The organism is Paenibacillus sp. FSL H3-0457 (assembly GCF_037981725.1).
In the GTDB taxonomy this organism is placed as follows: domain Bacteria; phylum Bacillota; class Bacilli; order Paenibacillales; family Paenibacillaceae; genus Paenibacillus; species Paenibacillus amylolyticus.
Map to the genome: position 1 here is coordinate 576,715 of NZ_CP150283.1, position 115,343 is coordinate 692,057.

Annotated in this window: 103 protein-coding genes, 2 pseudogenes and 1 riboswitch (1 of these 106 running past the window's edge); of the genes and pseudogenes, 80 read left to right on the forward strand and 25 right to left on the reverse strand. The window is 47.0% G+C overall.

Translation table 11 applies throughout. The annotated features are described in order from the left end of the window. Positions 1–1,287, reverse strand: partial view of a helix-turn-helix domain-containing protein gene (locus tag MHH25_RS02700; protein WP_340019061.1) — the 5' portion only. The gene continues 1,035 nt to the left of window position 1, outside the view; 1,287 of the gene's 2,322 nt are visible here — the first part of the coding sequence; its start codon is at positions 1,285–1,287; its stop codon lies off the left edge, out of view. A 364-nt stretch (positions 1,288–1,651) separates the two neighbouring features. Here MHH25_RS02700 and MHH25_RS02705 point away from each other — a divergent pair, with 364 nt between their 5' ends. Further along, a complete protein-coding gene (locus MHH25_RS02705) occupies positions 1,652–4,363 on the forward strand; it encodes an S-layer homology domain-containing protein (protein WP_340020439.1) in 2,712 nt (903 codons plus the stop codon). Between the two features lie 978 nt (positions 4,364–5,341). Here MHH25_RS02705 and MHH25_RS02710 read toward each other — a convergent pair. After that, positions 5,342–6,229 carry a hypothetical protein gene (locus MHH25_RS02710; RefSeq protein WP_340019062.1) on the reverse strand — a complete coding sequence of 296 codons (888 nt, stop codon included), beginning with the start codon at positions 6,227–6,229 and terminating at the stop codon, positions 5,342–5,344. A 180-nt stretch (positions 6,230–6,409) separates the two neighbouring features. Here MHH25_RS02710 and MHH25_RS02715 point away from each other — a divergent pair, with 180 nt between their 5' ends. From MHH25_RS02715 to MHH25_RS02730, 4 genes are all read left to right on the forward strand, one after another. Continuing rightward, complete coding sequence (locus tag MHH25_RS02715) at positions 6,410–7,228, forward strand: DUF1629 domain-containing protein (protein ID WP_076319495.1); 819 nt, start codon at positions 6,410–6,412, stop codon at positions 7,226–7,228. 28 nt (positions 7,229–7,256) lie between these two features. Next, positions 7,257–7,685 (forward strand): GNAT family N-acetyltransferase, encoded by a 429-nt coding sequence (locus MHH25_RS02720; protein WP_211084236.1) that lies wholly within the window; start codon positions 7,257–7,259, stop codon positions 7,683–7,685. Between the two features lie 319 nt (positions 7,686–8,004). Beyond that, positions 8,005–8,637 (forward strand): NAD(P)H-binding protein, encoded by a 633-nt coding sequence (locus tag MHH25_RS02725; protein ID WP_036607440.1) that lies wholly within the window; start codon positions 8,005–8,007, stop codon positions 8,635–8,637. Between the two features lie 202 nt (positions 8,638–8,839). Further along, positions 8,840–10,519, forward strand: a complete 1,680-nt coding sequence (locus MHH25_RS02730; protein WP_340019064.1) for an NAD(P)H-hydrate dehydratase — start codon at positions 8,840–8,842, stop codon at positions 10,517–10,519. A gap of 877 nt (positions 10,520–11,396) precedes the next feature. Here MHH25_RS02730 and MHH25_RS02735 read toward each other — a convergent pair. From MHH25_RS02735 to MHH25_RS02750, 4 genes are all read right to left on the reverse strand, one after another. Beyond that, entirely contained in the window at positions 11,397–13,049 is a 1,653-nt protein-coding gene (locus tag MHH25_RS02735) for a methyl-accepting chemotaxis protein (protein ID WP_340019065.1), read from the reverse strand. Positions 13,050–13,075: 26 nt separating this feature from the next. After that, positions 13,076–14,083, reverse strand: coding sequence for a BMP family ABC transporter substrate-binding protein (locus MHH25_RS02740; protein ID WP_340019067.1), 1,008 nt, complete (start codon positions 14,081–14,083; stop codon positions 13,076–13,078). A gap of 367 nt (positions 14,084–14,450) precedes the next feature. After that, entirely contained in the window at positions 14,451–16,061 is a 1,611-nt protein-coding gene (locus MHH25_RS02745) for a gamma-glutamyltransferase family protein (RefSeq protein ID WP_340019068.1), read from the reverse strand. Positions 16,062–16,184: 123 nt separating this feature from the next. Next, a complete protein-coding gene (locus MHH25_RS02750; protein ID WP_047840315.1) occupies positions 16,185–17,084 on the reverse strand; it encodes a glucose 1-dehydrogenase in 900 nt (299 codons plus the stop codon). A 154-nt stretch (positions 17,085–17,238) separates the two neighbouring features. On the opposite strand from MHH25_RS02750, the gene fosB reads away from it, so the two are divergent. Continuing rightward, complete coding sequence (gene fosB / locus MHH25_RS02755) at positions 17,239–17,658, forward strand: metallothiol transferase FosB (protein ID WP_036607427.1); 420 nt, start codon at positions 17,239–17,241, stop codon at positions 17,656–17,658. 137 nt (positions 17,659–17,795) lie between these two features. Continuing rightward, positions 17,796–17,990: a hypothetical protein gene (locus tag MHH25_RS02760; RefSeq protein ID WP_340019069.1), complete on the forward strand. Its 195-nt coding sequence runs from the start codon at positions 17,796–17,798 to the stop codon at positions 17,988–17,990. 26 nt (positions 17,991–18,016) lie between these two features. Here MHH25_RS02760 and MHH25_RS02765 read toward each other — a convergent pair whose 3' ends face one another. Next, positions 18,017–19,267 (reverse strand): helix-turn-helix transcriptional regulator, encoded by a 1,251-nt coding sequence (locus MHH25_RS02765; RefSeq protein ID WP_340019070.1) that lies wholly within the window; start codon positions 19,265–19,267, stop codon positions 18,017–18,019. 188 nt (positions 19,268–19,455) lie between these two features. Between MHH25_RS02765 and MHH25_RS02770 the strand changes: the two genes are divergently transcribed. From MHH25_RS02770 to MHH25_RS02850, 17 genes are all read left to right on the forward strand, one after another. Continuing rightward, entirely contained in the window at positions 19,456–19,677 is a 222-nt protein-coding gene (locus MHH25_RS02770; protein WP_036607418.1) for a hypothetical protein, read from the forward strand. A 116-nt stretch (positions 19,678–19,793) separates the two neighbouring features. Next, entirely contained in the window at positions 19,794–20,801 is a 1,008-nt protein-coding gene (locus tag MHH25_RS02775) for a ketoacyl-ACP synthase III family protein (protein ID WP_076254489.1), read from the forward strand. Beyond that, entirely contained in the window at positions 20,737–22,131 is a 1,395-nt protein-coding gene (locus MHH25_RS02780) for an ATP-grasp domain-containing protein (RefSeq protein WP_340019073.1), read from the forward strand. The genes MHH25_RS02775 and MHH25_RS02780 overlap by 65 nt, the downstream gene beginning before the upstream one ends. Further along, positions 22,132–23,421 (forward strand): diaminopimelate decarboxylase, encoded by a 1,290-nt coding sequence (lysA, locus tag MHH25_RS02785; RefSeq protein WP_340019075.1) that lies wholly within the window; start codon positions 22,132–22,134, stop codon positions 23,419–23,421. 15 nt (positions 23,422–23,436) lie between these two features. Further along, positions 23,437–23,697: an acyl carrier protein gene (locus tag MHH25_RS02790; protein WP_036607413.1), complete on the forward strand. Its 261-nt coding sequence runs from the start codon at positions 23,437–23,439 to the stop codon at positions 23,695–23,697. A 116-nt stretch (positions 23,698–23,813) separates the two neighbouring features. After that, entirely contained in the window at positions 23,814–24,569 is a 756-nt protein-coding gene (locus MHH25_RS02795) for a hypothetical protein (protein ID WP_340019076.1), read from the forward strand. Positions 24,570–24,588: 19 nt separating this feature from the next. Beyond that, complete coding sequence (locus MHH25_RS02800; RefSeq protein ID WP_340019077.1) at positions 24,589–25,536, forward strand: ketoacyl-ACP synthase III family protein; 948 nt, start codon at positions 24,589–24,591, stop codon at positions 25,534–25,536. Between the two features lie 25 nt (positions 25,537–25,561). After that, entirely contained in the window at positions 25,562–26,296 is a 735-nt protein-coding gene (locus MHH25_RS02805) for a hypothetical protein (protein ID WP_340019078.1), read from the forward strand. After that, positions 26,296–27,453 (forward strand): acyl-CoA dehydrogenase family protein, encoded by a 1,158-nt coding sequence (locus MHH25_RS02810; RefSeq protein ID WP_340019079.1) that lies wholly within the window; start codon positions 26,296–26,298, stop codon positions 27,451–27,453. The genes MHH25_RS02805 and MHH25_RS02810 overlap by 1 nt, the downstream gene beginning before the upstream one ends. Then, a complete protein-coding gene (locus tag MHH25_RS02815) occupies positions 27,446–28,399 on the forward strand; it encodes a hypothetical protein (protein WP_340019080.1) in 954 nt (317 codons plus the stop codon). Before MHH25_RS02810 ends, MHH25_RS02815 begins: the two co-directional genes overlap by 8 nt. Before the next feature lie 13 nt (positions 28,400–28,412). Next, entirely contained in the window at positions 28,413–29,798 is a 1,386-nt protein-coding gene (locus tag MHH25_RS02820) for an MATE family efflux transporter (protein WP_340019081.1), read from the forward strand. A 33-nt stretch (positions 29,799–29,831) separates the two neighbouring features. Beyond that, the gene (locus MHH25_RS02825; protein ID WP_340019083.1) at positions 29,832–30,962 is read left to right on the forward strand and encodes an arginase family protein; all 1,131 of its coding nucleotides are present in this window, start codon (positions 29,832–29,834) and stop codon (positions 30,960–30,962) included. Further along, positions 30,959–31,936 (forward strand): hypothetical protein, encoded by a 978-nt coding sequence (locus MHH25_RS02830; RefSeq protein ID WP_340019084.1) that lies wholly within the window; start codon positions 30,959–30,961, stop codon positions 31,934–31,936. The genes MHH25_RS02825 and MHH25_RS02830 overlap by 4 nt, the downstream gene beginning before the upstream one ends. Positions 31,937–31,960: 24 nt before the next feature. Then, complete coding sequence (locus tag MHH25_RS02835; RefSeq protein WP_340019086.1) at positions 31,961–33,319, forward strand: insulinase family protein; 1,359 nt, start codon at positions 31,961–31,963, stop codon at positions 33,317–33,319. Positions 33,320–33,334: 15 nt separating this feature from the next. Next, positions 33,335–34,552, forward strand: a complete 1,218-nt coding sequence (locus MHH25_RS02840; RefSeq protein ID WP_340019087.1) for a pitrilysin family protein — start codon at positions 33,335–33,337, stop codon at positions 34,550–34,552. Between the two features lie 30 nt (positions 34,553–34,582). Next, positions 34,583–35,338, forward strand: a complete 756-nt coding sequence (locus MHH25_RS02845; protein ID WP_340019089.1) for a 4'-phosphopantetheinyl transferase superfamily protein — start codon at positions 34,583–34,585, stop codon at positions 35,336–35,338. A 124-nt stretch (positions 35,339–35,462) separates the two neighbouring features. Continuing rightward, positions 35,463–37,274 carry a S9 family peptidase gene (locus MHH25_RS02850; RefSeq protein WP_340019091.1) on the forward strand — a complete coding sequence of 604 codons (1,812 nt, stop codon included), beginning with the start codon at positions 35,463–35,465 and terminating at the stop codon, positions 37,272–37,274. 128 nt (positions 37,275–37,402) lie between these two features. Here the strand turns inward: MHH25_RS02850 and MHH25_RS02855 are convergent, their stop codons facing one another. Next, positions 37,403–38,437 (reverse strand): aminoglycoside phosphotransferase family protein, encoded by a 1,035-nt coding sequence (locus MHH25_RS02855; protein WP_076319488.1) that lies wholly within the window; start codon positions 38,435–38,437, stop codon positions 37,403–37,405. 21 nt (positions 38,438–38,458) lie between these two features. Then, on the reverse strand, positions 38,459–39,433 hold the full coding sequence (locus MHH25_RS02860; protein ID WP_340019093.1) for an SMI1/KNR4 family protein: 975 nt from the start codon (positions 39,431–39,433) through the stop codon (positions 38,459–38,461). Positions 39,434–39,645: 212 nt separating this feature from the next. Between MHH25_RS02860 and MHH25_RS02865 the strand changes: the two genes are divergently transcribed. Continuing rightward, positions 39,646–40,353 carry a hypothetical protein gene (locus tag MHH25_RS02865; RefSeq protein WP_339196812.1) on the forward strand — a complete coding sequence of 236 codons (708 nt, stop codon included), beginning with the start codon at positions 39,646–39,648 and terminating at the stop codon, positions 40,351–40,353. Further along, positions 40,328–40,732 carry a DUF6516 family protein gene (locus MHH25_RS02870; RefSeq protein WP_051449816.1) on the forward strand — a complete coding sequence of 135 codons (405 nt, stop codon included), beginning with the start codon at positions 40,328–40,330 and terminating at the stop codon, positions 40,730–40,732. Before MHH25_RS02865 ends, MHH25_RS02870 begins: the two co-directional genes overlap by 26 nt. Before the next feature lie 108 nt (positions 40,733–40,840). On the opposite strand, the gene MHH25_RS02875 is transcribed toward MHH25_RS02870, so the two are convergent. Both MHH25_RS02875 and MHH25_RS02880 read right to left on the reverse strand, forming a co-directional pair. Next, positions 40,841–41,872, reverse strand: coding sequence for a ribonucleotide-diphosphate reductase subunit beta (locus MHH25_RS02875; protein ID WP_036607380.1), 1,032 nt, complete (start codon positions 41,870–41,872; stop codon positions 40,841–40,843). A 369-nt stretch (positions 41,873–42,241) separates the two neighbouring features. Beyond that, positions 42,242–44,560, reverse strand: coding sequence for a ribonucleoside-diphosphate reductase subunit alpha (locus MHH25_RS02880; RefSeq protein WP_047840293.1), 2,319 nt, complete (start codon positions 44,558–44,560; stop codon positions 42,242–42,244). 773 nt (positions 44,561–45,333) lie between these two features. On the opposite strand from MHH25_RS02880, the gene MHH25_RS02885 reads away from it, so the two are divergent. Continuing rightward, the gene (locus tag MHH25_RS02885; protein ID WP_017690882.1) at positions 45,334–45,660 is read left to right on the forward strand and encodes an MTH1187 family thiamine-binding protein; all 327 of its coding nucleotides are present in this window, start codon (positions 45,334–45,336) and stop codon (positions 45,658–45,660) included. A 181-nt stretch (positions 45,661–45,841) separates the two neighbouring features. On the opposite strand, the gene MHH25_RS02890 is transcribed toward MHH25_RS02885, so the two are convergent. After that, entirely contained in the window at positions 45,842–46,966 is a 1,125-nt protein-coding gene (locus tag MHH25_RS02890) for a PsbP-related protein (protein WP_340019094.1), read from the reverse strand. A 345-nt stretch (positions 46,967–47,311) separates the two neighbouring features. Between MHH25_RS02890 and MHH25_RS02895 the strand changes: the two genes are divergently transcribed. From MHH25_RS02895 to MHH25_RS02920, 6 genes are all read left to right on the forward strand, one after another. Then, a complete protein-coding gene (locus MHH25_RS02895) occupies positions 47,312–47,416 on the forward strand; it encodes a hypothetical protein (RefSeq protein WP_017690880.1) in 105 nt (34 codons plus the stop codon). 43 nt (positions 47,417–47,459) lie between these two features. Continuing rightward, a complete protein-coding gene (locus tag MHH25_RS02900) occupies positions 47,460–47,567 on the forward strand; it encodes a hypothetical protein (RefSeq protein ID WP_017690879.1) in 108 nt (35 codons plus the stop codon). A 263-nt stretch (positions 47,568–47,830) separates the two neighbouring features. Next, complete coding sequence (locus MHH25_RS02905; protein ID WP_017690878.1) at positions 47,831–48,142, forward strand: hypothetical protein; 312 nt, start codon at positions 47,831–47,833, stop codon at positions 48,140–48,142. Positions 48,143–49,324: 1,182 nt separating this feature from the next. Next, on the forward strand, positions 49,325–49,921 hold the full coding sequence (locus MHH25_RS02910) for a sigma-70 family RNA polymerase sigma factor (RefSeq protein ID WP_036607374.1): 597 nt from the start codon (positions 49,325–49,327) through the stop codon (positions 49,919–49,921). Further along, positions 49,918–50,901 (forward strand): anti-sigma factor, encoded by a 984-nt coding sequence (locus tag MHH25_RS02915; protein WP_340019096.1) that lies wholly within the window; start codon positions 49,918–49,920, stop codon positions 50,899–50,901. Before MHH25_RS02910 ends, MHH25_RS02915 begins: the two co-directional genes overlap by 4 nt. Positions 50,902–51,092: 191 nt before the next feature. Continuing rightward, complete coding sequence (locus MHH25_RS02920) at positions 51,093–52,604, forward strand: HD domain-containing phosphohydrolase (protein WP_036607368.1); 1,512 nt, start codon at positions 51,093–51,095, stop codon at positions 52,602–52,604. A gap of 4 nt (positions 52,605–52,608) precedes the next feature. Here the strand turns inward: MHH25_RS02920 and MHH25_RS02925 are convergent, their stop codons facing one another. Continuing rightward, positions 52,609–53,262 carry a phosphatase PAP2 family protein gene (locus MHH25_RS02925; protein WP_036607365.1) on the reverse strand — a complete coding sequence of 218 codons (654 nt, stop codon included), beginning with the start codon at positions 53,260–53,262 and terminating at the stop codon, positions 52,609–52,611. A 240-nt stretch (positions 53,263–53,502) separates the two neighbouring features. Between MHH25_RS02925 and MHH25_RS02930 the strand changes: the two genes are divergently transcribed. The 4 genes from MHH25_RS02930 (at position 53,503) to MHH25_RS02945 (ending at position 57,600) form a co-directional block, all read left to right on the forward strand. Further along, the gene (locus tag MHH25_RS02930) at positions 53,503–54,918 is read left to right on the forward strand and encodes an ATP-binding protein (RefSeq protein ID WP_340019098.1); all 1,416 of its coding nucleotides are present in this window, start codon (positions 53,503–53,505) and stop codon (positions 54,916–54,918) included. 208 nt (positions 54,919–55,126) lie between these two features. Then, complete coding sequence (locus MHH25_RS02935; protein WP_340019100.1) at positions 55,127–56,284, forward strand: MFS transporter; 1,158 nt, start codon at positions 55,127–55,129, stop codon at positions 56,282–56,284. Positions 56,285–56,396: 112 nt separating this feature from the next. After that, positions 56,397–57,077 carry an oxidoreductase gene (locus tag MHH25_RS02940; RefSeq protein WP_340019102.1) on the forward strand — a complete coding sequence of 227 codons (681 nt, stop codon included), beginning with the start codon at positions 56,397–56,399 and terminating at the stop codon, positions 57,075–57,077. 148 nt (positions 57,078–57,225) lie between these two features. Next, on the forward strand, positions 57,226–57,600 hold the full coding sequence (locus MHH25_RS02945; protein WP_127551150.1) for a RidA family protein: 375 nt from the start codon (positions 57,226–57,228) through the stop codon (positions 57,598–57,600). A gap of 112 nt (positions 57,601–57,712) precedes the next feature. Here the strand turns inward: MHH25_RS02945 and MHH25_RS02950 are convergent, their stop codons facing one another. Further along, positions 57,713–58,471, reverse strand: coding sequence for a tryptophan-rich sensory protein (locus MHH25_RS02950; RefSeq protein WP_017690869.1), 759 nt, complete (start codon positions 58,469–58,471; stop codon positions 57,713–57,715). Positions 58,472–58,698: 227 nt separating this feature from the next. Here MHH25_RS02950 and MHH25_RS02955 point away from each other — a divergent pair, with 227 nt between their 5' ends. Beyond that, complete coding sequence (locus tag MHH25_RS02955) at positions 58,699–59,664, forward strand: bile acid:sodium symporter (protein ID WP_340019104.1); 966 nt, start codon at positions 58,699–58,701, stop codon at positions 59,662–59,664. A 72-nt stretch (positions 59,665–59,736) separates the two neighbouring features. After that, on the forward strand, positions 59,737–59,931 hold the full coding sequence (locus MHH25_RS02960) for a hypothetical protein (protein ID WP_340019105.1): 195 nt from the start codon (positions 59,737–59,739) through the stop codon (positions 59,929–59,931). Between the two features lie 90 nt (positions 59,932–60,021). On the opposite strand, the gene MHH25_RS02965 is transcribed toward MHH25_RS02960, so the two are convergent. Then, complete coding sequence (locus MHH25_RS02965) at positions 60,022–61,650, reverse strand: response regulator (protein WP_340019106.1); 1,629 nt, start codon at positions 61,648–61,650, stop codon at positions 60,022–60,024. Between the two features lie 5 nt (positions 61,651–61,655). Further along, positions 61,656–63,485 (reverse strand): sensor histidine kinase, encoded by a 1,830-nt coding sequence (locus tag MHH25_RS02970; protein WP_340019108.1) that lies wholly within the window; start codon positions 63,483–63,485, stop codon positions 61,656–61,658. Between the two features lie 143 nt (positions 63,486–63,628). Between MHH25_RS02970 and MHH25_RS02975 the strand changes: the two genes are divergently transcribed. The 11 genes from MHH25_RS02975 (at position 63,629) to MHH25_RS03025 (ending at position 78,788) form a co-directional block, all read left to right on the forward strand. Then, the gene (locus MHH25_RS02975; protein ID WP_036607341.1) at positions 63,629–64,510 is read left to right on the forward strand and encodes a sugar ABC transporter permease; all 882 of its coding nucleotides are present in this window, start codon (positions 63,629–63,631) and stop codon (positions 64,508–64,510) included. Further along, positions 64,510–65,346 (forward strand): carbohydrate ABC transporter permease, encoded by an 837-nt coding sequence (locus MHH25_RS02980; RefSeq protein WP_340019109.1) that lies wholly within the window; start codon positions 64,510–64,512, stop codon positions 65,344–65,346. Before MHH25_RS02975 ends, MHH25_RS02980 begins: the two co-directional genes overlap by 1 nt. Before the next feature lie 642 nt (positions 65,347–65,988). Beyond that, on the forward strand, positions 65,989–67,287 hold the full coding sequence (locus tag MHH25_RS02985) for an ABC transporter substrate-binding protein (protein WP_036607334.1): 1,299 nt from the start codon (positions 65,989–65,991) through the stop codon (positions 67,285–67,287). Positions 67,288–67,776: 489 nt separating this feature from the next. Further along, the gene (locus MHH25_RS02990) at positions 67,777–68,343 is read left to right on the forward strand and encodes a TetR/AcrR family transcriptional regulator (protein WP_036607516.1); all 567 of its coding nucleotides are present in this window, start codon (positions 67,777–67,779) and stop codon (positions 68,341–68,343) included. Positions 68,344–68,403: 60 nt separating this feature from the next. Beyond that, positions 68,404–70,395: an alpha/beta fold hydrolase gene (locus MHH25_RS02995; RefSeq protein WP_340019111.1), complete on the forward strand. Its 1,992-nt coding sequence runs from the start codon at positions 68,404–68,406 to the stop codon at positions 70,393–70,395. Between the two features lie 93 nt (positions 70,396–70,488). After that, on the forward strand, positions 70,489–71,436 hold the full coding sequence (locus MHH25_RS03000) for an aminopeptidase (RefSeq protein ID WP_340019113.1): 948 nt from the start codon (positions 70,489–70,491) through the stop codon (positions 71,434–71,436). 613 nt (positions 71,437–72,049) lie between these two features. Further along, a complete protein-coding gene (locus MHH25_RS03005; protein ID WP_062837311.1) occupies positions 72,050–72,481 on the forward strand; it encodes a chemotaxis protein CheW in 432 nt (143 codons plus the stop codon). A 227-nt stretch (positions 72,482–72,708) separates the two neighbouring features. Beyond that, positions 72,709–75,912 (forward strand): DEAD/DEAH box helicase, encoded by a 3,204-nt coding sequence (locus MHH25_RS03010; protein WP_340019115.1) that lies wholly within the window; start codon positions 72,709–72,711, stop codon positions 75,910–75,912. Positions 75,913–75,958: 46 nt separating this feature from the next. Continuing rightward, complete coding sequence (locus MHH25_RS03015) at positions 75,959–76,654, forward strand: hypothetical protein (protein ID WP_340019117.1); 696 nt, start codon at positions 75,959–75,961, stop codon at positions 76,652–76,654. 523 nt (positions 76,655–77,177) lie between these two features. Next, complete coding sequence (locus MHH25_RS03020) at positions 77,178–78,152, forward strand: M15 family metallopeptidase (protein WP_340019118.1); 975 nt, start codon at positions 77,178–77,180, stop codon at positions 78,150–78,152. A gap of 234 nt (positions 78,153–78,386) precedes the next feature. Beyond that, positions 78,387–78,788 carry a RidA family protein gene (locus tag MHH25_RS03025; protein WP_340019120.1) on the forward strand — a complete coding sequence of 134 codons (402 nt, stop codon included), beginning with the start codon at positions 78,387–78,389 and terminating at the stop codon, positions 78,786–78,788. A 600-nt stretch (positions 78,789–79,388) separates the two neighbouring features. Here MHH25_RS03025 and MHH25_RS03030 read toward each other — a convergent pair. After that, positions 79,389–80,453, reverse strand: coding sequence for a copper amine oxidase N-terminal domain-containing protein (locus MHH25_RS03030; RefSeq protein ID WP_340019122.1), 1,065 nt, complete (start codon positions 80,451–80,453; stop codon positions 79,389–79,391). A gap of 249 nt (positions 80,454–80,702) precedes the next feature. Between MHH25_RS03030 and MHH25_RS03035 the strand changes: the two genes are divergently transcribed. Together MHH25_RS03035 and MHH25_RS03040 are read left to right on the forward strand one after the other, a co-directional pair. Further along, positions 80,703–81,179, forward strand: a complete 477-nt coding sequence (locus MHH25_RS03035; protein ID WP_017690853.1) for a GNAT family N-acetyltransferase — start codon at positions 80,703–80,705, stop codon at positions 81,177–81,179. Positions 81,180–81,225: 46 nt separating this feature from the next. Beyond that, positions 81,226–82,296 carry a Gfo/Idh/MocA family oxidoreductase gene (locus MHH25_RS03040; RefSeq protein ID WP_047840275.1) on the forward strand — a complete coding sequence of 357 codons (1,071 nt, stop codon included), beginning with the start codon at positions 81,226–81,228 and terminating at the stop codon, positions 82,294–82,296. Positions 82,297–82,386: 90 nt separating this feature from the next. Here MHH25_RS03040 and MHH25_RS03045 read toward each other — a convergent pair whose 3' ends face one another. Further along, the gene (locus tag MHH25_RS03045) at positions 82,387–82,755 is read right to left on the reverse strand and encodes a hypothetical protein (protein ID WP_036668594.1); all 369 of its coding nucleotides are present in this window, start codon (positions 82,753–82,755) and stop codon (positions 82,387–82,389) included. A gap of 97 nt (positions 82,756–82,852) precedes the next feature. Beyond that, positions 82,853–85,438 carry a UvrD-helicase domain-containing protein gene (locus MHH25_RS03050; RefSeq protein WP_340019124.1) on the reverse strand — a complete coding sequence of 862 codons (2,586 nt, stop codon included), beginning with the start codon at positions 85,436–85,438 and terminating at the stop codon, positions 82,853–82,855. Positions 85,439–85,783: 345 nt separating this feature from the next. Here MHH25_RS03050 and MHH25_RS03055 point away from each other — a divergent pair, with 345 nt between their 5' ends. Further along, positions 85,784–86,596 (forward strand): zinc ribbon domain-containing protein, encoded by an 813-nt coding sequence (locus tag MHH25_RS03055; RefSeq protein WP_340019125.1) that lies wholly within the window; start codon positions 85,784–85,786, stop codon positions 86,594–86,596. 73 nt (positions 86,597–86,669) lie between these two features. Further along, complete coding sequence (locus tag MHH25_RS03060; protein ID WP_253505446.1) at positions 86,670–87,476, forward strand: TrmB family transcriptional regulator; 807 nt, start codon at positions 86,670–86,672, stop codon at positions 87,474–87,476. A gap of 269 nt (positions 87,477–87,745) precedes the next feature. On the opposite strand, the gene MHH25_RS03065 is transcribed toward MHH25_RS03060, so the two are convergent. After that, positions 87,746–88,441, reverse strand: a complete 696-nt coding sequence (locus tag MHH25_RS03065) for an NUDIX domain-containing protein (protein ID WP_340019126.1) — start codon at positions 88,439–88,441, stop codon at positions 87,746–87,748. A gap of 79 nt (positions 88,442–88,520) precedes the next feature. Between MHH25_RS03065 and MHH25_RS03070 the strand changes: the two genes are divergently transcribed. Further along, entirely contained in the window at positions 88,521–88,823 is a 303-nt protein-coding gene (locus MHH25_RS03070; protein WP_017690846.1) for a hypothetical protein, read from the forward strand. A 239-nt stretch (positions 88,824–89,062) separates the two neighbouring features. On the opposite strand, the gene mscL is transcribed toward MHH25_RS03070, so the two are convergent. Continuing rightward, complete coding sequence (gene mscL, locus MHH25_RS03075) at positions 89,063–89,557, reverse strand: large conductance mechanosensitive channel protein MscL (RefSeq protein ID WP_340019128.1); 495 nt, start codon at positions 89,555–89,557, stop codon at positions 89,063–89,065. Between the two features lie 242 nt (positions 89,558–89,799). Continuing rightward, a riboswitch (purine riboswitch) is annotated at positions 89,800–89,899 on the forward strand. 300 nt (positions 89,900–90,199) lie between these two features. On the opposite strand from mscL, the gene MHH25_RS03080 reads away from it, so the two are divergent. The 3 genes from MHH25_RS03080 to MHH25_RS03090 all read left to right on the forward strand — a co-directional run bounded on the left by MHH25_RS03080 (position 90,200) and on the right by MHH25_RS03090 (position 93,690). After that, entirely contained in the window at positions 90,200–90,787 is a 588-nt protein-coding gene (locus tag MHH25_RS03080; protein WP_036613196.1) for a xanthine phosphoribosyltransferase, read from the forward strand. A gap of 1 nt (position 90,788) precedes the next feature. Continuing rightward, positions 90,789–92,150 carry a nucleobase:cation symporter-2 family protein gene (locus tag MHH25_RS03085; protein WP_340019130.1) on the forward strand — a complete coding sequence of 454 codons (1,362 nt, stop codon included), beginning with the start codon at positions 90,789–90,791 and terminating at the stop codon, positions 92,148–92,150. 448 nt (positions 92,151–92,598) lie between these two features. Beyond that, the gene (locus MHH25_RS03090; protein WP_340019132.1) at positions 92,599–93,690 is read left to right on the forward strand and encodes a DUF418 domain-containing protein; all 1,092 of its coding nucleotides are present in this window, start codon (positions 92,599–92,601) and stop codon (positions 93,688–93,690) included. A gap of 96 nt (positions 93,691–93,786) precedes the next feature. On the opposite strand, the gene MHH25_RS03095 is transcribed toward MHH25_RS03090, so the two are convergent. Further along, complete coding sequence (locus MHH25_RS03095; RefSeq protein ID WP_047840268.1) at positions 93,787–94,125, reverse strand: membrane protein; 339 nt, start codon at positions 94,123–94,125, stop codon at positions 93,787–93,789. A 227-nt stretch (positions 94,126–94,352) separates the two neighbouring features. Here MHH25_RS03095 and MHH25_RS03100 point away from each other — a divergent pair, with 227 nt between their 5' ends. After that, entirely contained in the window at positions 94,353–95,408 is a 1,056-nt protein-coding gene (locus MHH25_RS03100) for a hypothetical protein (protein ID WP_315939141.1), read from the forward strand. A 198-nt stretch (positions 95,409–95,606) separates the two neighbouring features. Here MHH25_RS03100 and MHH25_RS03105 read toward each other — a convergent pair. After that, positions 95,607–95,738: pseudogene (locus MHH25_RS03105) on the reverse strand (helix-turn-helix domain-containing protein); the annotation flags it as partial. Between the two features lie 449 nt (positions 95,739–96,187). Here MHH25_RS03105 and MHH25_RS03110 point away from each other — a divergent pair. From MHH25_RS03110 to MHH25_RS03130, 5 genes and pseudogenes are all read left to right on the forward strand, one after another. Continuing rightward, on the forward strand, positions 96,188–96,367 hold the full coding sequence (locus MHH25_RS03110) for a hypothetical protein (RefSeq protein ID WP_340019133.1): 180 nt from the start codon (positions 96,188–96,190) through the stop codon (positions 96,365–96,367). Between the two features lie 430 nt (positions 96,368–96,797). Beyond that, the gene (locus MHH25_RS03115; protein ID WP_340019135.1) at positions 96,798–96,941 is read left to right on the forward strand and encodes a hypothetical protein; all 144 of its coding nucleotides are present in this window, start codon (positions 96,798–96,800) and stop codon (positions 96,939–96,941) included. 66 nt (positions 96,942–97,007) lie between these two features. Continuing rightward, positions 97,008–97,238 (forward strand): hypothetical protein, encoded by a 231-nt coding sequence (locus tag MHH25_RS03120; RefSeq protein WP_340019137.1) that lies wholly within the window; start codon positions 97,008–97,010, stop codon positions 97,236–97,238. A 12-nt stretch (positions 97,239–97,250) separates the two neighbouring features. Then, positions 97,251–97,559: a hypothetical protein gene (locus tag MHH25_RS03125; RefSeq protein ID WP_340019139.1), complete on the forward strand. Its 309-nt coding sequence runs from the start codon at positions 97,251–97,253 to the stop codon at positions 97,557–97,559. Between the two features lie 535 nt (positions 97,560–98,094). Further along, positions 98,095–99,602: pseudogene (locus MHH25_RS03130) on the forward strand (IS1182 family transposase); the annotation flags it as partial. Between the two features lie 133 nt (positions 99,603–99,735). Here MHH25_RS03130 and MHH25_RS03135 read toward each other — a convergent pair. Further along, positions 99,736–100,017 carry a transposase gene (locus MHH25_RS03135; RefSeq protein WP_340019140.1) on the reverse strand — a complete coding sequence of 94 codons (282 nt, stop codon included), beginning with the start codon at positions 100,015–100,017 and terminating at the stop codon, positions 99,736–99,738. A gap of 399 nt (positions 100,018–100,416) precedes the next feature. Here MHH25_RS03135 and MHH25_RS03140 point away from each other — a divergent pair, with 399 nt between their 5' ends. The 9 genes from MHH25_RS03140 (at position 100,417) to MHH25_RS03180 (ending at position 108,032) form a co-directional block, all read left to right on the forward strand. Then, complete coding sequence (locus MHH25_RS03140) at positions 100,417–100,605, forward strand: hypothetical protein (RefSeq protein WP_017690840.1); 189 nt, start codon at positions 100,417–100,419, stop codon at positions 100,603–100,605. A gap of 133 nt (positions 100,606–100,738) precedes the next feature. After that, on the forward strand, positions 100,739–101,500 hold the full coding sequence (gene map, locus MHH25_RS03145; RefSeq protein ID WP_340019142.1) for a type I methionyl aminopeptidase: 762 nt from the start codon (positions 100,739–100,741) through the stop codon (positions 101,498–101,500). Between the two features lie 565 nt (positions 101,501–102,065). Continuing rightward, entirely contained in the window at positions 102,066–103,118 is a 1,053-nt protein-coding gene (gene coxB, locus MHH25_RS03150; RefSeq protein ID WP_036613183.1) for a cytochrome c oxidase subunit II, read from the forward strand. 32 nt (positions 103,119–103,150) lie between these two features. Beyond that, the gene (ctaD, locus tag MHH25_RS03155) at positions 103,151–105,040 is read left to right on the forward strand and encodes a cytochrome c oxidase subunit I (RefSeq protein WP_036613181.1); all 1,890 of its coding nucleotides are present in this window, start codon (positions 103,151–103,153) and stop codon (positions 105,038–105,040) included. Then, positions 105,037–105,663: a cytochrome c oxidase subunit 3 gene (locus MHH25_RS03160; protein ID WP_047840264.1), complete on the forward strand. Its 627-nt coding sequence runs from the start codon at positions 105,037–105,039 to the stop codon at positions 105,661–105,663. The genes ctaD and MHH25_RS03160 overlap by 4 nt, the downstream gene beginning before the upstream one ends. Positions 105,664–105,666: 3 nt before the next feature. Further along, on the forward strand, positions 105,667–105,987 hold the full coding sequence (locus tag MHH25_RS03165; protein WP_036613178.1) for a cytochrome C oxidase subunit IV family protein: 321 nt from the start codon (positions 105,667–105,669) through the stop codon (positions 105,985–105,987). A gap of 108 nt (positions 105,988–106,095) precedes the next feature. Next, positions 106,096–107,019, forward strand: a complete 924-nt coding sequence (ctaG, locus tag MHH25_RS03170; RefSeq protein ID WP_076254695.1) for a cytochrome c oxidase assembly factor CtaG — start codon at positions 106,096–106,098, stop codon at positions 107,017–107,019. A gap of 34 nt (positions 107,020–107,053) precedes the next feature. Continuing rightward, positions 107,054–107,518, forward strand: coding sequence for a DUF420 domain-containing protein (locus MHH25_RS03175; protein WP_340019144.1), 465 nt, complete (start codon positions 107,054–107,056; stop codon positions 107,516–107,518). A gap of 142 nt (positions 107,519–107,660) precedes the next feature. Next, positions 107,661–108,032: a hypothetical protein gene (locus tag MHH25_RS03180; protein ID WP_036613171.1), complete on the forward strand. Its 372-nt coding sequence runs from the start codon at positions 107,661–107,663 to the stop codon at positions 108,030–108,032. 110 nt (positions 108,033–108,142) lie between these two features. Here MHH25_RS03180 and MHH25_RS03185 read toward each other — a convergent pair whose 3' ends face one another. After that, positions 108,143–108,472, reverse strand: coding sequence for a hypothetical protein (locus tag MHH25_RS03185; protein ID WP_340019145.1), 330 nt, complete (start codon positions 108,470–108,472; stop codon positions 108,143–108,145). 200 nt (positions 108,473–108,672) lie between these two features. Here MHH25_RS03185 and MHH25_RS03190 point away from each other — a divergent pair, with 200 nt between their 5' ends. From MHH25_RS03190 to MHH25_RS03220, 7 genes are all read left to right on the forward strand, one after another. Next, a complete protein-coding gene (locus MHH25_RS03190; RefSeq protein ID WP_282319517.1) occupies positions 108,673–109,386 on the forward strand; it encodes a hypothetical protein in 714 nt (237 codons plus the stop codon). Positions 109,387–109,475: 89 nt separating this feature from the next. Next, positions 109,476–109,865: a GntR family transcriptional regulator gene (locus tag MHH25_RS03195; protein WP_036613231.1), complete on the forward strand. Its 390-nt coding sequence runs from the start codon at positions 109,476–109,478 to the stop codon at positions 109,863–109,865. A gap of 15 nt (positions 109,866–109,880) precedes the next feature. After that, positions 109,881–110,777 carry an ABC transporter ATP-binding protein gene (locus MHH25_RS03200; RefSeq protein WP_211084178.1) on the forward strand — a complete coding sequence of 299 codons (897 nt, stop codon included), beginning with the start codon at positions 109,881–109,883 and terminating at the stop codon, positions 110,775–110,777. 20 nt (positions 110,778–110,797) lie between these two features. Further along, on the forward strand, positions 110,798–111,700 hold the full coding sequence (locus MHH25_RS03205; protein ID WP_036613228.1) for an ATP-binding cassette domain-containing protein: 903 nt from the start codon (positions 110,798–110,800) through the stop codon (positions 111,698–111,700). Continuing rightward, positions 111,693–112,988, forward strand: coding sequence for an ABC transporter permease (locus tag MHH25_RS03210; RefSeq protein ID WP_340019146.1), 1,296 nt, complete (start codon positions 111,693–111,695; stop codon positions 112,986–112,988). Before MHH25_RS03205 ends, MHH25_RS03210 begins: the two co-directional genes overlap by 8 nt. Positions 112,989–113,566: 578 nt before the next feature. Further along, positions 113,567–113,911 (forward strand): DoxX family protein, encoded by a 345-nt coding sequence (locus MHH25_RS03215; RefSeq protein WP_036668601.1) that lies wholly within the window; start codon positions 113,567–113,569, stop codon positions 113,909–113,911. Positions 113,912–114,003: 92 nt separating this feature from the next. Then, on the forward strand, positions 114,004–114,429 hold the full coding sequence (locus MHH25_RS03220; protein WP_036613157.1) for a MarR family transcriptional regulator: 426 nt from the start codon (positions 114,004–114,006) through the stop codon (positions 114,427–114,429). Positions 114,430–115,343: the final 914 nt, after the last annotated feature.

Sequence of the window (115,343 nt, forward strand, 5' to 3'; positions counted from 1 at the left end):
ATTAACAGGGTCAATGACGATGCAACGGAAGCGAGAGTAGGCCATTGAAATGTGAATAGACTGGAGCTGTTCCGTAAGTTCCTCGGGTGTAAATCGGTTATTTAACATATTGAGCATGATACTATGCTTAATCATTCTGTGATTGGCCTGTAAAGTTTCTTCAAGACTATCAACTTTATTGGACAGACTGTTAAACGTTGTATCGATGAACCGATATTCGTCCTGCTTTAAGCTGGTTGGGCTATCCATCCGGCTCTTGATGTTATTCATGATTCGTTTAAGAGGACTATAGTTGGCCCTGGTAAAGATGGACGACATCGCTATTCCAACCGCAACAGCCAATAAACCGAGAAGAACCGAAATCTCCTTCAAGCTATCCAATTTATAATAGAAGCTTTCATTAGGTGTGGTTGTGTAGATTCTCCATGCATTTCCTTTAAATTGATCTTGGGTAACAACATGAGAGTCATAGTTAAATACAGGTGTGAAGCTCTCATCTGAAGTATGAAAGGTGAGCAGCGACTGCGTCAGATTCTCCTCCGTGGAGCTACCTATCAACGTTTTGTCCGCGGCAGATATGACGGTTCCGTCCTGATCGATGATTAATGTATTTGCATAGTCAGCAGGGAGCATATTTTTAATGATCTGACTGATCGCTGATTCTTTGATATCAATCGCAATCATGGCCTTACTGTCTTGTCCAGACGATTGAAACGGGTAACTATGGACATAGGAAATTAGAGGACTCATCTTGCCTTGTTCCCGTGATTCGATATAAGCATCCTGAGGCACCATGCGAGTCTTCATCCATAAGGAGCTTTCTGGAGTCTCTTTCATCGCAGTAATCCAATCCGTCGTATGATCCACACTCGAAGGCGTGTCCTCATAGAGCAATAGCCCATATACAGATGAGACGATGAAGTGGTTCTTCGTATCGTACACATGAATAGCTTCAATGAGATCGGAGTAATTTTGCACCATATTTTTGAGGGACTGTTCGATGTCCAGGATTTTGCTATGGTTTCCTTTTAAGCTATCTAAATCGATACTAGCGGCGTTACCGAGTGCCAGGGATAGATAGACCTGATTCACCTTCTGGATAACGGAGCTCTCAATAGTATTGACAGTGCTTTTCAGTGACAGCTGATTATTGATTCGAATCTCTTTGCTGTATTGATGGGAGAAGAAGAGGTATAGAATGGAGCCGAAAAGAAGCGCAATGACAAGAACAACAGCAAGGTAGGAAAGAACCATCTTGGATCTTACAGTTTGAAATGGCTTATGCATTCTTTTTCCCCCTTCATGTCTCTTTTCTAAACAACTTCATCATTATATAGCAGGCCGAGGACTAGAAATCATGTTGATCGAAATTTAACAAACTCCCACTCCATAATTTACTTTCAGTTAATAAAGCGTTTACAAAAGTAGGTATTTTAATTGATAAATGTAGTATCTAACTCCATTTTTCTTGGCATATAAGCTCCGGAACGTACGATTTTGATATAAAACGGAATTTGTTCTATAGATGCGAAACGCTCCCTAATGCTACAGTAACGGCAGATCAGACATCTGTATAGAGTCTTTCTTACTCATTTGCAGATGCAGAAGCAAAAAAATAATTTACCATAATGGGAGCGTGTATTTGCAAGCCATGAGAAAACCACTTAAAAAGTCACTGGCATTACTTCTAATGTTGTCTATGGTAGGTCCGACATTTGCAGAGAAGAGTTTTGCAGCCGATCAGAAGATTCAGTTCTCTGATATTAAGGGACACTGGGCGGAAGCGAATATTCAAGCATGGGGTGATGAAGGATTAATTCGAGGTTACCTGGATCATTCATTTAAACCAAATACGTATATTACCAGAGCAGAATTTATGAATTTGGTAAACGGTGCTTTTGGATATTCCGGACAAGCTAAAATTACCTTTAATGATGTGTCTGAGAGTGCATGGTATTACGAAGCAATTTCTATTGCAAATGCAAATGGATATATAGATGGATACACCGATGGCACAATGAAGCCGCAAGATCCGATCACCCGTCAAGAAGCAGCTAAAGTGATTGCTGGCATTTTGAATCTGGAGTTAAATGAAACAGCAGCGAATGTATTTAGCGATTCATCGTCTATAGCGGCGTGGAGCAAAGGGGCTGTAGGTGGAGCGGCAGCAGCGAAAATTATCTCCGGATATGCAGATGGAACCTTCAAACCGCTTAATTCCATTACTCGTGCCGAAGCGGTGTCTGCGCTCGTTAAGGCTGTGGAAACAGATGCTACTACAGCTGCCAAACCAGCTAAGCCAAAAGGAACGGCAACCGTTCTGAATGTTAATCCCCCAGCAGATGAAGCTCGGTTATCCGCCGTGAAGCACGGAGCCAATGCCGGAGACGACACCTTAAAAAATATTGCGGAAACCAATCCGTTTATTGATATTTTAGACGGTTTTGATCAAGTATGGTCCATGAACCTAGCGGATTGGAGAGATGGAACAGCGGCAACTAAAATTGGAGCTGACGGGAAAAATGCAAAGTATGGAGATGGACCGACTCCATATTATGACGGCTTTAAGAATGATCCAACCGTAGCTGTTGCTGATCAGAAAACATATGCAAATGAAGAGATCCGAAACAAAGCGACTTGGGAAGCCAATATCAAATATGTAGAAAAGGTCACGCAAAATCGCACAGGTGAAGAGACATTGGCAGCCTATTATGATGACCAAAGAGATAAGATCTATAGCGTGATGGAGGGCTTTGGTCCGTTGGCTAACACGTATGTAGATATCATCAAGCCAAAGACAAACGTTGAACGAACGGTGGACGAGATGAATGTGGTATTGACCGAAGAAACAGTGGAAGATGAAAGCCAAGGCATTGGAGATTGGGAAGCAAAGACGGAACTTGCAGACTTGGTTCATTTAGTTGATCTGGTTCGATTTAAAATTCCTGCCTCATCTAATCCCTCTAAATATTTCTACTCTTCCCCTAGACCGTGGAGAATGAATTCCAATGGAGAAGTGAAAGAAGTTGTTGACAGCAAAGGACTGCCTGTATGGGAAACCTTGGGCGAAGGTGAGAAAAAAGAAGTACCTTTGGCTTCAGGCGGCACCAAATCAACAGGAGAAAAACATTACCAGCAATACGAAACTAACGTTAAGCTTATTCCTGCGTTAACGTATGTCAAACGAATCGCTGAGGATGGAAGAGGGAAAGATGGCGCATTTCCGAGCGGACATACCAGTGCAGCTTACTTATCCGTATTTCCTTTGGCATACGCTACACCAGAACGATTCACTGAATTGTTAACGAGAGCAGCTCAGTTGGGCGAGAATCGAATCGTAACGGGGATGCACTCACCGCTTGACGTTATAGGAGGAAGAATACAATCCACAGCCATGGCTGCATATGCACTTAATCAGGCTGAGAATAAAGATGTGTTAGAGAAAGGTTATGAGAATGCAGGAGAAGTATTTGGAGCTGCAGCCAAGGAAAAAAATATGAGTCTGTATGAGTATGCACACACCGTAACAGAGGATTACACGTTCAAGAGTGCTTACGATGAACACAAATGGGAAGATCATGATGCCAATAAAGCCTTCTATAGAGAAAAGATGACTTACGGTCTACCACAAACCGGAACCAAAGGTTTGGCTCCAGTTGTACCGCAAGGAGCAGAAGCCCTGTTAGAAACACGTCAACCGTATTTAACAGATGAGCAACGCAGACAAGTATTGTATACAACATCCATTGACTCTGGATATCCTGTACTGGATGAATCCAAGGGCTGGGGTAGAATTGATCTGGTCACGGCTGCGGATGGCTACGGCGCATTCTTGAACAATGTAACTGTGGATATGGACGCTTCCAAAGGGCGCTTCAATGCAGAAGACTGGTGGAGAAATGATATCACCGGTAGTGGAATGCTCACGAAAAAGGGGACAGGCACCCTTACATTGACAGGGAAAAATAGCTACACTGGAGGAACATTGCTGCAAGCAGGAACGCTGGTAGCAGAATCTGCAACTGCTTTTGGTACAGGTGATCTGTATGTGGAAAATGGAACAGTTGTCGTTGATGTCGACGGAGCACTCAACTTAAATAGGAACTTTACCATGGATAACGGTACGTTGGAATTGGTAGTGACTGACAACAACAGTCAGCTGAATGTTGGCAGAAAGCTCTATATTGATGGAGGAAGTCTCAAACTCGACTTGTCCAACTATAAGATTGAAGGTTCCAAAGATATTACGTTAATCACGGCTAATGGAATTACAGGTGAATTCGACAGTGTAACTGCCGAAGGTTATGACGTGACTGTCACGTACGAAAATGGTCGTGTCATTGCACATGTTGTAGCCAAATAAGTGAAGTAATTATCCATGATATAAAGTGAACTAAAGAATGTCACACATGCCACTTCGATGACAGAATAACTTTCCGATCACTGTTATCCCAGATTCTTTCCTTCTTCAAAGGAAAAAATCCGGGGATAAGCATATGCTTTCGATGGAGCTTTCTTTCCGAAAGGCTTTAGGCGTAGCGAATGCTTTCGAAGTAGTTTTCATACAGAAAACTTGTAGCTTCGCTTCTTCACGTTATTTCTGCCCTCTCCGTTTTTGTGTAATTATTAAAGTTCGTTTTATATCGTTCAATTCTTCGCAAGAAAAGATTATAGAAAAGGGCTTAAACTACAATGTAGTTTAAGCCCTTTTCGCGTACAGTTACGTTGGGATATAGGGGATGTTTTCAACACGTCCTGAAAGCCGAACTGTATCTGAACGTGTCCGGAGTAGGCAAGCGCTAAATACTAAATGTAAGAGCAAGCAATTAGGACTTCGCAAAAGCGATTTTCCTATTTTCCTCTACCAATGAGAATTTTCGCTTCGTACGAGAGAGAAACGAGGTTTCCTCTCAGTCGCGCTTGGAACAGAGCATGAACAGGGGTTGAGCGCTAACGAATATGAGGCGTCTTATTCAAGGGTTTGAAGCACCCGCAGAAATCTAAGGAATCTGAGACACGTTATATCGAAATGTACGGCGTTTTAGAGCGTTTTTATCGAGCGATTTTGGGAAATAACGTGTCTGAGGTTTTTTACAATTTTGAAAGAGGCTGTAGAGGCCAAATAAGACGTCCTGAGTTCCTTAGAAAATAGATTGGCTACTCAATAGGATCAGCCAGACGGGAGCTCGATAATTTTGGGACACTGACATCCATCATCGTATAACATGCCGAGTAAGGAGACACGACCTGATCGGTGAAAATCCAGCCGAGGGAGGGCCAAGTCTCGTATCATCGATGTGGGTATCTAAGTTTAATCATACGGAAGCGGCTGAATCGTAGGTTATTCGTCGGTGTTGGTACCAGATGTACGACGTGTATTTCCTTCCAGTTCCGTAGAGACTTGCTTCGTTGGTTCCAGATCCGTATGTCCTGCGTAGGGGCGATCACTTCGAGAGCGTGTCCCAGTCAACCCGAAACCCGAAGTGAATATAATCAGCTGTAGTCCAAGGGCGTAGGGCGCAGCAACAGGTCCAATCAGATGGAGCAAGGAGCATAGCGCGATCAGCAAGGAGAGCATTTTGGTTACTGTACTTGACCTATCCCGGCGTGGGCTGGCCCAGAGCAGGTAACCATATATTATGGTGATCATTAGGGAAATTGCGCGAATCCATGGCAAGATGCTGTCCCATGAGTCTACATGGACGTCCAACATCCGCTGACGGAATACCAGATCTGTAACCAGAAACCCTGTGGCAGCCAGTGCGGCTGGTTCGGCTACGGGCCGAAGGATGGTCCAGACCGCTGTGCCCCAATGATCTGTATGTGTCTCCCGGCTGAGTTCATCCGATAATACGGTGCATTCCCGTTCCAGTGCTCTGTGCATCAGGCCAAGTCGGGCAGAATCATGATCCTTAATACAGTCACGGATCTGGTCCTGTAGCTGAGGGGATAGGTAAGATGCAGCTTTGCAGGCTAACATTGCTGTTATCAGATCGTCATGTTCGTGTTCCGATCGTTCATAATTCCGATTTTCCTGGATGGTAAGTTGTCCCAAGAGGGCTGTACTTATGTATAATGTATCTCGTATCCTTCTCATTCGCCTTTCGTGGCTGCGGCGAACTTCAGTGGCAGACCATATGTATATCCCCAGAAGCAAAGCCATGACTCCAAACAGCACAGCCACAGTGCCTGGGCGCGATGTTAGATCTTCAATCCAACGTTGAAACACACTTGTTCCTCCTTTGCACCAACTTCACGTATCAAGAAACACGCTTCACGTAAGCTTTCTCTCACTATTACACAGGAAGTAGATGAATTCAAGCAGAATTCATATGTTAAAGTCATGATACGTAGAGTAGCTCAGTGACACAGATGTAATTATAATAGAAAGATTTTAAGGTGGGGAGAAATGAAATTTTATAGGTTTAATCATGATACGAAAACGAAGGTCCTAGCTTCAGTGGAAGATGATCATCATCCAATTAATAGTGATTTCCACGGTCAATCTAAAATAAAAGGATGGACAACAATAGGTTTAGAAACCCTTTATAAAAAATCATACAAGGATTTTCCGAATTATCATATCGGTAAACCTGTGTTCTCAAAAAGAGTTAAAGAGATGATGGAGAAAGAGAGTTTATTAACAAGCGAAGTAGAATTTTTGCCCATAACGAATGATAATATGGAATTGTTCATACTAAATGTTACTAATATATTGGACTGTGTTGATTATCATCGTTCTGATATTGGTAGATTCAAAGATGGGTCTTGGGCACGGTTTAACAAGCTTGTATTCGATCCTGCCAAAATACCGGAAGGAACGTGTATGTTCAAGATTAAGGAAACTCCTGGTGTTCAGGTTTTTGTTACAGAAAAGTTTAAAGAATGGATTGAAGAGCGTAAGCTCAAAGGGCTTAACTTTTCCGTGATATATGATTCTGACTTTACAAAGGAAATGGAAGAAGAGCAGCAACGGGTATATGATGCAGCTCTTGAAGAAATTGAACGAAATAAAGGAGAAGAGTATTCCTATGATGATGCCCGTGAACTTGTAGATCAGGGAGAAACCATGGCTAGCGGTCCGTGGAGGATTCGGCTGGAAGATCAGGGGAGGTTATGGCTAGGTCAGTTGCTTCAAGATCTGTCTTACCAGTGGATTATGCCTGTATATATCCCGCCGGTTTTGCTGTTGAAGTCTTGGCATGTGGTTGACAGAATAAAAGAATAATTTATTTTGTTGGAGAGGGGCACAATTCATGGATCATGTGAGTATTGAACACACACCACCCGCAGCAGTGGAGTATCTTGCTTTACGGCAGGTTTCGGGTCTTAGCCCGATGAGCAGGGAAGGGGCGGAGATTGGATTACCGAATAGCCTGTTTGCCGTATGTCTGCGTGAAGAGGATATGCTGATAGGCATGGGGCGAGTGATTGGAGATGGAGGTTGTTTCTTTCAGGTCGTCGATATTGCTGTACACCCGGATGTTCAGGGAATGGGGTATGGAAAACTGATCATGAGCGAGATTATGAATTATCTGCGTAAAGCAGTACCTGCCCGTGGTTTGGTCAGTCTGCTGGCGGATGTTCCGGCTGATCAACTTTATGCTCAATTTGGATTTGAATACACCAGCCCAAAATCGGAGGGCATGTGGTGGAGGCAGGGAGAAGAAGGACCGACTACCTAGCGGAACGGAAACTGAAATTTTGAGATAAGAATAGATTCTATGTCGTATGAAATTATCTTATTATAGCCGCATTTAGCGGCTTTTTTCATGATTCGTGTTGAGTGCTTGCGGAGAGAGGGGATACTTAAGAGTGTCGGTGCTTCTTCCGCTAGTTGAAGTAAAGATTATTTTTCTACATATAAGCTGTAAGAGATAGGTTTACAAGATGTCACATCCGGTTTAAGATGGCGTGAGCCGTTTAAGGTATATAACAATAGGATTAAGTATTAAAATAACGGTAAGTTGACAAGATGATATCTACAGAAAAGAGGGAATTCATATGAAAGTAGCCATTTTTGGAGCAACCGGAGCGATTGGCAAGATGATACTGTGGGAGCTGATGGATCGTGGGCATGAAGTGACAGCGGTGGTGCGTGACCCTTCGAAGGTTGAGATGGTTCATGAGCGTTTGCGTGTAGAACAGGGAGATCTGCTTAACCCGGATCAGGTGGCTGATTTTGCAGCGGGTCAAGAAGTGGTTGTGAGTGCATATGGACCGAAGTTCGGTGGAGAAGAAGAGATGCTGGAAGTGACACGTTCGTTGATCGAGGGTGTGCGCCGGGCAAAAGCAGGACGTCTGGTTGTGGTTGGTGGAGCAGGAAGCTTGCTGACTGATTCCGGTGATATGCTGATGGATACGCCGGGATTCCCGGAAGAAGTCAAACCACTGGCAAAAGCACATGCAGAAGCATATGACCTGATTGAAGCATCAGGTATTCACTGGACCTACATGAGCCCTGCTGCGACAATCACAACAGGACGTCGAACAGGCCAGTTCCGGGTTGGCATGAACCGTGTGATTACGGATGATATCGGGGAAAGCTCGATTTCCGTTGGCGATTTTGCAGCGGCCTTGGTGGATGAACTGGACGATCCGCAATTTATCCAAGCACGGTTTACGGTAGGTTATTAAGCGTAGACAGGCTTTGGAATGGATGATTTAATCTGAAGGTCTCGTACACGCATCGATAGAGTTTTCGATGATGTATCGAGTGGATTGTGGTAACTGGATGAGGTAAGAGGAAAGATAGCGATACACATATAAGATGCAGAGTTTAGGTGCAAAGTTGCTACTTTTAAGTATGAGATGAGCTTGTCACGGGGAGGGATGAACGTTGTTTATCGTAACCGCTGAACAGATGAGAGCTGTGGACGAGTATACCATTCATAAGCTGGGTATTCCTGTTGCCAGTCTAATGGAGAATGCAGGCCGAGCCATTGCTGAGGAAGTGATCAAGCTGTGCCGGGAAGGGCAGGCAGAAGGCTGGCTTGCGGATTCAGGGCAGCTTGGCTATAGCAGCAAGACCGATGCGAGGCGGGCACACACCGGGCCCGGCGATCGGCAAGGTTATGGTGGCGACATCATCGCCGATCCGGCGCTGGTGATGGAGCGCCCGGGAGATCAGCAGTGGTACATGCTGATCGGCAAGGGCAATAATGGCGGCGATGGGCTGGTGGCCGCGCGCCATTTGGTTGAAGCAGGGCTTGGGGTGACATTGGTCTACGCCGATGCCCCTGATGCACTGCGGGGCGAAGCCGCAGTGCAACGGGATGCCGCCGCGAAGCTTGGCATCCCTGCTCTTGTCCACGGGCGCGAAGCCGTGGACTTCAGCCGGTGCACAGGCATCGTGGATGCGCTGCTGGGCACCGGCTCGCGGGGAGCGCCGCGGGGAGCTTACGCGGCGCTGATTGAGGCGGCGAACGACAGCGGCAAGCCGGTCGTGTCCGCCGATGTGCCAAGCGGGCTGGACGCCGACACGGGAGAGGTGTACGAGCCCTGCATTCAAGCCCGGGTGACCGTATGCCTCGCGCTGCTTAAGCGCGGGCTGGTGCAGTACCCGGGCGCTTCTGCCGCGGGGCGCATTGTGGTGCGCGCCATCGGCATTCCCGCGCGGCTTGCGCCAGAGCATGGCCCCTCGGTCCGTCTGCTGACGGACGAGGTGTTGCGCGGTGCGCTGCGCGTGGATATAGGCCGTCTCCGGGCACCGGACGGCCACAAGGGCACCTACGGCCACGTGTTGCTGGCCGCAGGAAGTCTGCCGATGAGCGGCGCTGGCCTGCTCTCAGCCAAGGCCGCGCTGCGCGCAGGCTGCGGGCTCGCTACATGGGCGCTGCCTGCGGAACTGCTGCCGCATGTCATCGGCACCGTGCCCGAGCTCATGCTTGCTGCCGCCTCCGATGGCGACAGCGGCCAATGGAACGCGGCTTCCGCCGACGCCGTGCTGCGTCTCGCGGAGAGCCGCGACGTGCTCGCGACCGGCCCAGGCCTCGGCCGCTTCAAGGGCGACACAGACTGGCTACGCCGTCTGTGGCAACATACGGATCGTCCGCTCGTCATCGACGCGGACGCCCTCAACATGCTGGCAGACGCTGGCCCACATGGGCCTCGCGACTGGGGCCAGCGAAGTGCGGCGACAATCCTGACGCCGCACCCTGGCGAGATGGGCCGACTGCTGGGCATGTCGACCCAAGAGGTGCAGCGTGACCGCATTGGGCACGCTGCAAAATACGCCTGCGAGCAGGGCGTGACCCTTGTGCTCAAAGGAGCACGAACGGTCATCGCAACGCCGTCCGGCGAGGCGTACATCAACACCACCGGGCACGCCGGCATGGCGACTGGCGGTGCCGGAGACGTATTGACCGGCATCATCGCCGGTCTGCTTGCCCAAGGGCTCAGCGCGGAGCAAGCCGCCACGTTCGGCGTATATCTCCACGGACAGGCCGCCGAACGCGCAGCCCTGCTGCGCGGTGACCCATCGTCCTTGCTGGCCGGAGATATCATCGATGCACTGTGAGGATGGGGCAGGTGTGGGATAAACTCTCGGTTTTGGGTTACTGCCTATGACGATTCGTTTTCAAACTGCAAGTGATCCAACGAAGCAGCGCACCAAAAGTAGATGAGTGAACGTTGTCCATTGTTCATTGCTCAGTACTCATTTGCTCACAATGCTCAATACCCAATGCCCTAACGAACCTGATACACCTTATGCCTCGGTTTACATGGAGGAGCAAAAGCTAACGAATCTCATCCACGTTATCTCTGTGTATTTCAGAGAAAACACCTGAAAAACCGGACTAAATTAGGGAATAGAATGCCTGAGATTCGTTAGATTTTATAATCTGCAATTAATGGCCCAATAAGGTTTGCTCAGTTCGTTAAACGTTTGGATCTGAAATGTTGATGCCTTGTTATCTATATAAGTTGATCTAAAGAATATATACACTAGACACTCTGTTGACAGAACAACCTTCCGATCGCTGTTATCCCCATTTTTTCTTTTATAAAGTGGAGAATCCGAGGATAGCGAATGCTTCCGAAACAGCTTTCTTTCAAGAAGCTTTTTAGGCGAAGCGTATGCTTCCGATGCAGCTTCTTTCAGGTCGCTGTTAGCTCCACTTTTTCAGGTTCTTTCTGTCCTCTCCGTTTCGTGTAAATGTTTAGTTCAATCTATATACTTTCATATCTTTGAAACGAATTAATGGTTGGATGAAACAATGATTAGTTACTGAAAAGGGGAGCCCTGTCATGATGCATGACGGAGGCTCCCCTTTATTTGTTTGTATGTTCACGCTACCTGATCCTGGCTCGGCTATAACCTGCCCATAATCTGCATCTAACCTGCATCTCAACGACATCCGAACTACGTCCGGTCCGAATTCTCCGGCATCCTGTTACAGCCGGAATCGCAGCAGTTCCTGATGCATCTCTGCGCTGATATCACGCAATGACTTCACCTTGATACTTGCATCAGCGAAGGAACGTTGTTGTTCCGACGTGGAGGCGGTAATCTCTTCACTGCTGGCAGCCGACTGCTCGGTGATGGCACTGATATTTTCGATGGCTTGTTGCACCTGCGTACTGAGTTCATTGGAGTGTTGCATGTCCTCAGCAAGCTGATGGATGCCGGTACTAATGCGCTCCACACTTTCACGAATAGCAGAGAAGGATTCGCGAGTCTGGCCAGTGGCTTGTTCCTGTTCGCCGAATAACTGCATGCTTTGTGCTACAGAGTTCTTCACCTTGTCCATGGAGGTTGTGATCTCGCCCACAGCCGCATAGATATGTTTGACCGATTGCGCAGATTGTTCGGCGAGTTTGTTCACCTCGCCCGCAACAACAGCGAAGCCACGTCCGGCTTCTCCAGCGCGAGCAGCCTCTATGGAGGCATTTAACGAGAGCATGGTTGTTTGTTTGGCAATCTCCGATACATATGCCGTCATCGTAGTGATTCGAACCGCGCTTTCTTCCAGTTCCCGCACCGTTTGTTCTACCTCGGCCATCGCCGTACGATTCACTTCGGCCAAGCGGAGTTGCTCTGCTACAGCCTTATTACCTTCCTCAACGGTAGTTAATACTTCACGACCATCGATTACCGATTGGGAAGTGGACTCGAGATTGCTATTGAAGGTAGACTGCATTTTGTCCACAACCATCACCGTTTCACTCAGATCCTCGGCAATCTTTTGACTACCAATCGAGAGTTCCTCCGTGGTGCGTGATACTTGTTGCACGATCGCTTGGGCTGTATCATTGCCACGGTCAATATCTTGCGCCATCAGATCGACACGATGACCCGCTTCACCAATCGATTGAATAATGCCGCGGATATTATGAGTCATGATACCGAAGGAGCGACTCAGGTCATCGAGCTCATCTTTGCCCCGAGATTCCGGTAATTGTCCGGTTAGGTCACCGTCCGCAATTTGTCCCGCAGCGTCTTTGAGTGTTCGAATACGCTTGGCGATCTGACGTGAAGTATACATATTAAACAGCATTACGGCGACAAGCAATACGATGGCTCCTACCAGAGCGGTTTGCCACGTTTGCTGAATGTCACGTTCCAAATCGACGGTATATTGATCATAACGATCCCGAGTCATCTCATCCAACGAATAGATATCATTCTGTATGCCCCGAACCCGAGTGCTGTAACGTTTCGCTTCCGCACTGTTCATCGCACTCATCGCTTCGGTGGCTCCCTGTTTGAGAGCTTCTAATTTTGTCTCGATGGACTGAATAAGTTGTAACTGCTGATCTGTTTCGAGCAATCCGTCCGTAAGTTCCTGAATCATCGTTTGACCTTCATCCAGCAAGCGAAGTACGGCGTCCTGGTTTCCTGCTGTCATGGAGAATGAGTAGACATCCAGCGCCTGCTGGGTCTGAATCTGATTGGCGTTCAGTTCACTCACCTTGAGCATGGCTGGTACCAGATTTTGATTTTTGGCATTCATGTTGAGCAATTGCATGATGATATAAGCGACTAGCACAAGGCATAGAAGTAGTGAAATTAGAGCATTAAGTATCAGTTTTCCCTGTAGTTTCATGTGCGTACCTCCTCGTATCCGATGGGTTATTGATCAAGCTTAATTTTGATTTGACCGGAAGAGATCTTTGCCTTCAGATCTTCGAAGGTTTGCTGTTGTTCATCACTGAGCGTGATATTATGTAGAGCAGTCAGACCCACGGCGTTCTCCGCCAGCCCCTCCACGATTTCCTTTTGAGGGAAGGTATGATTGTTTTGAACAAACGTGTTAACGGCATTGTAGATAGAGACATCCACATTTTTCAGCATGGACGTAAGAATGGATTTTTCCGCCAAAAAGAATTGATCGGTATCTACACCGATGGCGTATTTCCCTAATTTCTGAATCTCCGTCAGTGCGCCTACGCCTGTGAGACCGGCAGCTACGTAGATCACGTCAGCGCCCTTTTCCTGAATCATCTGTGCAGCCAATTTTTCACCGAGATCGGCATCACCGAAGTCCCCTGCGTAGACGACATCAACGGTTGCATCCGGCTTGACAGCCAGAACACCTTGTTTAAAACCCTGCTCGAAATTACGAAGGACCGGTATCTCTAGTCCACCAAGGAAGCCAACATGATCTTCCGTTGAAGCCATAGCGGCAATAACACCTGCCAGATAACTTCCTTCTTCCGCCCGGAATGAAATGGAGGCAATGTTAGGCAGTTCGGATTGACTGTCAATCATGAGGAACTGCTGGTCAGGATATTTGGCTGCAACTTTCTCCATATCCGCTTGGACAGCATCACTCAGGCCGATAATTAGATCGAATTTGGCTTCCGCAAACTCTTCAAATGCAGCTTCGGCATTGTCGCCCGGTTCACGATAGTCAAAGACAATGCTTTTCTCATTTCTGGCCTGAACCAGTCCATCAAAAGCAGCATCATTAAAAGAACGGTCACCCAGACCCACTTCCGTAAGCACGATCCCAACCTTTGTTCTTGAGTCTGTTACCGTTGTTGTATTGTTGGCTGAACATGCCCCCAGGATCAGTACCGTCAGGATCATCATTAGGGTGAGACCTAGACCTGCGCGTCTGTTCTTGTTTGTTTTCATGTGTGGTACCCTCATTTCTGTAGTCGCATTTTTCTGTTTTGCATGGTTCCTTAGCTCCAGGGAATGACGTGTACATGATGACACGTATGGTGAGTATTTCCCTTTATCTATATCGGTCAGAAAGGCACTGTGATTTATGGTATGTAGTGAAAATTTACGAAAAAATAAGTATTTTTCATGAATTACACATTATTTTTACATTTCTCTGGTTAAAAGGGTACATAAATATCTACAGTATGTTGTTTACTGATGTTAGAAGTCGAAAAAAGGCACAACAGAGATGACATGAATCATCTCTGTTGTGCCTTGAAATTTCACCCTATACGGATGATAAGGTGATCATCCTATTATAAAAATGACGCGAGTTTTACCAAGCCGCAATCGAGCCATCCGCTCGGGTTTCCGTACCCCCGCATAATACGCCATTGTCCGGGTTGCGCCAGATGATCTGACCGCGTCCAAACTGGGATGGATCGAGTGCCACTTGAATATCATGTCCTTTGCGGGCGAGTGCCTGAGCGATATGCTGCGGGAAACCCGGTTCCACGAGAATTGTTTTGCCCTTCGTCCACTGCCAGCGTGGAGAATCCAAGGCGGCCTGTGGGTTCAGGTGATAATCGATCGTATTCATGACCACCTGCACATGACCCTGCGGCTGCATGAAACCGCCCATGACACCGAATGGCCCTACCGCTTCACTGCCACGGGTGAGGAACCCCGGAATGATCGTGTGATACGTCCGTTTGCCCGGCTCCAGGGCATTTGCATGATTCGGGTCCAGTGAGAAGTTGTGTCCACGATTCTGCAAGGCAATGCCTGTCCCCGGAACAACCAATCCAGACCCGAAGCCCATATAGTTACTCTGGATAAAGGAAACCATATTGCCTTCACCGTCCGCCGTAGCCAGATACACCGTTCCACTTGCTCGTGGATCACCTGCCTCGGGTGTACGTGCGGTATCCCCAATGAGTTTGCGCCGTTCTTCCGCGTATGCCTCGGACAGCAGTTCCTCCACCGTGACACCCATTTTGCGTTCTTCGGTAATATATTTCTCCCCATCGGCAAATGCCAGCTTCATGGCTTCAAGTTGCTGATGATATGCCTGAACAGATTCTTTCTCGTCGAACTCGTAACCTTTCAACAGATTAAGCGCCGCGAGAGCAATCAATCCTTGTCCATTCGGCGGAATCTCCCATACATCGTAACCACGATAGGAGACGGAGATGGGATCAACCCACTCGGGCTGGAATGCCTTCAGATCTTCGCGAGTCAGATAACCACCGTGTTCTTCCATAAAGGAATGAATGCGTTCCGCCAGTTCTCCTTCGTAAAAGTCTCGCGCTTCGCTCTCGCCAATCTGGCGCAAAGTCGCCGCATGATCCGGCGAGCGCCACATCTCTCCAGCTGCGGGAACACGCCCGCCTGGAGCAAATGTCTCAAACCACGCACGCCCTGCCTCCGCATCACCCTGGCGTGCATAGATCTCGGCTGCCCTTGCCCAGTGGCGGGCCAGCCCAGGCGCAAGCGGATAACCTTCCTCCGCATAGCGGATGGCCGGTTCTAGCGCTTCCGCCAGCGTGAGCCGCCCAAAACGGCGGCTCAGCTCAGCCCAACCCGCCGGTGCGCCAGGCACCGTCACCGGAACAACCCCAAGCTTCGGCATCTCCGTATGGCCTGCCGCTTGAAGCGCCTCAATGGATATGCCCTGAGGCGCAGGGCCGCTGGCATTCAGGCCATGCAGTTCGCCCTCGGTCCAGACGAGGGCAAAAGCATCGCCTCCAATGCCATTGGACGTTGGCTCCAGCACCGTGAGTGCTGCCGCAGTTGCAATGGCGGCATCAATGGCATTGCCGCCTTTTTTCAATACATCCAGACCAGCTTGTGCAGCCAGTGGCTGTGACGTGGCGACCATGCCTTGTTTCGCATACACAGGCACGCGGTAAGAGGGGTACGGTTGGTAGAGTGGATCGAAGTTCATCAGGTTGTTCAGCTCCTTGTCGCTAGATGTCAGGTTCCGGTATAACCGGTCATACTCCTAACCCTCTTCGCAACTGGACAACCAATATCCTGCCACACCTGCCAAATCCAACCTGACATCAGCCTATGTCGTTACCATATCGCCGCCATTTACATGAATGCATTCACCTGTGACGTAGGATGAATCGCGGGAAGCGAGATAAACGTAGGCTGCCGCCAGTTCGTAAGGCTGACCAGCTCGACCCATGGGTGTATCTGTTCCAAATACCTGTACATCCTCAGCGGAGAAACTGGCAGGGATGAGCGGTGTCCAGATGGGTCCCGGGGCGACGGAATTCACACGGATTCCCTGTGCAGCGAGCGATTGGGCGAGTACACGAGTCAGCGATACGACGGCTCCTTTGGTAGAAGAGTAGTCGATCAGTTGGGTATTACCTTTATATGCTGTAATGGAAGCTGTATTGATAATGGAGGCACCTCTGCACAGATGGGGGAGAGCGGCCTGAATCAGAAAGAAATAGGCGAACACGTTCGTCTGAAAGGTGTGATACAGCTGCTCTTCTGTAATATCAACGATGCTTGGCTGCACATACTGTACGCCATGATTGTTGACCAGAATATCGATCTTCCCGTAGGTTTCCATGGTTGTGCGAATGACAGCCTCACAGTTTTTCTTTAAGCGGAGATCAATCTCGATTAAGAGACAGCGCTGTCCCAGTTCTTCGATCCGTTCACGAGTCCTTTCGGCATCTGTCCGTTCATATAGATAAGCAATGACGATATCCGCACCTTCCTTGGCAAAAGCGATGGCGGTCGCCCGGCCGATTCCACTGTCACCACCCGTAATAATGGCAACTTTACCTTGGAGTTTGCAGCTACCGATATAGGCAGGATCTTCACTGATCGGTTCAGGCACCATCAGGGTTTCCAGACCAGGTTGCTGGTCCTGATGCTGGGGTGGAAATGCCAGCTTTTGCTCCTTGCATACCGTTTTCTCACCATAAAAAGGATAGACAGGATTCATTCGCTTTACATCCTCCTCGAACGTTCATTGATACGGATAACCTATGCATTCGCCCAGAAGAAGGTGCGGGGGAAACAGCAGAGCGGTTGTTTTTTGCGCAGAATATACCATAATAAGGATAGATCCTTAAATCGATGGAGGTGTCAGGAGCCACATGAATATTCAAGGAATTAATCATTTGTGCTTTTCCGTATCCAATCTGGAGCGGGCCATTACCTTTTATGAGCAGGCTCTCGGTGCCCAAATTCAGGTGAAAGGACGCAAACTGGCTTATTTTGAGCTTGCCGGTCTCTGGATTGCCCTGAATCAGGAGGATGTTATTCGCAACTATACGGAACGAACCTATACCCATATTGCATTTACCGTTACAGAAGAGGAGTTCGACGCGTCTGTGCAGCAGCTGCGAGCAGCGGGTGCTGACATTCTTCCCGGAAGGCCAAGAGATCCGCGGGATGCATTATCTGTATATTTTACCGATCCGGATGGTCATTTGTTTGAACTGCATACAGGTACGATGAAGCAAAGGCTGGATTATTATCGCGAAGACAAAGATCATATGACCTTTTATACATGAGTTTCATGTGCAAGTAGAGGTAAATGGTATTTAACGTATTTAAAGTCATTGCAATTATCCGTACAATACATCTTAGGTTCGCTGAAGTGTACACGGTATGTTCGGCTGCCAAACCATATGCACAAGGAGAGATGGACGTGGATAATAAAAGATTCAAGCTTCGGATTGTTGCGAGCGGGTTGTCTATGGCCATTGTCATGTTGTTTTCATTGTACAATGGACATCTTCAAAATTCAGGGGAAGCTCTTCAGTCCCGTGTATCATTGGGCTTCTCGTCAGACAAACAAATAACGGTTCACCCGCTTGATCTGAATGACCCTGTTCCTGAATAGTTGTTAGGAGAAGATGGGGGCCGTATTTATTTGATATAGGATTTATAGTCATCATAATTCATTTTCTGTTCTTGTCCGCTAAGAATTAAAAGTTTGTGGCTAATATCAGCCTCACGATCTGCATGGATGCGTTTAAGCAGATCGTAACTCATTCGAAGGAAATAATAGCCTTCATTGGTGTTGTCTTTCTCATGAAATACAATGCCGAGAAGACGATATAGTTTTGCACGGAGCATGCCTTCATCTCGTTGATCCAGCAGTTGAAGAGCTTCCTTGATGGCTGTTTCGGCCAGTAAAGGTTGCCGTTCTTCGAGATAAATTTTACTGATTTCTTCTAATATAGAAGCCTTCTTGTGAGGCAGATTGCGTTTGTCGTAGATATCGGCGCATTCTGACAGCAAGGGAAGGGCTTCTTTTTTTTGTCCCATATGAAGTTGAATGACAGCCAGATTGTGAAGGGCAAGTACATAGGATTTACTATTTGCCTGTTTATATGAATCTACCGATTTCTTGGTCCAGTCATAACTTAAGAGCAAGTGTCCGTCCTGTTCGGACATATAATAGGCCTTGCCCAAACCCAGCGTAATTTCGCCATATAACTCCGGTTGCCCGCTCATTTGGGCTTCTTTTTCGGCTTTGAGATAATAATCCAGCCCCTTATCCACGTTACCGAGCCGCAAATGGGTTGTTCCGAGAAAGGTTAACGAACGGATATGTTTATCTTGCAGATGTTTGAGTTTGCTGCTGTACGTATAGGACTGTTCGTAGTATTTACGGGCAGCGTGAAACAGTTCTGCATGAAATGCAGCTCTTCCCATTTCCAGGTAATAGTCGACAATGCGCTCCCGGTCACCTGTTCGGGTGACTGTAAAAGCCGCAGTTTCCCCATCATCCAGAGCTTGGCGGTAATCGCCAAGCCTATTGTGGCTTCGCATGATGAGCAGATAGGCTTCCGTTTGATCCAGTGTATCTTCCGTCAGAGTCAGAACTTTGTGAGCCATACGGATACAGGCAGGATCATTCTGCTCAGCATAGTAGGCTTTGGCTTTGTCCAGGACAGCTTCACCAATATCGGTGTCCGTTGTTGCACTTCCTCCCAAGAAGTACTCCATTGGTGTATTGAGTCTGCGAGCAATGATTTTCAACATACGCTGAGAGGGAACGGCTCTGCCTTTTTCGATGAGGCTGATGTATGAGCGTGTCATATCCTCACCTGCCAGTTGTTTCTGAGACAGTCCAAGTTGCTCCCGGATTTCCCGAATTTTGGGTCCGATCATGATCATTCACCGTCCCTTGAATTAGTTTGTGATTACGTTGTGAAATGTGAGTTGTATATTGAATGCTTGGAATTGGTATTAACAAGGGGTAAGGCGTGCGAGAAATCCATTTACCTCCTTTTACAGTTTAAATCCAAATTGGGAGATTATAGAATGATAGTATCCAAGACGAAAGGAGGAATAAATCAATGATCATTAAAGCGACTCCCATTACATTGGAACAATTGAAGAACAAAGAGTTGGAAGCAGTACAATCGGAAGTGAACGTGCTGGGCGAAACACGTGAAGTTAGTGCTCGTGCAGTAGCAGCTCGTGCAGTATCTGCCCGTGCAGTAGCAGCTCGCGCAGTATCGGCTCGCGCAGTAGCAGCTCGTGCGGTATCTGCTCGTGCAGTAGCGGCTCGTGCATAATCCCTTGTATCTACTATGGCATTATGGTTAGTCCAATAGATGAGAGCTTCGGATGAAGCTCTCTCCCTATATTGAGAGTGCTCCGTATGATGGGTATAACGAGGTGTCCTAAACCGATGCATATCAAGCAAATATGGTCATACATTCCCAAGTTCGTCGTTCCTGTCCGGGAGTTGAGCGAACATCTGGGACTCAAACAAGCCCAGACCAAAGTGTTGGAGAAAATTCACGGTCTGAAACAGGTTCCGCAAGACAAAGACGGTGATCTGACTAAGCTGTTAGGACGTGTGCTCGCCCAGGTGGTAAACAGTCCGACAGTTGTTCCATCTTCTATCAAGTATATCATTTATTGCCACACAATTCAGGAAAATTTCCCCTTTCCAATGAAGGTATTGCAAGGTCTGAAGCAGGCTTACGGCATGCATCATGCCATTGCATTTTCACTGACACAGCAGAACTGTGCCTCAGGATTGATTGCGCTGGATGTTGCTGCAACTTTGCTGCCCTCTTTGGAAGAGGATGATCATATTTTAATCGTAACAGGTGAAAAAACATTCAGTCCCATTGTACAGCTCATCCCCAATACAACCGTTATGGGCGAAGCTGCGGCCGCCATACTGGTTGGTAAATCCGGCCCGGGAAGCAGGATGATGGGGCTTACGAACGTAACCCTTGGACAATTCTGCAACGTGCTGACAGGTGATCCCGAGACGCTCAAGGAATTTCAGGAAATCTATACACCCCAGCTCTGTGATGTCATTCACGAGGCAATAGATGGGGCGGGCCTGACGTTGGAGGATATCCGTTATATTGTCCCGCACAATGTGAATCTGTCTTCATGGAAAAAGGTTGCTGCACGATTGTCCTATCCATTGGAGCGGGTGTACACATCCAATGTGGGAGAAATCGGGCACTGCTTCTGTTCCGATCCCTATATTAATCTGAAAGAGATTTCAGATCAGGGGCTTTTGCAGAAGGACGACTACTATTTGCTTGTCACGGTTGGGCTGGGAGCAACATTCAGCGTGGCGGTGATGCAGTTCGCAGAAGAACGAGGTGATGAGATTGACCACACTGTTGACCGGATTTTCGAGAAAGCTGAAGCAGGCGCTTACAGGTCATGATGAAGCTGTTTTTATTTATATAAACAATTTTGAAGTCGAAGAATACTGGAATGAGCAGGGGGTACTGAAGTTGCCTTCCCTGAGTGTTGGTTCGGCTGCTGACGTTGTAAACCGGATGGAAGAGCTGGGGATTTTCCTGGCAGGTGAACAGGATGTCGTATTGCTCAAGGAACTGCCGGATTCCGGGTTTATAGCAGATGCACAGGCCATCGGTTTTGGTCGATCGCGTTTAATTGCTACTGAATATAATGAATCAGGATTGAATATTACAGCTAACATCCTGCATTGTCAGCGTACGCTGGACAGGCTGCGTGAACTGGCAGATAGACAGGATATACAGGCTTATCTGGTTCCCTTCGGAGCCTCGGATCAGGAAGAAGAACTATCCCAACGTACAGGTATTCCCCTTGCCGTACCACCGGCTGACATTTTCCGCAAAGTCAATGATAAGGGCTACTCCCGAAGGCTTAATGCCGAACTGGGTATCCGTCAGATTCCTGGCTGTGAGTGTTACTCCCTGGAGGAACTTACGTCCGGATTTGAAGATATGAAATCCGTGTTGGAACAGGGCGGGCGTATTGTTATGAAGGATTCGATGGGCGTCTCGGGCAAGGGAATCACCGTTATTGCAGATGAAGCCCGTTTCCACAAATGCATGAAATTGCTGGAGAAACAGGCAAGCAAGAAAGGGACAAGAGCTGTGAATTATGTGCTGGAGCAGTGGATCAACAAAACATGTGATCTGAATTACCAGATTTTAATTCATCGGAGTGGTGAGGTTGAATTGCTTGGTGTAAAGGAATCATTGGTCGAACAAGGCGTTCATCAGGGGCATCTCATGCCACCACATCTTGGTGATTCGCAGATCGCGGTAATCCGGGACGCTGCGTTGCAAATAGGTGCTGCGCTCCATCGGGATGGATACTACGGTGTAGCCGGTATCGATGCCATTGTGGATGAGGACGGAAGTGTGTGGCCTAATCTGGAGATCAATGCAAGGTTTAACATGTCGACGTATCAGACTGAGATCCAGAACCAGTGGATTCCTGAGGGGATGTTAGCTTTGGCCAAAAAATATACACTTCGTTTGAATCACCGCCTGGATTATGAAAAGTTAAGGTCAACACTTGGTCCTCTGTTATTTGATCCGCTGAAGGGCGAGGGCATACTTATCAACAATTTTGCAACGGTCAATGCGGCCTTCAAAGGTGAAGATCGTGTGTTCTCTGGTCGTCTCTATGGTGTCATTATTGCTCATTCGGCTGAGCAGCTACGGGCGAGGGATGCTGCTGTTGAAGCCAAGTTATCATTCATAAACGAGGTGAAGTAGATGTCTGGAGATTATCAGATTCAAGGGCTTGCGATTTCGGCCATCGCTGCACGATTCGGTACACCATTATACGTCTATGACGCTGAGGTATTAGAGCGAGTATATGAAGAACTTCGCAGCCTGCTGACTCCAAAGGTGGAATTGTTCTACTCATTAAAGGCTAATCCCAATATTTCAATTGTTCACCTGCTTCAAGGGCTTGGAGCCCAGGCAGAGGTCTGTTCCATGGCCGAGTTACATACCGCACTACAGGCGGGTACAAATCCGGAGCGTATAATCTTCCTCGGACCAGGCAAGACCGACGCGGAGATAACCGCATGCATTCGTCATGGCATCTACGCAATCGTCTGTGAATCGTTTCAGGAGCTTAACCGCATTGAAGCCATTGCAGCTGAAGAGGGACGGATTGTCCCCGTGGCACTGAGAATCAATCCTTCTTTTACCGTGAAGGGCTCACGGCTCACGATGGGTGGCAAACCACGCCAGTTTGGCATGGATGAGGATACTGTGATGCAGGGACGACAGCAATTGGAACGATGCTCACATGTGGATATTATCGGTCTGCATGTATACATGGGGACCCGTATGCTTGACGTGGAACCTATTGTGGAGAACACACGTCACATTCTGGAGCTTGCCGAACGGCTGGAGGAGCAACTGGGTATTCGGCTGCAGATGGTAGATGTGGGCGGTGGTCTTGGAGTTCCGTATTACGAGGGAGAACAGCCTCTGTCTGTGAGTGCCCTGTCTGCACAATTGAACCCTTTGTTCGAACAATTCAAGGAAAAACATCCTGACATCAGACTGTTCATGGAACTGGGAAGGTATCTGGTGGGAACCAGTGGGATGTTGGTTAGCCGAGCCTTATATGTTAAGGAGTCGTATGGAGAGACGTTTGTTGTGACCGATGGTGGTACCAATTGTCATATGGCTGCGGTCGGAATCGGCTCGTATGTGAAGCGCAATTTCCCGATTGCATCTTTGTCACGTTACGGAGAATCCCCGGTTGCAGAGTTTAATATTACTGGCCCTTTGTGTACCCCGAATGATGTTATTGGCAAAAAAGTAAACCTGCCTCCCGTTGAACAAGGAGATTTAATTGGTGTATTTCATTCCGGTGCCTACGGCCCTACTGCTTCACCAACCCATTTTCTCAGTCATGGAAGTCCGGCTGAAGTGATGATTAGTGGTGGAGAAGCCCATCTGATTCGGGAAAGGGATACTCCCGAAGATCTGCTGGGCAAACAGCGTTTGATCCCTGTTTCACATTCCGCAGTAACCAACAGATGAGGAGAGATGATGATCATGACAACCGCAGTATTGCTTGAAGAAATCAAAGGTGCCCTTGCCGAAGTACTGAATATGGAAGAGAACCAAGCTGTTACATGGGACACATCTTTATTTGATGAACTTCATCTGGATTCAACGTCTGTTCTGGAACTATTGATGACGTTGGAAGACCGTATTGAGGGGCTGGAGATCGACCCGGATGAACTGGAACCAGATGTATTTAACACAGTGGGTTCGCTAGCCGTATATATCGAAAAGCAACTCGTTGCTGCCTGATGGCGGCGCCTGTTACCATCCGGGACATGAAGGTCAGGCTGTTTAAGGACAAGCAGCCTCCGTTCGAACATCCGGAGTTGTTAAGATTTCACAGTGATTTGTTGGCGGGGTCCCCCGTGGTACCCCGGTTTCATCTGCTGGAGGGTCGTTATAACAATGCCTATCATGATATGAGTGTACTATTGCTCGAAGAGTCGGGGCTGGATCAGATCATGGGAGACGTGGATGTTCTCCTGCTGGCCTATCATTTTCCCAATATTCGTCCAGATATCTCCATTGTCAACTACCTGATGGACCGTTATCAGGCACGGTTCCTGAGTTTTGCCGTGAACGATATGGGGTTCGGGGCACCGTTCGCGGCACTACATATGCTCCAGCATTATCTGAACAGCGGCAACTACGATCGAGGAATGCTGCTTGTGCTTGATCAGACGTCTCTTCCCTACGAGACGGAAGGAGTGGGCGAGATTGTAGAACCGGACACGGGAGCTGTTCTGGTTCTGGATCGGTTGGCAGAAGGCGGTTCATCCCTTGTTGGTGTGGAAATACAATATGCCGAGAGTTCGATTGCCGAGACAGCAGAATTGTTACTGGACAGGCTTTGCGTTCAGGTATCCGTTAACCTGGCTCAGATCAGGCTTCTTGTCCATCCGCTGTTGGAGCAGGAAGTGTCCGGTACCGAATGGTTTCATGCTACAGGATGGCAAGGGAGTTACGATCCTGCTCACTGGAGCGCTGCACCATTCTTTGGTCTGAAGCAACTTCTTGAAGATCGGTGCACAAATGAATACATATGTCTGATGCACCTGGAGCCAGATGACAAGTTTATCTATGCACTTCTCATTCATGCAGGTGGATACGAAGAGCTGTAATCAGGAGGAGGGAAACGTGATGGCACTGGGTATAGTGGATATCGGTGTGTATTTGCCTGATCAGATCGAAGAGCCCGAGGTTGTTCTCGAATCCTTGGGACTGGGTAAAGGAGAGCTTCAATTACTGCGCAAATATCATCGTCTGAACGGTGTTCCCGTTACCCCTCCGGGTCAGCATCTGGATACTTCTATCGTTCGCGCGATTGGACAGCTTGTTGACAGACAACCTTTGCCTGCCATTGACCTTGTGCTCTATGCCCATTCTGCACATGTACAAGCACCAGGGGATTATAGGCCCTTGCAACGGGCTCTGAGTGAATATGGGCTCGAGCATATCCCCTTTTATAGTATTTCACAGATGAATTGTGCGTCCTCGATAGCCGCTCTTCAATGGCTTGAACGAATCTCCCGTACACAGCCTGATATTCGTAATGTTTTATTGGTATGTGCCGATCAGTTTAACTTCATGCCACCCGACTGGAGATATATTCGAAAGTCTACGATTCTGGGTGACTCGGCTGTTGCCATGCTTCTATCCAGAAACCATGGTCAGCACATCTTACAGGCTGCTCATGTTCTTCGGGATACGAGGTTCCATACCGGATATTATGCGGAAGTGGAAGAGATGACGTCATTTAACAAGCTGTATGTGGATCATATCATTCGAGGTATGGAAGAGCTGCTGTCAGCAGAGGGCCTGACATTTCATGATGTAGATCATATCTTTCCCCACAACGTCAATTGGACTACATGGAAGGAGTTTTCAAAGCGTACAGGCGTGGATCAAAAACAAATTTACCTGGATAATATCCCGCGGATTGGACATACCTTCTCCACGGATGCGTTCATCAATCTGAGCTCTGGGCTAGAGAATGAATGGGTGCATAAGGGGGAGAGGTCCGTACTGGTCAGCATTGGGCTGGGCAGTTTTTTTGGTTTTGCGTTAATTGAGCATGGAGATTGTTGATCATGAGTCAATAGGAGGAGTGCATATGTCAGTCTTGAATTCTGATGAGGTAGGTACTGTGCCGGTTGGTACAGAGGCCGCAGGTCGTCCGGTACCCACTGTAACAGATCTGCTGGAAGCAGCAATGTTGCGTTTGGATACACGTCCCGTGTTGTTATGCCAAGGGGGGATAATACTGGCGACACCTGAACTCGTGAAAAGTGGGCCATGGATATGTCATGCAGAGACAGGCCATATCTACGAATGGAAACAGGTACGTGCGGATCGGGTGGAAGATCGGATGTTGGAGCCTTCAGGTCTTTTACTCTACCGAATATTGGAACTTCAGAATGAAGATGTGGCATTTTTTGAAAGACAAGATGATGTCACAGGTGATATAGCTGATCTTCGAAAACGTATGCTTTATTTCCGTACTGAACTGTGCAGCGCAGGATTGGAGCAAGTGCGTAATCATCTATCCAGTCGCAACTCAGGGGGGCAATCCACACTTCAGCATCAACTGGTCAAGGGCATGATTGCAGATGTTTTGACTGTACTATATATGGCTGAGACTATTCAGTCGGATGAATTCGTATTAGAGCAATCAGGCATTTCGGAGGCTCGTACAAGCACATGGGTTCATCAAGAACTGGACGAGGCCTTCCGTCAATTGCAGCGTCTTGGAGGAGGGTTTGGCTATTTGCGACATGCGATCTCGGCTTACGTGTATGCAGGTCAAATGGTCAAAAATATGCTGCTCATTCCGAAGGAGGCCTTCTGATGATTACACGATCTACCATTGCTGTTTTTGAGCGGGAAATGAAACAATATGCCACGGAATTACGTGATATTGGCCTGGTCATTGACCGTGAACCTGAGCGTATAGCTGAGTTCACACATCTGGCATCTCTGCGAACCATCAATCGCATGATGATCCCGCCGGAATATGGCGGTGAACCGATCGTCACTGTAGGTCAGGAACGATATTATGGTCTTTCCTGTCTGGAAAGAGTTATCGCGATTGAGGAACTGTCAGCAGGTGATGCCGGTGTATTTCTGGGGAGCCCGGGTCCATCGATGTCCAGTGTAATCATATCAGCTCTGGCTGACTCACAACAGAAGGAGCGGTACTATTCTCATTTTCTCAAGGGACCCGCGTGGTCATTCTTCGCTCTTACTGAACCGGAAAAGGGCTCGGATGCTACGGGTATTGGCACACGAATTTCGCGGAACAAGGAAGGCAAACTGAACCTTGACGGACAGAAGTACTATATCGGTAATGGTAGTCGTGCCAGCATCGGACTGGTATTTGCTCAGACCAATCGTACGCCTCTCGGCATCCAGATTGCGCTGGTAGACACGTCTGTGCAGGGATTCAGCGCCACACCTCTGGATACGATGGGGGTTAGAGGTGTGCAATTGAGTCACCTCACGTTGGATGGTTTTCCGTTGGCAGAGGAAGATATCATCGGGCGTCATCTCAGTCCAACCAAGCGTGGATTATGGGGCGCGCTTCAGACCTTTCATCGTATGCGGCCAGGTGTCGCTGCACTTGCGCTTGGAGTCGCACGGGCAGCATATGATTATGTGAAGGAGCAGAGGTCTGTTTTCTCGGAGAGGGAGAAGGTGGAGTTAGAGCGACTGGAGATGCGCCTGCATTCACTCCGTAGCATGATTCGCAGCGCAGCGGCGGAGATTGATGCCGATGTGCAGAAAGGGTATCTGGCTTCCCTGAGCAAAATTCGTGCTGGAGCACTGGTTGAGGAGGCCACGGAACTGGCGCTTGACCTGATGGGACCTGGTTCCATGATTGACCATCCTTTATTGAATAAATGGTATCGGGATGCGCGTGCCTTCGAATTCATGGAAGGAACTACCTCCATTCAGAAGATCAACGTTTTCCAAGCCTATGCCAATGGAAAAATGAAGCATGCCTGATACGCTGAATAACCCTCGTGCGATGTCTGTCTATGTTAATCATATCTGTTGGGTTACGGCCGAAGATCACTTGTATACCACGGACATGCTCGATGTGGAAGATTACTATTACTTATCTCCACACATATATATGGAAGAGAACTATTATGACAGGTCTATTGTGCGAACCCGCTCTTTGCGATCCGATGATCAACGGGTAACTGCCGGTGATCTTGCGCTAGTTGTCATGGAACCTTTGGCTTCTGGTACAAGTGAGCGCTGGGATCTGCTGATTCTGGCCCAGACCTATCCTGAACGCTACGCCATGAATCCACCTTTGGCCCGAATTCTGGAGTCTACCTCCTGGAAGGTGGACTATCCACTGGCACTTTCCCATATGGGGCCACTCGCTGCTACGGAAGGAATGCAGGCTGCAGCATGGACACTAGGGAGAGAGGAACGGGGGATGTTTGTTCTGGCGGAACAACGTGTGATTGAAGAGCACGATTCTCCCGGAGATCTGTCTGATATGGCTGTTGCCTTGGAGTTAAACAGACAGTCCGGTGCTCTTGCCGTGAATTATATAGGAAAGAGAACGGTTGACGATATCGAAGGGAGTGTTATGGCTTCAGAGATTATATCCATTATAGATGAGTTCATGGATGCTGGTCAGACGGAGAATATTCTTCTTCAATCCCGTTTACGTAGACACATAATCCCTTATTCGAAGCCAGGCATATCCTTGATCAAGTCAGTCTACCACGTACCTGAAACTATTGATTACCAAAGTGGCGACGTGTGGATACAGCTCGCTGAACAATTACAGAACGGAAATATAAAGGTAGATGATCGTGTTCTATTGATATCCTGGGATGGCGAACGGCTGTTATCAGCCTGCTGTGTACATGTAGTACATATGCCTGTCCTGACTCGTCTCACAATACATCAGGAAGTGAAGACATCATGAATGGAGGAGGGGATTGAATTTGAAAGGTCTGGATTATACTTCGGGATCGGTGAACCGGCTGTTAATCCGCACTGCAATACCGATGCTGCTTGCTTCTTTGGTTAACGTAACAACGCAGCTGGTCAATGTTTTTTTTATGGGTCATACCAGTCAGACCGTGTTATATGTGCTATCACTGTATATTCCCATTTCTTTTATCATGATTGCGCTTGTGGAAGCCATGCAATTGTCGGTTCAGGTTGCTGTCTCACGGAGCAGAGCGGAGGGTTCGCGGGCTTTTACATCGCTACTTGGGCATATGCTTGGCAGCGCAGCTATTTTTTCAATTGTTGCTGGCGGTGTGGTTATGCTGGTGTCGCCACTTCTCTCCTGGTTTTATGCCGTCCCTATGGATGTAAGGCCCATGTTTACCATTTATGTGGCGGGCATGATGGCAGCAGGTGTGCCCGCTGTGCTCGCAGCGGTGGGTGGTGCCGCATTGCGTGGGTTGGGCCGAGCTCAAGCGGCAGCGTGGAATTCCGTAGGTACGGCATCGCTCAACATTATGCTGGTGTACTGGTTCGTTTCGGTGGCTGGAATGGAATTGAAGGGAATTGTATACGCCAATCTTATTTCTTCAACACTCTCTTTGCTCATAAGCCTTTTGATTCTGATATTGAGGAAGGAATTTGTGTATGAACGGGTAACATTTGTGTGGAAACATCTCATTGCACTTCAGCAGGTAGGCATTCCCGTATTTATTTCGTACTGTCTTATCTTTTTGAGTACTTTCTTTTTCAACAAAATCGTCAGTCGATTTGGGGAAGGGGTAGTTGCTGGATTCGGAGTTGGATACCGAATTCAGACGATGGCTATACTGCCCGGAATCGTTATTGGATCGGCTATCGGGATCATGATTAATCATAACCTCAAAGAGGCTCATCGACCACGTGCATACGAGAGCTATCGCAGAGGTCTGGTACAGTCATTCATTCTTTATGCCGTAATTGCCGTATCCATCTGGGTATGGCGGGAACCGTTGACAGCTTTTCTGATTGCGGATCCCGTATCCCGTGCAGAAGCGGCCCGATATCTGGCAGTGGTTTCCCTTTCCTATCTGACCATGGGTCCTATGATGACAACGCTGCTTACCATGGAACAGAGTGGACGCGGCTATCAGGCCCTGCTTATGAATGCTGCATATTTTCTGCTTATTATTGTTGCAGGGTGGGGGCTGACACGAATCTTTGATCATGTGGGATACTTCTATGGCGTCATTGCTTTTGTTAATGCAGCGAGTTCATTATGCATCTTACCCGTGATCAGGCTGTTCAAAAAGGACTATACAGATTCATCCGGGCATAAACCCACTGACGCGGATGAGCAGGAGGGTCTAGCTGCTCAGAGTTATTCGACCTAGATATAACCAATATCAAATAGAGGAGGTCTCATTATGAAAGCTCCGGAACCTGTATACCTGGTACGCCGCATCGGCGATACGTTGATTGCAGCCGATGAGACGTTCAGCCAGTTCTATCAGATTGAACCCGCTGAAGAATTGGAGACACGTCCGATCCCCCAGCTAGATGGCATTGACCCTCCAGATGAGCCTTATTTTTCACTGAAACCTCTCGTAGGTCAAGATTCACCGCATCTCTATATGCTGGGTATTCCCTATTCGGGAGGTTCAGGTATGGAGGGATCAAAAGTCGCGGGATTTGAGCAATCTCTTCGGGCCGAATCATGGAAAAAGGTAATGTATCCAGCTCTGACGCAATCCCGCATATCAGGACTATATGACATTGGCAGTGGCCAGAGATTACTTGAATCAGTAATGATGCAGGATTTGGGTACTTGCCAAACAGATGATACGGATTCCTACTCGAAGGGTCTTAACTCAGCTCTGGTATATACGGAAAGGGAAGAGGCGCTACTGTGCTGCATTGGTGGGGATCATTCCATTACGTATTCCATCCTGAAATCCATATTGAGTCGATCCGAAGCAAGAATCATACTCGTCCAGTTTGATGCCCACCATGATTGCGGGGTGGATGCTATTCATCAGAGTGAGATGCATCATGCCAATTTTGTGAGGCATCTACTGACGGAGGACGGTATCGCCGCAGTCGTGCAGATTGGTCTGCGCGGCCTTCGTTCTGTAGATCAGATGTACAAACATCCCAAATTGGTTCAGATTCCTGCAGAACAGATGACCCCGGAACGAGTGCGAACAACCCTGCTTGATATACAGCACAAGTTTCAGGCGGAAGCAGCCTATTTATCGTTTGACTTAGATTGTCTTGATCCTGGGAGTTTTCCTTATGTTGATTTTCCTATCAGTGGAGGCCCGTCATGGTTTAACACCCGAAACTGTGTGGTCGCAGCACTGGAATCCTCCTTGCCCTATGTGGGCTTTGATATGGTGGAAGGGCAGGAAGCAGAATCGGATGAACGCATTCCGGGGCAATATGAGATGGCCCTCAGAATGCTTACGTATATGATGGATGGCATGCATCGAAATTACCTGCGACATGGAAAGGATGCTCTTAGAGTTTCTCAAGCCTTGGAGGGGACACGTAGATGATGAACTTTAGATCGTTATATGATATGTACCGTGAACAGGTCAGAGATGAACTTCATAAGGAGCGACAGGATGGCATTCATTTGGGGTCCTTTTATGCACTGATGAACATTATCAAGGAGATGGCTCCGCTTAAGCCGAAGCAGTCTGCTGAGTCCATCTGGATGGACTATCTCGCATTTCTTCGTACAATTAATGAGCACAAGAAAAGCCCCTATTCGTTTATGGAGTGGGATGAGGTAGAGGGGCGGGAACATCTGCAGGCAACGTTGCGGGAAGGTGGGGCATTATTAACCTGGCATTATGGTTTTGTGAGGCACAATATGATTACGATTGGACAGGAAATACGTGCAGGCCATATGTCTGCCAAGCTTCCATTCTATCTGATCGCCGAGCAGGAAACAGTGGAACAGGAGAAGAAGCTATCCGGTTGGGAGGCCATCCGCAAGTATGCAGGTGCGGAACTGCTCAATGCGGAGGATGAGATGATTGGCATCAGGCTGTATTCCCATTTGCGGAAAGGTGGATCATTCAGTCTTTTTGTAGATGGACAGACCGGATTCAATACGGATAACCATGCTGTTGAACTACCTTTTCTAAGTTCGAAAATTCGCACTCGAAGTGGTATTTATCGTATTTTGGCCAAAACACAAAAGCCAGTATGTGTATACTTTATGACCCTTACAGAGGACTTTCGTTCCAAGATCGTTTTTCTGCCACCAGTTGTATTGGATCAGGATATTCAGGCTTCTGCTGATAGGATATACGAGCCATTTCGCGAGCAACTGTTAAGCCAGCCAGCATTGTGGCGTTTCTGGGACAGGCATCACCAGCAGGTCATCCACTGGAGAGATGATGAAACATCAATTACTGATGAAGCAGTCAGCCGTGTAGACTGGATTTCCAAGCCACTTGATGGTTTTGGACAGCTCGGTCTGAACACGGACAGTGGAGCAATCTATAATATCAGTTCGTAGATGGAAGTGAGGAGGGGCGGCAAGATGCAGTCTTTTACTACTGAGAGGCGTAATAATCTGTCGGTGCACGTGCTGCCAACACACCAATATGCCAATGATTACGTGCAGATTAACCTGATCAATGCACAGCAAACCATACCCTCAGCAATATTTGTCATGATAGTCCGTTTGTTAATGAACAGCTGTCGTCGCTTTCCATCGAACAGGCTACTCCAGCAACAGTTATGGTCCCTGTATGGTGCAGACCTGACCAGTCGTTTTGATTACAAAGGCGATACTCAGATTGCCTCGATCACGATGCGCATACCTCGTATAACAGAAGATAAGTTAATATCTGGAACGCAGATGGAAGCCATGCATAGCGCTGTGCAATTACTCGCAGGCTTGTTATATGACCCGGCAGTTGATGATTATGGCATGTTCGAAGAGATGCAAGTGCAGGATGAAATGGCTTGGACTGAACATCATATCGCGCATGATGGAACGGATTGGGACAAGGTGGTGCAGAGCCGCTGTCTGGAATGGATGGGATATGAAGGGCAGAACCGTCAATTGGCTCTGGATGAACTACGGCATTGTGTCATATCTCATGAGTTATGTCGGCACTATCAGGCATTGATCCAAATTCCGATCCATGTTCATGTTCTTGGCGATATCCATCCTTGGCGAATTATGGATCTGATCTGGGAACAATTTGAATGTGGGAACAGGGAAGTGTTCAAACGCTGTTGTTCGGAGAGGGAATCAGAACTACACCCAATGAACATACAATATCCAGGAGAGGAAGAAGTAGTGGGGCGACAAGGTAATCCTGCGGAGCAGCGGGAGGCTGAAGCCATGATGATGGAACTGTTGGACATTCAACAGTGCAAGATCAATGTTACTTATAGTACAGGTATTCGATATGGCTCTGCTTTATATCCGGCTTTGTTTGTATTCCATACCTTATTTGGAGCGACACCCGCGTCCCGGTTGCAGGTTGAATTACGTGAACGTTCCCAGTTGGTATATCAAGTTACCAGCACATTGGATGATTTTCGGGAAACGCTTCACATTACAACGGGTACCAGCAGTGCTAACGTGACGGCTGTTCTCGAAGGAATCGATATGGAATGGAAGAGAATCTGTGACGGAGATGTATCAGAGAGGGAGTTATACACCGCTGTGCAGAATGTGATGCATTATGTTCAGGTCGGATTCGATCTGCCACATCAGGTCATTACAAATCATATGGATCAGGTGTTAAGCGAAAGTCAGATGACGACTGTACAATTCCTTGAAGAAATAGCAGAAGTAACTCCTGAAAGGGTGGCTTCCGTTGCTACCGAGTTGAGGAAAGAAGTCACATGGATTCTCTACCCAGAGAGTGAATATTCCGCATAGGACAGGAGGGAAATCATGAGTAGTACCACATTAAATTCATGTGTCTGCAAGCGTTTATCCAACGGCCTGAACGTGAGTATACTGCCACAACCCAAATATAGTCATACATTTGTATCCTGTTCTGTACCCTATGGGTCCATTCACGATATTACGCTTGCGGGTACGGCACATTTCCTCGAACACATGATGTTTTATAATCCCGATGGTCAGTCCGTCAAATCACTTCTTCATGCCGAAGGGGCCTCAACGTCGGCGCTGACGCGTTATGATGTAACGACGTACCAACTTGCTTGTACAGGCAATCTAAGGAACAGCCTTCAACTTTTTATGAATATGATTGCAACTCCCTATTTCACGAAAAGAAACATTGAGCGTGAGCGGAGGGCCATTCATCAGGAACTGGAAATGTACAAGGATCAACCCTCCTGGCTGGCTCTTCAGCAATTGTTGCAGATGATATATGGTAACGACCATCCAATCACACAGGATGTTGCGGGCACATCGGAGAGTATTGCCGACATTACCGTAGAATGGCTGAGCAATGCCTACACAAGTCATTATGGGACTTCTCGAATGTCTGTGGCAGTAGTGGGACCTGTTGAACCGACGGAGATATTCGAATGGTTAGAGAACTTTTCGATGGATCAACCCAAGATGATATCCCATACTCCATTCATTCAGCCGTTGCAGGAACGGGACGAGACTTATAAGGAAATGAATGGTGGATATTCAATACCTCTTGTCCGGTTTGGCTTTCAGGAAGAGAGGCCGGTTACGCAATTGGAGACTCAAGTTGCAACCATGATTGGTATCGAAGCCCTTCTAGGAGAGACTTCAACATTCTTCACAGAGAGTGTGAAGTCAGGTTTGCTCGGGAAGGGGAGTCATTGGGATCACTATTACAGGCAGGAATTTGCTTTTTCCAATGTCTGTGGGTATTCCGTTGATCCCGTTGAATTACATCAACGAGTTAAGGAAGAATGCAGTCGCATTCAGGATCGTATGCTCTCTTCCGAAGATATACACTATGCTCGGATGAAGTGGATCAGTAATCACTATGCAGATATGGATTCATTGAAAAAACGTTGCATGCACATTTCTGAATATGGCGTTATCGGGCTGGATTACATGCAAATGAGCGAATGTGCTATGAAACTGACGGATGAGGATATCGGAATCCACCTAAAACGTATAGCGAAACCGAGTCATCTGAGGATGTCCGTTGTTCGTTGAGCAAGAAGAGTAGGGAGAGGGGGTGACCTTGTGAAACCTGCAGTTACAGGTTGGAAGGAATCCGCTGCGGTTCATTTTGTGGCAAATGAAGTACATATCTGGACGCAGCCTCTTCCGCACAAGGGAGAGGATTTTTTGTCAAGGTTGGATATAGACACCTGTGTACTGAGCCAGGATGAAATTGAACGTGTACAGAGAAAACAGAAACAATCCATGCATGATGCTCAGAATCTGGTTATGTCGCGTACATTTCTGAGAGAAGTACTGGCAATGTACACGGGTCAATCAGCGTCAGATATTTATATTGAATATGGAGCTTCAGGCAAACCATATGTTCGGTGTGGACCGCAGTTTAACCTTTCTCATACCGAAGGATGTTGTGTACTGGCATTAGCGGCTCATACAGAGCTGGGAATTGATCTTGAGTATGTACGTCCGTTGCTGCGGATGAGCGCGGTGATCAGGCGATTTTTGACGGAAGATGAGAAGTGTTATGTACTGAATCACAGGGAGGAAGAACAGGTAACGATCCGGCGTGTTTGGCAAGTCCTCACACAAAAAGAGGCTTGGATTAAGGCGTGTGGTCAATCTCTGTCCGGACAGTGGCGAAAACTGAATACGATGGGAGAAGGGTTAGATGGGCATCACGTTGTGGAACGGGAAGGGCAACATTATAATTTGCAGTCTTTGAACGTCGGCCCGAATTATTCCACCACCTTATGCACTACAGGGAAGACAAGACCACTTGTACGCTGGATGAATGTTGATGATGATAAACAAAGCTAGGGATTATTTAAAATTATAACTCACATATCTATTGTCTAAACATTGGCATTACCTATAATATGGACAAATGGTACCTTAATTTACCAATGTTAAATTCATTGGTTCAATTCCAAGGAGGTTTGTCATGATTCAGTTTCCTAAACCGGATGTCGAGCAATATTTTCAGACGTACCGTATTTCACATTTTGCCGTATCGGCAGACGAGAAACGTTTGTTCATGGACAGCAATCTGAACGGTCAGCCGAATATTTGGGCGATGGATTTGCCTGGAGGATACCCGTATCCTTTAACGTACTTGAATCAGAGCAGTCAATTTATCAAAGCAGACCCGCAGGGGCGTCATCTTCTTACCGCGTTTGATCGGGATGGAGATGAGAACTATCATCTATATGCACTCCCACCCGAGGGTGGGGTTCCACTGCCTGTGGTTCCGGCGGAACCGAATGATCGCTGTTATTTCGCTGAGTTGTCCGAGGATGGACAGCGTCTCTATTATGTTACCAGCGCGGGTAATCCGAATTATCTGAATTCACGCCGCATCGATCTGGAGACAGGGGAAGATGAACTGTTATACAGTGGAGAAGAGGTTACTAGCAGCCTGGTTGCTGTAAGTCCTGACGAGAAGAGTTATGTTATTTTAAAAATGTACTCCAATACGTATCAGACGGCGCATCTGTATCGTAACAATGAAGAAATGGTGATTCTGCCAGCTTCAGAACATTATAGTCAGGTATCTGATCTGATTTTTGCAGATGATAATCGTCTTCTGTTCATTACCAATGATGACTCCGCATACGCCTATGTGGCTGAATACCGTATCGATACCCGTGAATTCCGCTTATTGTGCAGAATCGAAGGGGAAGATGTGGAGTTTATCCGCTGGCATCAGGCTTCCGAGACCTTATATTTCTGGACACTTACAGGGCCAGAGAATCGTATGTACGTATTGGGCAAAAATGCCGATGAGCCTCGGCGCATAGAGATGCCGCTGGATACGATAGAGCAGGTGAACGTTACAAAGGCTGGCAATGTGTATATCCTTGGACGTGGAGCGATTCAACCGCATAATATATATCGCAAAATAGCAGGTGCTGAGTCCTGGGAGCCGCTGACCGCCAATCGGGTAACCGGACTGGACCCAAGTGATCTCGTGTACCCTGACGTTATTCGGTATAACTCCTACGACGGACTGGAGATCGAAGCTCTCTTGTTCAAAGCAAAACCAGAGCAGGCCAATGGCTACACCGTATTTTGGCCTCATGGTGGGCCGCAATCTTCCGAAGCAAAGTTTTTTCGGCCGATGTTCCAGATGATGCTCGCTCAGGGCTATCATATCTTTGCACCTAACTTCCGGGGCAGTACCGGGTATGGTGCGGAATTCGTCAAATTGGTTGAGCGGGATTGGGGCGAAGGCCCAAGGCTGGACTGTGTTGCCGGGATCAACTGGTTGTTTGATCAGGGAATTACATCGCCAGAGCGGTTGTTTGTGGTAGGTGGAAGTTATGGGGGATATATGACCCTGTTATTGGCAGGTCGCCATCCGGAGCTCTTCCGGGCAGCGGTCGATATTTTTGGGCCAAGTAACTTGTTCACATTCCTGGAATCCGTACCGGAAGATTGGAAACCGATGATGGATAACTGGCTGGGTGATCCGGTCCGTGACCGCGAACGTTTAACGAAGGATTCACCGATTACGTATCTCGATCAGATGGTGAATCCAATGCTGGTCATTCAGGGTGCTAATGATCCAAGGGTCGTGAAGGCCGAATCCGATCAGATCGTGGCTGCGCTCCAGTCCAAGGGAATTGATGTGGAATACATCGTTCTGGATGATGAAGGTCATGGCTTCTCCAGGAAGACAAACGAGATTCTTGTGTACCGCCGGATGCTGGAGTTTTTGCAGAAACATCAGGAGTCACCCGTTGCACAAGCTTAAGTTGAGAGATTCCATCGTTGACTGAAATATAGTGAGATGAGGAAAACCGCCAAAGATCAAGGATGATCTCTGGCGGTTTTATACGTGCGCCCGCATGTTGGGCGACATATATGGAACGATACATTCTACTAATCTAACAATGCGACAATCGAATTGATGGACTGCTGCGCCCACTGTGCAAAAGGCAGGTCGGCTGCCCACGTCACTTGTCCTGTCGCTTTGGCTTCCCCCCACCACAAGATACGTTGATAGAGCAGATGCATGCTGAGACGTGTGCGGAAGTGTTGGCATTTCTCCGCATCTGTTGCACAGACCAGATCCCGGTAGCAGCGAAGGAACTGTGCGGCCAGTTCTGGTTGACCCTCACGAACATACCTGGTGGATATTTTGGTTAGGTCGGCTGTACCGTCTCCGAAATAGGCGGTTGTAAAATCGAACAGACCACTAATCTGCCACCCTGAAGAACGGTCGTCCAGATTTTGTATCAGAATATTCTCGACCTTGAAGTCTCCCATAACAAAACACGGAACAGCCCTGGACCGAAATGCCGGTTCAGCATTCTTGAATTGCTCGTCCACCCACTGAACATCTTCATCCGTAATCACCGAGTACTGTTCAGCATCATGTAACCAGTGACGAATGGTTCCGTACAACCAGTCCAGATAATCGCCTGCAAAGGAAACAATCTGCTGCGCTACAGGATCATATTCCCCGGCATCAGGCACCTTCCAGCGATGCAGTTCAGCCAAAGTATGGGCAAACATACAGGCAATCTCTTCCTGATCTTGCTGTGACAGCGAAGCCTGGAATGCTGGATCATACAGGTGATTCCCGGGCAGGCGTGGCATTATGGCATAACTCCAGCCTAGCAGATGGGTATCTTCATGTAATAAATATGGATCAGGGACAGGAATGGACGTATGTTTTGCCAGTTGTTCTACAAAGAACTTTTCTTCCTGTAACTGTCCTGCATATAAAGGATTGCCTTTTAGAATATACTCTCCACGGGAAGAGCGAATGAGTAGTGTCTGACCCATAACACCTTTATCCGTTCGTCGATAATCTTCAAGAGTTCCCAGGTCAAGCTCATTCAGCGCATCCTGTAATAAAACTGCGGCCACTTCGCCAAGTTGATTGGAACCAAAATATATACGGGTTGTCATATGGCCAGACCCTCCTGGGTGTTAGTCCTCATTCTCTTCGTCAGACAGGTCATACGTATCCTCATCGACCAATCCACGGATGAAAGCTTCAAAATTCGGCGCAAGATATGTAATCTCATAATCATTTTCCTGATCGACATGAACTACACAGGGTTCACCTTCAGGGCCGCAGAAGCGATAATCCAGCATAACAACATCATGACCAGCGGATGGACAATCACAGATCACAATCCCCAGGTCGGGGTATCCCCAATCTTCGATCATGAACCGACTTCCCAGCTCACCAGCGAGTGCGTATATTTTATCGTGTCCAATTCCCATAATGCTTGAAATGGAAATGTGATCCTCAGCCCAGGAAGTAGCTTCTTTGGTGGGAAATACAGTGAGCGTAGGGATACCGCCGTTTTGCGTATTCATCAGTTGAATATAGGAAGCGGGCAGCTTGTAACCCAATTCCTTCTCAATAGTCAAAATCTCTTCTTCATCAAAAGGTTCTGATACATGATTTTCCTGGGCATAATCACTCTGTACCCAGAACGTTGCGGGATCATAAGTCCCTGAAGCGGCTCTTAGATGGTTCTGTATACCGCTCTGCTCGAATGCGGCAAGCTCCTCTTCATGACGCTGGCGATCTTGACGCATCTTGTCCGCTTCGGGACGAATCTCGCGAAGGAATTCAAGGGTAGATTCATCATGGGGCAGAAGTTCATCAGCTCTCTCAAAAGCCAGTAATGCCTGTTCATAACTCGCTATATGACAGTATGCATAACCCAAACGGTATTGCCAGAGCGGGTCGTTTACTCCACGCTCCTGGACAGACAACAAATGTTGAATGGCTTCGCGGTAACGTGCGTCATTGTTATAGACTCTGGCGAGTTGACCAATCAGATCATAATCCCGCTCTGAGACGGGGATTCGTTCAATATGTTCAATAATGAGACTGAATTGGTCCTGCTCATGCCACAAGTTGATTTGATCCAGCAGTTTTCTTTCCATGAATAGGCCTCACTTCCGTAGGAGGGGTATGAATCTCTTTCATTATATAATAAGTATGTGTTGGTTGGAGAATGTATAAATCAAGCTCTTCGTAGCATACTGTTTAAGTATGCTTTAAGTTTAATCTATAAAGTTTAAGTTGTGTTTAACTTTGTTTAAGTATGATATTGAAAGTTAAACTTTACTATCCTATACTAGGAGTGTGAGGTGAGATGGATATGGGAATCACAAGAGTTGAGAAGAATATATTTAGTCAGAACACGGATGAGATTGCTTCTGAGTTAGTTCAGAGCTTGAGTAATTCGGATAATAGTATTTTACTGTTCAAAGTGCTGGCATTTGCAGTCAAAAATAATGCTGAATTTGTTCGTAATCTGGATGAATCTATCTTTGAAGATGCTGATATTTTTAGAGAAAAGTATGTTACTCTTCTCAAACATGCGTTAAGTCAAGCAGTGGATGTACCGACAGGTATTACAGACAGTGGTGTTCCTTCTATTGAAGCTGTACGTTCTTATACTCCTAAAGAATTATCTGTATTTTTTGGAGTGAGTATTACGACGATTTTTAACTGGATTGATCAAGGCCGTTTTATGGGAATTCAAAGAGCCGGGTCCAACAAACATAATCTCATCCCAGACAATACTACATATGTGTATGGATCAGGTAAGAGAACGACGATTAAAGAGATTGTGACTATGTGGAAAAAGGAAGAGGCAGAACGCCAATCCACAATAGAAGTTAGTGACCTGGATTACCACACAGGGCAAATTGCCTTATATGAAGATAAATACAAAGGGGAATTCGAACGGACACTCGGAACTAAATTGAACTTAACACCTGAAGAAGAAACCGATGCACAAGTTTGGAAACACCATTTGGGGAGGCAGCGTCTTGGCTTTAAAGATACCGAAAAGTAATTTTCGTTTTATTGAGAATGATTTTTCAGATATTATTATGGAGATTCGAGATGGTGCCCAGGGTCTTCCAAGCAGTGCTAGAACTATTCGTAAAACAATTGTCTTTAATGATTTATCGAAGATGTACTGTGTAGAGGAGATAGATCGAAACGGGGGATTCATCGAGTTATATTGGTATGATTGGTATGATGATCAAAAAGAGTTGATTATGAAATTCCATGCTCATTATCATCCTGATGAAACACCTGCTAATATTACGATGTATGACCCGTTTCATATTCATACGGTAAATGAGAGAAGATTGAATAATGAAAAATTTCAAGAATTATATACGATTCTTGAATTTATTAGATTAAGAAATATCTCTATTAAATTATAATAGTTCAACGCTGATATGATGTTTGTACATACGAATTAAACAACACTCCCTGAACTTAGGCATGATAGCCACAGTTCAGGGAGTGTTGTTTTTATAATCTATTCTTTATTACAAATCGTCAAATCCGTTATCGTCGCCAACTTTACCGTAGTTACGGGATTTAGCTTCGAAGAAGTCTGTTTTGGTTGCATTCAGAGCTTCATCGGAGAATGGTTTGATCCAAGGCATGCAGTTTACATCCACACCTTCATATGCTTTTTCCATACCCATCAGACGCAGACGTTTGTTGGCGATGTACTTGATGTAATCTTCCAACTCGTTCAGGTCAATACCGCGCACGTTGCTGAGTGTGTAATGTGCCCAGTTGGTTTCAAGCTCAACAGCACGATGGATGGTTGTGTATACGTAGTCCATGTTCTCAGGTGTGTTCAGTTCAGGGAAGTCCACCAGCAACTGTTTGTACACTTCAGCGAAGAAGTAACAGTGTTGGTTTTCATCCCGCTGGATATACGAGATCATCTGGCTGGTTGCCATCATTTTCTGGTCACGGGCCAGGTTGTAGAAGAAGGCAAACGTACTATAGAAGAAGATACCTTCGAGTACCAGATCGGCTACCATGGCCTGGAAGAACGTCTGTGGAGACGGCTCGTCCCGGAATGTTTGGTAAATATCTGCGATGAAACGGTTACGGTCAAGCAGGACTGGATCATGTTTCCAGTATTCGAAAATTTCCTTTTGCTCCCGATCAGATACGATCGAAGACAGGACGTAAGAGTACGATTGGTTATGAACGACTTCCTGTTGTCCGATAATGGCCGAGATCGCTTCGAGTGAAGAATCGGTAAAGTAACGTTTTACATCACCAACAAACATCGTTTGCATAGAATCAAGTACCGCGAGCAGGGAGATGTTGATTTTAAACGTACGTTGCTCTTCCTCATCCAGTTGAGCAAACTGGGAAGCATCTTTGGACATTGGAATCTCGTCTGCAATCCAGTGGTTGAGCAGCAGTACTTTGTACAATTTGTACATATGAGGCATGCGAATGTCGTTCCAGTTCAGGATACCGGAGCATTCACCTTCAATAATACGGGTTGATTGGTTAGGGGCTTCGGTGTTAAAAATTTTCTGTACTTGCATTGTTCCGTTCACTCCTTGAATGAATTTACACTGTATAACTACGATGACAGAACAACCTTCCGATCGCTGTTATCCCCTGATTTTTTTGATTCCCTCTTTTAAAGAGGAAAATCCGGTGATAAAGGCGAGCGCTCCGCTTCTTCAGCTTTGTTCTGTCCTCTTCGTTATCGTGTAATCATTAATTCTTTTATATATATTAGGGTTGTATAATGTGGCATCTATATCAACATCTTGCGATGCTGTGATCGTTTTTTTAGGCAAAAAAGAACCAGGGCAACGCCATTTTGCAATCAAAACAGGATGCCCTGGTGGTCACCTCGAATCTAGTAAATCTTCTCTATCATGGATAAAGCGTAAATTGCGCAAAAATCAAGATTCTTCAATTGTTAATGCCCGGCTACGAACATAATAAGTTGATTTCATGCCGGCTCTCCAGGCGTGCAGATGCAATTCCAGGAATTCTGTTGCTTTGATATCTGGTCGAACATAGAAGTTGAAACTTTGTCCCTGATCGACGTGGCGCTGACGGGCAGCCGCCATATTAATGGAAGCATGTTGGTCCACCTGGAACGCCGTTTGGTAATAAGGGCTTGTTTTTTCGGACAGATCCGGAGCCGGATTGGCAATTTTGTAAGTTGTTTTCTCTTCATAAGATAACAGCTCATAGAGCGGATCAATACTAGCCGTTGAACCGGCAATAATGGACGTGGAACCGTTAGGTGCAATGGCGAACAACCAAGCATTACGTACACCGTTTTGTCGTACTTCGGCTTGCAGTTCTTTCCACTGTTCGGTTGTCACGAACTCGCCTACGCGCTCACCTGATGTGTACTCGCGTTGGTCGAAGTAATGACCACTTTCCCAATCGGAACCTTTGAATTTCGGATAATGTCCTTTTTCTTTGGACAGCTCCATACTGGATTTTACGAGCAGATAGTTAATTTTTTCATACAGATTATCGTTATACGTTACCGCTTCTTCAGACTCCCAATGAATGCCTTCGAGAGCAAGCAGGTGGTGAAGTCCAAACGTTCCCAGACCGACTGCGCGATATTGGCTGTTGGTATATTGGGCTTGCAACACTTCAATGTTGTTAATGTCGATAACGTTGTCCAGCATGCGCACCTGAATTGGAACGAGACGCTCCAATACATTATGAGGTATAGCACGTGCCAGATGGATGGAGTTCAGGTTGCAGACAACAAAGTCGCCAGGCACTTTGGAAATCACGATGCGAGTTTGTCCATCCTTGGTTACGAGTTCTTCCTTTTCAATCACAGTGGCAGACTGGTTCTGCATAATTTCGGTACACAGGTTGGAGGAGTATACCATACCGTGTGCACGGTTAGGATTCGAGCGGTTAACCGTATCGCGGTAGAACATGTATGGCGTACCTGTCTCCAGTTGGGATTTCAGTACACGCTTCATGATGTCAATCGCCTGTACTGTAATCCGGGACAGCAGTGGGTGATTCACCGCTTCTTCGTATTTATCACGGAACGCACCTTCGCCAAAGGACTCATCATAGAAATCTTCCAGTCCGAGTGCACGACCATTCTCGTCCTTCCAGCCCATCACTTTCTTTGTTTCGTGCGGACAGAACAGGCTCCATTCGCCGCGAGTGGATACCCGCTCCATGAACAAGTCAGGCAGACAGATGCCGTGGAATACGTCATGCGCACGCATACGCTCGTCGCCGTTGTTCAGCTTCAGATCGAGGAAGGCCAGAATGTCTTTGTGGAAAACGTCTAGGTACACGGCAATGGCACCTTTACGCGTACCGAGCTGGTCTACGCTGACCGCTGTATTGTTCAGTTGGCGAATCCAAGGGATTACACCGGAACTTGTATTTTGGTGACCACGGATATCCGAACCACGAGCTCTGACTTTGCCGAGGTAAACGCCGATGCCGCCACCCATTTTGCTCAGACGAGCTACATCCGTGTTGGAATCGAAGATACCTTCGAGTGAGTCGTCCACCGTATCAATGAAGCAGCTGGAGAGCTGACCGGCTACTTTTTTACCTGCATTGGACATCGTAGGAGTAGCTGCGGTCATGTACATGTTGCTCATTGCCCAGTATGCTTCCTTGACGAGATCCATACGTTTCTCGGCAGGCTCTTGGTGCATTAGGAACATGGCGATAACCATATAACGCTCTTGTGGCAGTTCCATTACTTTTCCATCAAAATCGTGTGCGAGGTAACGCTCTGCCAGTGTGAGCAAGCCGATGTAATCGAAGAGCAGATCGTTGCGATAGTCAATGCACTCAGCAAGTTCGTCGATCTGTTCCTTGGTGTAACATTCCAGCAATTCTTCGCGGTAGATACCTTTCTTCACGAGATCTACAAGAAGAGGGTGGAATGCGCCATAAGGCTCGTCCGGGTAAGACTTGTATCTGCGGTTGGTAGCCGCTTTTTTGTAAAGGGAAGTGAGCAGGGAGCGTGCCGCTGCAAATTTCCAATTAGGCTCCTCTTTAGTTACCAGTTCCAGTGCGCTCATGATAAAAGCGTTGCTGATTTCGTCTCCGGTAACTTCATCACGGCGGAGCTTGCTGTTTACCCCACGTACAAGACGTTCCTTGTCCAGCATTTCCAGTCCTTCCAAAGTACGGTCGGCATATACCGAGATGCGCATATCATCAAAGGCAAGCTGGCGGTTGTTCGGCTTGGTCACAACTTGTGGCATGAATATTCCTCGCTTTCGCATGTTAAAGAGATAAATTGGAGAAATTCTTTATATAAAGAATTGAGTGTTGTCTTACGGTGAGAAAAAGGTAAAGGTTGCTTTTGGCAGACTGAAACGGCGGTGACAAGTTCATGTCTTAAATCGCTCAACTTGCGGAGCACAAAACAGCACAATGCAGAACATGCTCATATAAAAAGCATTCTCCCGCCTCGCGGCTGAAAATGCCCATGGATGCTCTGGCTTCCTTACTGTCTTAGAAGTTCTGGATATCGACAGAAAAGGGTGCTTATGTAAGCTTTGGTCTATTGCAGATGTGCCTGTAGTTTGAGGATACCGGATGCAGTCCAAACAGCCCCGTTAACCTCCATGTCAACTCTGTTTCGAGAAAGCGATTTACACCTACAGGGACGTGCCTTTGGAGGTGATTTCATCCTGTTTTTCGCGAGAATGCAGAAGGTGACTAATAGAAGCGGAGAAATCTAGTGTTACTACATTTTGTAGCTGTCAACATACTGTAACCCAACATATTGTGTTTGTAAAGTGGGCCGATACAGTAAAACGTAATTCCGAGTATACCATTTAAGCCAGGAATCCGCAAAGGAAAAGGACTGGAAGATTTGAAGATTTATCAAAAAAATTTTTTGGCCAATTTGAATGACGTCTTCACGTCAGTTTGAATTGTAACGCATTCAACTGGTAGAATAAAAATAGTCAAAAATCGACTAAAATTAGCGGCAGCGGTTGTTCACGGGGCCCAGAGGAGGCGGAGCAAAATGGCAATAGCAGAAGTGACTGTAATTCCAATCGGAACGGGTACAACCAGTCTAAGCAGTTATGTGGCGGACATGCAAAAGGTATTGGAACATCAACGGGGCATTACATATCAGTTAACTTCCATGAGCACCATTATTGAGGGACCGCTTAACGAGATCTTTACAGCAATTGCGGCTCTGCATGAAGCACCGTTTTTGTCAGGAGCTCAGCGTGTTTCCACATCCGTCAAAATTGACGACCGTCGTGATAAACCGGATGCCTCAAGTATACAGAAGTTACAATCGGTTCAGGATAAACTGACGTCACTTCAGGCAAGACCTAATTAATGGATTAGTGTAAACATCCGTATATACGGTTATTCGGTATGTTATAAGTCGTTAATTAAAGGTTAGATTGTGTCTTTCTGTGTAGTTAACGTGAATTTCTGATATCTATAAACTGAAAGACAAAAAGACCAGCTTAACGTTCATTAAGCTGGTCTTTTTGTATACTCATTTAACATTTTAATTAATCTGCAACTACCAATGAGGCTCCAATCAAAGTGGCGTTGGTGTAACCACCACCAACATTTTCAAAAGAGAAGTTGGTAATTGGAGCACCGATAACCGTGGCATAATCACCATCAAGCAAATCTCCAGTCGTTGCAGGATATAACGCTATAATATCGTTTCCGTTCTCATCCATGACATGAACGATAGAGAAAGTTGCTCCGAGAGAGCTATCTTCTTCAACGGAAATGACTTCCCCGTTAACTTGTACGAAAGTATTGTAATAGTTGGCTAAATTTTTATTCAGATGGCGGGTCGTTACATTTGAGTCAACGAGCCCCTGTACCTTTTTGCTTAGTTCTGCCGTAATGGCAGGGAATACATCGTTATGTTTACCAAAGAAATCATAAGATGCCTGCTCCATAAAGGCTGTGTCTTCTGTAATGTACGGAGTTAACTCATTAAAGAAATCCGCAGCTGATGCCGTAACAGATGAATTTCCAGTTGTTGCAGTTGGTGCTGTTTGCTCCAGAGAAGCAGTAATGCTTAGAGAATCAAGGATATCTTTGATCTCATCCTGATTATAAGTATCCTTGGCGTAGGTTAACGTCATGGTATAGAGTTCTGTATTGGTCGGAATCAGATACTGCACAAGGATAACATCTGTACCCGAGGAATGCTTATAGGCTCCTTCCAAGATACCAGCGCTATATTCTTTATAAGGTTTGTTTGTGTAGCTGGTTTTTTTATAATCGGAAATGCCGATGCTTGAACCGCTTTGTGTGTAATAATCCACTATATTATTGGCGTATTCTTCAGGATTAATTGAACCGGTTGAGCTGGCCTCAATCGTCAGATTCATATTATCTGCAAATGTGACTGATGAAGATTGGTCTGAAAAAGCAGCTTTAATGGATGGAGCATTCATTTGACTTGTATCTACGCTTTTCCAGGATTCAGGATATGCAAAAGAAAATCCTTCTCCACTATATGTAGTGTATTTCGTAGCTTTTGCTTCTGTTGAGACAGTTTCAGTTGCCTTGGATGCTTCGGACGTTTGGCTATTGGTTGTTGTGTTTGTTTCTGAATTACCACAAGCAGTAAGCAATGTGGTTAATGCCAAAATCGTAATAAGTTTCTTCATTATGTCTAATTTCTCCTAATGTGCTTCCCATCGGTTGGGATTTTTTCTAAGGTCATCATTTCGTTTGGGATAATCTAGTTTAGGTGGCGGGGATGGAAACTCCTTTCTATTTTATTAGTAAAATAATAACATAAATAAAGATTTCAGTATTCATAATTACTAAAAAGGTGATTTATCTGTATTTAACAAGTTAAAAGCTAATAATATACCGTATGGGTATCCATTTTGAGCGATAGTACATACATTTGGTTGATATAACCGTGAGCCCATTTTCGACCTGAGCCCGGTCCCATGTGTGATTGGTGCATATAGTGAACTGTACCTCAAATCAAAGGAGGGGTTTACATGAGTGGAGTAGTAGGTGGATACGGCGGCGCATGGACATCGACTGGCGCGATCTTGGTTCTCTTTATCTTGTTGGTCATCATCTCTAAAGCATTCTTGATCTAATAAACCGCTTGGACCCTAATATATTTGTAAAGGAGGGTTCTGCATGAGCAACGTAGTTGAAGGCGTAGGATACGGCGGCTGGACATCGACTGGAGCAATCCTGGTTCTGTTCATTCTTCTCGTAATCATCACTAAATCTTTCTGGGTATAATATGGCGAGCTCTGCCGGGCAACCGGTGGGGTTTTTTTTCTAGAGGACAAGCATGGTGGAGAACCAGGGAGATAAGATAGCTTGTGGTTAAACGGAAGATTTGGTGGAATTCAAGAAATGGAAAGATGGCGTATGCTTCGAAAATGGGGAAGGTACCTCATGGCTAAACGCCCATTTTGTCAAAATGAGGGCGATAGCCCGGTCCAGAGGTAGGCTGAATACATAGCTTAGGGGTGTAGGCAAATGTTAAGGAGGAATGAACAATGAGCGAAGTAAAACCGAATTCACCGAACGGACAGGGACACGTATACGGACATATGGGAGGTTATGAGCATATGCAAGGATACCAATACACAGGTCATGAAATGCATGGGTATGGATATGGTTGTGGAACAATGCCAATGGGATATGGCTATGGATACGGACACCATGCCAATCAGGCTCCAATGATGCACGGTTATCAACAGGGTTGTGGAGTATCCTATGGTCATGGCGGCGGAAGCTGGGGTTCCATGGGTACGATCCTCGTACTGTTTATCTTGCTGGTCATCATCTCCAAAACGATGTTTATCTAAGTATTTGTGAGTGCAAGGAGACTTTGCTGATCGTGGATCGTTGCGATAGGTGCTCTAAATAAACTCCGAGTTTGAGTTCCATGTTAAGGCATAACGTACCTATGATTCAGAGCGGGACAGCGTAGGATTTCATCCTGCGGTGTCCCTTTTTTTATTAGAATTAAGTGAAGGAGCGTTGGGATTACTTTCTTTAACGAACTCCACAGACGCTATTCCATGCATTTTTGCCATTTCACAAGTTTAACGAATCGTAGACGTCTTATTATCTGAATCTGGGCATGTTTGGAGCCTATATTCATGAAGTGGCATGGATTAACGTGGCTGAGATTCGTTAAATTTTACATAGCACAGAAATCCCCAATATAAGGTGTGCAGGATTCGTTAGCGTCTGGTGAGCGTAAACATTTGCTTTAGAGGCCGAAGTTATTTGCACAATTGGAGAAGTAAGAAGTAAGAAGTAAGAAGTAAGAAGTAAGAAGTAAGAAGTAAGAAGTAAGAAGTAAGAAGTAAGAAGTAAGAAGTAAGTATCGAGGAGTGCAGTCAGTGGGAGAATGGAAAAGTTTTAAAAGCAGAGCCGAATTTATCTGGTTAGTCTGATAAGTGGAAAGAAGACTTTCTTTAATGATGGGGAGGCCGATGGTTCTGTAGGTGTTGCTAAATTGGATATGTAGACATGGATAAACACCCGGAACCCAATTCCGGGTGCTTTGTGTATGTTTTCAATCTTCTCAAGAATAAGTGATATCCAAAACAACAAAAGCCCTACCTCTCTTTTGTCCTTGCGGCTCCGATGACCGCGCCAGTGTGAATGGGAACATCTTGTGAAACTCTGTACTACCGGGTTATTGTGATTCAGGTTCTTCAATCTTCATAGGTTAAATGTGCTTAAAATTCGCTGCGGTCGCAGCATGAAGAAAATATTCCGGGGTTTAAAGAAGACAGAAATCATATGAGGTTGTTTAATACAACTCTTATAGTATACCACAGGTTGTAATTTTCTGCAATAAAAAGGAAAGCGCGACCAGGGCCATATGTTTTCGGACTGTTTTTTTGTTAGAAAGTGAAAGGTTAGTTTGAAAAGATACAGAAAATTTTTCAAACTATTTCTTCATAGGGGTAATCCTCTTCAAAAGATTCTGCGTAGGTTATAATAAGAGGGAAGAAACAGAAAGGGGCCCTCGCATGACTGAATCGATGGAGGACAGCAGGTTAATGCGGCAGATCGCGGAACGTGATGCCTCCGCACTGGAGCTTTTATATGACCGTTATGAGCGAGCGGTGTATTCTTTTGCCTACCGGATCGTTGGTGATCCCATGACGGCAGAAGAGACCGTTCAGGAACTTTTTATGCGGGTCTGGAATAATGCCGAACGTTACGATGCCTCACAGGGGAAGCTGACCACATGGATGTTTGCGATTACGCGTAACATTGCAGTGGACATGCTGAGGCGGAAATCAAAAGGGGCAGCGACTACTTCAGTTGAACACGAGACACTGGCTGCCTATGCCGATGAACATACGAATACGGAAGAAGAAGTGCAGCGTAAATGGGAAGGTACCCGGATTAAAGAGGCGTTGTCCCAATTAAACGGTGATCAGCAACAAGTTATAGAATCGATTTATTATGCGGGATTAACCCAGCAGGAAGTATCCAGCCGATTCGGGATTCCGTTGGGTACAGTAAAGAGCCGTGTCAGGCTTGCCATGCGACAGCTCCAAAAGTTGCTGGCCGATGCTGAATTGCATCCGGACGCGGGAAGGGAGGGCATACATCCATGATAGAACGACATGAGGAGTGGTCTGATCTGGCACCGATGTATGTGCTGGGCGGACTGGAAGCAGAGGAAGTGGCGGCGTTTGAAGCGCATATGGCAACTTGCGAACCTTGCCGCCAGGAGGTAAGGGAATTGCAGGAAGTGACTGGCTTCCTGCCACTTGCGGCGGAACCTGTAGCACCGCCGCAAGGCATGCGAGCACGTGTGCTGGGCAACGTGCTCGGACATGTGCAGGAGAGCGCCGAGGCGAAGCCAGCGGCTACTCCTGCAGAGCCTGAAGCACCCGTGGTGCTTCAGGAGGATCTTGCGCCGCAGCACAAACGTGCGGCGCAGCCCGGGCCAGGCTTGCCGCCGGTAACGGCGGTGCCTGCGGCCCGGGTGGAAGAGGCTGCCCAGGCACAGCCATGGCAGCCACAAGCGCACGCGCGTGCGCGCATCAGCAGCGCCTGGCGCATAGCCAGTGCCGCCCTTGCGGCCGCGGCACTGTTACTGGGCGTGTACACGGCGCAGCTGCGAAGCCAGATCGACTCGCTGACGCAGCAAGCGGCGGGCTCGTCGGCTACGCAAGAGCAACTGGTGCAGGCACAGGCGCAGAATGCACAGCTGCAAGAGCAGCTGGCATCAGCTCTGAAGCCCGCACAGGGCATGCAGACTGGCGAGGCAGTGAAGCTGAATCCTGCAACGCAGGACATTGTAGCTCAGGGTCTCGCAACCATCGTTATTGACAGCAAAGGCACTCACCTGGTTGTGCAGGCTGAGAACCTGCCGAACCTGGAAGGCAACGAGGCTTTTCAGGTCTGGTTGATCAAAGGAGATACCCCTCAGAATGCGGGTACTTTCCTTAGTCGTGACGGAACGGGAGCAGTATACTACACATTGGATTCGGCCAACGACTATGATACGGTTGCCATCACGCTTGAACCGGATGCAATGGGAGATGAGCCGCGCGGTACAATGATTCTGGCTGCCAAGATTAAAGGATAAATATAGGATATATCACCAAAGGCTGCTCCGTCGTGGAGCAGCCTTTTTGTGTTTTCCAGTTCTGATGCCCATCCATTGGATTTTATTAATTTTTTTTGTCGGAGCAACCGATAAACAAATAGAAGGCAATACCCTTAATCTCCCTGTATCTCAAGGGAGAACTGGTTGCACATAGAGAGTGAGGGGTTCAGTTGGAAGCATACCGTTCATTTATCTTTCGCCTGATACGCAATTATCTGATCGGTTCACTGGCAGCTGTTTTTGTTGTCGGTACAGTAGTTATGGTATCTACTCTGCAAATACCCAATATTCAATTTGTTCGGCTCATCTTCATTGTACTGATTTCACTCTTGTTCATGCTGGTTGCAGAATTAATTACGCTGTGGGTGCAGCTAGGCCCCATAAGACAATTTTTCACTTCCGAGCATCACGAGAGAGACGAATTGAACCACATGTATGAGAAAATTCATCGTTTTCCGGGACAGACCATATATCGGATCATGGGTCCGCACATGCTTGGTTTCTCACTTCCGGCAGCCGGATTAACATTATGGATGATATCCACAGGGTGGCTTGAATTTCCTTACTTCTATACTGTCGTGGCCGCTGCGTGTGCCTTTCTGATTGCCATCATGCATGCGCTGATTGAGTATTACTTAACGGTGCGGGCGATTAGACCCCTGTTACTTGAGATTCGACATCGAGGCAAAGTCCAATACGGGATGGAACCTTCACTGGGAGGGCGAATCCTGGTATCGATCCAGCGTAAATTTCAGCTAAGTACGGCACTGATTGGCTTATTTCCTCTATTTCTATTTTTCCTGGCTACATATATCAGACTTCAGTATATGGACAGTGAATTTGCGAAAGAGTACATACTGTGGGGAATTCTCATCGTTGTTCTGGGCGCGGGGTTTGCGCTGGTGGGAAGCTGGCTGTTGATTCGTGATGTTCGTGATCCAGTTGCTGAACTGACGCATGAGATGAACCGAATTCAGGGGGGAGATCTTGGCAGACGAGCTCCGGATCTATATGCGGATGAGTTTTCGGCACTGATCTCCGGTTTTAATATGATGATTAATCGGCTGGAGATGAGACAGGAACGCAATCGACAGCTGTTGCAAAGTTATTTTTCTACGCTGGCTGCTGCTTTAGATGCCCGAGATAAGTACACGGCAGGACATTCCATGCGTGTGGCAGAGTATTCGCTGATGATTGGTAAGCTGAGCGGAATGAGTGAGGAACAGGCGGATTTATTGTACAAATCAGCCCTGCTTCATGATATCGGGAAAATCGGCATACCTGATGAGGTGTTGCTGAAGGATGGAAAACTAAGCGATGAAGAATTCGCAATTATTCAGACACATCCCGTGCAGGGAGAGAGTATTCTGCTCCAGATAGAACCCATTGATGCCATGGCTGACTTTCTGCCTGGTGTACGATCTCACCATGAGAGATATGATGGCAAAGGGTATCCGGATGGGATGGCAGGCGATGAGATTCCGCTATTTGGCCGCATCATTGCGGTAGCGGATGCCTTTGATGCCATGACGTCTGATCGACCATACCGGAATGGGATGAGTCATGAGAAAGCGCTAACGATTTTGGAAGAAGGAAAAGGGACCCAATGGGACCCCTATTTTGCAGGTTTGTTTATTGATGAATGGAGACGACAACAGCATCTTCAGAAACCATCGAAGTGAGGGATCAGCTGATCCCCTCTGTCCACTTCGATTCTTTTCTGCGTCTCCGGTGAAGAGCGAGGCCTGTTATGATGGTGAGAACACATTCGCCGAGTATGACCGCACCCAAGGCGTCATAGATTACATGTTGTTTGATCATTAGCGTGGATACTATAATAGTTGCTGCCCCGGCGGCCACCAAAATCTTGATGGGTTTGCGGATGCTTGGAACCGAGAGAACAGCACGCATAACCAGATAAGAGTGAAGAGAATGAATACTTGGAAAACAATTATAAGGACGATCCTGACTATAGAGCCATCCGAGGACAGATGCTCCCAGGCCTGTACCCGTCAGTTCCGGGCGCGGTACCATGGTCTGAAAGTTGAAGTAGATCAGATAACATATCCAGACACAGATATTCATGGATAACAAGACACGGTAATACGTCAGGCGATCTTTGGCACACAGGTAAGCGAGCACACCGAATACAAACGGGTACCAGCCCAAATATGGAATGGACATGCCAGGCACGTAGGGAATGATCCGGTCGAGCGGCGAATCAAGCACTACGAACCCGCGTTCTGGACTATTAAGAATATCATAGAAGAGCCCCATGACGGCCAAAGACAGCATTAAACTCAATGACAGCCAATAGGATTTGCTTTTTAACAATTGCACAACACCTTACTCCTTTCATTCATGCTCCCTAGGAGCATGACCCCAGCAAATAACTAATTCAAATTTAAACAACAATATATTCTACTACGACCAGCGCACAAATTGAATCCTGATTTGTGTATTTTTGTGTATTTTTTTGACGAAGAAGGAATGCCGAAGCTTCAATGGGCATGATATGATAGAGACACATACGGACGAAGGCACTTTGGCCAGTAAAGTCGGTACAACAGGAGTGAGTGAATGCAATTTTCAAAAATGTTCGTATTGAATATGGGGATGCTTATTACCATTGCATATCTTGCTAGTGTGTTCTATAAATATGTCGTAATACGTACCTCTTCCCGAGTGAAGCAGATCAGCTCCGTGCTTGTCCTTATATTTGCAGGTTGGATCAGTACGGTTTTTGGGTTTCAACTCACCGATGAAGTGGTCTTTGATCTTCGATATGTTCCTTTAATTGTAGCCGTTCTAACGTATAGACAACCCTATAGCGTAATTATCGTGGGTATTGGAATTGGGCTGTCGAGGCTGACTTTTGGCATCACGGATGCTACATTGGCGGCAGTACTTAACATGTCTATTTTGGGCGTGATATGTGCAGGTCTGAATATATGGATGAGACGCAGCAACTACAGGCTGATTATTAAAGGAATCCTTGTTACAGTTATCGTCAATGTGGTCAATAGTGTAAACATTGCTATCGTTGGTGTGATCCCGGCTACATACTTCTTTTCACATATTATGCCTTATACACTCCCTACAGGTATTTTGCTGAGCCTTATTTTTGCATTTATTTTACGTGATTTTCAGAATGAACAGAATCGAATTTTGTTGATCCAGAGTACAAACCGGCTTTTATCTGTGCAAAAGGAAGAGTTACAGAAAGCCCAGATTGTACTGGAGGATCGAGCGAAACAATTGATGATTGCCTCACAGTACAAATCCGAATTTCTCGCCAATATGTCCCATGAACTGCGTACACCACTGAACAGTGTCATTAACTTTGCCCAGATGATCAGCGAGAATGCCGACACGATGGATCAGGAGGATATTGTACGTTTTGCCAATATGATCGACCACTCCGGGCAGGAACTGCTTACGCTCATTAACGATATTCTGGATCTCTCCAAAGTAGAAGCGGGGCGGCTGGATATTGTACTCGAGGATATCAGTGTCGCACAACTTACAGAAGATGCCATGAGCCACTTTCAGCTTGTTGCCGAGAAAAAAGGTATTCAGTTGGTTCTGGACAAAAAACAGGGACTGCCTGAGACGCTCTGGTCTGATCCCCAGCGGGTTCAACAGATTTTGCGGAATCTGATGTCCAATGCCATCAAGTTCACTCACCGGGGGAAGGTCACGCTGATCGTAAGCGCCAAGCAGATTAAGAATGCAGGTATTCAGAATCGATGGCTTATTTTCTCCGTTCAGGACACAGGCATTGGTATTTCGGAGGACAAGCATCATTCCATATTTGAAGCATTTCAGCAGGCTGACGGGTCGATTAGTCGAAAATTTGGCGGTACCGGACTAGGCCTGTCAATCAGTCGGGATTTAGCGAGATTACTGGGGGGATCGATTGAACTGGAGAGCGCTGAAGGTAAAGGAAGCACCTTCCATCTCTATCTCCCGTTGGACCGTGAAAAAATGAGTTGACAACCTTCGCGCCGTGAGTAGAATTTGGGATGACAACTAGCATCGACCGGCTTTTGAGACCCGGTCTAAGGAGTGTATCCCCATACAGAAGACGGTCAACGTTAACCCTCCCCCGTTAGCAAGCAAACCACGGCGCAAGGGTTCGACACAACGCACGAATTTATCGATTGCAACATGGGAGGGTGTACCGGCAATTATTTTACAGACCTTGCTGGGAGGCCCATTTTTAACCGGGTTTCTGCTGTACCTTGGGGCCGGGTCGAGACATATCGGCTTTGTGCTCGCGATTACGACGTTCGTAAACATTGCCCAGATCGGAGCAGCTTACTGGATGCAGCGTATTCGCAGCCGTAAACGCATGCTGCTGTTATTTGTGGGCACTCATCGCATGTTATGGAGTGCAACGGGACTGATCCCGTTTATAGTTCCCAAAGAGTGGTGGGTAAGCGTATATATTGCCGTATATACGGTTGCTTTCATATCAAATACCATTGGCGGCATGATCTGGACTTCACTGATTGGCGATATCGTACCTGCCAAGGTGAGAGGGCGTTATTTTGGAATTCGAAATACGATTCTGAATGCTCTTGGAAGCGTATGCTTATTTGCAGGCGGTATTGTTTTGGACCGTTACCCGGGAGAAATGGGCTTTCTAATCCTGTTTATTCCGGTTTGGATCTGTGCGATTGCCAATACAGTCATCTATTTCTTTTATCCGGACGTTCCCTTTGAACATTCTACCGAAAAGGTTTTCTGGCGTATGTTCATCAAGCCGTTCCAGGATCGTTCTTTCCTGAAAGCAACACTGTTCCTGGCTTCATGGTTATTGATCCAGACCTTGATTGTTCCGCTTTATTCCTATGTTATGCTCGATTTATTGAACATCAATTATCAGACGGTATCCCTGATCACGGTAGTCCAGACGCTGGTTATGATGGCCGGTTTCTATGTCTGGGGCAATCTGAATGCCAGATTCAGCAACAAAACCCTCCTATTCTGGACATTGCCAGTCATTGCACTCTCCTGTTTGTCGTGGGGGTTAATGTCGTTCATGCCCGTATTGATCGCGCTATTTCTATCTCATATTTTTCTTGGGATCGGTGTAGGTGGATTCAATCAGCTGGCATTTAACTTTACGATTGGAGACACACCCAAAAGTGAAAGACCGATGTTTGTCGCGGTGTATTCGGCTCTGACCGGAGTCACTTCGTTTCTCGGGCCGTTGTTGGGTGGCTGGTTGTATGAAAAGATGGAAACTTGGTCCAATGCGCTGGCCTGGATCTCAGCCTATGGATTTCAGATGGGGGTTGGTGTCGTGATGCTGATTCTGACATTTACCCTTGGACGTCGTGTACTGTTAAAATAGATATTGAATATTTACACGGGCACTTCGATGACAGAACAACCTTGTAAATGTTTAGATTGATCATATGTATCTGGTATGACTTCAAAAAAGATGGCGAAGTGGAGGGATGTAATTGAATCGTCTCGAACGGAAAGCCATGGTGATTGGAGCCACGGGGCTTGTAGGCGAATTACTGGTTCATAATCTGCTGGAGCACCCGGCATACAGCCTGGTTCGCGTTCTGGTTAGACGTCCGCTTGGGCTGCAACATCCCAAACTGGAACAGCATGTGGTGGACTGGGGAAAGCTAGAGAGCCAAGACCACTTATTCGATGGAATCGATGACCTGTACTGTTGTTTGGGGACAACGATCAAAAAAGCAGGCAGTCAGGACAATTTCCGTCAGGTGGATTTTCATTACCCGGTTCGTGCAGCTACGATTGCGAAGCAACATGGTGTATCACAGATGCTGGTGATCTCCTCCATGGGAGCGAGTGCAGGTTCCCGGGTCTTTTACAGTCGGACCAAAGGGGAAATGGAGGATGCATTGTCCGATATCGGTTTTCCGTCATTGCATATCTTCCGCCCTTCCTTAATTCTGGGAGATCGAAACGAGAAGCGGTTTGGTGAGCAGATGGCTGCCTATGCCATGAAGTTTCTGGATCGCTGGATGAAAGGCAGAGCGGACAAATACCGGGCGGTCCACGCCGCAACCATTGCACAGGCCATGGCAAATATTGCTCTCGTGCAAACCCAGGGAAACCATGTGTATTCAAATGAAGTCATTCATGTCCTTGGTGTGGACGGGGGCTAAGAAACCTTTGAACGAGCTGTTTACTTCATGTGGCTAGTTAGGAGCGTTTCTCGCTTGAGGTAGATCGTGGTATAATAGGCAACAAAAATGAGTTCGAACCCTGACTCCATGCGGCAGCAGGATAACGAACACAAAGGAGAACTCGTCCATGAAAAAACCAATCTCTACCGATCATGCGCCAGGCGCCATTGGTCCATACAGTCAAGCCGTTGATGCAGGCGATTTCATCTACACTTCCGGACAGCTTGGTCTGAATCCCCAAACAGGAGAGTTCGGCGCAGATGTACAGGAGCAGACACGTCTGTCTTTGAGCAATGTGAAGGCTATCCTTGAAGCAGCAGGTACAAGTATGGATAAAATCGTGAAAACGACGGTGTTCCTGAAAGACATGAACGACTTCGTTCCTGTGAATGAAGTGTACAGCACGTTCTTCGAACAGCCTTATCCTGCACGTAGTGCAGTGGAAGTGGCTCGTTTGCCAAAAGATGCACTGGTGGAGATTGAGGTAATTGCCCTGAAATAGGACAACCTTCACTCGCGCCGATATACATAAAAAGCCGATTCAGGTCGAATGACCAGAATCGGCTTTTTGCATTTTTGCATTATATTTAAGCGCTATATAGAAGGGGGAAATCTTAATCACGATCCTGATTACGGGCGAAGAACAGCCATACCGCGTAGATGGCCAGTACGATCGCAATGATGATTGCCGTATAATATACGGAAGTGACATCCTTCTGTTTAAGTGCAATGGCGATATATGCCCATGTGAATACAAGTGGGTATATGCTATCGCGATAACGGAAGCTAACGAGAACAGCCAGCACCATACCGACAATCAGCATAATGATCGTCCAGGTTGGTTCGCTGATACCAAAACCATCCCAGCCAATTTTATATAACAGTACAGCTGCATTGACAATCGTTGCCACGCTAATCCATCCAAGATAGATGCTGAATGGCAGCTTCACAAGCCAGATCTCAGCAGTGGTTGGAACCGTAATGGTACGTGTTTTTACATACAGCATGATCAGGCACAACAGAAGCAGTACAATAATCAGTAAAGCGAGACCGGTCTGCAAGTTTTGAAAAGCAAAAATCCAGGCTACGTTGAAAGCACAGCTTGCCAGGAACCAATACCCGAGACGGGTAATCGAATCCCTTTTCCAGGAAGCGGGCACGAACTGATAGATCACAAACCCTGCTAATAGCAGGTAGATCAAACCCCATATAGAGAAGGCATAGCCAGAAGGTGTGAGTAGCACAGGATACATATCCGATACTTCTTTATTGGTCTTGCCCCCGATCGGCAGAGCGTTGGAGAGGTAGTTCACGATAATTACAGCGATAAAACCAATGGCGTTTAACCACTTGTACGGATTGTTACGTGACATTGTGTTTCCTCCTTGGTTTAACGAATGAATGAACCACGGGTCAGTCTACAATGAATATACCCAGTTCTTGCACATTCTAATAACAGCCGCAAAAAATTCACAAGTTGATCCTTCAGATCCTTGTGCTCTGCCGCTTATGTTGGAACGGCACTCTGTCCCAATGTACGCGAAACGAAGCAGAAATATGTCCATGCCCACGATGTCCCACTAGAAGAGGAGGAAGAGAAATGCTCACAAGAGAAACGATGGAGCAACAGCAAACCTGGTTCTATGTAGTTGCACTGTTCGTAGGGGCAGCGATAGGGCTGAGTAATCCGGTATGGGGGAATGTTTTACACTACACTGTGTCCCCGGTTCTTGCAGTTCTGTTATACAGCATGTTTGTACAGATTCCCTTTTTACAGTTAAAAGAGTCCTGGTCGAATCTTCGATTTATGGTGGCGCTACTGGTGGCTAATTTTATCGTAGTACCTGTAGTTGTATGGTTGCTCACACTTGTCTTTCCGCAATCACCAGGCGTTCTGATCGGAGTCTATCTGGTACTGTTAACTCCCTGTATTGATTACGTCATTGTGTTCACACAGCTCGGCCGGGGCAATGAGAAGCTGATGCTCGCCGCAACACCTTTTTTATTTGTTATACAAATGATACTGTTGCCGTTTTATTTATGGTTATTGATGGGTACCGAGGTGGCACAGATCATGCAGGTTGGGCCGTTTGTGGAGGCTTTTCTGTTCCTGATCGTTATTCCACTGCTGCTCGCTGTTGTTACACAATTTCTCTCAAGAGGTAAAGCGAGCGGGGAGCGGGTCATAAATGCAACGGCATGGCTCCCGGTTCCGATGATGGCACTTGCGCTGATCGTGGTTGTCGCTTCCCAGATTGGCAAAGTCTACAATGATATGGCGATTATCGTGAACGTGATCCCGATCTACATTGCTTTTCTGATCATTATGCCTTGGATATCTCTGCTTATTGCTACTTGGTTTGGATTGAATCCAGGCGCAGGGCGTGCGTTAATTTTCAGTTCAGCCACAAGGAATTCGCTGGTTGTTCTGCCGCTGGCACTGGCACTCCCGCCAGAATGGGCAACTATAGCTGCGGCAGTCATCGTTACACAGACGATGGTGGAGCTTGCAGGGGAGCTAATCTACATTCGACTTGTACCTGCGGTGATTTTGCGGGATCGGTGAGCGGACTAGGACGTATCTATGTTATGATTTAATATAATTAATAAAACCATTTTTGGTAAATCAAAGGGGGAGATGAGAGTTCTTACTTATCGGAAGATCATGTTCTACCTGGATATTGCACTGGTTCCGTTCATCGTTGTCTTTTTTCCTATAGCGGCTCATACATCGGGAAATAACATTTATTATCTCTACTTGGGTATAGCTGTAGCTGCAATCTTTCGGATCGTATCCTATCTGAGAAAAGAAAGAGCCAACAAATCGTCATGATATAGGTTATTTTCTGTAAAAGTAAAAGTAAAAAGAGTACTTCCGATGGGTCATGCCGGGAGTACTCTTTTTGATTCGATCAGGTACTCGTTACGTGCCAGCCTCCAATAATGTTTTACGATATTCCGCTGGCGTGATGCCCTCCATTTTTTTGAACACTTTGCTGAAATACTTTTCGTCCTGGAATCCAACCATCTCCGAGATTTTGGCAACTCGCAGGGAAGGGTTTTGCAATAGCAGCTTGGCGTTATTGATTCGCAGTTTGCCCAAATATTCCGACCAGTTCAGGCCAAATTGCTGTTTGAATTTACGGGAAATATACTCCCGGCTCAGATAGAAACGCGCGGCAATCTGCTGTAAGGACAGGTCCTCCTGATAATGGGCGTCCATATAACGTGCAATCTCACTCATGGGATCAGGATTGGCGTGGTGATGAGCGGTGAGTGCCTTACCGGCCGCAAGCAGCCGTTGTTCCAACAATGAACGAAGCAGGGGGAAGGATAACAGTCCTTCAGCGTCCAAAGGTAACTCGGCAAAGGGAATAGACTGTTCCTCCGTCATTTCTTCCTCATGGAATGACGAACCTGCCGTATCATCAAGCCAGCGGCTCAGCATCCATTCCAGCTCATCGATCCATTGCTGGATCTGCTCAGCACTGACAACCTCAAGATCAGTAATCGGGTCAAGCCACTCGGCGACCGCAGCAGATACACTGGAAGCCCGGCAGCTCATGGCTGCCATACGCAGGGGTTCTTCATGGGCGGTTAAACGCCTCATTTTATTCCCAATTGATGATTCCACTGAGGCATGGATTCGCTGTTTAATTTGCACAACATTACGTCGCCACAACCTTGAACTTGCTTCCAGATAGGCCGCTGAGATTCCGCCAGGGTAAGACTCACAGGTGGAGATGCCAAAATGAAGCCGGCGCTGAATCGTCTGCTCCAATCCCTGATTGACCTTGTCCAGAATATGTTCCAATGAAGTGGATGGACCCCAATGCAGCAGAACAATCTCGTCCGGTTGATCCAACTGACGAAACATTACGCCTTCGTCTGGTGTGGATAACATCTCGGCACAGATATTGAGCACCGAGAACACAAGCAGGTCCGGTTGACTGCGGTATTTTGCCAGACAATCTGCATCCAGATGGGACAGGCTGGTGACAGCGACACTACAGACAGAGATTAGACGGGGGAGATTTAACTCATCCTGCAATCGCTGCATGTGTGATGGGCTGCTGCCTCTTCCGACGGCAAGTTCGGTGAGTAGACGATCCTGGTAGTGTGGGCGCATTCGATTAACAACAATGGATTGCCTGGTGGATTGTATTCGAATGGCGTCTTCCTCTTCCCAAGCTGTAACGGCCTTTAATAGAGATGCATTCAGCTCATCTGCTTCCACAGGTTTCAGGAGGTAGTCCATGCCACCATGCCTGATTGCATGCCTCACAAGTTCAAAATCATCATATCCGCTGATAACCAGCACCTTGCTGTGCGGGGTATGAGCCGATATCCATTCAAGCAATGCCATACCGTCCTTGCCCGGCATACGCATGTCACTGAGTATGATTTGAGGTTGATGTGCCGTGATGGCGGCGATGGCTTCATCCCCGTCTGCTGCTTCAAGTAATGTATCAATGCCAAACTCTTCCCAATGACCAAGCAACCTTATGGCATCGCGGACATGTTTTTCATCATCTACAAGCAGTGCCTTCATGTTGTTCACTCTCCCGCGTATAGTTTAACCGTGATCTTCACACCATTGGGTTCCCGATTGTTGATCTCAAGCCTGGCTGAGTGACCGGGATGTGAGTTCAATTGAAGTCGGCGTATTACATTTCGTAGACCGATGGATTCAGACTCGTCGGATTCTTGTGTGGATAACCCGGTTGTTGTATGACTTTGATGTAGCCATCCGCAGATCTCCAGTAATTTTTCTTCAGGTATGGAGGGACCGTTATTATTCAGTTCTATTTCAATCCAATGATCGTTGATCCGGCGGCTGGATAGGGATATGTGACCTTTGCCAGGCTGAATATCTGCCCCATGTTTGAAGTAGTTCTCAATTAAAGGTTGTAACGTCATTCTTGGCATTTCGACAGACAGTGTATCTTCGGCAAAATCCAAATCCACCTCAAGGCGGTCACCAAACCGCTCCTGCTGCAGTTCCAGATATAATCGGGCATGCTCCGCCTCTTCGCGTAAGGTCACGCAGGTCTGATCCCGCATGCTGTAGCGCAGCATTTTGGACAGGCTAGAGAGTAGTGTATACGCCCGTTGTCCTTGCTGTTGAAGGGCAAGTGTACCGATCGATTGCAGTGTATTATACAGAAAATGCGGATGAATCTGCGCTTGCAACGCTTTGAGCTGATTGGTCTTATTGGCGATTTCCAGTCGATATTCCCGCAAAATCAGGTTATTTACCGTATCCATCATATCCCGGAAATGACGAGCGAGCACCCCAAATTCATCTCGGCTGGATAGATGGATATCCACATGCAGACGCCCGGCTTGAATCTGGTTCATATACCGCATGAGTTGCTTGAGTGGACCGGTGATTCGGATGGAGATGAACAAGGTTGCAACAATGACTAATACAAGTGCCGCAATGGCAATCATCGCGTTATTCCACGTAAGTGTGGTGGCTCTGGCATATAACGTCTCATTTGGGATCTGTTTGACGATGGTCCAATCGGCGTAAGTGCTACCAAGTTGCTGGTATACATACATGGAACGATCCTGTTCAAAATGCCCTGCAACGTTCTGGGCTGTACCTGCGCTAGATCGCGCGATATTCAGTTCACTAGCCGTTTCCTCTCGTAGTGCATCCGTATGATTGACCTCGGAACGTCCTTGGTAAATGATCTGATTCTGACCATCCACCACATAGATCTGTTCCTTAGCCGGATCATACAGCCTGCCACAGATTGCTGCAATGGTATTCATATTCAGATCAATGGCGAGTACACCCAGACGCTCGGTGGACGGAATATCCTTGATCACCCGATGCAGGGTAATGACCGTTCTGGCAGGGTCATCGGGGGAGGCAGCCTTGAATCCGTACGTGTGACTCATGTGGGCCGATTCCACCCAGATATCCGGGCTGTCACCGCCTGTTTTTCCATGAAGCGAGCCGGAATAGGCCTGTTTTCGTTCCTCCCGCTTCGGAAAGGGATTTGTAATTAAGGTGGATTGATTAGCGGCAAAAGAGTGCAAATACAGCTGGAATACATCCGGCACAGCCGCGCGTATTGTCTGCAAAGTGGTGTACACTTCGGCCACCGCACGATAATCTCCAGGAATCTTCGCCAGGTTACGTAGAAAGTTCGGGTCGTTATACACAGCGAGCGACGCTCTGGCCACGTTATCCACATAGTTATTGAGATTGGTGGACGCTTGGTAGATCAGGCGATTGTTCTCTTCAACAGCCTGTTCCCGCAGAGCCGTCTTGGTCTGGATAAACGTCATGCTGATCGACGCGAGTAGCGGAAGGGTGGTAGCAATGAGCATAAAGGCAATCAATTTGGTGCGTATACTGTAGTATTTGGACATCGGAACACCCCTTCTGGTTGCAGGTTTAGAGAGGACAATATTTTACCCCCAACTGTTCACAAGGGTCGGTGTTTCCCTCGGCGATAATGGGGTTTAATAGAAAAAGAGACCAATTTCATCCATCTATAGAAGGGGAGAACGATATGAAGCATCGCAAATCTTCACAGCTGTTACAGCAGCTTGTGTTCGTGGGTCCCTCCATCGTGTTTTTTATTCTCATCATCGTGGTCCCTTTCCTGCTTGGCATGGTGTATTCCTTCACGGATTGGAACGGGGTATCCGAGAACATTAATTGGGTAGGGTTTGACAACTTCGTGCATGTTTTTGCGAATGATCCCAAGTTCCAAACGGCGTTTTGGTTTACGGTGCGCTTCACCGTGGTTGGTGTAGTACTAACCAATGTGATTGGCTTTTTCCTGGCGTATTTTCTGACCAAACCGCTTAAGACGAGAAACATTCTGCGTACGATCTTTTTTATGCCTAACGTGATCGGTGGGTTGTTGCTCGGCTTTATCTGGCAGTTCATATTTGTGAAAGGGTTTTCAGCAGTAGGCGATGTAACCGGCTGGTCCTTCTTCAACCTTCCTTGGCTGGGAGACGAACCAACCGCCTTCTGGGGAATCGTGATTGTGTTTGTATGGCAGACCGCAGGATATCTGATGGTCATCTACATCTCATCTCTGACAAATGTATCCCCTGATCTGCTGGAAGCTGCCGAGATTGATGGCGCAAGTCGCTGGCAGGTACTGCGGAGCATCATTCTTCCGCTCATTATGCCGGGTGTAACGATCTGTCTGTTCCTGGCGATCTCCTGGTCGTTCAAAATGTTCGATCTCAATCTGTCACTGACCAAAGGTGGACCGTTCGGATCAACAGAGTCGGTTGCACTTAATATTTACAATGAAGCCTTTGTGAATAACAGATATGGCATCGGAACCGCCAAAGCGCTCGTGTTCTTCGTAATCGTTGCCATCATCACCATGATTCAGGTACGTCTGACGAAGAGCAAGGAGGTAGAAGCCTAATGGAGACGGCGAAAAATTACCGCTTCAGTACCATTTTAACCGAGATTGTCATGGTACTCCTTGGACTTTTATTCCTGGTTCCGTTTTACTTCCTGTTTGTGAATTCGGTCAAAACCTTCGGTGATCTGCTCACCAATTCGGCTGCATGGCCGGAAGTATTTCAGTGGGGCAACTATGCGAACGCCTGGGAGAAAATTAACTTCCCGTCGGCGCTGATGAACTCGCTTATCGTTACGGTGGTCAGCAATCTGTTGCTTGTGCTGATCAGTTCCATGGCCGCGTACCGAATGGTCCGCAGCGATACCCGGTTCAACCGTATTTTGTTCGGCATGTTCATTGCCGCGATGGTGATTCCGTTCCAGTCTATCATGATTCCACTCGTTACTGTAACCAGTAATCTGGGATTGATCGACAGCCTTGGCGGCCTCATTATCTGTTATCTCGGTTTCGGGGCACCGATGTCTGTCTTCCTGTTCCACGGATTCGTAAAATCCGTCCCACTGGAGATTGAGGAAGCAGCACGGGTGGATGGAAGCTCGGTCTACGGAGTATTCTTCCGGATCGTATTTCCACTCATGAAACCGATGTATGTAACCGTCATCATTCTGAACACACTCTGGATCTGGAATGATTATCTGCTTCCATCGCTGATCCTGCAAAGCTCCAACCTGCGTACGATTCCGATTGCGACCTTTGCACTCTTCGGACAATATACGAAGCAATGGGATCTGGCCTTGCCAGCACTTGTGCTCGGCATCATGCCGATCATTATCTTCTTCCTGCTGATGCAGAAGTACATCATTCAGGGGATTACGGCTGGATCAGTTAAAGGGTGAGTGCGAGGGCAGGGGTCGCTGTGGCGGAGTGCGAGTGCAGGTCGCCGCGGGATCAAGTTGCGCTTTCGGTCGCTGTTGCTCCTCGGTGGCCTGAATGTATTAGGGCAAGGAAGCCACCGAGTATCAAAGGCGAACGCTCCGCTCCTCCATCGCATCCTGATCCCTTTGCTCCCACCTCGCATGGAGGTGTGCAAAGGGAGTCATGCCCGCATAGCTTGGGCATGACTCCTGGGGAAAAGAGCAATAAAGAGAAAAGACCGATAAAGAGAAAAGACCAAGAAAGACGCTTGTAGAGCCAGGAACTTTTTGTACAGAGTGATGGTATGCTCCTTTTTCAAAGCGCTAACGAATCCAGCGCATCTTAATAGGTGGATAATCAAGGAATACAAATTGTAACGAATCTCTGAAACGTTATTCGGTTACAAAACAGCGTCAGAGGCTTAAAATTCGACCAAATCGACGAAATAACGTCGCTGTGATTCGTTATAATGGGAACCTGTGCAAATAGGTGCGAATAACGTGCGCTCGGTTCGTTAGAATGAAAACACGCTTCAAGGGAAGGTTATTCTGTCATCGGAGTGCCAGTGTAAATATTCATTAGTGGAACTGTTATACTGAAACTACTATAGGGAGAGTGTATGTATGAAAAGAATGACCAAGTTGACGTTGCTTATGCTGATTGCTTTTTCGGTAATGCTCGCGGGTTGTGGCAATGGAGACAAGAGTGGCAGTCCGGTCAACACGGATGCTCAAGGTGGTGGCGAGGCTGCTGCTGGAGATAAAACCATTAAAATCTTCCAATTCAAAGTCGAAATTGCAGAAGCGCTCAATCGTCTCAAAGCGGAATATGAATCCTCCCATCCAGGCGTCAAACTGGACATTCAGACTGTAGGTGGCGGCAGTGACTACGGTGCTGCATTAAAAGCCAAGTTTGCCGCTGGCGAACAACCGGACATTTTCAACGTAGGTGGTTATCGTGAGCTGGATACATGGCTTGAATATCTGGAAGATCTGTCTGGAGAATCATGGGCCAAGGATGCACTCGAAGTAGCCAAAGAGCCAATGACCAAAGACGGTAAGCTCTACGGACAGCCGCTCGCGCTGGAGGGTTATGGTTTCATTTATAACAAAGACCTCTTCCAAAAAGCAGGTATTACTGAAATTCCAACGACACTGGAACAATTGGATCAAGCTGCACAGAAACTTCAAGCCGCGGGCATTACGCCTTTCTCGAACGGATATCAGGAGTGGTGGGTGCTGGGCAATCATAACGTAAACGTCGCATTTGCAAATCAGGCAGATCCGGTGAAATTCATCCAGGGACTCAACGAAAGTACGGAGAAAATTCCTGGCAACCAAGTGTTCGCCGACTGGATCAACTTGCTCGACTTAACGCTGAAATACAGCAACAAAAACCCGCTGACAACCGACTACAATACGCAAGTTACGTTGTTTGCGAGTGGAGAAGCGGCGATGATGCAACAAGGGAACTGGACTCAAGTACAGATCGATGGAATCGATCCGGATCTGAATCTGGGTATCCTGCCAATGCCAATTAACAATGAACCTAATGACAAATTATTTGTCGGTGTACCGAACTATTGGGTTGTGAACAAGAACTCTCAAGTGAAACCGGAAGCAAAAGAGTTTTTGGAGTGGCTCGTAACTTCGGATATCGGGAAACAATACATGACGAAAGAATTCAAATTCATTCCGGCGTTCAGTTCCATCACGGCATCCGAAGAGGATCTGGGTGACCTCGCCACAGAGATCATGAAGTATAGCCAGGAAAATAAAACACTCAGCTGGAACTTCAACCGTTTCCCTGAAGGGGTTCCACAAGAGTATGGCAGCACAATTCAGGCTTACGTTGCAGGCAAATCGGATAAAGCCGGATTGCTCGACGCATTGCAACAGAACTGGGATAGTCTGAAAAAATAATCCAGATCATGGACGGTATACTATCTGGTCATATTGATTAAAAAGGATGATCCGACCGAAGCTTCAATTTAGGGTGGTTCTCCACATTAACTAGTATCCACAGGTTACCAAAGAAAAAGTTAGTCTATCGAATATATAAGTCAATTGGAAACAGGTTTGCCAGAAATCTTATTCTGGCAAACCTGTTTTTGTTTTCCGAGGAGCCAATAGCGCTCTCTGAAAAGTTCAAAGTCAGCTATATTCCTGAAATGTGGATAACCCAAAAGCAGTTTAACGATCTAATGACATATTTAACACAGAGTTAATACTATATGTGGATATCCTGTGTGTATAACACTCTAAATGTGGACAAGTATGGAGTAGTTGGAGTGGGAGATCCTCTTTTGTTAACAGAAATACTTGTTTTCATCTTACTAGTACTGTATAGTTCTAAATATGACAAATCAAAAAATGAACACGGGACCCGCCAAATCCAAGAGTACCAATCCGGTGAACCGGACCAAGGCAGTTGAAGTGGCGGCACAATTATTTCTGCGTCAGGGGTACAGCTACGTTAGCATGGATGAAGTCGTGCGAGTGAGTGGGGTATCCAAGTCAAATATTTATTATCATTTTAAAAACAAGGAGGAACTGCTCCAGGCCGTGGTTCAATACTGGATTGCCCAGTATGAGTCGGAGCTGTATCTGCTGCTCAGTCAGCGTGAGCGAGGAGTGGAGGAGCGTATCTACTCGTTTATGGCATTACTGTCGGCAGGTATTGAGGGTCGAAATTACGAAGGGAGCTGTCCTTTTGTTACGTTATATATGCAGACACCGGACAGTGCACCCCAAGTGAAGGAAAGCATATCCAGATTCTTTCGTGAGCTTAGACCTATGGTGGAGAAGTTGTTTCAGCAAGGTTTGGATCGCGGTGAATTTCGCAAAGAGATCGAACCGGGACCGGCTGCGTTGTTGTTTATTGCCGCACTGGAGGGTTCACTAATCCTAGCAGGAACTGCCCGTGATGTTGGGATTATAGAACAATCGGCACGTACGTTTTGTCAGATGCTTCGTTAATCGAAGCTCTTTTTTTGAATGTAACTAGTACTATATAGTACTAAAAGGAGCCGTAACACAATGATTGTACATACTAACCGTGTATCCAATGAAGAAAACACAGCAGCACATTCAACAAACATGAATCAGCTAATGAGTAAGTCTGATATGGAAAGTAACACCATTTTTATGACAGGAAGCACAGGTTTTATCGGCAAAGAAACGGTCAAACAACTCACGCAGGGAGACGCACAATTGCTCTTGCTGGTTCGTTCGGAACAGCGAGCCAGAACTGTGCTGAAGGCTTATGGAGTGAAGGATTTCGACCGGATTACCTTTATTAAAGGTGATTTGTCCATTTCGGGTCTTGGCCTTACTGCACCAGATCGGGAGCGTGCTCTTGAAGCGAATGTGATCATGCATGCGGGAGGAACGATGGACGTCACTTTGGGACGAACAGTAGCCGAGCAGATATTTATGAACGGGGCCAGAGAAGTGGCGCAGCTTGCACAGGAAATCCACCGTACTCATGGATTGAGACACTTTATCCACGTTGTTGGTTATATGAGTCCTTATGGAGAGCGAAATGAACAGGGGAATTATCTACAGGTTGAGCATGTGGATAACAATGAAAGTGCATATGAAGAGATGAAGTTTCATGCCGATCTGCTTATTCGCGAGCATGCAGAACAGCATCACTATCCCTTATCCGTTGTAAATCCGAGCACAGTGGTTGGACCACGTCCCACCGGTGAAACCGAGCAAACGGGTGGGATTGGGCTGCTCATTCAGGCGATTCAGAAAGGACTTATGCCGGTAGTGCCGGGAGGTTCATCCTATTGGTTACCGCTTGTGGAGAATGACATTGTTGCACAGACGCTTGTTTTTCTATCCAGGGAAGCTGCTCCAGTCGGAGGAACTTATCCACTGTTGGCGCGGAAGGAAGACAGTCCCAATATGAAGGAACTGCTGCAACTCTTGGCGCAGCAATTGGACGTACCCAAGCCCAAAGGGGCTGTGCCACTACCATGGATTCAATGGATCATGAAGTTAGGTGGTTCACGCATCAGTGGTGTTCCAGCGGAGTCGGTTGCTTTTATTACCAACAGGTCATTCCCGGTTGAAGAGACGGAGGCTCTGTTCACACGTATGGGGCAATCCTGGCCGGACATCCGGGAACAGCTTCCGCTGGTTACAGCCGATCTAGACTATCGTTTTCGGTATACGCCGTTACCTGAGGATTTTCCGACAGATTATATTCGGTCTCGAAGTGGAAATATGGCTATGCTTGGTTGGGAGGGTGAGGGAGAGCCTTGGATTATTGTACATGGTTTGCTTCAATCTGCGGATGAGATGTTACCGTTAGGAAAACAGCTTAGGGACCGGACGGGGAACCCGGTATGGTTAATCGATCTCGCTGGATTCGGACGGTCCCCGGTGCATCAGGGGGATGAAGCGTTTGAAGGTCAGGTGGATGCACTGCTTACGGCTCTTGGTGAGTTTGAAGGTCCGGTGAAGCTGGTGGGGCATTCGATAGGGGCTGCTATTGCAGCTGAGGCACAGATGCGTAGCGGGCGGACAAACATTCGGTTAGGTTTGCTTCAGCCAGTTGCCAACAATTCGAATCCGAATGTGCTAAGATGGGTCTCCCGTTTGCCAAGAGGGGTGATGCGCTCCCTGCTGCGTGGCAGATCGGAGAAAAGTTGGAATCAAATGTTCAGTTCACATAGCGGCGTAGGCGACAGCAGTGTTATGGCCCATACCATGGGCAAGAGAATACGTTCCAGTCTCCAATCCCCTCGAATTGCGGGAGCGAATGCGGAATTGTTGCGGTGGATCCACTCGGGTCAGAGGAAAGGCGCCAGATCAACGTTGTGGGCGAAAATGGAAAGTCAGCATTATGCCAAGAATTCATTAGTTGTATGGGCCAATCAAGATCGGGAATATCACTATCCCCAGGATATGAACTCACAGGTCAAACGAATAGATGTACCCTATGGACATTACTTTCCGACGACTCAGTATAAGGAAACAGCTGCAATCCTCGCCGAATGGGCCGATACCTTGAGGTGAGTTCAGGTTTGGACATGCAGGAATCCCGTGCCAATTGTCGAAAGGGTCAAGTCGACTCTTGAGAGCTGAACCAAAGACAGGAGAGATGAATGTATGAGCAAGCAACGTGTGGAAATCAGTAAAAATGTGCTAACGGAATGTCTCGGACTGCGCAGCGGAGAGAATCTGGTAGTTGTCGCAGACGATATGAAACGGGATCTGGCTGAATCCATCTATGAGGCAGGCAAAGCACTTGGTGCAGAATCAGTCCTGTTAATCATGGAGGAACGCAGCAGATCCGGCGAAGAGCCACCTGCGCCAATTGCAGAGGCCATGATTCGAGCAGATGTAGCCGTGTGTGTAACAAAATATTCAGTAACACATACCCAAGCACGCAAAAAAGCCGCTGCTTCAGGGACCCGAGTGGCAACCATGCCTGGCATGACAGAGGATATGTTTATGAACGGAGCCATTACAGCTGAATATTCGCAAGTAAAGGCGTTGACCGAGAAGGTAACGGCTCTATTAACCGCAGGTCGCCATGTGCGAATAGAGAAGCAGGGCCATAGTCTTTCCTTTTCCATTGAAGATCGTAACGGTGTACCAAGCACAGGTATGTATTTGAACCCTGGTGAATCGGGCAACTTGCCGTCAGGAGAAGCTTATATTGCTCCCGTTGAGGGCAAGGGCGAGGGCAGTATTGTTGTAGATGGTTCCGTTGCTGGAATTGGGGCACTCCGTGAACCGATGCTATTGACCGTTAGTGAAGGACGGTTGGTGTCAGCTGAAGGACCTGATGGGGCTCAATTACTGGAAACGCTGGGTGAGGGGGATGGTCGTTTTCTCGGCGAATTCGGGATCGGTACCAATAACAAGGCACGAATCACGGGTGTGGTGCTGGAAGATGAGAAGGTGTACGGCACAATTCATGTGGCCTTTGGCAGCAATAACACATTTGGTGGAACGATTGCCGCAGGTGTTCATATTGATGCAGTTGTACAAAAGCCGGACGTGTACATCGATGACAAGCTGATCATGCGTCAGGGTGAATTGGTCGAATAACTACAGCGAAGGAAATTGGGCATGTCCACAACGTGTCCACAGTAATGGATAACTGAAGCGGAAATTCGGATTTTACGTCAGATTTACAAACAAATACACAACATGTCCACATTAAATTAATGAATATCCACATGAAATGCCAAAGATATCCACAGCATGTGTGCAATATGTGCACAACTTATCCACAAATCAGGTATAACTCGTGTTTTCATCCGATAAAACAGTCGTTTTGGAGTAATGAAACAAGTTATCCACAGGAATAACGCTTTTTTGTTCCAAGTATTTGAAAACATAGAAACAGATCCATAATATATGGGGATAAAAAAGACCAAAAATCGGCATAAAGCGGATCTTTGGTCTTTTTTTTGAATATAATTTTTCAATCCGATGTCAGGTTACTTACGCTCAATATTAAAACGACTAACTTCCACCACCCTCCACAGCAGGGCAAATGAACAGAGCGGAGACAGCAACCGTAATGCAACGTCTGTTGAAGTTAGCAAAATTGATCTGAAGCCTAAACATTTGGTCAAAAATAACCGATACACCAAAGTAACATCTAATGGGACGAAAGTAGTCTGATTATACGGAATGAGAGGATATGGGGATAACTATGGACGAGGGAATGCAATATATTAATTTTTCGGTAGGAGACCAGATCTTTGCACTACGAATTGATGAAGTTCATGAGATCATCAGAATGGTACAGGTAACAACAGTTCCATTTGGAAGCCCGGAGATCCGAGGTTTTGCTTCGCTGTACGGTAAGGTCGTTTCGGTGGTGAGTCTTCGTGTATTGTTAGGCATGCCAGACCAGGAGGATACCACTTCTACACGTATTATTGTGGTGCCTTACAAAGGTGGATTTGTACCGCTGATCGTAGATATGGTCGATTCTGTCGTAAGTTATGATCGTTTCGAGGAACCAGCTGAGGAACACCGCCGTTTCATGCTTGGCGTTTTTGACAAGATCGGGTTCTGTGAAGATCATCGTGCAGGTATTTTGAACCTGGATGTATTGCTGGGCAGCTTGATCAGATCATAGGAGTATAACAATCCGTAATTCTTTCAATATTCAGTATTATCCTTCGGTTTACCCAAATGTTCCTCATCCGCTTTTAGGGTGAAGGGACATTTTTTTGTGCCGCTAGGGCGTTTTGAGACACCCCTTAACCATCGAAATAACCACTTTTTATGGGCAAAGGTTTTTAAATCCGGTCATTTTCGTATATGATGGAGAGTAACAATGCGAAGGGATGACGGGAGACTTTAATGATGCAATCGCTGTATGGAGTATGGCTTGGTGACGTATTTTTTTGTTTTTCCGGTGAAACATCGGAACCACGTGTGGATGCATGGAGCCACGTGGTAAGAAGGTTGAATTTTGGCGACGGGGGTCGTCTGTTTCAGCCTGCCGCTCTGCGTCTTGCGGAGCTGCGCTGGCCGAATCCGCTAAGGAACACGGCTGAAGCGAAGAACACGAAGCGGCGTCAACTGCTGGGACGCACATTGGAAGGATTGGCAGTCTCGCCTAAGGATGCCTTCAGGCTGCTGCTGCAATGGGATGACCGTTTGTTAAATGCAGCCGGAATTCAGGTTGGAGAAGAGATGCGTTACTGGATCAAGGCGGCGCAGTTCACACAGGAGCTGCTGTTGCGGGGAGCAATTGCTCCATCGGCTGAATTCGCAGCAAAGACCGGAGCACGGCGACGGACCGGACAAGAGACATTAACAGGTGTATGGCGGCCACGCTTGCAGCAGGAGGAGGACATCGAACGCTTCCGCGATCTTGCTGAAGCGATGCCTCCGATTGGATTGGCTGCTCCTGGAGCTTATGCTTCATTGGAACCGGAAACGCGTGAAGAAGCAGGGGCTGCGGTATTATTTTCATTCATGAGTGGCATGATTCATGCTGTGGTGACAAGTGAACTGGAGGGCATGGACAGTGAACTGTCCCGTTACCGCACCCCATATCGACGCGGATCTTCGCCAGTAGCCGAACTCTGGTGGAACAGTCTGATCTCGATGTTCCGTCCTGTGACGGTGCAAGGGCCGACGGACGATATGACAGCGTTTATTCATACGTTGCAAGAAGTTGGTGGAACGTCAATGCCAATCGTGGGAGCAGAAGAGATGGCACCTGCTGAAGGCCAATTGAAGCTGGTGCTCCGCTTGGAGCCGCCGCTGGGCGAACATGAAACGATCTGGGGGATCAGCTTTTGGGCGGACAGTGAGCAGGAACCAAGCTTGAGGTTGCCTGCACGGACGATCTGGGCACATCCAGAGCGAGATCTGGACCGAGGGAAGGTGTTGTATACCTCGGCGGCAGAGCAATTATTGATGGCACTCGGGCAAGCAGCAGAAATGGCACCTGAACTGGAGACGGCGCTGCTTACCGCTCGTCCGGAGGAAATTAAGCTGGAGCAGCAGGGTTTCTTTGAGTTTCTCACGCATGCGGTTCCACGTTTGCAGAAGGCCGGGATAACCGTTCTCATGCCTTCAAGGTGGAGTCGAGCCGGGAAACGTCGTGCGGGACTGCGTCTGCAGATGTTGAATCGGGGAACAGAGCGGTTGCCTGGAGCCACATCGGCATTGGGCATGGAACAATTGGTTGCTTTCAAAGCGGAGCCTATGCTAGATGGTAAACCGGTCACGGCGGAGGAACTGGCAGCATTGGCTGAATCCACAGTTCCGTATGTCATGTTCCGTGGTGAATGGATTGAAGTGGATACAAAAGAGATTCGCCAAGTCCTGCGTTATATGAAAAAAGAAGAAGAACAATATATGCCTCTCTCCGAATGGCTGCATCTGGCAGCGGATGAAGGGGAGGATTCCGCATGGAAGGGCCTTTCCGTCTTTGGTGCCGAATCTGATGGGATGCTTGCTTTCCTGCTCGATGGACAGGTGCTTCGCAGCATTGAGCCTCGTCAGGTTCCGGCAGAATTGCATGGTGAACTCAGACCTTATCAGGAACGAGGTTACCAATGGTTATCCGCGATGCGTGAGTTGGGCTTTGGCGTATGTCTCGCGGACGATATGGGACTTGGGAAGACGATTCAGGTAATTACCTGTCTGCTGGACCACAAACACGAGGAACGCCAGGCGGCTGAAGAGGAAGCTCGTGAGAATGAGCTGCTGAATGGATCAGATGATTCTTTCCCGGCGGATCAGCACACGAATGAGCGGCCTGTTCATCTGCCTGCACTTATTGTGTGTCCTACCTCGCTGCTTGGAAACTGGCAGCGTGAGCTGAAGCGGTTTGCCCCGGATCTGTCGCTATATATTCATCATGGCGGACAACGGCTGCACGGGAACGAATTCCAGGCAGAAGCGCAGACGCATGACATTGTACTGACGACCTATCATCTGGCAGGCAGAGATGGCCCGGATCTGGCTTCGTTGCACTGGTCCACCATTGTGCTGGATGAGGCACAATATATTAAGAACTACCGTACCAAACAAGCGCAAAGCGTAATGCGCCTGTCTACACTTCATCGTATTGCGATGACGGGAACGCCTGTAGAGAACCGGCTCAGCGAACTTTGGTCGATTTTCCAGTTTCTCAATCCGGGGTATCTGGGCACAGCTTCATCGTTCCGCCAGCGGTATACAGGACTGGGGCCATCCGAGGAAAATGCAGCATCCTTGCGTGAGCTTCATCGACTGGTATCTCCATTCATGCTGCGCAGGCTGAAAAGCGATCCGGATATTCGAAAGGATCTGCCAGAGAAGCTTGAACTGAAATCCTATTGTTCCCTGACGCCGGAGCAGACGGTGTTGTACCAGCGTGTGGTGGATGATCTGATGGGTGGTCTGGACGGCAGAAATGGCATTGCCCGCAAGGGAATTGTTCTGTCCTCTCTGACCAAGCTCAAGCAGATCTGCGATCATCCGGTGCTGGCGGACAGCAATCGGAAAGACCACGGCAAGGCTGAGGCATCCGGTAAGATGGAACGTTTGCTTGAACTGCTGGACGCCATCCGTGATAACGGGGAATCTGCCTTGATTTTCACGCAGTATGTTGCTATGGGAGATCTGCTGGTATCGAGGTTGAAACAGCGATATGAGGAAGAACCTTATTTCCTGCATGGTGGTGTATCGAAGGCGCAAAGAGATGATATGGTGGAGACTTTCCAAAAAGGAGAGGGGCCATCCATGTTTGTTCTATCTCTTCGTGCCGGAGGTGTGGGTCTGAATCTGACACGGGCGAGTCATGTTGTTCACTATGATCGGTGGTGGAATCCCGCGGTTGAGAACCAGGCGACGGACCGTGTATTCCGAATCGGGCAGAATCGCAATGTGCAGGTTCACAAGTTGATCTGTCAGGGAACACTGGAGGAACGGATTGATGAGCTGATCGAAAGCAAGAAGGCACTCTCCGAGCAGGTCGTTGGTTCGGGTGAGAATTGGCTGACCGAGATGTCGGATGATGAGCTGCGTGGCCTGATTTCTCTTCAGGGTGAGACGTGGCTGTGACCTTGAACATTCAGGGGAATATAGATGTGGAGAAAGGGGGATTATTGTGAGCGAAAAATGGAAGATCGAGCTGCATATGTCCCCCGGTGGATGGACAGCAGAAGTAAATACAGCAGCGGATGCGGACCAGGAAGTTTCCGTTTCCGCTTCCGCTGCTGAGGGCAAGACCGGATCGGCCGCAGGCATGTTCACGGTCACGGGAACGCCCGCGCGTCTGAGCGAAGCCCAGCGCGAGGCTGTACTGGCTCAGTTGCGCAAGCGCCCGCTGACGCTGTACGCCCTGCTGCGCGGCGGCCCGGCGTCCGAGGAGCTCGCCGGGCTGCTGCCGGCTACGCAAGCGCCCGATGGCTCGCCAGGCGCAGCAACGGCCAGCGCGGCCGTGGCATGCACCTGCGGCCGCCCGGGCTGCGCGCATGCCGCGGCCGCTGAGCGCGCCGTAGCTGCGCGCCTCGCGGCCGAGCCGCTGATGCAGCTGGCGTACGCCGGCCTGCCGCGCGAAGCGCTGCTCGCCGGCGTGCTGGGGGCATGGGCGGAGGAACTCGCCCATGATCCCAGCGGCCCCGGCCGCGCAGCGGAACGGCTGGCCGCCCGCAAGTGCGGGGCGGCGAAGGCGGCGCTGCCGTCGGCGAGTGGATCGCCGAGGCCGCCGCGGACGGCGCCATGCACCAGCCGGGGCCGGGCTTTGGCGCCGTTGAGGTGCGCCTCGCGCAGCCGGGCAAGCCGCCGGCCTTGCCGGAGCTGACGGCGCTGATGCCGGGCGTGCCGGCCACCGCAGGGCTGGATTTGATCCGCGAGCGTGTAGCCGCGCGGATGTGGCAGGCTGTCCAGAAGAAGACGGACAGCCCGGCAACCAAATGATGCACCCATCAGAGCGGGGGAGATCTCAGATCACCCCTGCTTGTTTTTATTGCAGCATGTTGCATTATTTGATTTAATTCATTTCCCGGTACAAGATGAATTTTGTCTTTATCCAACAATGCTAATGCTCATTAATAAAGTGCATCTCGGTATAATCACTTTTTTGCATATTGGATATATGAAGGTATATTCCCATTTCAATTCTATTGTGTACAGCACGGGGATGTTGCTCTAAAAGTCCAAAAAACGATCATACAGGCTGTACAGCCCGTATATGTTCATTCGGATCTCTTCTAAAGGAGGTCTTTACCGGTGGAGCTTCGCTCCCAATTAAGGTATACTGTCGCAGGGAACATTGCACGCTGAGAACTATATAACATTTATATTATTGCGATAGGAGTTTTTACATGAAATCAACTACAGGAAGACAGCGCCGCATGGTGGTTATGCTGTCCTCATTGATGATATGCGGAGCATTGCTTGCCGCGTGCCAGAACGGTTCAGGCACAGAGGAAAGCCAGAATCCGAATGGAACAGGTAACACACAACAGGAGACGGACGGCACAACGGTTCATTTTACGGAGGATAAAGGAACGGATGGCGACAATGCTGGCGGGGATGACACATCATCTTCTGGCAACAGCGGTGAAGGCACGGATAGCGAGTCTGGGAATGCTTCAGCGGGCGGAGAGCAGGGCTCTTCGGACAATGGTAACGGGGCGACAGCGGAAGACCCATTGCTGGAGAAACGCAGTATCAGCGCACTGCAAACGACGATTGATGCACAATCCGTGGTGACCAATGCCGAGTCTATGACCGTCATTGTCAACAAGCAACGGAGTCTGCCCGACGGGTACGAGCCGGACGATCTGGTAGAGCCGAATGTACCTTTCTCCTTCGACGAACCACACGAGAAGCGGCATATGCGCAAGGAAGCTGCGGAGGCTCTGGAGAAGTTGTTTGCAGGTGCAAAAGCGGATGGCATTGAGCTTCGTGCGGTGTCCGGTTATCGTTCATATCAGCGTCAGGTATCCATCTATAACAATAATGTCAAAACCAAAGGTCAAGAATACACAGATCGTGTGAGTTCTGTGCCAGGCCGAAGCGAACATCAGACGGGTCTTGCCATCGATGTATCGAGTCCGAGTGTGGGCAATGTGCTGGAAGAGGTATTTGGCACATCGAAGGAAGGCCAGTGGTTGGCTGAACATGCTGCAGAATACGGATTTGTCATCCGTTATCTGCAAGGTGAAGAAGATACCACAGGTTACGTCTATGAGCCTTGGCATATCCGGTACATCGGTACAGATTTGGCACCGGATGTGGCGAAGAGTGGGTTAACTCTGGAAGAATACTTCGATGAGGCTAATATCAAGTTGTAATTTGGATGTTTCATCCTTAAAGAAAAAGACAAGATACTAATTCTCATAAATCTCCGAATGAAGCGTCCTTGATCTAACCAATGGGCAGTCATTCAGGGGATTTTTTTCTGTGCAAAAATGTTAATGGAGTTAAGATAGAATTAAACTTGATTCCATTGTCTGAGATGATGGGGGACTGATATAATTCATGTTTAATCTGAAGAGACAAATACAACCAAAGCGAGGGACGAGAGAATGAGCAGACAGCAGGTTTTTACCGGCTCCCCATGGGAACCGTTGGTGGGATATTGCCGTGCCATCCGTGTAGGGAACCGAATTGAAGTGGCGGGTACAACCGCGATGCAAGATGGTGTAGTTGTTGGGGCAGGTGATCCGTATGCACAGACAAGGTTCGTTTTGCAGACGATCGAGAATGCACTGAAAGAACTGGGGGCTGACATGTCGCATGTGGTGAGAACCCGGATGTTTGTGACCGATATCTCCAGATGGGAGGAAGTTGGCAAGGCACACGGTGAATTTTTTGGACAGATCCAGCCTGTAGCCACCATGGTTGAAGTTAGCGCACTCATTGATCCCTTGTTGATGGTTGAGATTGAAGTGGAAGCGATCGTTGAAGATGAAACCCAAGTCGATTGATTCTGAACGTTATCCAGAAGATATCTAAGGAACACAGGACGTCTTATTTGGCCATCAGGTCCTCTTGCTAAAATGTAAAGAACTTCAGACACGTTATTTCCCAAATTTCTCTGATAAAAATGCTATAAACAGCTATTTATTCAAACATAGCGTGCCTGAGATTCCTTAGATTTCGGCGGGTGCTTCAAATCCTTGAATAAGACGCCTCAGATTCTTTAGCGTTAACGCCGCTTGCTCTTACATTCAGTATGCAACGTATTTCCTATGCAACGTATTTCGTATGCAGCGCACATCGCACGGGTCTGCTCGGGACAAGTTTCAGATACCCTTCAGTTTGAAGCAGTTTGTAGACACACTCTAAAAAAACCAAAACCAAAACCAGAACCAAAACCAAAACCAAAACCAAAACCAAAACCAAAAAATAACCTTATCTGCCTGTCAGAAGACAGGCGGATAAGGTTATTTTGATTAGGCTAGCCGTATAGCTGCTGACTGGTCATCATGATGCGTTACACGCATCACAACACATGCCAGAAGATACATGCGGTTTGCATTATTCGGCGTAAGCATAAGCTTAGCCCGCGCTTTTCACTAACCGTATTATTTCGCTTCCAGTTCTGCTGCAGGTGTTTCAACAACCACTTTCCAAGCTGTTCCGATTGGAGGCAGGCTACGCGTCAACATAGGGCTGTAGAACCCAATGACTTTAGCGCCTTTGGTGAGTTCTTCAGCTTTCACCGTTTCACCTTCGTGGTTCACGATCAGCGTGTCTTTAGCAATGTTCAGCACGACATGGTCAGGAGCTGTTTCTGTTAACCGTGTACCTGTAATCTCAATCTGTGAGATGCTGCCTTCAGCTGTTGTTACATTTTCAATCGTACCAGCTGTCCCCAGAACGTCTTTCAATTGTGATTCCGCAGCGTCATCCAGCACAGTGACTGTATAGGTCGGCGTTTGTGGTGGCAGGCTGCGGGTGGTGATCAGGGAATGCTCAGCTTCCACGTTCATGCCAATGGCCAGATCAGTCAGTGCAATCTCTTTCCCCTCAACTGAGATGAATTTTGTCTCATCGCTCAGATTGAGCACAATACCATCCGTACCTGCACCGCCAATCTGGATGGACTTATATTTATCTTGGTTCGAGATTCTGGTAATTACACCACGTTCAGTAACCGTCTTCACGTCCTCTTCACTGGAGATAGTCACTTGATTCCCCGTTGTGTTCACTTGTCCATGCAGTGCTTTCTCAGCAAAAGAAACCGGTACATACAATTTGCCGCCTGTGATTTCGGGCGCTGTACCCAGCGTGAGTGACATTTTATTCACAGAATATTGGTCCTTGCCTGTAATTACCTGTGTCCAGAGAGCACCACGAGTCAGCTCTGCAGTTTTAGTTTCTTTATTCCATTCCAGTTCAATACCCAGTGCGTCGGTAAGATCACGCAGCGGGATCATGGCTACTTTGCCATCTTTGTTCCAATAACCATCAGAGATGGCTGCACCATTCACGGATACGTTTACTACACTCGCTGCGTTACTATCTGCTGAAACGGATGTTTGATGGACTGGTTTTGTGTTGTCCAGTGTTGCTGCATAAGCGGCTCCACCACCCAATGCCATGGATAGGGCCATCAGTGCACTTACTTTTTTCATGTTGTTGTTCATCAATATTCATCCCTTCTAATCTGTGTACTGACGCGGTAAAATCTTCCTTAGGGCCGCGCTTCAAGTTAATAGACGGGACAAATCGTCTAAGTGTTGCAGTTGAAATGCAATGAATGTAAGCGGTAGGTTAGTTTAAATTAGAAATATCGCTTGTATTGCAGGTTATCCGCAGCAGGATCAGGTTAATTTCAGGTAAGTGGCCAAACCTTTGTCCTATTTCACATTCAAGTACGAGGAGGAACGGATTAGATGAGTGATATGTTGGTAGCGCTCTATCGTTTGCCGGAGCAAGAGAGTGGACTGAGAGCACTGGAGGAATCCTCCATTGTGATTCGAAGAGCCATTGCCCCAGAAAAACAGCTTGTACTGGATTGGGTGAGGTCACATTTTAGTCAGGCTTGGGTGGATGAATGTGAGGTCGCTTTTGCGCGTCAGCCGGTGTCCTGTTATATTGCGGTTGAGCATGGGAAAATGATTGGATTTGCCTGTTACGAAGCGACATGTCGCAACTTCTTTGGACCGACAGGTGTTAGCCAGGATGCACGGGGCAAAGGTGTAGGTACGGCCTTGTTACTGGCCTGTATGCATGCGATGAAGGCGGACGGTTACGGGTATGCGATTATCGGATCAGCGGGACCTGTAGATTTCTATGCCCGGACGCTGGGTGCCGTGAAGATTGAAAATTCAACGCCGGGTATTTACGAAGGCATGCTGCGGGCAGACTAACGATAATGATGTTGTGGAAGCTGTGGAAAAGGAAGGGAGGACGATGATGAGCACAAAACAAATGTTGCACATCGGAATGATCGGTACAGGATCAATCTCGGATCTTCATATGAGGTGTTATGCCAAAAACGAGGATGCCGTCATCTATGCCATCTGCGATCTGAACGAAGAACGGGCTAAGGCTGCTGCGCAGAAGTATGATGCCCAATCCGTGTATACCGATTATCGGGAGATGCTGGAGGACCCGCATGTGGATGCCGTCAGTATCTGTACCTGGAATAATACACACGCCGAATTTGCCATTGCTGCACTGGAGGCAGGCAAGCATGTGTTGCTGGAGAAACCGGTCGCAACCAATGTGGAAGATGCGCTCCGGATTGAAGAAGCGGTGAAGAAGAGTGGACGTACGTTTATCGTTGGATTTGTGCGGCGTTATGATAACAATATGCAGATGATGCGCAGATTCATTGATGCCGGGGAGTTTGGTGAACTGTATTATGCCAAAGCCTCCATTCTGCGGCGTCACGGCAATCCAGGCGGTTGGTTTGCTGATAAAAGCCGTTCCGGCGGTGGCCCCCTGATTGATCTCGGCGTACATATTATCGACCAATGTTGGTACCTCATGGGCAGGCCGAAACCTGTTTCGGTCAGTGGTAATACGTATCGGAAGTTGGGCAATCGTGCCCATATCGAACATCTTTCTTTTTACAAAGCAGCCGACTACAGCGCAGCTGTGAATGACGTAGAAGATATGGCGAATGCACTTATTCGATTTGAAAACGGGGCTTCGCTGGCGGTGGATGTGAGCTTTACCCTGCATGCACGCGGAGATGAATCTTCGGTGAAATTATACGGCGAGCGTGGTGGGTTCGAACTGGAGCCGGAGACACTGATCGTCACGGAGAAAAATAATACCATCCTGAATATTGAACCCCAGACGGACAATACGGGTCTCCATATTCATAGTGCATTCCAGAACCAGATTGACCACTTTGTGGATTGCTGCCTGAACGGTACAGAGCCGATCAGCCCAATTGCGGATGGTGTGGCTTCCACGCGCATGTTGTGCGGAATCTACGAATCCGCTGAGAAAGGGCAGGAGATTCGTCTGGATTGAGTTCATTTTACATGGCAGTTGTCCTTCGGCATATTAAAAAGCATGCGTCTTCCGCGTGATCTGCGGTTACGCATGCTTTTTCGCATCAGGTCATTTATTCAGTGGTGAATTCTCGTATCCAGGGTCATCATAATCCGTATCCTGCAGCCTTGGAAGCACGTTCATGGTTTCAATTGCCTGCCGGGTATCCGGCGTGCCGTGGTCATACAGAAAGGTGTACAGCAAGGTCATGCCATCCGAAAACTGCTCCGTTGCCTCATCATGGTCTGCCGATTTGTAGGGTACTGGCGCCCGTTGCAATGTATAGGCATCGTCATCCTCCAGCACCTTCATCAGATCTTTCAATCGGCCTAACTGTTCGTCATCCACCAACACCTCAAAGGGTGTAGATTCGTTCTTGGTTTGCTCAATAAGATTATGTGTTACCGATACATACAGATGTTGTTTGCCGTCCTGCATATTCCAACCCCCATTCTGAAATGGAAAAAAGACGCTTCTACTGTTAATAAACAGCAAAAAGCGCCCTGAAACGAGCTATAACGGTATCCTGTTTCGTTTATTTCCCAAATCTCCCCGTTACGGGCACCTGGCGGGTGCCGGCCTCCATCAATCCTGAACACAGGGGACAGGCGGGAGGGCCTGAGGATGCCTTCTTGTTTGTTTTTGAAGAAGGTACAGCTGGCTTCTGTCTTAGCCACGCTTTACAGGTGGATGAACTGCACTTCCAGACCGCAACGGTCTCCGTACGCTCAGCATTACCTGAACCTGAAGTGTGCGACTGCGAACTGGAGGAACTCGCAGCTGTCTGACTCACACCCGGAGTGCTGAATGCCTTATGGTTGCGAATCTCCCCACTACCACGCCGTTCACCAAGGCGATCCTCGTCACGTTCGTTGTGGACCTCGTAGTCACGACGGTCATTGTGGCTGATGGCACGACGTTGTGCCACATCCCGACCTTCAGAACGGGCACCTGAGCCGGACGAGCGGGCATACTGCCCGTTGCCTTTAACATATGAAGTCTGACTGCTCGTCCGGCTCTCCTCACGAGGTTTGCGTTTGTCCGGTACTTCCATGCCGAAGGCTTCAAGCAGGAAACGGGACACATCCGCTGGTTTTCCGTGATGGCTCGCCGGTGAGGTGACATACAAGTACTGCTTGGCCCGTGTGATGGCAACGTAGGCGAGCCTGCGTTCTTCCTCCAGCGCCATGTCCAGTTCGGCATCTGTCTGCTGCATAGCAAGCGCAGCTTTCTGATCCTCGGGAATACCCTGGCGAAGTGCTGTACTGTGAGGCACAATGCCTTCACTGGCTCCAATCCAGTACACACAAGGGAACTCCAATCCTTTGGCCCGGTGGATCGTCATCAGCTGTACCGCGTCACTATCCTGCGCACGACGCAAAGATTCCATCTCACGGTGTCTGCGGGACAGCTCATCCGCGAATTGGATGAACTCTTCTACCGTTTCGAATTTTTTGACAGCAGCTTCGAATTCATCCAGAGTTTCCAGCATCGTTTCCTTATAGTGGGTGAAGATGCTGGGATCACCACTTTCCATATACTTGTCGTAGAACTGCCTGCGCATTTCCTGAATGGCGATGATGGGCTTTAGTTTGTGCAGTGATTTGATCAGCTTGATGCGTTCCTTGACCTGTTCCTGCTGGAATGGTTTCAGCTTGTCCCATTTCACCAGATGGATGAGCGGGTATTTCTTCGCCTGTTGTTGTTCACAGCGCTGAATCCACTCCAGCCCTGCATCCCGTGATACATAGAGCGGTCCCAGCGCACTTGGGAGAGCATCCATGGCACGTGGATCAAGAGACAGACGCAAATGATCCATCAGGGGTCTGATGAGAGACTGGTCATAGAACACCGGGGAAGCACCATGCTGTACAAAAGGCACATCTTTCAACACAAGCTGCTCAAATACAGCCCGGCTGCTGCTGGCTGTCCGGTGAAGAATCGCAATATCGCGATAGGTGTGTTGTCCTTCTTCAACCTGCTGGCACAGCTGGTTTACGACCCACGCTGCTTCTTCCTCCGCATTGGAGGGTGTAGCGAAGCGAGGCGCATCGCCGCGGTTTCCAGCGGCACGTAGCCGTTTGTCACGTCTGCGTTTATTGCGGGCGACCAGTTCACTTCCGAGTCCCAGAATGCGTGCATCACTACGATAATTGATATCCAGCGTCACAATGCGTGCGCCGGGGTATACTTTATCGAATTCCAAAATTGATTCCTGGCGTGCGCCATTAAAGGTATAGATCGTCTGGTCATCGTCTCCCACAACCATCAGATTGCGGTGAGCGGAAGCCAGTTTTTGCACAATTTCATACTGCAGATGGTTGGTATCCTGGAACTCATCCACCATAATGTACTGGAAACGTTTCTGAAGCGGCCCCAGAACAGCAGGATCACGAAGTAGCGCGGCTGCCCGCAGTAAAATATCATCAAAATCCATTTTGCCGCGATCCTGCTTCCAGGCTTCGTAACCAAGCAGAACACGCTTGGCATCGCGTTCTTCCTGTGATTTTTCAGGCAGATCGGTTGTTTCCGATCCTTGCATCTTCCATGCGGACAGCATAGCCAGCAGACTTTCAGGCTGGAAGGCTTCACTCATGCCATTTTGGCGAAGAAGCATCTTCAGCACCGTATGCTGGGCTCGCGACTCGCCAAAGATCTCTTCCTGCACACCGTAATGACGCAATAATGTCAGCGCAAAAGAGTGGAAGGTGCGAGCCTGTACGGCTCTCGCGGCTGCCGGGCGTATGCCTGGCAATGCGGCGATCCGGTCTTTCATCTCGGTGGCGGCTTTGTTCGTGAACGTCACCAGCAGGATACTGCCTGCATGTACGCCGCTGACCTCTATGAGGTAGCCGGCTCTTGCAGCCAGTACAGTTGTTTTGCCACAACCGGCTCCGGCGAGCGTCAGAATAGGTCCTCTGCCGTGACGGACTGCCGAGATTTGTGGTGCGTTTAACTTGATGCCTGCCTCTTCCAGCGAGCGAAAATAAAAGGCATCCTGTTGATCATTGCCCACGAGTTGCCGACTGGTCTCCAGCGGAGCAGACGGGGACTGGGGCAGGGACGCCGCCGGGGTAACCCCGAGCGGACGGGGGTAGAACGTTGAGTTCGGACTTAACATGTTTCATCCACCTCTGTATGCATTCAGGGATAGGACTATCCCGGCTAAAAGTAAACCATTTGCCCTTTTCACAATCGCATTGTAAATTGGTATGATAGAGTTAGTCGCCTAATCAGGCGGTTAAGTATGGTCAAAGCTTCATTATACCCGAACATATGGTCTTGACGAAAGCCCCCGATTTCATCCAGTATCGGTAACGGGCACCTGCACGAGATTACGCAACTTTTTGGCATGATATCGTATAAGTTATATGCCTGAGCATTTTGCATGAAAGATGTAATATGCTAATTTACTACTAAATAGAAATGATAATATTGGTTTTGACGGGACAGAGGAGGAATGGTCATGAAACTGCTTCAGCGCATCAAAGACGGAGCGAACAAAGCAACAGAGCGTGCCCAACACGCCGTTGAGATTGGGAAACTGAACAACCAGATTGTGGGCTTGCAACAGGAACAGGAAGTCCATTTTACAGATATGGGTCGCATCTTCTATGAGGGTTATCGGGCACAGGATATGACGCGTGCAGAAAAAGAGATGGTGGATCTGTCGCAGCTCTGCGACGAATTGCAGGACGAGATTGATGGTCTGCGCAACAAGATTGCACAACTTAAGAACGAACGGTTGTGCGAGTGTGGACACGTCGCTTCCCTGGATGCCAACTTCTGCCCTAAATGCGGACGCAAGTTGGGTGAACTCAAGACAGCAGCGCCTAAAGTAGCAGCAGGAGTTGCAGGAGCCACCACAGCCGCAAGACAGGAAGCAGCTGTAACTCAGACCCCAACTCCGGAGCCGGACTTCTACGATGCACCACCTGAGTTGGAACTGGAGGAAGACGAGCCATACCATACGGTCATTCCGTCCATAGCAGATCTGGAAACGGAATCGGAATATAACAGTACGGAATTTACCCAGGAAGAAAAGGAAGCGTTTGATGCGGAGTGGGAACGTCGCAGAGATGAAGAGATGCAACGGGAACGTGAGCGTCAGCAGGAACTGGACGAACGCATCCGCTACTGGAAAGAAAACAACCCGATCGTGAACACGGTGGACGTACAGACCGAAGTATCACGCGAAATGGTGAATTGTCAGATTTGTGCAGCCGAGCTGCCCAAAGGGTCGAAGTGGTGCCCGCGCTGTGGTGCCGAACAGATCTGATCTGATGCAGTAGAAGCACTGCCGCATCAGTGTGAGGCAGTGCGGGTTGCTGACAGCATGGGGGGACGGGAATATGGACCAACTGCTGCATCATTTGCGTCATCTCGGGTTTACCGAGATGGAATCTAAAATTATGGTGGAACTCGCCCGTCAGGGATCAGCCTCAGGATATGAGGTTGCGAAGCGGCTGGGCGTGTCCCGTTCCAATGTATATGCGACCCTGCAACGGCTGGAACAGCGTGGATTCTTGCGGTGTAGTCCTGGGGAACCGGCGAAGTATAGTGTGCTGAAGCCGGAGGAGATGACACGTATGATCTCCGATCAAATGCGTACCTCTCTGGATTATGTTCAGAGCAGCATGCCCAAGAGTGAACCGGAGAAGCCTGTCTTCTATAACGTCGAAGGGGACAAAAATGTGTTTGAGAATCTGAGCCGTGAATTGGCTGAGGCTCAGCATGAGATTGTCGTAGACGTTTGGCGTGAAGAGGCAGAGTTGCTGCGTAATGACTTACAGCAGGCTGAAGCTCGGGGTGTGCGGTTGTTATGGTCGTGTGATGGTGGCGAAGGCATGATCGATCAGCCTGTCCCTTGGCCGGGTTTGCCTATGTATGGTACAGGTAATGGTCGGAAATTTTCCTTGGTGGTGGATCGCCGCTGGTGCATGCTGGGCATGCGCGGTGAATCATGCGCCACACAGGCAGTAGTGACGGAGCATCCGGTAATGACCGGGCTGCTGCTGAATCATTTTGCTCAAGAGCTGGTGTTGTACGAATTGGAACAGGATATGGGGGAGGAACTGGAGTCCCGCTATGGGCACCGGTACGAAGAACTCTCTGCGCGTTATTGGTCTTCTCCTTCAGGAGAGGGTGACCAGAGCTAGACAGATCGGCGACTAATTCACCTCTGATGGAGTGAACATGCCAGCACATAGGTACCTATCTTGACGAAACGAATACGTGTGTACATAAAGCAGGCGCTGCCCGAAGGCAGACGCCTGTTTGTGCTGGTTTGAGAGATGACAGTGATGTTCGTCACAGCATCTGTTTCCAGTCAAGTCGATAGTAAAGGTATGAAGTTATGCTATTTTTGAGAAAATGAAGCTATGAACATTCGATTGAACTGGATCGGGTTGAACAGGATCGCACATGATCACTCTTTTGGCACGTGATATAGAGCTTCGAGCACATCCGTATAATAAGCTGTACCATGGGGTACAAATTCCGTTGCCCGAATCTCGCGAACGATACGTTCCGGCTCATCAGCTGCATGATCGCTGCTTGACGGGTCCTTATGACCGATGGAATGTGGCGGTGATATCAATGGCTGAGTCTGAACTCCGGTAGCTTGAATGACGTCGATCTCATTACGAAACAAAGCGAGTAGATCATCCAGCGGCACTTCATAAAGGCTATCCACCTCGCTAGGCTGCAGAACGTAGGCTTCGAGCGGCTGGTTCAGACATAAGCCATAGACGGCGCTGAATTCCCGATCTATGAATGGGACGCCACGCACCTCTCCTTGGAGCTGCTGTGTGGCCGTGAGTAGATAGGTTAGTGCCTCGAATGGAGTATAAACACCCAGTTCTTCCTCCAGTTCACGACTGGCGTCTTGCAGTTGTTCACCTGCGGTAAGATGGCCTGCTGCTGTAATGTCGTAACATCCGGGAAAGGTATCCTTAATATCACGCCGCCGCTGAAAAAGAACCTGTCGCTGCTCGCCTTCGTCACGCACAATCCAGCAGTGGAATGAACGGTGCCAATATCCCTTGGCATGGACCTCGCTGCGTAGTGAAGTGCCGATCCAATTTTGCTGATCGTCATAAATGTCGAAACGTTCTGGGGTCATGAAACGTATCTCCTTATATAGCAGATTTTAAAGTTCAAAATTTCACAAAGTATGTTTTAAACGAAAGGGGAACGATCGTATGGAATGCATTGTACACTTTCAGGTGATTTATCCGCAACCTCAGGAACGTAAAAGTCTTAGAGGACTTATATTTGTAGGGCAAGGTCAGGAACCGGCTAACAGTCAGTTAAGCAGCATGTTTAAGGATATGGGATTTAATGTACGTTTGGAAGATGAGGCCCAGTTGTTATTCAAGCCAGTGGATGCTTCGGCAAACTTTGAATATATTCGCGTGACAGAGCTTGATACTGGGGAAGAAGTTTACAAGGAAGATAAGGATCTGAAGTCGATCCTGGAGCATTTGTTGCCACGCCGCTTCTAATTCATGAGCATGGCCGCGAATGAAATTCATGGGGGAGCATATGTAATACATGTATGTTAGGCACAAAAAAAGGCCCCACCTTTACGGTGGAACCTTCAAACCTTTAAGCTACGCAACCATTGTTAATGAAGCCATATGGCTAGCTTTTCATACATAAACCCTAGCAAGTAAGAGGTTGTCCCCCCGCATCAGGATTTATCCGTAATTCAACTCGGTGCGTCTTTATAAGCTCATTGTGGTTACGCCGGTGCGCCGCTGCCTTCTGCTTCCAATTCTGAAGTACAGTGCGAGCAGCGGGTGGCCGCGGCTGGAATCTCCGATAGACAATACTTGCAAGCCTTGGTCGTTTTTTGCGGCTCGGGCTTTTTGTGTTCTTTGCTTTTGATATAGTTGATACCTTTAACAAGCATGAAAATACAAAAAGCAACGATAATAAAATCAATCATTACGTTGATGAACTGCCCGTAAGCAATTACGGTTGCGCCAGCTTCGTTGGCTTGTGCTAATGTCTTGATTTCCTGCCCGCTGGCGGTTTTCATATCCCAATCCAGATTGAAAATCTTCTGGCTGAAATCAACCCCTCCAAGCAGTTTTCCAACCGGGGGCATGATGATATCATTCACAAGGGATGTGACGATTTTACCAAAAGCAGCCCCAATAATGACACCGACCGCCAGATCGATGACGTTGCCGCGGACGGCAAATTCCTTGAATTCGTTAAGTACGCCTTTCATGTTTGCATATCTCCTTTGATCATTCAATTCAAAATATAGGCCGCGCTTCCGTTCTCATATTGTACATAAAAAATAGATTCCAATCACCCCCTGTTTGCAAATTAAGACAAGTTTCCGCAACTTCCATGAAAATACTTCTTTATTTCACGGCGTCGATTCGGTATACTTCTAACATTGTCAGTTATGTTTAACCTTTTACATTCAGGTTCGCGATCATACATTGTAACGAATCATGGAGCCAAAAAATTAAATATGCCGTTACTCGTATATGTGCAGGAATAGGCCTGCATGTCTCTACCTGATCACCGGAATGATCGGACTACGGGAAAGATGTTGCAATGTTTTGTAGGGTTGGCATGAGATCATTCTCAGACAGTTTGACTGAAGAGCAGGTTCAAGTGGCTTTTATCTGTTTCTGATTACACTGTTTGAGGTTTCTCACAGCAGGATTGAACTCCTGTCATTCTGTCCAACCAGTACACTTGCAGCATCCATACGGCTTGTCCATATACGTACAAGTCCGTCTTTCCCGTCTCCGGTTATTCCGCAGCGTGTGAAAAGGCGGGCTTTTTGCTTTTTTACCATGCGATTGGAAGAGCATGTGAGCTTCTGTGCGGAGGGCATTCAGGGGGAAGAATTACAATGCAATTGTTAAAAGACAAGGTGAGACAGGAAGGTATTGTCCTGTCCGAGCAAGTACTCAAAGTGGATTCATTCCTGAACCACCAGATGGACCCGGTTTTGATGAAGGAAGTAGGTAAAGAATTCATTCGCCGCTTTGAAGGTGAGAATATCACACGTGTGCTGACAATTGAGTCGTCAGGGATCGCACCGGGCATCATGACTGCGTTGGAGCTGAACGTGCCGCTGATCTTTGCACGGAAGCAGAAGTCGCTCACACTGACGGAAGACATTCTGGTGGAGAAGGTCTACTCCTTCACGAAGCAAGAGACCAATGAAATTACCGTTGCCAAGAAGTTCATGAAGCCTGGTGATCGCGTACTGATCATTGATGATTTTCTGGCGAATGGCGAAGCAGCATTTGGTCTGGCTCGCATTGTGGAGCAGGTTGGAGCCGAAGTGGTGGGTATCGGTATTGTTATTGAAAAAGCATTCCAGCCGGGAGGTCGCTTGCTGAAAGAAGCAGGATACCGTGTGGAATCATTGGTTCGCATCGGGGCACTGTCGGATGGACAGGTTACATTTGCGGACGAGGAGGGCACGAACTAATATGGCACGCGAACGTATTTTTCAACGGCATCGGCATCCAATCAAAACGTTCTCCCTCGGACTACAGCACGTGCTTGCTATGTATGCAGGAGCCGTCGTTGTCCCATTGATCGTTAGTAACGCATTGGGTTTTACACAGGAACAACTAACCTATCTCATTGCCATTGACTTGCTCGCATGTGGTGTGGCTACACTGCTTCAGGTATGGGGAAATAAATATTTCGGCGTAGGGCTGCCTGTCATGCTCGGTTGTGCATTCCAGGCCGTGTCCCCGATGATTCTAATCGGGATGAACAGTGGGGTATCTGCCATTTACGGAGCAATTATTGCCTCAGGGCTGTTCGTATTGATCTTCTCCGGAATCTTTGGGAAGCTTATTCGGCTCTTTCCACCCGTGGTTACGGGTTCGGTGGTTACGATCATCGGTTTAACCTTGATTCCCGTTGCTTTCCACGATCTGGGCGGCGGTCAGGGATCAGAAGATTTTGGCAGCGGAGTTAATCTCATGCTCGGTTTTGGCGTGCTGCTCTTTATCATTCTAATGACTCGTTTTACAACCGGTTTTATCCGTTCCATCTCAGTATTGATTGGTCTGCTCGTAGGTACGATTGCGGCAGGGTTTATGGGCGAGGTTAATTTTGCTCCTATTCGCGATGCAAGTTGGTTCCACGTTGTTCAGCCGTTTTACTTCGGTACACCGACATTTGAGATTGTACCGATCCTGACGATGATTCTGGTGGCGATTGTCAGCGTGGCCGAGTCCACAGGTGTATTTATGGCTCTGGGCAAAATTCTGGACAAGGACCTGTCGTCCAAGGATCTGGCGCGCGGTTATCGTGCGGAAGGTCTGGCTATTGTATTAGGTGGTATTTTCAATTCGTTCCCGTATACAACGTATTCGCAAAATGTAGGGCTGGTACAGATGACACGTGTGAAGACACGTGATGTCATTGTGGTGGCTGGTGGAATCCTGGTGCTCATTGGATTTGTACCAAAAATTGCAGCCCTCGCACAGCTCGTTCCAGGGGCAGTACTTGGCGGAGCCATGGTGGCCTTGTTTGGCATGGTGGTATCATCAGGCATTCGGATTATCGGCAGTCAGGTTGATCTGAACCGACATGAGAATCTGTTTGTCATCGCTTGTTCTGTAGGTATGGGCCTGGGTGTTACCGTTGTGCCTGAGTTGTTCGCAGGTGCACCGGCCTGGGCTCAGATTATGCTCGGTAATGGTATCATTGCAGGCAGCTTCACGGCGATCTTCATGAACCTGCTGTTTAATGGTCTTGGTACCAAGGAAACGGCTGCCAATATGGCTGAACAACAGGCAGATGCCATCCTTGGAGAGACGGGCAAGTCAGCTTAAATAGCCGAATTAGGCTAGGATTATTATCCAGCAGTATTGTTATGTTAACTGTTATAAATAGACGATTCACAAGATAAATAATGAATCAGGTTAATCATGGTGATATACAGCATGAATGGTTTATGACATACATCATTTATGCTATGAATATGAATATTCAATCCCATGAACAAGCCCTCTTTATATTTGAAACACCGAAGATACAGGCTCAACAGAGTCGTGTTTTCGGTGTTTTTTTTTATCATCAGCATGGCGTCCAATGTGCTGCTGTACAGGAACAATACAGGAACAAGACCTTATGCCGGATGTAAGAAGTTATTCACCTAATTCGATGGCAAGCCATGTTGTATGAAGGATAGACTGTTATCATGCATGGGGATATACACCAAAGAGATAAGCGATCCAATCGCTTTTTGATTACATAACAATAATTTCACTGGGAGGAACGATGAATTATCAACCTGTATTAAAACAAGATCGAATGAAGTTTCTGGATTTGTTTCGAGGGTTTTCCTTGATAGGCCTACCATTCGTAAATGTATTGGCATTGTGGGTTATGTTGAAGCCGGATACTCGTGTAGATTTTTGGATCCAACGAGCATTATATTTTTTGGTGGAGGCACGTTTTTACGATATCTTCTGTTTTTTATTTGGCCTTGGATTTTATCTTTTTCTAAGCCGGTCAGCTGCCAAAGGTCAAACCAAGCTGTTTCTCTATATCCGCAGGATGCTTATTTTATTAGCGCTGGGATATATTCATCAACAGTATCAGTCTGGAGAAGCTTTATTTCTTTATGCCATCATAGGGTTGGTTGTCATTCCGTTATATTGGGCACCTCGAACTGTGAATTTGGTGCTCGGTGTGGTGGGATTCAGTGCGGCCGCCGCGATAGGTGTCAAAATGCTAACGATTCCTTTTTTAATTATACTGGGATTGTCAGCAGGCCAATATCAACTGATGGAGAAGATCCAGAAAGGACTCCCGTATCTTGGCAGAATCTGGTTCATTTCATTCATCGCTTCTACGGTGGGGATTGGTATCATGTGGTGGGTTGCTCCTCCGGATGCGATGAGTCCGTTTCTATACGAAGTGATTGGTGCGAGCCTGCCTGTTGCTGAGCAAGCCAATATGGATGCTGCTTTTCAATTAGAACATATCGGTGTGGCAATTGGTCCGGTGGTATCCATCTTTTATCTAAGTACATTACTGAGATTGAACCAGAACATGACCTTTGCCAAAATGTTAAGTCCCCTGCATGCATTCGGACGAATGGCCCTGACCAATTATATTGCACAGACCATCATTTTGTTGGTGGTATACCAACTCATATTTGCAGATGCTGCTGTATCGTATACGGTGTCTACCCTTGTGTGCATTGGCATGGTTATTGTACAAGTCATCGCGAGTAATCTGTGGATGCGCTGGTTACAGTATGGGCCGCTGGAATGGGTATGGAGATGTGGTACTTATCTAAGTTTCATTCCGATCCGTAAAAAGCATTCTAAGCCACGTGTTCATGACACAAGGGTGAGAGGTTGACTCTTTTTCCTCGTTATAATCAAAGACGATCCACATCCGGTTGAACGGAAATGGATCGTCTTTTCTTTTTGGAACACGTCTACCTTCTGCCTGAAGTTACAGATGACGCAGCTGTTTTTCTGCAAAATCGCCAACCCACGGCAGTTTTAGCCATTTCCCCTGTAAGCTGGTAACGACCATAATAAGCCAGACCACTACACCAAGCAGGGATAACAGCGATGCCACCAGTGGTCCGAACAACGGAAGGAAAGCCGATAATACATGCCCGACCATAATGATGCCAAAGACCGTTACAGATTGCAACGCATGAAATAACACGAACCGGCTCCGCTTCTCCACAGCGAGAAAGACAATCCCACCTACAAAGGTAAACAGATAACAAAGCATACCGGCAATATTTTCATCCAGACCGCTAGACGATTTCATTGGGGACATCCGGTCCAGCCTCCTTTGACCTTTTTAACTAGGCTATGAGAGAGGTGGACAGAACTGAACTGGTTTCATCAAAGTCGCAGTTCCGAATTGAAAAATGTATAAATAAAATCAAAAAATATCATATTGTAAATTTTTCTGCAAAAATATATACTTTTTAATATGTACTTTAAATATACTTTTGAGGTAATAGTTGGTTTATTGAAATATTCAGAAACGGGGGAGGTTATGTGGTTAAATTAAGAATGGAGCCTTTTAATACGATTTGGATTAATTGTGGGACAAACAATATGTTAAGTATCCTTATGTCAGCTAATAGAATGTTGGGTTATCTTCCCGCAATATCAAGTGCACACTATGCCAAAAGGTCATTAATATCAAATATGGCATTAGAGGAACATTATACCGAATATAAAAAAAATGGTTGGTTAACTTTACAAACTCATTTTAATTTAGACAAAAATAAACTGGACGATTTACTTGCTTTTGAAACATTTTATGTGAAAGAAGATCCACTAAAAACTATCAAAGAGTTAATAAATAAAGGATATTATATTTATATGGAAGTGGATCGTTATTACTTTCCTGGTGGAGTTGAGTATCTTAAGACTCATCTATACCATCGAACGTTAATTTATGGGTATGATGACAACGACAAAAGTTTATTTTTATTAGAAGACTGTGTTAGATTGGGATACACAGATCATTATATTTTATCATATGAAGATTTTAATAAAGTAACATTAGAGGCATTCGATCACTCTGAAGGCTCGATAGAGCTATTATGTTGTAAAGTAAAAAGCGTAGTAGAGGATTTATCTGTTATAACTAGTAATGTTGAGAGTAGAATTATAAATAACCTTCAGCATTATTTAACAAATCAAATAGTAGAACACGATGATATTTATTACGATACATATGGAATAATAACAATTCTTGAATATGCTGACTCAATTCATAATATTGTTCCATTTATCGAAGACTATCCTATCCTTCAGGCTGTTTCAAAAATGCCAATTGATTTACAAAAACGAAACTTATTAACCATTTCACTTCTAGATGAATTAGGGAAATTAAATAATGATAAAACTGCAAAATTAACTTTATTATATAAAGAAATTTTGAGAGATTGGGAATTGTTTAGAAACTTGATTTATATTTACCTTGAAAAGAAGAAAAAAAATGATATTAATTTAAATTATATTGACAAAATTAAAATTTTATTAAGTGATGTTTATAAAAAAGAAAAAAAGACTTCTGAATTATTAATTAAGATATTATCTTAACTAATACATTAGACGGATTGTCAAACCAAGTGCGACAGTTCTTCTGCGAAAGATTCGTGAGCGGTCTCCAACCTAAGCATTTTCGTGGTCTGTGATTTATTAGATCCAGTGAATGGGCGAGATCATCATCATAAACCCTCGAGAGATCGGTAAAGCATTCTGAGCTTGTTCTGCCTGATAAGGATGTGATGAAGTCACCCGATCTAACTCACGACAAATCGTCGATGGATGCCTACCCAGTTCTTTCGCAATGGCTCTTGAGCTTCTACCTTGTCTGTGGAGGACTTCTAGCTTGCTACGTTCGATTATGCTAAGATGTCTGTAGCTCATGGTTGGATTCTCCTTGTGTGAATGGTGTTGTGGTGACTTCATTCTACACGAATCCGGCCATGGGCCCTTTTTTATTTATTTCCAGTAGGTGTCGCACTTCATATTACAATCCGTCATTATAATAATTAATGTCTTTGAACAGTCATATTCATCTGTCTCGCATTAGTCAAATTCGGAACGAACTGAATTCATTATCGAATCAATCACGGTATAGATGGATTCGTGGCTTAATCATTACCGTAGAATTCTAATCGTTTGCTTTCACCCGAACTTGGCGGCAACAGACGGATTTCCGTACGATCAACAGCTTCTGTTCAGATCGAATGAGAGCTGGAAACTGCGTTTACCCATGTTTTGGAGCTACTTATTCAGGAACAGTATGTGTCCTTGGAGTCCTATTTTCTATACGGAACTAGGCTTGAAACGAATGCGAATCGGTACACCTTCGTTTGGAAAAAGGCCGTCGTAAAATACAAGCCAAGCTGCAAGAAAAAGTACAAACTCTCTTTCAGGCCAGTGAAGATGCCGAAAATGAGGAAGGGGCAAACTACACAGGAATCGACTTGCCTGAACTTGGTCAAATATCAGCTCTCACTGCTGAGAGCTGGAGCAAATCGTCCAACAACTGAAGGAAAAGCTGAACGAAAAACCGAAGAGCAAAGCATTAAACAAAGCCCGGTGTCAGTTGAAGTGCACCTCTTAGAATAGACATTGGAAAAACCACTGGGTTTAACCGATGAAATTCTAGTGGGTGCATTTTTTATGGCGATAAACGTATTCGGAGAAGATATAAAAAGAGGCCATTCGTCTACATACTGTTGAGGGGTGGACTTACCGAAAGATTAATGAACATTTGGGGATTAATGACCTGGGACGAATGAAGAGTTGATTGCGAAAATACCGGGAACAGGGCGAGTTCGGACGGATGGATCAGCGAGGCCGCCGAAAAGAATACATGGATCAAGATCGCTATGTGCAAAATCTGAAACGGGAGAATTAGTTGCTAAAAAAGTGCTCGGTAGCCTGGAAGGAGGAAGCAAACAATAGAGATTTCAGATCATGGAAAAGGTAGCGGTATACGGTGAGCTCCAGAAACTCTGCCATGTGTTTGGCGTGTCCCGGAGTGGGTTTTATGCCTATGTAAAACGTAAACGAATCTATCGCGATGCAAAGGCGAAGAAACAGGTGCTTCAAACGTATTAACGATATGAAGGCAAATATGGTTATCGACAGCTCCAATTGTTCCTTTGGCAAGATTAAGGGATATGGATGAACCACAAAAAGGTGCTCCGCCTGATGCAAATGCTCGGTATTCAATCTCAAATTCGCCGTAAACGACGCTCCAGCAGCTCGTATGCACCTGCTCAGTGTGTTGCAGAGAACCGCTTGAAGCGAGACTTCAGTGCGGAAAAACCGAATCAGAAATGGGTAACGGACATTACCCAGTATCACGTGGGCGAGCGCGGGGGATATCTTTCAGCCATTAAAGGATCTGTTTAATAACGTTACGAAATGAGCGAACGCAACGACAATGAACTCGTACTTGGTACATTCACCAAAGCCTTTGCAAAGCAAAAAGACGTAACCGGACTGATTATTAATAGCGATCAGGGATTACAGTATACGTCCCATGCTTATCATGACATGCTGCCAGAGTTTGGCGACGGAAGGATTCTATCCTTATCATATCCGAACGGTTACCGAAGCACAAAGCAAAATCGAAAAATATATCCGTTTTGGGCAACAGTGTACATCGGCGGCCTACTGATAACAAATATGTCTGAGGCCGAATCTGGAGCATCTAGAAGAAACCATCGGTAGGCGACCAGAGAAGATCATTGTCGATGCAGGATATGGAAGTGAAGAAACTACAGCATTTAGAAGAGCAAAACATTCAAAGAGTAGATACATGATTCGTACACGCCATTATCGAAGTGAGATTGTAGCCGATTTCCCCTGAAAGCAACATGTACCAGAGCCAAAGTCAATCTGGAGATCGCTGTCAGTCTGACTTATATGCGGCAAAAAAGACATGGGGGACAAGACTGCACAGCGAGCAAGGATAAACCCTTTCAGTTTACCGCATGATCAAGCCGGAGAGTGTATTCGGGCAAATCAAGAACAATCGGGTTTTCAAGATTTCTGTTTCACGAATTGGGAAAAAACGGGTATTGAGGTTAGGTGGCTTTTCCTTGCCTACAATCTACTCGAAAAAGCGGCAATGATGGAAAAGAGGCTGTCCCATAAGTCATAAAAATGGGTAGGGACAGCTCTGTTTTCTAAATTGTAAAACAAAAAGAAACCGTTCCTTAGTAAAATGGAAGTGCAACCCACCATTTGAAAGGAGACGGTTTCTTTGTACATTCAATATACCATGGATCAACTTTTCTTGCCAATGGATTTGGAGACAGATATCCCGAAAACCACCTCGTTCGTGTTGTAAATGACGCAATCAATCGCCTGAGCGATTCCGTTTTCAACTCGGCGTATCCTGGCGGGGGCCGCCATAGCTATCATCCCAAAATGCTCACCAAAATCATCATCTATGCCTACACCCAACGCATCTATTCATCCCGGCAAATCGCCAAGGCTGTTCGCGAAAATATCATGTTCATGTGGCTCGCTGGGCGGCAACAACCGGATTTTCGGACCATCAATCGCTTCCGTTCCGAGCGGATGAAAGAGGTACTGGAAACGGTGTTTACCCATGTGCTGGAACTGCTGGTTCAGGAGCAATACGTGTCCATGGATCACTACTTTCTGGACTTAACCAAGCTTGAGGCGAATGCGAATCGGTACACCTTTGTCTGGAAAAAGGCTGTCGTCAAGTACCAGGCCAAGCTGCAAGAAAAAGTACATACCCTGTTCCAAACCATCGAAGCGGCCGAAAGTGAAGAAGGTGCGCTCTATGCGGGTACAGCCCTCCCTAAGCTCGGGGAAGCTTCTGCACTCACGGCAGAAAAGCTGGAAAAAGCCGTTGAGCAACTGGAGGAATCTTTACAAGAAAAACCGAAAAACAAAATCGTAAAGAAAGCCGTACGCCAGTTACGCAAAGACTTGCTACCGCGGCTGCAAAAGTATGAGCACCAGATTCAAACCGCAGGGGAGCGGAATAGCTATAGCAAAACCGATCCAGACGCAACGTTCATGCAAATGAAAGAAAATCATATGCGAAATGGTCAATTGAAGCCTGGGTACAATGTGCAGATTGGAACGGAAAACCAGTTTGTTTTGGGTTACACGGTGCACCAGCGACCCACAGACACGAAATGTCTGAAGCCCCATCTCGATCATTTCGAAGAAACGCTCGGCAAAAGACCGAAGACCGTCATTGCGGATGCAGGATATGGAAGTGAAGAGAGTTACAGCTTTTTCGAAGAGCAAAACATCCATGCAATCGTCAAATATGGGATGTACCACAAGGAGAAAACCAGGGCGTGGAAGCAAGCGATTGGCAAGGTGGACAACTGGAGCTACAACGAAACCGAAGATACATGGACTTGTGCGGCTGGGAAGACGTTACGCTTTCGGTACGAAAGCGAGACGGTCACGGAAAGTGGTTACACGATTCGTACCCGCCATTATCGAAGTGAAGATTGTAGTACATGTCCTCTGAAAGCAACATGCACCAAAGCCAAAGGCAATCGGGAGATCGTGATCAGTCTGACCTATATGCGGCAAAAAAACGAGATGCGAGAACGACTGCGCAGCGAGGAAGGATACACCCTTTCGCGCATGACGGAGCCAGAGAGTGTGTTTGGACAATTCAAAAACAACCGGGGATTCCGAAGATTCCTGCTTCGCGGCTTGCAAAAAGTAAGCCTGGAGATCGGGTGGTTTTGCCTTACCCACAATCTAATTAAAAAAGCCGCAATGACGGAAAAACGCAAAAAGGACAAAGCAGAGGTTTATCCTGCTTTGTCCTTTTTTGAACCTATGAGTGTTATTTCTTTTTGCCGATACGCTTTTCAGGGCTTATGAGACAGGTCTTTTTTTGTTAACGATGACCGCCCTCAATCTGTCTGCGAGGGTTTGTGATCTTGCCCATTTTATCGGTGTCGTTTTCTTTGGGAACCAACCGCTCATCGGTTCTTCCTTCGTGGTGATTATCATATGCATATTCCGTCAGTTTCCATTCCGACTTGCCAAGAACGGGATCAGCCGGGAAATGTTGCCCCCGGTGCAGATGTTCCTCACGTCCGGCTTCGTTGATGTAAACTCCGTCTACTTCCACCTTTTCATGCGAAAGGGGCAGCATATCTTGTTCTTTGCGGTCCATGAGACGACGCCTCCTTTGGATACCAGTAATTTAACTGTATGGGTTGTCCGTGATAATATCCCCCGAATAGTTCGGTGTTATGCTGGATATATTAATTCCGTATAGAATGGTGGCAATCTTAACATATGATTCGGAATTAAACTTTTTGGGCATGAAAACCGTTATATTCATTAGAGGAAATCGTCAAGTCGTAAGATACTTCCGAATATGCTACAATAAGATTATGATTCATTCCGAATCATATCGGGTATTTATAGTGTCAGGTACTTGCTTTCTAGCGAGGTTCCCGACCTAAAGCTTGCTTTAAGCCGCGCACACAACTTCATGGATGGCATTTAAGACTTATTCGGCATTCTCTAAACGGAGCATTCACTTTCAACGTTTTGGGAGGGAATTACAATGGCAACGAAAGGTCACAATGAGGTCAAAGAAAGTTTGAGGGAAATGACTCGGATTTTCCGTCCTAAGGATCCAAAAAAATTCGTGAAGGAGTACGTGAGAAAATACCGGATTACGGGTGGATATGAGGAAGAATTGACTTCTGTGGTTGAGCATGAGCTTGTCAAGATGGATTCTTCCGTGTCCTGAAACAACACACAACTCTGATTATACTGTTCCGATAATGAATAGAACCGTCTCTCGGGCGTTAAGCTCCGGAAGGCGGTTTTTTTTGCGTTCCTGCTGCATATATATGGTAGTACACCTACAGCGGGAAGGATGAATGCATGTGGACCCTATTTTGAAAACCAAAGAAGAGATTGGCTACATGCGGGAAGCAGGAAGAATTGTGTGGAGCTGTCACCAGCATATTGAGCAGTGGATGGTCCCTGGTATCACGACAGCAGCGATTAATGAGCGGGTGGAAGAGTTTCTGGCAGCACGAGGAGCCACACCGGAGCAAAAAGGGTATAAAGGATATCCTTACGCGACGTGTGCCTCTGTTAATGAAGTGGTCTGCCACGGATTTCCTGGGGAAGAGGAGTTGGCGAGCGGGGATGTAGTGACCATCGATATGGTGGTGAACAAAGACGGCTGGCTTGCTGACTCGGCCTGGACATATGGAATTGGTGAAACAAGCGGATCCATTCGCAAGCTGATGAGGCGCACGGAGAAGGCACTTGAGCGGGCGATTGCCCAGGCAGTTCCAGGGAATACACTCGGAGATATTGGAAGTGCCATTGAACGAACAGCCAGACTGTATCGGTACGGGATTGTGAAGCCTCTCATCGGTCATGGGATTGGTCAATATATTCATGAACCCCCAAATGTTCTGCCTTATGGCAAACGTAGAACGGGCACGATGCTCACCGAGGGCATGGTTATTACGATTGAACCAATCTTTACAAAAGGCAGTTCTGGGGCCGTTGTCTGGGATGAAGATGGATGGACGGTAAGGACGGTAGATGGCAGCTGGGGGGTCCAGTATGAGCATACGGTTGCGATTACTGGGAATGGCCCCTTGATTCTGACCGATGGCACGTGAGATGAAGTCAGTGAATAAGAGGACTTGAGTTGAACTTTCTCCCAAATGCTCCATGCTGTTTTGAGCTTAAAGATAGCGGTATGGAGCGGTAGGCATGTCTTCTGAATAGATATGGAAGAGGTTTTCCATATATTCTGATCTTTCTTTTGCATAATAGCACATGTTTTCAATGTGAGAAAAATCACCAATAAATCGAGTTTTATCACCGAAATTTGGCAAAAATTTTCAAATGTAGAGTGTAATACTTTTAACTGAAATCGTTTGCAAATCAAGTTGTAGAGCGGTTTTTTACATAAAGTGAACAATTTGTGAACATGTGTCCAAAGATTGACAAAATCATACCCTCAACTTATATTTAATAAGTGATTGAAGCATATAGAATGAATTGGAAGAATGCGCAGACATGCCCTGAGCAGGAAATCACGGGAGTACTGGAAGCGTTATTTTTCTAAGCGTTCTGTATGATGAAGAGGATTATGCGTATCGTGCTGAAACGTACCTTTTGTTGCCTTTCTACCGAACGACAACGGTAATCTACGAAAACGTAAAAAAGTGGGGTAGATCAATGATGAAACAGTGGCAGGTTGCAAAGCGAATTCTCCCCTTGCTGGCGGTGTTCTCTTTGCTGCTATCCGCATGCGGGCGGGAAGACTTGTCGGTAATGAAACCTCAGGGTCCTGTAGCGCAAGGCCAATATGATCTGATGAAGTTATCCATCGCGATTATGATCGTGGTGCTCATCATTGTATTTGCCATAGCGGCCTATGTTCTGATCCGGTTTCGTAGACGAGCCGGGCAGACTGAGATGCCCGAACAGGTTGAAGGTAATTTCAAGCTGGAAGTAATCTGGACAGCCATTCCGTTATTGCTGGTTATTGTTCTGGCAGTACCGACGGTCCAAACGATTTTTGCCCAAGGCGAAGATCTGTCCAATGACAAAAATGCACTTAAGGTCCAAGTCACCTCGCATCAGTACTGGTGGGAATTCACTTATCCTCAATATGACGTAACCACCGCTCAAGATCTCATCATCCCGACCGGAACAAAAATTGCATTCGAATTAAAAACCGCTGACGTGCTTCACTCCTTCTGGGTGCCGTCACTTGCGGGCAAAATGGACACAAACCCGGATGGAACACTTAACAAGTTCAGTTTCTCTGCACCGAATGAAGGCGTTTACCGTGGTAAATGTGCCGAATTATGTGGCAGATCGCATGCTTTTATGGAGTTTAAGGTAAAAGCAGTGAGTCAGGAATCCTTTGACAGATGGGTGAACCAGATGAAAGCACCTGCAGTCCTTCCTGAAGACACTCAATTGGCCGAAAAGTTCAAAACAAACTGCCTTTCTTGCCACGCTGTTGGTGATCAAGGTGGACCGGTTGCACCTAACCTGACGGGAATCGGCGGCAAGGAATCTGTCGCAGGCATTTTGCTGAATTCTCGCGAGGGACAGGAAGAAGGTAATCCGGTACTGGATAACATGAAAGAATGGCTCCATGATCCACAATCCGTGAAGCCGGGCAATACCATGCCGAATCCCAAAGATCTTGGGTTGACGGATGAAGAAATCGACGGAATTGCCGAATATCTGGCCAACTACAAATTGGACTATGAATAGAACAGCAAGGACGAAGAAGGGGGTACACAACCTTGGCTCATGCGCATAGCGTCAAGAGGTACAGGGGCTTGATGGATTGGATCACCACCGTCGATCACAAAAAAATCGCCATTCTCTATTTGGTTGCGGGTGGATTTTTCTTTGGAATCGGCGGCATTGAAGCCATTTTGATTCGGATTCAACTGATGAAGCCTATGAATGATTTTGTATCGGCACAGGTCTTCAACGAATTGATTACAATGCATGGAACAACGATGATTTTCCTTGGTGTCATGCCACTTATTTTTGCCATTATGAATGCTGTCGTGCCTTTGCAGATCGGGGCACGGGACGTTGCTTTCCCGTTTCTTAACGCGCTGGGTTTCTGGACATTCCTCTTTGGTGGATTGTTGCTGAACCTGAGCTGGGTTATGGGCGGAGCACCGGATGCGGGCTGGACCTCATATACTCCGCTTTCGGGCAGTGAGTACAGTGGAACGCATGGTGTGGATTTCTACACCATTGGCCTTCAGATCGCGGGTCTGGGAACGCTCATCGGGGGCATTAACTTTCTCGCAACGATTATTACAATGCGTGCTCCAGGCATGTCCTACATGCGGATGCCGATGTTTACATGGACGACATTTATTACATCTGCCATTATCCTTTTTGCTTTTCCTGCCATCACGGTAGGGCTTGTACTTTTGACGTTTGACCGTATACTGGGAGCGAATTTCTTCGATGTAGCAGGTGGCGGTAACCCGGTACTCTGGCAGCACATCTTCTGGATCTTCGGGCACCCGGAAGTATACATTCTGATTTTGCCGGCATTTGGTATTATCTCGGAGGTTATTCCGACCTTCTCGCGTAAACGGTTGTTCGGATACAGCTCCATGGTATTTGCCACCATCCTGATTGCCTTTCTGGGCTTCATGGTATGGGCGCATCACATGTTTACAACAGGTCTGGGTAATGTAGCCAACGCGCTTTTCTCCATCTCCACGATGTTGATTGCCGTACCTACCGGGATCAAAATCTTTAACTGGCTCTTTACGATGTGGGGTGGACAGATCCGCTTTACCGCGGCAAACCTGTTTGCTGTTGGATTCGTCCCAACCTTCGTTATGGGTGGTGTTACAGGCGTTATGCTGGCATCTGCTCCGGCAGACTTCCAGTTCCATGATACGTACTTTGTTGTAGCCCACTTCCACTACGTTATTGTAGGGGGACTCGTACTTGGATTGTTCTCGGGACTGCATTACTGGTGGCCGAAGATGTTCGGACGTATTCTCAGCGAAACACTGGGCAAATGGACGTTCTGGACATTTATGATCGGTTTCCAATTAACGTTCTTTGTACAGCATTTCCTCGGTCTGATGGGGATGCAGCGCCGGATCGTTACATACTTGCCGAATCAGGACTTTGACCTGCTCAATCTGGTCAGCTCCGTCGGTGCGTTTCTAATGGGTGTTGGGGTTATCATGTTCCTCGTGAACATCGTGATCACAATGAAAAAACCGGCTGGCGCGCCAAACGATCCGTGGGAAGACGGCCGTACACTGGAATGGTCTATTCCATCTCCGCCGCCGGAATATAATTTCAAGCAGACGCCGCTGGTACGCGGAATTGATGCATATTGGAAGGAAAAAATGGCAGGACATACGGAGATGACACCGGCAGAACCTGTAGGTTCGATTCATATGCCTTCAGCAACGCCGTTGCCGTTTGTAATGTCAGTAGGTATCTTTATCGCCGGACTTGGCTTGATGTTCAGCAATGATGAATTTGGTAATGCATTTATGAATGTCATTTTCAACAATTATATTGTAGTTATTATTGGTCTCGTAATCACATTCGGTGCAATGGCACTTCGTTCACTTTATGATGATCATGGCTGGCATATTGAACCGGAGGATCAGGATGAGAAGGGGGCTAGAACATGACAACCTCACATGCCGAACCGGTGAACGACAAATTGCCGCATGAACCGGAGAAAGCAACGCTGGAAGGCCGTAACAAGCTTATCGCCTTCTGGTTGTTCCTTGGCGGCGAAACGGTACTGTTCGGTACACTCTTTGCTACCTTCCTGGCTCTTCGTGGCCAAACCAATGATGGACCTACGGCGAATGAACTGTTCCACCTGCCACTTGTGGCCGCTGCAACGTTCATTCTCCTGGTCAGTAGTTTGACGAGTGTATTTGCGATTCAGGCCATGCATAAGGGCAAGCGAGATGCACTGGCGTTGTGGCTTGGCATCACGGTAGTACTGGGTATGGGATTTCTCGCACTGGAAATTTACGAGTTCTACGAGTATGTGAAACATAAAGAGTTTGGCATGACCACGAGTGCATTCAGTTCAGCATTCTATACACTGGTCGGGTTCCACGGAGCCCACGTTGCTTTTGGTATTGTGTGGATCGGAATCATTATCGGTCAGCTGTTCAAAAAAGGATTGACGGTCGTAACCGCACCTAAAGTATACGTCTCCGCAATGTACTGGCACTTTATTGACGTGGTATGGGTGTTCATCTTTACGGTCGTGTACCTGCTCGGAAAGGTGGGGTAGCACATGTCGGCACAGGATAAGACAGATCAACAGCCTGTGAAACACCGTCACCGGACGGAAGGGCCACAGAAACACGTCGTGGTGTTTATCTTCTCCATTATTCTTACGCTGATTGCGTTTGCGGCTGCTTCTGCCGGAGGGGTCAACACAACCTTTATCATTATTATTTTGCTCGTCATGGCTATTCTTCAAGTATTCGTTCAATTGGGTTATTGGATGCACTTGAAGGACAAAGGGCACTTGATGCCGATTCTGTTCATGGCCTTTGGCTTTTTCGTAGCCTTTACGTGCATCATTATGGCACTCTATTGGGTCTGGTGGTAAAAGAGATGGCGGCGGCGCAATGCCGCCGTCTTTTCCCCTTTTTGGCGAATGAATCTTCACAAAGTAATGAAGGCAACAACCAAATCAGGTCACGGGGAGGTTTCCCGTATGCTCGGGTTGCAATATTTTAGCTTCAACGATTTATGGAGTCCGCTTATATTGGCTTTATTTCTGATCATTGCTGCGGCTTATCTGGTACTTGTGGGACCGTTAAGTGAGCAAATAAAGGATGCCGAACCTGCGACTGCTGCACAGAAAATCATGTTTATTACAGGGCTGTTTGTCCTGTATCTGGCTCAAGCTGGACCCTTTAATCTGCTTGGTCACGTGATGTTTAGCTTCCACATGGTAAGTATGGCGTTCTCCTATCTGGTAGCTCCGCCGCTGATGATGAAAGGTTTGCCGATCTGGGTATGGCGCAGAATCGTGCGCTGGTTGCCTACACGCCAGCTATCGTTCCTGGCTCATCCGATCGTTGCGGCAGTGCTCTTTAACGGGCTGTTCTCGCTGTATCACCTACCGATTGTACATGATTACGTCATGCTGAATTTTACCGTTCACCGGTTGTATTATATTGCATTGTTCATCACCTCGATGCTCATGTGGTGGACATTGCTGAATCCGTTGCCAGAAGGCAGACAAGCATCGGGGTTATCCAAGATCGGTTTTATTTTTCTGAATATGGTACTGCTTACGCCTGCGTGTGGATTGATTATTTTTGCGTCCGAGCCGTTGTATCAGACGTACAGCAACCCGGCAGTATGGGCTGAAGCCATGCGGTATTGTGTGTCTGGAGATTCTACGGCGTTACTTCGCTCATTCGGTGGGCCTGCGTTCTTCAACTTCCTGTCTTCCGCGAAGGAAGATCAGCAGGTCGGTGGCATTGTAATGAAGTTTATTCAGGAAGGAATCTTCGCCTCGATGTTAGCCTATGTCTTTTTCCAATGGTATCGGAAAGAGAAGCAGGAAGATGATGATGATTCTTATCCTGCAGGAGGCGCAGGGGGGCCGCTTAATCCGGCTGCCAAATAATGAAGTAATGTTCTGACAAGAGGGGGAACACACGATGGATATGTATTTTTGGCTATCAACGATCAGTACTTCTTTCATTGTGATTAGTGCAGTACTGGTGGGGATTGGATGGGTACTGATTATTCGGGGTAAACGTGAGGCTCATCAGTCCGCCATGGTAGCAGGTGCGATTGCAGCTCTAATCTTCTTTGTGATCTATATGTCTCGTACAGTGTTCGTGGGCAATACAGCTTGGGGCGGGGACCCGGATCTGGAGATCTTTTATCGGATATTTCTGATCTTTCATATTATCCTGGCTACCGTGGCAGCGATATTTGGCATCTCCACACTGGTGCTGGGGTTCAAAAAGAAGTTCGGAAAACATCGCCGCTGGGGTAAGTTCACGTCCATGATCTGGTTCGGGTCAGCGCTAACAGGTGTTATCGTGTATGTTCTTCTATATCTCTTATATCCTGGTGGTCATACACGTCCGGTGTGGGAAGTTATCCTCGGCGTATAGAAGTAGAGATATAACCTCCGGTTACTCGGACGTGCTTCACTACTCTCTTCTGAAAATATGAAAATGGACGAATCTAGCAGATCATTCGTCCACGCTTCCTCTCTCATTCATTCATAGAATGAGTTCGAGAGGGGGAAACAAAATGAAAAAAACAGTCAACGTCAGTCAGACGTATCCACGTCTTACCGTGTATTCAGAAGAGAACTACAGAGGGAGAAGCCGCATCTATCGTGGCAACACGGGTCTTCGTAACCTTGACAATATTTTGGATGGGGTGGAGAGCCTGCGCTTTTTCTCAACAAGTTCCAATGCAACACTGGTTGTGTTTACACGTCCTAACTTCCAAGGTGGATTCCGAGTCTTCCGAGGCAACACCAACTTGAGAGATTTGGATGATCTGATCCGTGGCAATGATGTGGAATCCCTGATCTCCACCAATCAACGGTTAACGCTGGCTCAGATTCGCGCAATCCGCAGGGATCGCAGTCTGCCTAGTGGTTATAACCTCGTTTAATCGTAAGTCCTCTTCTTCTAACAGGTGCTAGAGAGCGGCAAAGGGCTGTACCCGAATTGTGTTTACACAATAACGGGTGCAGCCCTTCTTTTGTGATTGGGGAATGATGTTTAATCCCCGCCACCCCCACTGTCTCCGCCGCCACTATCTCCACCGCTGTCATTGCTGCTACCACTATCGCTGTTGTGATGAGAATGTGTGCCTCCTGAAGAATCCGAATCATGATGTTTGTGATCCGGTGCGTGTCTAGCATGTCGATCGTAGGAGTCATCTCCCATAATGACCGGATATCCCGAAGCAGAGTCGGTATAACCGTTGTTACGGCGGATGCGGTGTCTGCCTTTTTTGGCAGAATGACGATGAGGCTCATCCCGGAGGACCAACCAGATTACGACGATAAGGAAAAGGAGGACAAATCCGATCTCTACCAGCCAATCCATAGCTGTAACCTTCCTTTCTAGGATTCGTTACTATAATTTATTTTAACGTAAATTCGTACTGTGTCCCATCCCGTCTTCCTGATTCAGGAAAATTAGGGGTTGACGGGATGAGAAATAGGTCTGTATACTGTGTATATTGATATATACAGTAATCACAGTAAGCAACATGAGTGAATGACAGGTGAAAGGCAGGCATGCATATGAACGAATGGAAGCAGGCGTGGTGGTTGACCCGCAGCCAGATGAGTAAGGATAGGCTCCAATGGCTATGGTCTGCATTATTCATGATATACACTGGCGGTATGAGCGGTGTGATGTTTTTAGGACAACAACAGACAGATATTATTAATCCAGTAGTGGATTCCTTCTTTTTAATCATGTTGCCATTTCAAGGGTTTATGTTCTGCAGGCGCTCCTTCCGTTACATACAGGAAGATTCTTATACGCAGATGCTGGCCTACTATCGTAGAATTCCCATTCCTGAACAAGTGGTGATGTGGTCCAGGCTACAGCAGTCTCTGATGGCGTTTACGTACAATGGAATCTTTTTCTACGGATCGTTATACGTGGTTAACCTTCATGCCGAAGGATTCCGATGGGATCAGTATCTGGCCTTTAGCCTTACCTGTACAGGTTATGGCCTTTTGGTGACAGGGTTCTATATTTACGGAGAGTTTCTGAACAGTGGCAAGAAATACTTGCTTCTTAGTATGCTTTTTATACCATTCGCCATTGTCATATCCATACTGATTCGAATATCAGGCAGTTACGGATTGCGGATTGTAATGGATGGAAGTAAATCATGGGGGCTGCTTTCCCCGATCATGTGGATTTCTCTGGTGGCTGGCGTAGCGGGATTATGGCTGTCTAGTCGTTTTACGCTGAAGAAGCTGGTTCATCGGGATTTGAATTAAAATGAGAATTGAGCTTATGTACGAATACAGGATGAAACCGGCACGGTCAGGTAACAGACTGGAGTGTACCGGAGGGCGAGGTGCAAGATGTGAAAATACCCATTCAAATTAATGAAAATAGCGCTGAACCTTTATACCACCAAATTGAAAATCAGTTAAGATCGTTAATTATTACGGGTCAGTTGGGGGAGGGAACACATTTGCCGTCCATTCGTGAGTTCGCCGGAGCACTGAATTGCAGTGTTATTACGGTTAGACGGGTCTATCAGGATCTGGAGAATGAAGGCTTGCTTCGTACGAAGCAGGGGACAGGTACATTTGTGGCCCAGGTAGAAGCCGGTGACAGAGAAAATTATAGATTAAAGGCCGCACAGGAAGCGATGCAAGCAGCGGTGCAGTCCGGGAAATCGGTAGGCTGTACGGAAGAAGAGATGGAGAGCCTATTCCGGGAAGTCCTGAAGGCTATTTACGTGAAGTAAGGGAGTGATTCATACGTGGAACCCATAGCAATCCAGTTGAACGGCGTATCCAAAATGCGAAAACGCAGAGTTATTGGCCCAATTGATCTGACCATCCCGGAAGGGTATATAGTCGCTATTCTCGGTCACAATGGTTCAGGCAAAAGCACCCTTCTTAACATGTTACAGCAAGTGGTGCTGCCGGATGCTGGGCAGATTATATGGTTTGGTCAGGAACATGATGGGCCACTTCCCATTGAACTGAGACAACAGATTGGTTTTGTGGCAGATAACGCTGGTTCAGAAGAGAACCGGATAACAGCACAAGAAGCGGCCCATTTCCGGGCGTACTGGTACCCTCGTTGGGATATGAAGTTGTTCGACCAACTGATTCAGGATATGGAAGTACCTGTTGATGTGAAGCTGAACAAGATGTCCAAGGGAGAAAGGCGAAAATTTGAGATTGCAGCTGCAATTGCAGCTCGCCCAAGACTATTGCTTTTGGATGAGCCTTCATCAGGATTGGACCCCTTTGCCTGGAAAGTGATGGTTGAGCAGTTCCGTACCTTCATGGCGGGGGGAGACACCACGATTCTGATTGCCACACATATTGCAGACGAAGTCAAAAGGCTTGCGGATTACATCGTATTGATGCACCGTGGTCAGTCGCTGGGGATGGCCGAGAAAGATATGGTGCTCGATCAGTGGAAGGAAGTCTGGTATGAAGGAGACTTAAGACCAGAGAGTATCCCCGGTGTTGTGGAATCTTCTATAGAAGAGGGAGGTCTGGTTCGCGTAATTACAACCCGGGTCAGCGAGGCGCAGGAAAGGCTGGAGCTGTCGAATAACCGAGTATTGAAAATCCGTAACTTGGAATTGGATGAAGTGCTGGCATTCTGGATTGCCGGGTATGCACCCGTACAGTGGAAATAACCGAAGGGAGACGATAAATGATGAACCGATTGGAATTGAAGCAAGTCGTCAAGCAATATGCAGACAAAACAGCCGTTAATGGAGTCACGCTCAATGTAAAAGAGGGGGAGATTTACGGACTGCTCGGAGCCAATGGTGCAGGTAAAACAACAACAATGCGTATGGTGCTCGGACTGATTCACCCGGACGGAGGGAATATCCTGTACAACGGCAAGCCCTATAATACGGAGCTGCAACAGATTATGGGTTATCTTCCGGAAGAGCGCGGATTGTATCCGAAGGTGAAAGTCAGCGAACAGATTAATTACCTGGCACGACTTCGTGGCATGAATGGTAAGGACGCAGATCAGAGCCTCAAGTATTGGCTGAATCGGTTTGAGGTACCTGAGTATTACGATAAGAAGATCGAGGAGTTATCCAAAGGTAATCAGCAGAAAATGGGCTTTATCGCAGCTGTAGTGCATAGACCGCAGATTCTCATTCTGGATGAAGCGTTCAGCGGACTGGATCCTGTCAACGTGGAATTACTCAAATCCACCGTCAAGGAGCTACGTGACGAAGGCACGGCCATTCTGTTCTCAACACACCGTATGGAGCACGTTGAAGAGTTGTGTCGTCAGATCACCATTCTGCATCGTTCCAACACGGTGGTACAAGGAGAGATCAAGGAGATCAAGAGCCGGTATCCGCGTGAACAGGTATTCCTGGGTACGATTGGTAGTGTGGAAGGACTTGAACAGTTGCCTGGTGTGAAGAAAGTCGAGCGAAATGAGCGTGGTTACCTGATACATATTAGTCAGGTGGAAGCGGCTCAAGAGATTCTGAGAACAGCTATGACTCAGACGACAGTGGAACACTTTGAACTGAAGGAACCAACGCTTAACCAAATCTTTATTCGTGAGGTAGGTGAGTCGAATGAATAAAATGGGAACGATTACGGGTTTTACATTCAAAAACAAAGTTAAAACGAAATCATTCATGGTAACGACCATTGTACTTGCACTTTTAATTTCAATCGGACTCAATGTCCCGTATTTCATTACCTTATTTAATGGGGGTTCCATTGGTGGAGCTTCAAGCAGTAATCCTGTAAATATCGGTCTTCTGAGTACAGGGCAACCTGAAGTTTCCGAGAAACTGGAGAGCTTCTCTGCGGCTCAAGGAGATCAGGCCTATCGATTCATTGCCAGTGGTGACAAAGATGAGGCTGCTCTTGCGGCGGATGCGGAAGCAGGGCTTACCGATGGTTATCTGAAGTTTGAAGCTGTTTCCGGGCAAGAGTTCCCGCAGCCCATTCTATATTCAGCAGAAGACGTATCACCTCAGATCATTGCATCCATTGAAGCAGCGTTGCAGAGTGTGAAGCTGGATGTGGTTGTGAAGGATGTACTCACAGCAGAGCAGAAGGAACTGATTACAACACCTGTGAAGCTCACTGAGCAAAGTTTGAGTACAGATGAGAGCGGAGCAGGTACTGAGTCTGAAGGTAAAATGAGCCCGATTAACTATATTGTGGTGTACTTGCTGATCATCCTGCTGTTTACCTCAACGATGATGACAGGTAACATGATTGCCTCAGAGATCACAGCTGAGAAGAGCTCGCGTATTATGGAGATTCTGATTACGAGTGTATCACCGCTCAGTCAGATGTTTGGTAAAATCATCGGTATTTTCATGGTGGGGATGCTGCAAATCGGGATCTTCGGAGCGGTGGTTGCCGGAAATATCTTGCTGCCGCATAACCGTGCAGTATTAGGTGATTTCAATATGAGTGTAAGTGATGTGAATAGTGCAGTTATTGTGTACGGACTCATATTCTACATTCTGGGTTACTTCCTGTATGCCGTGTTGTTTGCTGCCATTGGTTCAATGGTAAGCCGTACTGAAGAACTCGGTCAGGCTGTTCTGCCGATTACGATGTTGTCGCTTGTTTCCTTCTATATTGCGATCTTCAGTATTTCTACGCCGAACATTCTGTTGTTGAAAATCGCAAGCTTCATTCCATTCACGTCGCCGACCGCGATTCTGGTACGAATCGGCGCAGGAGTTGCGCCAACTTGGGAGATTCTAACGTCCTTAGCGATTCTCATCATATCCATTATCATCTTCGGATGGCTTGCAGCCAAAATCTATCGCACAGGTGTGTTGATGTACGGTAAACGTCCAACCTTTAAGGAATTGTTTAAAGCCATGAAGGCATATAAGATCTAGGTTGAGTGTTTTTTAATAAAAAAATGTGTGTTGTCGCAAATAGAGATATGCGTATTTATCCATAAATACGCATATCTCTATTTTAAATTAGCTTGTAGCCATTGGTGGCCAATTTAATGTTGAACGCGCTACATGTTGTTTAATGGTGTTCGATACAAACAGTCAAGAACGAATAATTACTTAGAAGTTATATTTAATTTGGGATGGTTGATTTTTGTATAAACAAGCTAAATTACATTCCGTAGGTCGAATTGACAATAAGTTAAGTAAATTACCTTTGTTTGTTACTAAATTTATTGAAAGTAAGAAGCATAGGCTTTTAATTGGCTGATTACAGAGAAATTTACCACAGTTCAACAAAGAACAGAAATTGAATTATCCATGCTAGAAAATATTAACGATATGTGAAAAAGAAAGCTTCCTTTGGAACGATAATCTAAGAAAAATTAAAAGGATATAAGAGGGCTATAATCTATAAAGCTTTATTTTAGGGTTGACAATATATAAAATTTCAAACAAAATATATGCTATAGCATATATAAAATTCATATGCATAACTTTATGAAAGAGGGGTAGATATGTTCATTTTTATCACAGTTTTACAGGTTCTATTAGGTGGTTTTTTCCTTTTTACAGGAAGCAAAATTATTTCCGGTAAAATGGCCAATGAGTTTAAACGTTTTGGACTGCCATCGTTCTTTAATGTTTTGACTGGTTCGTTCGAGATTGTGGGGGCAGCTGGTATGATCGTTGGCATCTGGATGCCTGTCGCAGCAATTTTAGCTGGTTTGCTTCTAGCCGGAACAATGCTTGCTGGAGCGTTTACTTTAATAGTCTTAGCTAAAGATCCGATTCAGAAGGCCATTCCAGCACTCATTTTGTTCATACTTAGCTTGATTGTATCCATGTATCATTTTTTCTAAACGAAATTAACGAATTTTTGACGGATTTCATGTGTAACCTTTGAGAGATCGACTATATTTGATTTAAGAAAATGATAAATGAGGGTACTGCAATGGACTTATATAATATTACCGGCTTCTTGATCCATCGTACAGATGTCAAGCTTACAAACTATTTTACGAAACAATTAAAGCCCTACAAGGTGACACCGGAGCAGTGGAGCATTATCTCCTGTCTTGATATAGATAAAGCTATGACTCAAAAAGAGCTGGCGGAGGCCATCGATCGGGATCAAACAACGGTAGTGAGAATGATACATTCTTTAGAACGCAAGGGCATGGTTCGACGTATTGTTCATGATCAGGATAAGCGCTCACATTATTTATATTTGTCCTCTAAAGGTCAAGAAGTTAAAGGAAAGCTGTTGTTAACAGTTAAAAACGCGCATGACTATGTTACACGAGGTTTGGAACACGATGAATTAAATCAGTTAAAAACGATATTAGATAAACTGTACCGAAATGTGCAAGAAGATTAGTTAGACTCTATACCAGAGGATGAATCATGACAACTACATGCCGAAGCACAAAATTTGTGAGATTTTTTCCGAATGAAGCGGCAAGAATAAGGATTCAGCTTCTACTTACTTTAGAAGGAGCTATCAGAAATATATGGTCGAATATCATCGTTCACTGGATATTTAATTCCATCAATTCGATTATCCCAGCAATATTTTTAGTTGTACTCAAGCTGATAGGAGCTGCTTGATTTTTTCCTGAACATATTACTAGAGAAAGAAGGGGAGGAAAGATCACTGGATTAGGATTCTAACTGGTTTTGAGATAGCGGCAATTCGCATACGATTAAGTATTTATGTTTCTGTAGAAGAATAGAAGACGGAATGATTTTAATTTAAATGAATAAAGTATTCTAAAATGAGACTGTTATCTAATACTAGATAGTGGTCTTTTTGCTATGTATTATTAAGATAAAATATCGCAAAAATCCGTATACATTATCATTTATGAAGATGCAAAATGAGTTTTGCGCTTTTTCCTACTTATCATGAAAATATGTCCTGATAGATAAACTTTATTGATGACTTTTTCTCACTAATTATGACAAGTGGTGTGCTGTGTCGGTGGTCATATTAAATTGAGTTCAGGAGAGGGTCGATGATCATGCAGCAGTTAAAAGGGTTCTATATACAGTTTTTGAGGGAACCTCTGTAGTTTAAAGCATTGATCGATCCTGACTACACTACTACTTTCAATTGTATTTAGCAGTTCAGCCTTTTCAGAGCAGGGCAACTACCAAAGCATCTCTAAATTAGCTATCGCTATTTTCTTCGTCGCATATGGAGTGAAGCTGTGGGGCAATCCGAAGGTTTCTATAGCCTTTTTTTTCCTAGCTCTGATCAGTATCTATTTATCTTGGCATAGCTTGGATTTT

Excerpts from the sequence above, each read along its gene's own strand:
- MHH25_RS02775 (WP_076254489.1), top strand. The coding sequence starts at position 19,794 with ATGCATATCAAGCAAATATGGTCATACATTCCCAAGTTCGTCGTTCCT.
- MHH25_RS02975 (WP_036607341.1), top strand. The coding sequence starts at position 63,629 with ATGAAGCATCGCAAATCTTCACAGCTGTTACAGCAGCTTGTGTTCGTG.
- MHH25_RS03000 (WP_340019113.1), top strand. The coding sequence starts at position 70,489 with ATGAGCAAGCAACGTGTGGAAATCAGTAAAAATGTGCTAACGGAATGT.
- MHH25_RS02715 (WP_076319495.1), top strand. The coding sequence starts at position 6,410 with ATGAAATTTTATAGGTTTAATCATGATACGAAAACGAAGGTCCTAGCT.
- MHH25_RS03055 (WP_340019125.1), top strand. The coding sequence starts at position 85,784 with ATGAAACTGCTTCAGCGCATCAAAGACGGAGCGAACAAAGCAACAGAG.
- MHH25_RS03090 (WP_340019132.1), top strand. The coding sequence starts at position 92,599 with ATGAATTATCAACCTGTATTAAAACAAGATCGAATGAAGTTTCTGGAT.
- MHH25_RS03220 (WP_036613157.1), top strand. The coding sequence starts at position 114,004 with ATGGACTTATATAATATTACCGGCTTCTTGATCCATCGTACAGATGTC.
- MHH25_RS03190 (WP_282319517.1), top strand. The coding sequence starts at position 108,673 with ATGAACGAATGGAAGCAGGCGTGGTGGTTGACCCGCAGCCAGATGAGT.
- MHH25_RS03010 (WP_340019115.1), top strand. The coding sequence starts at position 72,709 with ATGATGCAATCGCTGTATGGAGTATGGCTTGGTGACGTATTTTTTTGT.
- MHH25_RS03120 (WP_340019137.1), top strand. The coding sequence starts at position 97,008 with ATGAACCACAAAAAGGTGCTCCGCCTGATGCAAATGCTCGGTATTCAA.
- MHH25_RS02900 (WP_017690879.1), top strand. The coding sequence starts at position 47,460 with ATGAGCAACGTAGTTGAAGGCGTAGGATACGGCGGCTGGACATCGACT.
- mscL (WP_340019128.1), bottom strand. The coding sequence starts at position 89,557 with ATGAAAGGCGTACTTAACGAATTCAAGGAATTTGCCGTCCGCGGCAAC.
- MHH25_RS02910 (WP_036607374.1), top strand. The coding sequence starts at position 49,325 with ATGACTGAATCGATGGAGGACAGCAGGTTAATGCGGCAGATCGCGGAA.
- MHH25_RS02740 (WP_340019067.1), bottom strand. The coding sequence starts at position 14,083 with ATGAAAACAAACAAGAACAGACGCGCAGGTCTAGGTCTCACCCTAATG.
- MHH25_RS02880 (WP_047840293.1), bottom strand. The coding sequence starts at position 44,560 with ATGCCACAAGTTGTGACCAAGCCGAACAACCGCCAGCTTGCCTTTGAT.
- MHH25_RS02850 (WP_340019091.1), top strand. The coding sequence starts at position 35,463 with ATGATTCAGTTTCCTAAACCGGATGTCGAGCAATATTTTCAGACGTAC.
- MHH25_RS02780 (WP_340019073.1), top strand. The coding sequence starts at position 20,737 with ATGAGATTGACCACACTGTTGACCGGATTTTCGAGAAAGCTGAAGCAG.
- ctaG (WP_076254695.1), top strand. The coding sequence starts at position 106,096 with ATGCTCGGGTTGCAATATTTTAGCTTCAACGATTTATGGAGTCCGCTT.
- MHH25_RS03005 (WP_062837311.1), top strand. The coding sequence starts at position 72,050 with ATGGACGAGGGAATGCAATATATTAATTTTTCGGTAGGAGACCAGATC.
- MHH25_RS02995 (WP_340019111.1), top strand. The coding sequence starts at position 68,404 with ATGATTGTACATACTAACCGTGTATCCAATGAAGAAAACACAGCAGCA.
- MHH25_RS02770 (WP_036607418.1), top strand. The coding sequence starts at position 19,456 with ATGATCATTAAAGCGACTCCCATTACATTGGAACAATTGAAGAACAAA.
- MHH25_RS03215 (WP_036668601.1), top strand. The coding sequence starts at position 113,567 with ATGTTCATTTTTATCACAGTTTTACAGGTTCTATTAGGTGGTTTTTTC.
- MHH25_RS03065 (WP_340019126.1), bottom strand. The coding sequence starts at position 88,441 with ATGACCCCAGAACGTTTCGACATTTATGACGATCAGCAAAATTGGATC.
- MHH25_RS03070 (WP_017690846.1), top strand. The coding sequence starts at position 88,521 with ATGGAATGCATTGTACACTTTCAGGTGATTTATCCGCAACCTCAGGAA.
- MHH25_RS03135 (WP_340019140.1), bottom strand. The coding sequence starts at position 100,017 with ATGGACCGCAAAGAACAAGATATGCTGCCCCTTTCGCATGAAAAGGTG.
- MHH25_RS02980 (WP_340019109.1), top strand. The coding sequence starts at position 64,510 with ATGGAGACGGCGAAAAATTACCGCTTCAGTACCATTTTAACCGAGATT.
- MHH25_RS03095 (WP_047840268.1), bottom strand. The coding sequence starts at position 94,125 with ATGTCCCCAATGAAATCGTCTAGCGGTCTGGATGAAAATATTGCCGGT.
- MHH25_RS02875 (WP_036607380.1), bottom strand. The coding sequence starts at position 41,872 with ATGCAAGTACAGAAAATTTTTAACACCGAAGCCCCTAACCAATCAACC.
- MHH25_RS03040 (WP_047840275.1), top strand. The coding sequence starts at position 81,226 with ATGAGCACAAAACAAATGTTGCACATCGGAATGATCGGTACAGGATCA.
- MHH25_RS02905 (WP_017690878.1), top strand. The coding sequence starts at position 47,831 with ATGAGCGAAGTAAAACCGAATTCACCGAACGGACAGGGACACGTATAC.
- MHH25_RS03060 (WP_253505446.1), top strand. The coding sequence starts at position 86,670 with ATGGACCAACTGCTGCATCATTTGCGTCATCTCGGGTTTACCGAGATG.
- MHH25_RS02855 (WP_076319488.1), bottom strand. The coding sequence starts at position 38,437 with ATGACAACCCGTATATATTTTGGTTCCAATCAACTTGGCGAAGTGGCC.
- MHH25_RS02815 (WP_340019080.1), top strand. The coding sequence starts at position 27,446 with ATGCCTGATACGCTGAATAACCCTCGTGCGATGTCTGTCTATGTTAAT.
- MHH25_RS03045 (WP_036668594.1), bottom strand. The coding sequence starts at position 82,755 with ATGCAGGACGGCAAACAACATCTGTATGTATCGGTAACACATAATCTT.
- map (WP_340019142.1), top strand. The coding sequence starts at position 100,739 with ATGCATGTGGACCCTATTTTGAAAACCAAAGAAGAGATTGGCTACATG.
- MHH25_RS03210 (WP_340019146.1), top strand. The coding sequence starts at position 111,693 with ATGAATAAAATGGGAACGATTACGGGTTTTACATTCAAAAACAAAGTT.
- MHH25_RS02840 (WP_340019087.1), top strand. The coding sequence starts at position 33,335 with ATGAGTAGTACCACATTAAATTCATGTGTCTGCAAGCGTTTATCCAAC.
- MHH25_RS03185 (WP_340019145.1), bottom strand. The coding sequence starts at position 108,472 with ATGGATTGGCTGGTAGAGATCGGATTTGTCCTCCTTTTCCTTATCGTC.
- MHH25_RS02835 (WP_340019086.1), top strand. The coding sequence starts at position 31,961 with ATGCAGTCTTTTACTACTGAGAGGCGTAATAATCTGTCGGTGCACGTG.
- MHH25_RS03180 (WP_036613171.1), top strand. The coding sequence starts at position 107,661 with ATGAAAAAAACAGTCAACGTCAGTCAGACGTATCCACGTCTTACCGTG.
- MHH25_RS03080 (WP_036613196.1), top strand. The coding sequence starts at position 90,200 with ATGCAATTGTTAAAAGACAAGGTGAGACAGGAAGGTATTGTCCTGTCC.
- MHH25_RS03175 (WP_340019144.1), top strand. The coding sequence starts at position 107,054 with ATGGATATGTATTTTTGGCTATCAACGATCAGTACTTCTTTCATTGTG.
- MHH25_RS03165 (WP_036613178.1), top strand. The coding sequence starts at position 105,667 with ATGTCGGCACAGGATAAGACAGATCAACAGCCTGTGAAACACCGTCAC.
- fosB (WP_036607427.1), top strand. The coding sequence starts at position 17,239 with ATGAATATTCAAGGAATTAATCATTTGTGCTTTTCCGTATCCAATCTG.
- MHH25_RS03140 (WP_017690840.1), top strand. The coding sequence starts at position 100,417 with ATGGCAACGAAAGGTCACAATGAGGTCAAAGAAAGTTTGAGGGAAATG.
- MHH25_RS02965 (WP_340019106.1), bottom strand. The coding sequence starts at position 61,650 with ATGAAGGCACTGCTTGTAGATGATGAAAAACATGTCCGCGATGCCATA.
- MHH25_RS02810 (WP_340019079.1), top strand. The coding sequence starts at position 26,296 with ATGATTACACGATCTACCATTGCTGTTTTTGAGCGGGAAATGAAACAA.
- MHH25_RS02825 (WP_340019083.1), top strand. The coding sequence starts at position 29,832 with ATGAAAGCTCCGGAACCTGTATACCTGGTACGCCGCATCGGCGATACG.
- MHH25_RS02895 (WP_017690880.1), top strand. The coding sequence starts at position 47,312 with ATGAGTGGAGTAGTAGGTGGATACGGCGGCGCATGGACATCGACTGGC.
- MHH25_RS02865 (WP_339196812.1), top strand. The coding sequence starts at position 39,646 with ATGGATATGGGAATCACAAGAGTTGAGAAGAATATATTTAGTCAGAAC.
- MHH25_RS02985 (WP_036607334.1), top strand. The coding sequence starts at position 65,989 with ATGAAAAGAATGACCAAGTTGACGTTGCTTATGCTGATTGCTTTTTCG.
- MHH25_RS02735 (WP_340019065.1), bottom strand. The coding sequence starts at position 13,049 with ATGAAACTACAGGGAAAACTGATACTTAATGCTCTAATTTCACTACTT.
- MHH25_RS03160 (WP_047840264.1), top strand. The coding sequence starts at position 105,037 with ATGACAACCTCACATGCCGAACCGGTGAACGACAAATTGCCGCATGAA.
- MHH25_RS02720 (WP_211084236.1), top strand. The coding sequence starts at position 7,257 with ATGGATCATGTGAGTATTGAACACACACCACCCGCAGCAGTGGAGTAT.
- MHH25_RS02705 (WP_340020439.1), top strand. The coding sequence starts at position 1,652 with ATGAGAAAACCACTTAAAAAGTCACTGGCATTACTTCTAATGTTGTCT.
- MHH25_RS02750 (WP_047840315.1), bottom strand. The coding sequence starts at position 17,084 with ATGAATCCTGTCTATCCTTTTTATGGTGAGAAAACGGTATGCAAGGAG.
- MHH25_RS02830 (WP_340019084.1), top strand. The coding sequence starts at position 30,959 with ATGATGAACTTTAGATCGTTATATGATATGTACCGTGAACAGGTCAGA.
- MHH25_RS03125 (WP_340019139.1), top strand. The coding sequence starts at position 97,251 with ATGAGCGAACGCAACGACAATGAACTCGTACTTGGTACATTCACCAAA.
- MHH25_RS02970 (WP_340019108.1), bottom strand. The coding sequence starts at position 63,485 with ATGTCCAAATACTACAGTATACGCACCAAATTGATTGCCTTTATGCTC.
- MHH25_RS03050 (WP_340019124.1), bottom strand. The coding sequence starts at position 85,438 with ATGTTAAGTCCGAACTCAACGTTCTACCCCCGTCCGCTCGGGGTTACC.
- MHH25_RS02950 (WP_017690869.1), bottom strand. The coding sequence starts at position 58,471 with ATGTCACGTAACAATCCGTACAAGTGGTTAAACGCCATTGGTTTTATC.
- MHH25_RS02765 (WP_340019070.1), bottom strand. The coding sequence starts at position 19,267 with ATGATCGGACCCAAAATTCGGGAAATCCGGGAGCAACTTGGACTGTCT.
- MHH25_RS03035 (WP_017690853.1), top strand. The coding sequence starts at position 80,703 with ATGAGTGATATGTTGGTAGCGCTCTATCGTTTGCCGGAGCAAGAGAGT.
- MHH25_RS02745 (WP_340019068.1), bottom strand. The coding sequence starts at position 16,061 with ATGAACTTCGATCCACTCTACCAACCGTACCCCTCTTACCGCGTGCCT.
- MHH25_RS02945 (WP_127551150.1), top strand. The coding sequence starts at position 57,226 with ATGAAAAAACCAATCTCTACCGATCATGCGCCAGGCGCCATTGGTCCA.
- MHH25_RS02885 (WP_017690882.1), top strand. The coding sequence starts at position 45,334 with ATGGCAATAGCAGAAGTGACTGTAATTCCAATCGGAACGGGTACAACC.
- MHH25_RS02960 (WP_340019105.1), top strand. The coding sequence starts at position 59,737 with ATGAGAGTTCTTACTTATCGGAAGATCATGTTCTACCTGGATATTGCA.
- MHH25_RS02915 (WP_340019096.1), top strand. The coding sequence starts at position 49,918 with ATGATAGAACGACATGAGGAGTGGTCTGATCTGGCACCGATGTATGTG.
- MHH25_RS03020 (WP_340019118.1), top strand. The coding sequence starts at position 77,178 with ATGAAATCAACTACAGGAAGACAGCGCCGCATGGTGGTTATGCTGTCC.
- MHH25_RS02860 (WP_340019093.1), bottom strand. The coding sequence starts at position 39,433 with ATGGAAAGAAAACTGCTGGATCAAATCAACTTGTGGCATGAGCAGGAC.
- MHH25_RS03025 (WP_340019120.1), top strand. The coding sequence starts at position 78,387 with ATGAGCAGACAGCAGGTTTTTACCGGCTCCCCATGGGAACCGTTGGTG.
- MHH25_RS03205 (WP_036613228.1), top strand. The coding sequence starts at position 110,798 with ATGAACCGATTGGAATTGAAGCAAGTCGTCAAGCAATATGCAGACAAA.
- MHH25_RS02930 (WP_340019098.1), top strand. The coding sequence starts at position 53,503 with ATGCAATTTTCAAAAATGTTCGTATTGAATATGGGGATGCTTATTACC.
- MHH25_RS02955 (WP_340019104.1), top strand. The coding sequence starts at position 58,699 with ATGCTCACAAGAGAAACGATGGAGCAACAGCAAACCTGGTTCTATGTA.
- MHH25_RS03115 (WP_340019135.1), top strand. The coding sequence starts at position 96,798 with ATGGAAAAGGTAGCGGTATACGGTGAGCTCCAGAAACTCTGCCATGTG.
- MHH25_RS02790 (WP_036607413.1), top strand. The coding sequence starts at position 23,437 with ATGACAACCGCAGTATTGCTTGAAGAAATCAAAGGTGCCCTTGCCGAA.
- MHH25_RS02805 (WP_340019078.1), top strand. The coding sequence starts at position 25,562 with ATGTCAGTCTTGAATTCTGATGAGGTAGGTACTGTGCCGGTTGGTACA.
- lysA (WP_340019075.1), top strand. The coding sequence starts at position 22,132 with ATGTCTGGAGATTATCAGATTCAAGGGCTTGCGATTTCGGCCATCGCT.
- MHH25_RS02890 (WP_340019094.1), bottom strand. The coding sequence starts at position 46,966 with ATGAAGAAACTTATTACGATTTTGGCATTAACCACATTGCTTACTGCT.
- coxB (WP_036613183.1), top strand. The coding sequence starts at position 102,066 with ATGATGAAACAGTGGCAGGTTGCAAAGCGAATTCTCCCCTTGCTGGCG.
- MHH25_RS02800 (WP_340019077.1), top strand. The coding sequence starts at position 24,589 with ATGGCACTGGGTATAGTGGATATCGGTGTGTATTTGCCTGATCAGATC.
- MHH25_RS03085 (WP_340019130.1), top strand. The coding sequence starts at position 90,789 with ATGGCACGCGAACGTATTTTTCAACGGCATCGGCATCCAATCAAAACG.
- MHH25_RS03030 (WP_340019122.1), bottom strand. The coding sequence starts at position 80,453 with ATGAACAACAACATGAAAAAAGTAAGTGCACTGATGGCCCTATCCATG.
- MHH25_RS02725 (WP_036607440.1), top strand. The coding sequence starts at position 8,005 with ATGAAAGTAGCCATTTTTGGAGCAACCGGAGCGATTGGCAAGATGATA.